Source organism: Sphingomonas sp. DBB INV C78 (assembly GCF_042693015.1).
Lineage (GTDB): Bacteria > Pseudomonadota > Alphaproteobacteria > Sphingomonadales > Sphingomonadaceae > Sphingomonas_E.
The window spans coordinates 1988217-2102618 of the sequence record NZ_CP170544.1 but is presented as its reverse complement, the minus strand read 5'-3'; the positions used below and the strand labels follow the sequence as shown (position 1 = coordinate 2102618).

Sequence of the window (114402 nt, the reverse complement as noted above, 5' to 3'; positions counted from 1 at the left end):
ACTCATGCTGCGGGCGCGGATCGAGATAGCCGACAAGAGCGCCGATCAGGCACTTGCGGACGCGCAGATTCTGGTGCGGGACAATCCCGATCTCGCTGCGGCCCGCATCGTGCTGGCCGACGTTTACGTGCTGCGCAAGCAACCCGATCTCGCCAACGTCACCTACCAGCGCGCGATCGGCGATTTTCCCGTGAGCATCGAGATACTCGGGGCCTATCTCGATTATCTTGTTGCGGCCGATCGCCGACCTGATGCGCTTCGGGCGGCAGTAACTTTCACGCGCCGTAATCCCGATATGGTGCCGGGTTGGAAGACCTTGGGCGTCCTTTGTCTGCGGCTCGGCGAAAAGGATTGTGTGAGGGCGTCAATCGCCGCATTGAAGGGCTTGCGGGGCGGCGCGGCGGTGGCCAGCCAACTGGAGGCGAAGCTTGCCGCCAATGATCGGGAAGGTAATAGCCTGACAGCAGGGACGAACCTGAACGGGCACAAGCACATCGCCGCGCGGCCGCCGCGACGTGCTGGGGCTGCGGCATGACCAGGGCGACGGGCCCAATTGCCGCGGCGGGAACGGGCGAGATCCCTTTCGCACCCAAGCTGCGCTTCACCTCCAACGTCATATCGTCGATGGCAGCGGTATCGGATCTCTTCTGTCTGCTGCTCGCCGTTCCGGTTGCCGAGACTCTTTATCGGCAATTGATCGGCCTCTACTTCGATGAATCCATTCACAGCACGGCCGCGATCATCGCTGGCGTGAACTTCTTCCTGATCCGCCTGTCACGCGACGCCTATACCAGCCCGATGGCGCGGGGGGGCGAGGCGCATCAGGGCGGCGTGCTCGACTATGTCATCGCTTCGGTGTTGGTCGTGGCGACGATCTGGCAGCTCGGCATGCTGGACAAGTTTTCGCGCGGCGTGATCTTCTACTATGTCGCGACTGTGCTGACTTTGCTCTATCTCAGCACCTACGCCTTGCGCTGGGCGATCGGGCGTCTCGTATCCGCAGGTTATATCGGCCAGCGTATCATCATCTACGGCGCCGATGAGCATGTTTCGCAGCGGGCGTTGACCCTGCTCGATGTCGCCCAGCTCCCCTATCTCTCGATCGTGGGTGTGGCCGATGGTCGTCAAACGAGGGTGGAAATCGACCGCACGGGCGGCGTACCCTTCCTTGGCGGTCTTGACGCGGTGGTCGACCTGGCTCGTCGTGGGGAAGTCGATCAGGTGCTGATCGCTCTGCCCAAGATCACGCAGGAACGGCTCGACGAAATCCTCGCCGATCTGGCGGAGGTGTCGATCGACATCTGCCTGATCCCACGCGAATCCGTCGAACTCACCACCCAATATGACATGAAGTTCATCGGCACGGTGCCGATCCTCGCCTTGTGGCAGCGCCCGATCCGCGACTGGCACGGCATTCTCAAGGCTGTCGAGGATCGCGGGCTGGCGCTTGCCGGTGTCATCTTCCTGTCGCCCCTGCTGATTCTGACGGCGCTGGCGATCAAGCTGACGAGCCCCGGCCCGATCCTGTTCGTGCAGCGCCGCTTCGGCTTCAACAATGTCGAGATCGAAGTGCTCAAGTTCCGATCCATGTATGTCGACAAGGGCGACGCCACGGGGGCTGCGCGCACCACGCGCCATGATGATCGGGTGACGCCGGTGGGACGCCTCATCCGCCGCCTCAGCATCGATGAACTGCCGCAGCTCTTCAACGTGCTGCGGGGGGATATGTCGCTGGTCGGTCCGCGACCGCACGCGACGCATATGAAGGTCGGCGACGCTTATTATTTCGATGCGGTAAAGGGCTATGCCGCGCGCCACCGGGTGAAACCCGGCATCACCGGTCTCGCGCAGGTGCGGGGTCTGAGGGGTGAGATCAACACGATCGAACGTGCGCGCAAGCGCGTCGAATATGATCGCTATTATATCGACAACTGGTCGCTCTCGCTCGATTTCCGCATCATCTTCGAAACGGTTTTCAAGGTCATCTGGGACAAGGATGCCTATTGAAGGTGGCGGGCAGCCTGAACTGCCCTATCTGGATGTCGCTTTCGACCGGCGGGACACGGAGGCGGTCGTCGGCACGATTGCCGCGCGCCCGGCGGAGGCGCCCTTCGCTTATGTCGTCACCCCCAATGTCGATCATCTGATCCGCCTGCATGGCGACAAGAGGGACGAACGGCTGGCCAAGGCCTATGCCCGCGCGGCGACGCGATTATGCGATAGCAGGGTGCTGGCGCGCCTCGCGGCGCTGCAGGGAATTCACCTGCCCGTGACGCCCGGCAGCGACCTGACAGCGCGACTGCTTCAGGACGTAGTGAAGCCTGGCGACCGGATCGCGATCGTTGGTGGCGACGTCGAAACACTGGCGCTGCTTCGGGATCGCTTGCCCGGTGTCGAGATCGTCCAGCATATCCCGCCGATGGGGATGCGCACCAATGTCACTGCGATGGCGGAGGCCGCAGCTTTCGTAGCGCAAGCGCGGGCGCGGTTCACCTTTTTGGCCGTCGGATCCCCCCAGCAGGAATATCTTGCGCTGACTATTGCGGAGCGAGGAGATGCGACGGGCATTGCCCTGTGCATCGGTGCGTCGATCGATTTTCTGACCGGTCGTGCGGTGCGGGCCCCGCGCTGGATGCAGAAGGCCGGGATCGAATGGGCGCATCGTCTGGCGAGCGAACCCAAGCGGCTGTGGCGTCGCTACCTTGTCGAAGGCCCACGCATCTTCAGGATCGCCTGGCAGGCCCGCAATAGAGGATGAAGCGGATGCCGGCGTTGAACCGGCATCCGCCTCGTTGCCTCAGTTGGTGGGCGCGGGGACCGCGGGAGCATCCGGAACCGGCGCGGCGGGCGCGCCCGGTGCTGCCGCCGCCGGCGTACCGGCCTTCGCGGGCGCTTCATAACCAGCCTGATATTCGATCTTCGCGGCGTCGCGGACCTGTTTCAGCGTGTTGGTGTTCACCTGGGCCAGGTCGCGCTGGCGGATGGCCTGCGTCGCGGCCGGACGGGCGATCTCGGGCGGCGTCGGATTAGCGCGCTGACCGGTGATGACGCTGGCATACAGCTTGCCCTGATTCGGCAGGATGAAAGGCTCACCGGCCGGAAGCGCAAGGATCTGCTTCAGCAGGGCCGGCGGAACCGACGCGGAATCGATCGCCGAGTTGCCGCGAGCATATTTGATGCCGAGCGAATCGAGTGACTGCGCGACCGCGGCGAGCGTCTTGTCCTTCTCCAGCGCCTTCAGCCGTTCCGGGTTGGGCGGCACGTCGAACTGGAGTTGTTCGAGCGTGTAGACCGTGCGCTGCGTGAACATCTGCGGATTGTCGGCAATGAATTTGTCGATCGCGGCGGCGTCCGGAATCTTGACGCCTGCGGCGGCCTTCTTGCCGAGCATGGTGACAAGCAGGCTCTCATCGAGGCGGCGCTGCTGGGTCAGGTAATCGGGATCCTTGTCGATGCCCTGCTCCCTGGCGCGCTGAACCAGCAGCTTGCGGTCGATGACGCGCTGAAGGACCTCCTTCATCAACTGCTTCTTGTCCACCGAATCCGGCACCTGCTGGCCAGCCAGTTCGGCGTTCAATTCCTGAAGCGAGACTTCCTCGCCGTTCACGACGGCGACAACTTGCCCCTCTGCTTTTTTGTCGCATGCCCCCAGCGTCAACATCATAACCGCCGCAGCGCTTGCGAGGATCATCTGTTTGGTTTTCACTTCATTCTCCTATGCGCCATCGATCCGTCACATCAGCCTGGTCATAAACCATAGTCGTCCAGCCGAATTTTGCTGGACTGTAGCGATCTATACAGGCATTCCTTCAACAAAAGGGGAAGCTTTTTGGAAACTGTCTTCGACTGGGTCACGGTTGCCATTTTTGCGGGCCTGATCGTGCTTTTCATGCAGCGGTCGACCGGCGATGAGCCGCCGCAGGATTCGATCTGGCAATATCTGGGGCCGTCGGTGGGCTGCGCCGTCGCGAACTATCTCGGCAATGAAGGCTACCAGCTGGCCGCCATTGCGGTGATCGCCGCGACCTTGGGCTATATCCTCTTTGTCCTCCGCCCTTTCAATTTCTGGCCAAAATCCTGATCGCGAGGATCCTGGTTCGTTGCTGGCCAAACGGTAGCGGATATCCGGCCTCGATCAGCGACCGATCAGGATCTGGCGCGTCTTTGCGGGGACGCTGCGGATCAATTCCCGGGTGAACTCGTCGAAGATCGGTGTCAGCGAAGTGTTGCCATTGGCGATGGCAGACATGCGCACCAGTACGCCGTCGGGGATGTACCCCTTCAGATTCTCGTCGATCACGGCGCGCCGCTGGCTGAGCCAGCCGGTCGGGAAACTCGGCCCGATGCGGGTCCAGTAGATGAGCTGCTCGGTCCGCGACAGTCCTTCCGCGACGATGAAGCGCGTCGGCAGCGCAAAATCGGGTCCGACGGGAATATCGTGGTTGGCCGCTTCGGTAAGGGTATAGCCGCTTGCCGGATAGCAGACCTCGGGCCGATGGACCTGCAACATGCCGTCCTGGCGCCCGCTATAGGCGATCAGCAGCATGACGCCGGTGCCGTCAGGCGCTGAATAGACCCGCGTTACCAACTGGTCGTAGATGCGTTCGCTGAGCTGGTCGCGTGGCGGCAGCACCAGTCCCGACGTCGTCTCATAGGTCCAGCGGCCGATCTTGTTCGGGATCAGCGTGTCGAGCTTCGTCTTGCCGAGCACGGGCGGAATGGGCTTTGGCTGCCGGGTATAGGCCAGGCCAGCCGTGGCCAGCATCACGCCGCCGATCATCATGTTGCGCCGCGAAAGCCGGGGCGACGGCTCCGGTTCGCCAACCGTCGTCAGATCGATGCCATTGGCTACGTCGTTCATTGCGCGGGTGCACTCTGTTCAAGCCGGCGGCGCAGGGGCGATGCGATCGCATCGACCGCAAAGATGCCCAGCACCGAAATCGCGAACATCGTCACGCCGGCGAAATTGTGGATGAAGCCCTGCGCCATCGCCTCGCCGAAATGGTAGGTGATCAGGACGAGGATCAGCACACGGACGAAGTTGGCAAGGATCGCGACTGGCACGATCGCCAGCATCAGCAATGCGGCATAGCGCCAGTTCGCGTTGTGGCGGATGTAGATATAGAACAGGCCGATCGCCGACAGGCTGATCAACGAGTTCAGCCCAGCGCACGCTGCCGCGACCAGCATCTGATACTGGCCGATCTGGATCGTCACGCCCGAACCCGCGATCGGATAGCCGACGATATAGAGCAGATCGATCGCTGCCCGCGAAATCCAGATTTTCAGCGGCTGTGTGACCATCGCGACCGCCGTATCCGGCGGCGGAAAGACGAACAGAAGATAGAGCAGCGGAAACCACAGCAGCCGCATCACCGCACCGCCGGCCGCCATGTAGAGCACGGAGAGCAGCGCGCCATACATCGCGAACCCTTCGATCTCGACGATGTTGGTGATCCGGGCGAAGGCGTAGACGAGCAGGGCGGGCACCAGCAGCGCCACACCGATCAGCGTGGAGCCGGGCCGGGCGATCTCAAGTGCCTTGCGCCATTGCCGCATGACCAGCCAGATTCCGGTCGCGAGCACGATCGGGCCGTGAGCGCCCTGTTCGGTGGACCAACTGTCGCGGGCGACCGACGCCATGGTCGGCAGCGCGAGCGTCGCCATGCCGATCCACAGCAGCCAATCCCGGCGAATCGCGGCCGCTAGCCACGTCCAGAAGGACGAGGGCGCGACTCGCGGCTTGGCGCTGGCTTCGGCGATGTCGATGTGCGCGTTCAGGCGGTGATCCTCCGATATGTGGTATCCATCAAAAGCCGGAAGCCGTCTAGCCGACATTGATGAACGCTTCGACAAGATGCGTCCGGTCCGTTGTACCTTCGCTCTACATGATCGGGATATGTAAAAAAATCCGACGGTGGGGTCTGTGGGCGACTTTTCACTTCATGAAATCGCCTGCAATTGCGTCACTTTGTGATACGCCTGCGGGGCCGCATGGTAATCGTGCAACATATTGTTGCCACTTCGCGCCCGCTCCAAGTGAATCGAGGTTAACGTCGGTTTCACACTTTGGCTTTTATCAGAATCCGTTGTAGGGGAACCTGACGCACGGGCGTATGCGTGCGTTTACGAGGGGTGGCAAAGTGCTTCAATCGATGGTGGCTTCGAAAGCCGCAAAGCTCATGGCAGCTTGCGTGTGCCCGGTCGTCGGCTCCGCAGCTCTCACATTGTCCGTTCCGCAGGTGCGTGAAGCGGTCCACAAGGCAACGGCTCCGCGCCAATATGCCAAACCGAAGACGCGCGTGCGCAAGCCCGCGGCTGAGGTGGCGGCTGCGGCGATCGCTCCGTGCCCCACGGCCGTGCCGGTGATCCTGTCGGCGCTCGAACTGCCGGCCGAAGCCGATTCGGTGCTGCCCCCGATCGAGGTGGCCTCACTGAATCCGGGGACCGTACTCGGCCCGCCGCGGACGACGCCCTTCAACCCGGTTCGCCCGGGTGGCGGTGGCGTTCCCAATCCCAACATCGGGACGGAGCCGACCACGCCGTTGCTGCCGGATGCGACGACCTGGGTCCAGATGATCCTGGGCTTCGGTCTGATCGGTGGTGCGGTGCGGGTCAGCCAGGCGCGTCAGCGCCGCCGCGTGCTCGCCAAGGCGGAAGTGACCGTCAGCTTCTCGGGCATCCGCCCGGAATCAGAACGGCCGTTCACCTAAGACATTACCGCCCTCGCTGTAGCGGCAAACCAGGAAGTCGTCGGCTCGGCCGCGCACAACCGCGCAGCCGACGTCGGTGGAACTGCGCCACATCACCTGCGTGTAGTGGGCGACATCCTCAAGCCGGTTGGTCTGGCTGTTGTTGGGGAAGACGCCGGCCCGGAAGTTCTTTTTTTCGGCGACCCACAGCCCGACCATATTTTCGAGGCTATAATAGCCCTTAGTGCCCGCCCAGAGATTTTCGCCCTGGGGATCGGGATCATTGGGGTTGTCGGGGTAATGCACGAGATAGCCAACGCGGGTCAGATGTTGCCCCCAGGCCGCGGCGTCGCGTGCCAGCCCTTCGTTCCAGGCGAGCGGCGGAATACCCAGCAGCGCGCGCTCCCGATTATGGGCGGCAAGCAGGCGCGCGTCGGCATTGGCCGACAGGTCGATCGAGCCCTGAAGCAGCGGGCTCGCCGCCGCTAGGGCGAGCAGCGCCAGCTTCCGCATCTTTCCCGACAGTCGCGACATCCGTTCCTTCCCGGAATTGGTTCCGGGGTGCAGCATGTCTCGGGAATGATTGGCCTCTGGTTGGCGGAACTGGTGAACGCGGCGTTCAACATCTTTGCTGTATTTTGCTGTTAACCATGTTCATGCTACGCGATCCGCGGACGTACCGGTCGTGGCGGCGTTGCGGGTGCGTTGATTGCGACTGGGGGACGGCGCCCGTTGATACAAGCTTTGGCCAGCAACCTGCTTCCCTGGACCCGCCGGGCAGCTCCTGCGATTCCAGCAGGGCAGCGTGTCTGCGCCATCGGCGACGTCCACGGCTGTCTCGACATGCTCGGCCATCTGCTCGAGCGGATCGAGGCCGATCTTTCGGCCCGCGGCGATTGCGCGACCCAGATCATCGTCCTTGGCGATTTTATCGATCGCGGCGCGGACAGCGCATCGGTGGTCGATCTGCTGCGCGCCTTCGACGAAGATACCCACATCACCGTACTGATGGGCAATCATGAGGCGATTGCGGTGGACGCGCTACGCGGCCAGCCGGGCGCGATGCGGCAATGGCTGGCGATGGGCGGGCGCGCCGCGCTCGAAAGCTGGGGCGTGTCCTCATCGCTCCTCGATCAGGGTTCGACGGAGGAGATCGAGGCCGCGGCCAGCCGATGCGTGCCGGCAGAAGTGATCAATTGGCTGGAGGCGCTGCCGCACTACACCATCGTCGGCGACTATCTGTTCGTGCATGCCGGCATTCGGCCGGGGACGGTGATCGAGGATCAGGACCCGCGCGATCTGCTGTGGATCCGCGACGATTTCCTGGACAGCCGCGCCGATCATGGGCGTGTGGTGGTCCATGGCCACAGCGCGTGCGAGGAGGTGCAGAAGCGCCGCAACCGGATCGGCATCGACACCGGCGCCTACTGGACCGGCCGGCTGACCGCGCTTTGCCTTGAAGGCACGGACCATTGGCTGATCTCGACCTGACCGGTGCTTTGTGTGGCCGCGCCGCAGCAATTGATACCTAAGCCGCAGGAAAGCGTTGGTCCTCACGCCATAATGGACTAATCTGGCGCACGGCTCCGGGGGGCTGCATTTGCGGCTGGAGCCGACGGGTTGGGGTAATGAATTTCTTTTCGTTCCGATCGCGCAAGGCGCGTGAGCAGCTGTCGCAGAAGCCGCCCGAGGGCGCGGTGGACAGCCGTTGCTATGCGATCGGGGACGTGCATGGCTGCTTCGATCAGCTCGTGTCGCTGCTCGGCCAGATCGGTCAGGACAATCTCCGGCGCGGCGCCGTCGACAAGATCTATATCGTGCTGCTCGGCGATCTCATCGACCGCGGACCCGATTCACGCAAGGTGCTGGAACTGCTTCGTTCCCAACCGCTGCCTGGCGTGACCTTCGTCTTCCTGCTGGGCAACCATGAGGAACTGTTCCTCCGCATCCTCGAGGGCGAGGACGAGTTGATTTCTGGCTGGCTGCAGTTCGGTGGCGTGGAATGCGCGCGCAGCTATGGCGTCGATGTCGATGCGCTGCTCGGGGCCGAGGACGAGCAGGAGATGGCCGCGATGCTCCGTGATCGCGTGCCGGCCGAACATATCGCCTTCCTGAAAAGCTTCGGCGACGGTTTCCGCTTTGGCGACTATCTGTTCGTCCATGCCGGCATCCGCCCGGGCGTGCCGATCGCGGAACAGGATATTGCCGACATGCGGTGGATCCGCCGCGAATTCCTCAATTCGCAGGCCGATCATGGCGTCGTCGTGGTCCATGGCCACACGATCAGTCAGGAGCCAGACGATCGCGGCAACCGCATCGGCATCGATACCGGCGCTTACGCAAGCGGCCGGTTGACGGCGATCGGTATCGAAGCGGAGGACCGCTGGTTCCTGACCGCGGAAGGGTAGGGCGGGGCCAAAACCCCGCCCATTATCGGTTCAGTTCTTCGCCGTCTCCCGCTGGCCCACCAGGCTGCGCGGCCGGCCGTAGAGGAAATAGACCACCAGCCCGAAGCCGTTCCAGACGAAGAACCAGATCTGCGTCTTGATCGGCAGGTTCAGGAACAGATAGAGGCAGCCGAGGATCGCGCCCGCGCCGACCAGCCACACCGCCGGCGTGCGGAAGGGGCGCTCGATATTCGGGGCGCGGCGGCGCATCACCAGCATGCAGACGGCGACCGCGATGAACGCAATGAGCGTGCCCGAATTGGCCAGCGCAGCGATCTCGTCCAGCGGCACGAAGCCGGCGATCACCGCCACGAAGGCGGCAGTAATCAGCGTGATCCGCACCGGCGTGCCGCGCTTCGAAAGCTGGGCCAGCCGCGGCGGCAGGAAGCCGTCGCGCGCCATCACCAGGAAGATGCGGCTCTGCCCGAACAGGAAGGCCAGCAGCACCGTGGGCAGCGCGATCACGGCGGCGGCGGCGACGATCGTGGCGACTTGGCCCTGGCCGATTTCGCGCAGGATCAGCGCCAGCGGCTCGGGGCTGTCGGCGAAGCGCGTGAAGGGCAATGCCCCCACGGCAGCCGCCGCGACCAGCATGTAGATCAGCGTGCAGATCAGCATCGATCCGACGATGCCGATCGGCAGGTCGCGCGACGGATTCTTGGTTTCCTCCGCCGCGGTGGAAATGGCGTCGAAGCCGTAGAAGGCGAAGAAGATGATCGCCGCCGCCGCCATCACGCCGCGTTCCACGCCGTCGGCGTTCATCGACTTGGCAAAGCCGAACGGGCTGAACGGCTCCAGATTGGCCGTGTCGAAATAGGGGAGGGCGACGGCCACGAACAAGGCCAGCGTCGCGATCTTCACCAGCACCAGGATGGCGTTCAGCGTCGCACTTTCGCGCGTGCCGACCATCAGCAACCCGGCGACCACGGCGATGATGAAGACCGCCGGCAGGTTGACGATGCCACCCAGCTCCGGCCCTTGCATCAGCGCCATCGGGAAACCGGTCGATGCATGGAGCAGCGGCGCCGCATAGCCGGACCAGCCGACCGCGACTGTGGAAACGACGAGCGAATATTCGAGGATCAGGCTCCAGCCGACCACCCAGGCGATCAGCTCGCCCAGCACCGTATAGCTGTAGGAATAGGCGCTTCCCGCCGCCGGCAGCATCGTCGCCATTTCGGCATAGGCAAGCGCGGCACAGGCACAGATGGCACCGGCGATCGCGAAGGAGAGCAGCACGGCGGGGCCCGCCCGGTCCGCGCCGACGCCGATCAGCGTCAATATGCCCGTGCCGACGATCGCGCCGACGCCCAAAGCCACCAGATGTGGCCAGGACAGGCTTGGCGCCAGGCGCTCGGCGATTGGACGATTGGCCGCGTCTTCCAATGGCTTACGACGGTCGAATAACCCCATATTGCTCCCCGTTTTCATCTTGTTACGCGGACCCTGTGCCGCGCCGGGGGCGAGGTCAAGCCATGACGCGCGATGTATGCTTTGAGGACAACAATGCCGTCAGCATAGCGGCGGCCATCAGGGCGAGGCCGAAGCTCAGGAACATCCCCGAAAGGCCAAGCGCAAGCCGCAGCGGATCGAGCGCGAGCGGATTGACGAACTGGCCGAGGAAGATCGCGCTATACATCAGGCCCAGCGCATGCGCGTGGCGATGCGGCGGCGTGCGTTCGATCACCATCGCCGTCACCTGCGGCGTCGCCAGGCCGCTGCCGATGCCGCCCACCAGCAGCGCCGCGACAAGCTGATAGGTGGATGTGGCCGCCGCCATCCCCGCAAGGCCGCCGCCGATCATCAACAGCATCACCACCTTGATCCAGCGCTCGCCCAGCCGCGGCCGGATGAAGCCGAAGCCGGCGGCGCTGATGGCGGAGGTGGCCGCGAATACCGAAATCAGCATGCCTTGCGTCGTCGCACTGGTTACGCCGCGCTCCGCCAGCAGGAAGGGGCCATGGATACCCGGCGTGAAGAAGCCGATCGCCATTACCAGCATCAGCAGATAGACCGGCGCGAGTTGTCGCCAGGGAAACGCTTCCTCAACGGCATCGGCCGGACGTCCCACCGATTGGCCGATCTGCGGCCGGATGGCGTACCAGGCGGCGATGAAGGCAGGAATGCCCGCGAGATAGAGAATGAAGGGCGCGCGCCATCCCTCGGCATCGACCATGGCCCCGCCCAGACTGAGCCCAAGGATCGAGCAACCTCCGCCCAGCGCGCTCGAAAAGCCGATCAGCCTGTCTCGCACACGGGCTTCGAACAGGCCGGCCAGCGCCATGGTGATCGTGCCGATGAACGCGCCGGCGACGCCGATGGCAACACGGCTGGCGAGCAGCGCGGGCATCGAATTCGCGATCAGTCCCGCCGCGCCGGCAAGCACGAAGAGGCCGAGCGCGAACAGCATGCAGGTTCGATAGCCGAAACGCTGGGCGATCAGCCCGACGAACAGCGAGGTGATGGCGATGGAAAGCGCCGGCGTGGACATGACCAATTTGGCGGCGAGTTCGCCTTCCGCCCCTCCGCCGAAATGGAGCGCCATCGCCGGCAGCGCCGGGCTCACCGCCATCGGGATCAACGAGTTCAGCCCCGCGCCGCTCGCCGACAGGATCTGGATCGTGATCAGGCGCCCGCGTGTCATCGCCGCATCGTCGATCCGCATGCTGTTTCCCCGTCGTGTCCGTTTCGGGGAAGCTGCCATCAGGGCACGCGGCCGCCTATTGGCGATGCTGGCGCGTTTCGGACATAGCGATGAATTATGGTCCTCCATTGCGGAAATGGAGGCTTCGTCGCATTTGCGACGAATGGTGGCAGGGGTGGAACTTCTGTGCCGCGGCGAACGCTATGCCGGCATAGCGGGATGCCTCCACTCATTGTCGCGTCACGCAGGATTACCAAGAGGACAGGTTGAAATGAGCGTCGCGTTTCGGCGGGATTCGGATGAAGAACATAAGGAACCCCGGCCAGAGCTGCCTATCCCGGTTGGCCCCAATCTCGTAACCGCACGCGGCCTTGCGCTGATCGAGGCGGAAGTCGCGAAGCGCGAGGCTGCGATCGCCGCTGGTGGCGATGAGGAGACTCTCGCGCCGATCAAGCGGGAGCTCCGATACTGGCATGTCCGCCGCGCGACCGCGCAGGTGACGCTGCCGCATGACGATGGCGAAGTCGCCTTCGGTTCGCGCGTCACCTTCCGTCAGGCCGGCGCCGATCGCGTGATCGATATTGTCGGCGACGACGAGGCAGAACCGACGGCGGGGCGGATCAGCTTCACTGCCCCGCTTGCCCGCGCGCTGATCGGCGCGGGCAAGGGCGACAAGGTGGACTTCGCCGGAAAAACGGAAGCGCTGAAGATACTCTCGGTCGCGCCTATCCCGGAAGCGTGACGGGCTCGTTGGTCGGCGCGCGCATCCGCTGGATATAACCGCGGATCTCGCGCCGCACCTCGGGCGCGAACAGGTAAAGCGCCACGACGTTGGGCGCCGCCATCAGGAAGAAGGCGCTGTCGACCAGGTTGATGACGCGGCTGATATCCAGCACCGCGCCGATCGGCAGCGCCACGCAATAAAGCACGCGATAGGTGATCGTGGCCGCGCGCGACGGGCCGAACAGATAGGCCCAGGCCTGCCCGCCATAATATCCCCACGCGATCAGCGTTGCATAAGCGAACAGCACCACCGCGACGGCGAGGACATAAGGAAACCAGGAGAAGACGCCAGCGAAGGCGGCCGATGCCATCGCGATGTCCTTGAACCCGTCGTCCCACACGCCCGAAACGACGATCATGAGCGCGGTCAGCGAGCACATGATGACGGTGTCGAACAGCGGTTCGAGCAGCGCGACCATGCCTTCCGATGCGGGTTCCTTGGTTCGCGCAGCCGAGTGCGCCATCACCGCCGAACCGACGCCCGCCTCGCAGGAATAGACCGCGCGGCGCATGCCGACGACGAACGCGCCCACCGCGCCGCCCGCGACCGCCTGGCCGGTGAAGGCGTCGGAGATGATCGTGGCGAAAGCGGCCGGAATGTCCGTCCAGTGGTAAAGGACCACGGCAAGGGCCGCCGCCATGTAGAGCACGCTCATGCCGGGGACGAGCAGCACCGTCACCTTGCCCAGCCAGCGCGCGCCTCCGACGACGACCAGCGACACCGCGATTGCCATGCCGATGCCATAAGCGAGCGAAAAATCCGCGCCCGCCACCGCGCTCACCTGCGCATAGCTCTGATTCACCTGGACGAGCGGGATCGCGCCGCCCAGTGCGAATACCGCGTAGAAGCCGCCGAGGACGAGGCCGATCTTCGGCCAGCCGCGCGCCTTCAGGCCGTTCTTCAGCACATACATCGGCCCGCCGCGCAGCACGCCGCGCCGGTCGACCTCGCGATATTTGAGGCCCAGCGTCACTTCCGCCGCCTTCAGCGCCATCGCGAAGATGCCGATCACGAACTGCCAGAAGGCCGCGCCCGGCCCGCCGATCGCGATCGCGATCGCGACGCCGGCGATATTGCCGAGGCCGAGCGTCCCCGAAAGCGCGGTCGAAAGCGCCGCGAACTGGCTCATTTCGCCGGGATGGTCGGGATCGGCGAAATGGCCGCGCATCGCTTTCCAGCCCAGCTTGATGCCGGTGATCTGCGGCACGCCCAGCCAGAATGTGAACAGCAGCATCGGGATCGCCAGCCACAGCACGATCGCTTCGATCTGGGTGCCGAAAAACGGGATCTTCCAGAAGACGATCGCGGCCAGCGCGTCTATCCAGTGGGAAAGGGTGTCGATCAAGGCTCGCTCCGGCCGGGTGTTGGCTTTATCCTGTCGCCTCAATAGACGAACGCAATCCACGGCACAGGCAGGATCGACGCAGGGCATGGCAAGGAAATATTTCGGTACGGACGGGATTCGCGGGCGCACCAACGAGGCGCCGATGACCGCGGAGATCGCGATGCGCGTCGGTCAGGCGGCCGGCGCCCACTTCGTCCGCGGCGATCATCGCCACCGCGTCGTGATCGGCAAGGACACCCGTCTGTCCGGTTATATGATGGAATCCGCGCTGGTTGCGGGTTTCACCAGCGTCGGCATGGATGTCGTCCTGGTCGGGCCGATGCCGACGCCGGCGGTGGCTTTGCTCACCCGTTCGATGCGCGCCGATATCGGCGTGATGATCTCCGCCAGCCACAATCCATTCGCGGACAATGGCATCAAGCTGTTCGGCCCCGACGGCTATAAGCTGTCGGACGCGGACGAGGCGGCGATCGAGGCGCTGCTGGAAGCCCAGCCGGTGCTGGTGCCGTCCGACGAGATCGGCCGTGCCCGCCGCGTGGAGGATGCGCGCGGCCGCTACATCCACGCCGCCAAGTCGACCTTCCCCGACCGACTGAAGCTGGATGGTCTGCGGATCGTCGTCGATTGCGCCAATGGCGCGGCCTATCAGGTGGCGCCGGCCGCCCTGTGGGAACTGGGCGCGGAAGTGATTTCGCTCGGCGTGTCGCCCGACGGCATCAACATCAACGCCAAATGTGGATCGACCGACCCGGCGGCTTTGGTCGCCAAGGTGGTCGAGACCCGCGCGGATATCGGCATCGCGCTGGATGGCGACGCCGACCGTCTGATCGTGGTCGACGACAGGGGCAACGTGATCGATGGCGACCAGTTGATGGCGTTGATTGGCGCCTCCTGGGCGCGCCAGGGGCTGCTGCGCGGTGGCGGCGTGGTCGCGACGGTGATGTCCAATCTCGGCCTCGAGCGCCATCTGGACGGTCACGGCCTCAAGCTGCACCGCACCGCGGTGGGCGACCGCCATGTGCTGGAAGCGATGCGCGCGCATGGCTTCAATGTCGGCGGCGAGCAATCGGGCCATATCATCCTGTCCGATCACGCGACGACCGGGGATGGCCTCGTGGCGGCCCTCCAGGTGCTGGCCGAACTCGTCCAATCGGGCCGGCCCGCGCACGAACTGCTTCGCCAGTTCGATCCGCTGCCCCAACTGCTCAAGAATGTCCGCTTCAAGGGCGGCGCGCCACTGGAGCAGGAGAGTGTCAAGAAAGCCATCGCCCATGCCGAAACGCGGCTCGCGTCCGCCGGCCGGCTCGTCATCCGCAAGTCCGGCACCGAGCCGCTGATCCGCGTGATGGCAGAGGGCGAGGACGAGGCGCTGGTGGCCGAAGTCGTCGACAGCATCTGCGAGGCGGTGAAGGCGGCGTGACCATTCCCCGCGTCCTCATCATTGCCGGTTCCGATTCGGGCGGTGGCGCCGGCATCCAGGCCGACATCCGCACGGTGACCATGCTCGGCGGCCATCCGATGACCGCGATCGCTGCGATCACCGCGCAGAACACGCTGGGCGTCACCGCCGTCCATGCCGTGCCTGCCGAGATGGTGATCGCCCAGATCGACGCGGTGGCGGAGGATATCGGCGTGGATGCCGTCAAGATCGGCATGATCGGATCGGCCGAAACCGCCAATGCCGTGGCGACGCGGCTGGAGGCGATGGGCGAGGTGCCGATCGTCTTCGATCCGGTGATGGTGGCGTCGAGCGGATCGGTGCTGGCCGATGCCGATACCGTCGCCGCCTTCGCGCGGCTGATGAAGATCGCCACGGTCGCCACCCCCAACGCGCCTGAGCTTGCCGCGCTGACCGGCCTGCCCGTCACCAATATGGACGAGGCGTTTGTGGCGGCGACCCGCCTGTTCGAGACGCATGGCTGCGCCGTGCTCGCCAAGGGCGGGCATCTGCCCCCGGTCGAGCGCAACGGCCGCGCGATGATGGGCGATCTCCTCGTCCACGAAGGCGCCGTCGTCGAATATTGGAACGATCGTATCGAGACGCGCAGCAGCCACGGCACCGGCTGCACGCTGGCGAGCGGCATCGCCACGGGCCTTGCGACCGGCCTCGCGCTCCAGCTCTCGGTCGATCGCGCGCGGGATTATCTGCGCGCGGCTCTCCTCGCCGCGCCGGGCCTGGGGGCGGGACATGGACCGATGGGCCACGCGCTTGGCGGCGTGCCCTTCGATGCGATGTCCGGGCTAGCCTGAATGGCGACGAAGATGCGGACTGGCCCTAGCTTCGATCTCGAACTCGCCCATCCCGGCCCGGTGATCGGGGTGGACGAAGCGGGGCGGGGGCCTCTGGCCGGCCCGGTGGTCGCCGCCGCGGTGATCCTCGATCGCACCCGCGTGCCCACTGGCATCGACGATTCGAAGAAGCTCAACGAAAAAGCACGCACGCGCCTCTGCGATGAGATCCGCGCGGTCGCCGTGGTCGGCGTCGGCATCGCCACCGTGGAGGAGATCGACGAGATCAACATCCTCTGGGCCTCGATGCTCGCCATGGAGCGTGCGGTTGCGGCGCTCGGCGTCCCACCGGGCATGGTGCTAGTGGACGGCAACCGCTGTCCGCGCTGGGCACATCCGTCCCAAGCCGTGATCGGCGGCGACGCGCTGTGCCTGTCGATCGCGGCGGCTTCGATCATTGCCAAGCAGGCGCGCGACGCGATGATGCTTGATTATGACCGCCATCATCCCGGCTATGGCTGGGCATCGAACAAGGGCTATGGATCGCGCCAGCATCTCGACGCGCTGGTCAAATTGGGGCCGACGCCGCTCCATCGCCGCAGCTTTGCGCCGGTTGCACAACAATTTTTGCCGCTGTGAGTCCTGAAAGGCACACCACTATCCCTTGAGTCCGTGGTTAATGGCGGACTCAACATAAGGTGGCAGACTCCTTTCGTTCCGCCGTGATAAGATGCCGTCCGAGCATCCGGCTCCAACCCGCTGATCTTGACCGCGGAGTCCGGCTGACTCATCCCTGTGGCAACGGAACAGGGGAATTATCGATGGTGGTTGTGCAACGCGTTCAGCGCAGGGGGACGGCTGCGGCCTCGGCGACGCGGCCGAAGCTGACGATGCTGCCGTTCGAAACGATCATCCAGGGCGATTGCATCCAGGCGATGAAGGGCCTGCCCGATCGCTCGATCGACATGATTTTCGCCGATCCGCCCTATAATCTGCAGCTTGGCGGCGATCTCCATCGGCCCGACGGCAGCCAGGTCGATGCGGTCGACGATGATTGGGACAAGTTCGACAGCTATGCGGCCTATGACGCCTTCACCAAGGCGTGGCTGCACGAAGCGCGCCGGGTGTTGAAGGACGACGGCACGATCTGGGTGATTGGTAGCTATCACAACATCTTCCGCGTCGGTGCTGCGCTTCAGGATGAAGGCTTCTGGATCCTCAACGATATCGTCTGGCGCAAGGCGAACCCGATGCCCAATTTCAAGGGCACGCGTTTCACCAACGCACACGAAACGATGATCTGGTGCTCGAAGAGCGAGAAGGCGCGCTACACCTTCAACTATCGGACGATGAAGGCGCTCAACGACGACCTGCAGATGCGGTCCGATTGGTCGCTGCCGATCTGTTCGGGCGGCGAGCGGCTGAAGGACGATGACGGCCACAAGGCCCACCCGACGCAGAAGCCCGAAGCTCTGCTCTATCGCGTGATGCTCGCCTGCACCGAACCCGGCGACATCGTCCTCGACCCCTTCTTTGGTACGGGCACCACCGGCGCCGTCGCCCGCCGCCTCAAGCGCCGCTGGATCGGCATCGAGCGCGAGACCAAATATGTGAAGGTCGCCCGCCAGCGCATCGATTCCACGCTGCCGCTCGATGAAAGCGCGATGGTGATGATGCCCGAAAAGAAGGGCCAGCCGCGCGTCGCCTTCGGCCTGCTCGTCGAACTCGGCCTGATCGCACCGGGCACGCACGTCACCGACACCAAGCGCCGCTGGAAGGCCGAGGTGAAGGCGGATGGCACGCTCGCATTGGTCGACGGCGCGGGCGCAGGCTCGATCCACAAGCTGGGCGCGACGGTGCAAGGCGCGCCCTCCTGCAACGGTTGGAGCTTCTGGCATTATGAAGAGGAAGGCCGCCTCGTCGAGATCGACGTGCTGAGGCAGCGGCACCTGGCCAAGACGGGGGGGGTAGGGGCGGGCCCGGCGGCGATCTCGGCCAAATTCAATTCTCGGGCGGCGAGATGAGCGCCGGAATACCTGAAAAGGTCGTGGACGCGGTTATCGCGGCTCCCGAATCCGATGGCAGCTTTTCGCCACCATCTGTCGGAAAGCTGCCTGTCGGGACACGCGGACTTAGCGGACGCCGTCGACGATACGAACTCCCCTCGTCACCCCGGACGTGTTCCGGGGTCCACCGTGCGGCACTCATTGATGTCGATGATCGAGCGACAGCCTTGCGTCTACATCCTCGCCAGCGCCTTTAACGGAACGCTGTATGTCGGCGTAACCTCCGATCTCCTTCGCCGTGTCGCCCAGCATCGTGAAGGCATGTTTGACGGCTTCACCAAGCGATATGGCATCAAATGCCTGGTCTATTGGGAGGCGGCAGGCACGATGGAGGCTGCGATTCTGCGCGAGAAGCAGATCAAGCGCTGGCGGCGGGACTGGAAACGGAGCCTGATCGAACGGGACAATCCCTCATGGAATGATCTGGCTGTAGCGTTCGGGTTGGAACCTCTGGCCGCGTCGCCCGCGTAACGGTGGACCCCGGAACAAGTCCGGGGTGACGAAGAGCGGATATCCGCTCCCCCGACATAGCGGACGATCGCTAGACGGCTGAAAGTGCCCATTGCTGACGGTCGGGAATCAGGCGCGCCCAACCGGCCATTCTAGTTCCGCTATCGTCGGGGTAAGCGGACTCGTCAGCCCGTCTAGCGGTTTTAGATGAAACGCGGCGTTGCGCGAGCAAGGGCAGCGTGCCAGCGTCGCGGGATGAAAAAGCTGGCGCTCACTGTCGTTCTGATCCTGATCGCGTCGTGCAACAAATCAGTTCCTATTCAACCCAATTGCGCGGTGCCTCCACGGGGTTTTCTCAACTGGAATGATACGCACTTCTGGGATGGACGGGGTATTCCAATCACATTGCCCGCATTTAACACGATCAAGGTCGAACGCTCAGGCAGCCTGACGTGGAACGGGGCGGATATCGAATCACTGTATGGTGGCGAACCAGCGTTGATGACCTTCCTCGATGCTGTGGCAAAGATGCACCCTCAACCATTCACCACACTCGACTTCGAGGCTGGGGCACCGTGCGCGTCCATCGAAAGGGTGCGCGCGCTAATGAACAAACATTTGAAATGCGAGGAATCGGAGACTTGCCTTCAAGGCAGAGCCCCTTATCGATCCGCGGATAAGATCGCGCCCTAAGTCTCGGCATCAAATTCAAGAACGGCCGATCAACGGATGAATATACGTCTGCTTTGTCGGCGTGTCCCGACAGTCAGATTTTCATCGAGCATGGGGCTTTATCCGCCGTATCGCCCGTGCAGACGGGAGAGCGGAGTTTTCCCATGCAAACCGGGATCGTCTTTCGGCCGTGATCATCACGCAAGTCTTGCTCCGGCGGCGTCGCCCGCCTGATCCATCTATCGGCACTTTGATCCGGGTATCTGCGGCGCCTCCAAAATCCTTTCCTACTCAGCGCCTTTCATGTTCTACACTGTCGGATGCTTCACCCGTCCGATCTGCCGGCCGACGCGCCTCCCCCGATTCCTCGCTGGAGCGTCGATGAGGCGTCGGCGTCGCTAATGCGGCGCGTGCATGGCGCGCACCTGTCGCGTCACAGTCGCCCAGATGGGGCGTCACTGTCGCCAAAGCGGCGCTTTGACGACGCGTTTGGGCCTGAACCGCGACAAACTGCACGCAACCCTCAACTTCCTCAACTTCGGGGTCGGCACGATGCCTCTCCCCGCCGCCGCAGCAGCAGGGTAAGACGATGGACATGAACCAGATTCCCCCTTCCGCCCGCCTCTATTTCCGCCCGACCGCTTTCGCCGGTGCCCCCTTCGATCGCGACGGGCAGGTGTTGCGGCTGGCAGGCGGGATGCTGTGGTTTGCCGCCTTCGATGTGATCGCGGTCGACGGCGGTCGGCGGGTGGCGGATCGGCTGGTGCCGGTCGAAGCGCTCGAAGCCTTTCTGGACAGCCTCGCCCCGGCGCAGGCCGATGCCGCGCGGATCACAATCGGCCGGATCACCGCGCTGCGCGCGCCGCTCCAACTCGGGCAACGGACGGTGCGGCTCGATCAGCCGCAGGTGATGGCGATCCTCAACATGACGCCGGACAGCTTCTCCGATGGCGGCCGGCATGTCGATGATGCGGCGGCGGCCGCAGATGTCGGCATGGCGATGGCGGCGGAGGGCGCGGCGATCATCGATGTCGGTGGCGAATCCACCCGGCCGGGTGCGGCAACGGTGTGGGAAGGCGACGAGATCGCCCGCACTGTGCCCGTCATCGAGCGGCTGGCGCGGGGTGGTGCGGCCGTGTCGATAGACACCCGCAAGGCCGGGGTGATGGAAGCCGCGCTCGCCGCCGGCGCGCATATCGTCAACGATGTGTCGGCGCTCCTGTGGGATGATCGCTCGGCCGCCGTGGTCGCTGCCGCCGGATGTCCGGTCGTGCTGATGCACCATCAGGGCGATCCCCAGACGATGCAGAATGATCCGCGCTACGGTGACCCGCTGATCGAGGTCTATGACTGGCTGGAGGATCGGATCGCGGCGGCGGAAGCGGCGGGCATCGCGCGGGATCGGATCATCGTCGATCCCGGCATCGGCTTCGGCAAGACCGTGCGGCACAATCTCGCCATCCTGAACGGCCTCGCGATGTTCCACGGCCTCGGCTGCGCACTGCTGCTGGGCGCGAGCCGCAAGCGGCTGATCGGCGCGCTCGCCGGGGAGGCGCCAGCGGATCGCCGCCTCGGTGGCTCGATCGCGCTGGCGCTCGCTGGCGCAAATGCCGGCGCGCAGATCCTGCGCGTCCACGATGCGTTCGAAACGGTGCAGGCGTTGAAGATATGGCGTGGCATGCGCGACGAGGCGTTGAGTCCCGTCTGACGTTAAAGCGTCGCCTCGATCGCGCGGGCGGCGCGGTCCGGATCATTGGCCTGTGTGATCGGGCGACCGATCACGAGAACGGAAGCGCCGGCATCGAGCGCCGCACGCGGTGTCATCACCCGCTTCTGGTCGCCGGCATCACCGTCGGCCGGGCGGACGCCGGGGACGACGAAGAAGCCTTCGGGCCAGATCTTCTTGGCCGCGGCGACTTCGTTGCCCGAACAAACGATGCCGTCGATGCCGGCATCGCGGGCGAGTTCAGCAAGCCGCACCACCTGCGCGTGGGGATCGGGATCGAGGCCGATGGACTTGAGATCAGTACCGTCGAGGCTGGTGAGCATCGTCACCGCGACGACCTTGGTGCCGAGGGGGGCCGCGGCCTTCGCGTCCTCCATCATCGCCCGGCCGCCGGCGGCGTGGATGGTCAGGATCGCCGGGTCGAGCGGCCGCAGCGCTTGCACGGCCTTGGCGACGGTGTTCGGGATGTCGTGCAGCTTGAGGTCGAGGAAGATCGGCAGGTCGAGCGCCGCCATCTCCTTCACGCCCGCGCGGCCGTTGGCGCAGAAGAACTCCAGCCCCAGCTTGATCCCGCCGACATGGTTGCGGACCCGCTGGGCAAGCGCCTTGGCCTTGTCGAGGTCAGGCGTGTCGAGAGCGACGTAGATCGGACGGGTCATGATACTGCCGGTGGTACGGGGACGGTGGAAGGGGCGGGAACGACGTTGATGACGCTGGAGGAGCCCGTCGCAGGCGTGGGCGCGGGCTCATATCCCCGCGCTTCGGCCAAAGCGCGCTCGGCGCTGTCGATGCGGCGGCGCAGCGTCCATCGTGTCGTCCGGTGGAGAATCCAGGGCGGCAGCAGGCCCACCAGGAACGCACCGAAAATCAGCACCGGCAGCTTCACGTCCGCCTGGAGCCCGCCCCACAGATTGATCGTCACCGTGTTCCAGTTCCGTGTCGCGAAGATCACCGCGATGACCGCGATCACTACCCAGAACAGGGTTCGGAGGAATTGCATCGCCCGCTTCTCCTTGTTGCCACCTTGTAGGCCGAAAAGCCGGCCTTTGGCAAAGGGGCCAGTGGCCTAACCGACCTCTCGTTCAAGTTGGTCGAACAAGGGCTGGATGGCATCGAGCCGCGGGCGTTCCTGTGCCAGGATCGCCCGGAAAGCCTGCTTTTTCAGTGTCGCAACGGTTCCGGGCGGCAGCGTCACGCCGACAGGGAGCGTAGAAACGACGATGTCGATCACCCGCTCGGCGCCGTGGAGGCGGCCCCACAGATAATCATTCTCCCGATAGGCGCGGCTGAAGAAGGCGCCGAAGCTGTTGAACTGGATGCCCTTCAACGTCGCTTCCGCCCCGCCGGCGCGAATGGCGGAACAGTCGTCCGGGGCGATGCGGTCGACCAGCACGGGATTGAACTCGTCCGTCCCCTCGGAGTGGAGCAGCGGCAGCGTGGCGATGTCGTAAAACGGGAAGCCCAGATAGGTGAGGAGCACATCGCGGCGTTCGGCCTTGGGCAGGTCGGTCAGTGCGGTGGCGAGCAGATCGTCCGCCCGATCATCGACGAGGCGGAGATCGCGCGCAGCGGCAATCGCGGCCATGGCGGCGGCGGGCTGCTGCGCCGCATTTCCGGCCGCGGTAATGGGGTCGGGACCGAAGAAATCGTCCATCTGGCGATCAAGATAGAGCGCCAACGCGGAATAAGCGGCGTCGCGTGCCGTTTGGATCGAGGGAAGGGGTTCGGAGGCGGCTTCCTCGATCTCGCTGATACGGCGGATCAGCGCGCGCAGCCGGCGGATGCGAAAACCGAGATCATGGTCACGGAAAAAGGCGACGGCCGTCTCGCTTGCACCATTGGCGGAAAGCGCCCCTGGTTCGGTGAGCCCCATCTTGCGGATCTCGGCCCAGATTGCTCCCCGGATTTCGCTATTAGCTATCCGGTCTGCGCTGGCGAGTGTGGCGATCTGGTCGATCATATCCTCGACCACGCCCGACAGTTTCAGATGGCCGTAGGCAGCATAGGCATAACCGGCCTGGCGAGCCGCGGCGTCCTGCGCCTTGGCCCGCCATGCGGTGAGCCGCGCGGGTGTCGGATTATCGAGGAAGAAGGTGCGGCCGAACAGGGTGTCGATCGCACCTTCGACTTCCGGGCGAATGGCATCGACGATCTTCCGCATCCGGCGGATGCGGCGCGACCGCGCCTCGATCGCATCGAGATTGTCGCCGATCGGCTGCTCGCGGGGAATATCCGAAAGCGCGCCGAAGATGGTGGCGAAGAAGCCGGGCAGTTCCGCCTTCGCGCCGCTCAGACGGAATGCATCGATGTTCGGTTTGGGATCGATATAGACCATGCGGCGATCGACCTCGCGACGGGCCGGGCGATCCTTGAGCGCCTGGGTTGCCGCACCGAACGGCGCGTTGGCGAGAACCGCGCCGTCGATCAGCACCGTGTCCTCCGCCGTTCCGATCGCGGCCTGTCGCGGAAGCGTGCGTGCTAGAAACGCTGAGCGCGTCGGCCATTCGCGCTTCCGGCCGGCCAGCGCGCGATCCAGTTCGCTAACCGTGAAGGGCGGGAAGGCGCCGGGGAAGCTCGCCGTGGCGCGGGCGGCAAAAGCGAGATCCGGCGTGTCGCCGAGATAGCGGGGCGACAGGCCGTGATCGCTGAAACTGATGACCAGCCTATGCTCGGTCTCGACGATTTCGGGCGGGGAATTGAGCACAAGCCGTTCCGGGTGCCCGTGAAAATCGGTGACGGTGACGAACAGGTCGAGCGGTTGGCCAGGCGGCAGTAGTGGTTCCCCCGCCGGCGATTGGGCCATGGCGTCGAGTGCGTCGAGCAGCAGGTTGGTGAAGCCTTCACCGCCAAAGGGCGGAGCGAACCAGCGGGCGCGGACGAAGCGGGAAAGCTTGGCGCGAACTTCCTCCCGCGTATCCGCATCGACGGTGCGCTCGATCGTGCCGCCGCGCCGGCCCGCCGCCCACCAGGCGAGCGGTGTCGCCCACATCTTGGTCGCGCGGGAAAGCGGGCGGGCGTCGGGATCGATCAATATGTCGACATCGGCCCCCTCCAGCCACAGTTCGGTCAAGGGCTCGAGCGACTGGCCCGATGCGATCGCCTGGCCCAGAAACACGCCATTGATGCCGCCCGCGCTGGCACCGGCGACGATATCGACGAGCACGCGGACCCGGATGCCGGTTTCCCGCTCGATCGTCTCCAGCAAGTCGCGATAGACGGATTCGCTGCCGCCGGCGCAGGGTTCGCCCGAATGAAAGGCCCGGCTGGCGCGGGCCAATCGCCACACTTCCAGCGTGATCCCGTGCATGTAAACGGCCAGGCTGATTCCGCCATAGCAGACCAGCGCCAGCCGGAGTTCCTTCTCCCGCATGAACAGTGGTTTGGCATGGAGAGGGCGCGGATGCAAAGGCCGCACATCTCGACTCCGGGCTGCGCAGACGGCATGGGGCGGCAATGAGCGATCGTCCCCGTTTCGAATTTTCTGTTTCCGCCACCAATGGCGCGGCGCGCGCAGGCACGCTTGCGATGCGCCGCGGCGATATCCGCACGCCCGCCTTCATGCCCGTCGGCACCGCTGCCACCGTGAAGGGCATGAAGCCCGATAATGTCCGCGCAATCGGTGCGGATATCATCCTGGGCAACACCTATCACCTGATGCTGCGCCCCGGTGCGGAGCGAATGGCGCGGCTGGGGGGGCTCCATCAGTTCATGCAATGGGACCGGCCGATCCTGACCGACAGCGGCGGATATCAGGTGATGAGCCTCAGCGATCTCGCCAAGATCACCGAAGAGGGCGTCGCATTCAAATCGCACCTCGATGGATCGCGCCACATGCTGACGCCCGAACGGTCGATGGAGATCCAGCGGCTGCTGGGATCCGACATCGTGATGGCGTTCGATGAATGCACGCCCTTCCCGGCGACGCGCGACCGCGCAGCCTCGTCAATGGAGCGATCGATGCGCTGGGCGCGGCGTTCGCGCGACGGGTTCGATGCGGGGGGTGAGCATGCCGCCAATTCCGCCCTGTTCGGCATCCAGCAGGGATCGATGGATGAGGATCTGCGCCTCAGATCGAGTCAGTCGCTGATCGATATCGGCTTCGACGGCTATGCGGTCGGCGGCCTCGCGGTGGGCGAGGGGCAGGACGAGATGTTCCGCGTGCTCGATTTCGCGGTGGACATGCTGCCCAAGGACCGGCCGCGTTATCTGATGGGGGTGGGCAAGCCCGACGACATCGTCGGCGCGGTCGAGCGCGGCATCGACATGTTCGATTGCGTGCTGCCGACGCGTTCGGGGCGCAACGGCCAAGCCTTTACTTGGGACGGGCCGATCAACATCCGTAACGCGAAGTTCGCTGAGGATCTGGCGCCCATCGACCCGGAATCGCCGATCGCGCCGTGGAGCCGCGCTTACCTCCACCATCTCGTCAAATCGGGCGAGATGCTGGGGGCGATGCTGATGACCGAGCATAATCTGTGGTTCTACCAGCGGCTGATGGCCGAATTGCGGGCAGCGATCGCTGAGGGGCGGTTGAAGGCGTTCGCAGATAGCTTCCGGGCACGGTACAAGGGAGGCAAGGCATGATCCGTCGGGCGGTTGCAGGGGACGCGGAGACCCTGTCCAGGCTCGCGATCGAAACCTTTTTTGAAACCTTCGTCGATGGGTTCGGCATTCCTTATCCGCCGGCCGATCGCGATGCCTATATCGCCGAGAAACTGGCGCCCGGAGTGTTCGCGGAACGGATCGCCGATCCCGCGCATGGCGTGTGGATCGCCGAGCATCACGGGCAGGCAGTGGGCTTCGCCGTCGCCGGGCCGAACGGATTGCCGCACCCGGACGCCGTGGACGGCGATCTCGAGCTCAAACAGCTCTATCTGACGCGCGGTGCTCAGGGGCTGGGGCTGGGCGGCCGGATGTTCGAAACGACGCTCGAATGGATGGAAACGCAGAAGCCCGCCGCGATCTGGATTGGGGTCTGGTCGGGCAACCTGAAGGCGCAGCGGCTTTATCAGGCGCTGGGGTTCGAGCATTTCGGGGAATATCAGTTCCGGGTGGGAAGCTGGCTCGACGACGAGTTCATCCTGCGGCGGAAGAGGCGGTAACCGCACCAACCTTCCTCCGGTTTATGTCGAGCGGTGTTCGAGCGCAGCCGAGAACATAGTCGAGACAGGAGTGCACCGTGGGGCTGTGTCTCGACTTCGCTCGACACAAACGGTTGGGAGAGAAGGCGCCCTTCACCTTGACATCCCATGATCAAAGACCACTATAGAACAAAACAGGAACAATAGACGTGCGCGAGTCGCCCAAACTCATTGCCGCATTGCGTGGGCGGATTGTGGCGATGGCCGGGCCCGATTCTGCGGCCATGAATCGCATCGCCACCGGTCATGTCGCGATCGATGCGGCGTTGGGCGGTGGGCTGGCTTCCGGTCGACTGCATGAGGTGTTCGCCACTGATCCCGCGGAGGCGGCAAGTGCGGCGGGCTTTGCGGCGATGCTGGCGCTCAGGGCGACGCACAGGTCCGCTGCGGAAGGGTTGTTATGGTTGCGTTGCGACGAAGCCGAAAGACGGACGGGCGGACTTTATGCGCCGGGCTTCGCCGAACTGGGTGGCGATCCCGATGTGTTGCTGCTGGCGCTTGCCCCCGATCCGGTGGCGCTTCTGCGGGGGGCTGCGGATGCGGCCCGTTGCGCGGGTTTGGGGGCGATCCTGGTCGAATGCTGGGGCAATCCGCGGGTGCTCGATCTCACGGCGACGCGCCGGCTGACGCTTGCTGCCGAGCAATCGGGCGTGGCGGTGCTGCTGCTGCGGATCGATGCCGAACCCGCCCCCAGCGCGGCGGATACGCGCTGGCAGGTGCGGGCGGCCCCCTCCGCAGCGTTGGAGGCGAACGCCCCCGGGCAGGCGGCGTTCGACGTGGAACTGTTGCGCCAGCGGGCTGGCCTCGGCGGCCTCGCCTGGCGCGTGGAGTGGGATCGTGAACGATGCGCCTTCCGGGAGCCGGCGCTATCTGGCGCTATGGTTTCCCTTCCTCAGCGCGGACCGGCTGCGGGCGATCTCCGGCCCGTCCGCAATATCGCCTGATACGCCGCTCGCCTTTATCGAGAAGGTGAAGGGGGCGTTGCGGCTGGCGGCGGTCGATCCCATCGCCATGCGGCTGGGATTGTCGCCCGGTCTAGCACTTGCCGATGCCCGCGCCCGCGTGCCCGACCTTGCCGTCGTCGATCATGATCCGACAGCCGACCTCACTTTCCTGGAAAGGCTGGCGGATGGCTGCGGCCGTTACACGCCGATGGTCGCGGTCGATGCGCCCGATGGTCTGCTACTGGATATTGGCGGTTGCACTCATCTGTTCGGTGGCGAGGGGGGACTGGCGGCCGATGCGACGACGCGGCTGACCACTGCTGGACTGATCCTGCGCCATGCCTTTGCCGATACGGGCGATGGCGCCCGTGCGCTGGCGCGCTTCCAGACGGTGCCGGCCGCGGACGAGGCGGCGGCGATCCGGCGGCTGCCGGTGGCGGCCTTGCAACTCGATCCCGAGGCGGAAACCGGCCTCAAGCGCGCGGGCCTCAAGACGGTAGGCGATCTCGCCTGCCGGCCGTTTTCGACCATCGCCGCCCGCTTCGGTGCGGAAGCAGTGACGGCGCTGCGCCGGCTGCTGGGCGAAACCGACAGGCCGATTACGCCCCGTCGTGCCGAACCGATGATCCGGGTTGAACGTCGCTTCGCCGAGCCGATCGCCAACACCGAATATGCGCTTGCCGTGCTGGAAGAACTGGCGGGCGAGGCGAAGGTGCGGCTCGAAGAGCGAAGGGCCGGGGGGCGGCGGTTCGAGGCAATGTTCTTCCGCAGCGACGGGCTGGCGCGGGTGCTTCAGGTCGAAACCAGCCGACCGACGCGCGATCCGGCCATGGTGATGCGGCTCTTCCGCGAGCGGATCGAGACTTTGCGCGATCCGATCGACCCCGGTTTCGGTTTCGACATGGTGCGGCTTTCGGTGCCGCGCGCCGAACCGCTGGCGGCGACGCAACTGAAGCTGGAGGGCGGGGCGGTCCATGAGGCCGAGATTGCGGCGCTGGTCGATCGGCTGAGCACGCGGCTGGGGCGGGGCAGGGTGCAGCGCCTGCGATCGCGCGACACGCATATCCCCGAACAGGCGCAACTGGCATTGCCCGCCGTGACGGCCGGCATGCCAGCGCCTTGGCCGGTTTCTCCATCGGACGAGCCCCCCTTGCGGCCGATCCATCTGTTCGATCCGCCGCAAAGGATCGAGGTGATCGCCGAGGTGCCCGATGGCCCGCCCCACCGCTTCCGCTGGAGGCGCGAGGCGCATGAGGTGCGTCGCTATGAGGGGCCGGAGCGGATCGCCACCGAATGGTGGCGTCGCAAGGACGGCGCGGTCGACCAGCCCGGCCTAACCCGCGATTATTACCGCGTCGAGGACGCGCGCGGCCGGCGCTTCTGGATCTTCCGCCACGGCCTCTATGACGAGAAACCCGATCCAGGCTGGTATCTGCACGGGCTGTTCGCGTGACGACGATGGTGCCCCTTGACCGCTCTTCGAGCGATCCGCCTTCCCCTTTGGAAGAATTGCCGCAGTTCGCCGAACTCGTTGCCGCGACCAATTATTCCTTCCTGCGCGGTGCATCGCATCCGGCGGACATGGTGGCGCGTGCGATCGAACTGGGCATGGCCGGCATCGGGATTGCCGATCGCAACACCGTGGCGGGCGTGGTGCGGGCTTGGGTAACGCTCGGCTCGACACCTGAGGAGCGGCGAGAGGCGATGGCGGCAACCGGGTTCCGCCTCGTCGTCGGCTCGCGGTTGGTGTTCGCAGATGGCACGCCCGATATCATCGCCTACCCCGCGACACGCTATGGCTGGGGACGACTGACGCGGCTGCTGACGACGGGCAACCGCCGGGCGGAGAAGGGCGATTGCATTCTCCATTTCGGTGATCTGATCGAGCACAGCGAAGATCTGCTGCTGATCGTGATGGCGGACGATGTCCATGAATTCGCCCTGCGCCGGCTGGTAGCAGAGCGGCCGGGGGCCGTCTGGCTGGGAGCGGCGATGGCGCGCGACGGCCGCGACCGGCGGCGGCTGGCGAAGCTCATGCGGTTGGGCGCGGGGACCGGCGTGCCGCTGATCGCCACCTGCGACGCGCTCTATGCCGGGCCGGAACAGCGGCCGCTCCATGATATCGTCACCTCCATCCGGGAAGGCGTGACGATCGCCGAGGCTGGGCGTTTGCTCGCCACCAATGCCGAGCGCCATCTGAAGCTGCCGGTAGAAATGGGACGCTTGTTCCGCGATTGCCCGGAAGCCGTGGCCGCGTCGCTCGACTTTCTCGCACGGATCAATTTCCATCTCGATCAGCTCCGCTACGAATATCCACATGAGCCCGTGCCCGAAGGCTGGGACCCGCAAGGCTGGCTCGAACATCTGGTGATGGAGGCGGCGCACGCACAGCATCCCGAGGGGATTCCAGCGAGGATGCAGGCGGTGCTCGATGAGGAGTTCACCCTTGTTCGCAAGCGGAACTACGCTTATTATTTCCTGACGGTGCATGACATCGTGCGCTTCGCCCGCACGCGCGACCCGCCGATCCTCTGCCAGGGGCGCGGATCGGCCGCCAATTCGCTGATCTGCTACCTACTCGGCGTCACCCCGATCGATCCAGTGAAGGAAAATCTCCTCTTCAGCCGCTTCCTTTCCGATGAGCGCGGCGAGCCCCCGGACATCGACGTCGATTTCGAACACGAGCGGCGTGAGGAGGTGATGCAATATGTCTATGAGCGCTACGGCCGCCATCGCGCCGGCATTGCCGCCACCGTCATCCATTATCGCTCGCGCAGCACCTTCCGCGAAGTCGGCAAGGCGCTGGGCCTGAGCGAGGATGTGACCGCGCGCCTCGCGAACACGAGTTGGGGCAGCTATGGCGGTTTGATCGAAGAAGGCCGCTATGCCGAGGCGGGCTTCGATCTCGCTAATCCCGAAATGGCCCGGCTGAAGGCGCTGGTCGATCAGCTTCTCGAATTTCCGCGCCATCTTTCCCAACATGTCGGCGGTTTCGTGCTGACCGAGGACCGGCTCGACGAGATGGTGCCGATCCACAATGCAGCGATGGAGGATCGCACCTTCATCGAATGGGACAAGGATGACATCGACGCACTCGGCTTGATGAAGGTCGATATTCTGGCGCTCGGGATGCTGACCTGTATCCGCAAGAGCTTCGATCTGATGTGCGAGCATGCGATGGGCGATTTTCAGCTCGAAACCGTCCCGGACAAGGACGAGGCCACCTACAACATGCTGTGCAAGGGCGACAGCATCGGCGTGTTCCAGGTGGAAAGCCGCGCGCAGATCAACATGCTGCCCCGGCTTCGCCCGCGTGAATTTTACGATCTCGTTATCCAGGTCGCGATCGTCCGGCCTGGGCCGATCGAGGGCGATATGGTCCATCCCTATCTGCGGCGGCGGAACAAAGAGGAGGCGGTGGTCTATCCCAGTCCAGCGCCACCCCATGACCCGGATGAGCTGAGAGAGGTACTCGGCAAGACCTACGGCGTACCCCTGTTCCAGGAACAGGCGATGAAGCTTGCTATCACCGCCGCGGAGTTCAGTGCGGACGAAGCCAATGGGCTACGCCGTGCAATGGCGACCTTCCGCAATGTCGGCACCATCCACAAATATAAGAAGAAAATGGTCGAGGGCATGGTTCGGCGCGGATATGAGCGGGAGTTCGCCGAGCGCTGTTTCAAGCAGATCGAAGGGTTCGGCAGCTATGGCTTCCCGGAGAGCCACGCCCAGGCCTTCGCCAAACTCGTCTATGTCTCGGCCTGGATCAAATGCCACCACCCGGCGGTGTTCACCTGCGGCCTGCTGAATTCGCAGCCGATGGGTTTCTACGCGCCCGCCCAGCTTGTCCGCGATGCGCGCGATCACGGCGTGGAGGTGCGGCCGATCGATATCAATGCCAGCCATTGGGACAACAGTCTGGAGCGACGCGAGGATGGCGCACTGGCGTTGAGACTGGGCTTCCGCCAGATCGACGGTTTCCGTGAGGAGTGGGCCGAAAAGCTGGTCAACGCGCGGATCAACGCACCCATCGAAAGCATTGAGGCGCTCGCCCGCAATGCCAAGCTGCCGGCCCGCGCGCTGCGCCTGCTGGCGGATGCGGATGCCTGCCGCTCGATCGCGCTCGATCGCCGCGAAGCATTGTGGGAAGCGCGGCGAACGCCGCAGGGCGAATTGCCGCTGTTCGCCGCGGCTGATGCCCGCGAACTGGCCGAGGAACCGGACGCCGCGCTGCCCGCCATGCCGCTCGTCGAACATGTGATGACCGATTATCAGATGACCCGGCTGTCGCTGAAGGATCATCCGATGACCTTCCTGCGCGCACAGTTCCGGGCAGAAGGTGTGCTGAGCTGCGCGGATATGGATCGCGCGAAGAATGGCGCTCAGGTCCGCGCGGCGGGCGTGGTGCTGATCCGCCAGCGACCGGGCAAGGGCAATGCCATCTTCGTCACGCTGGAGGACGAGACCGGCATCACCAATGTGCTGATCTGGGCCCGGCTGTTCGAACGCTATCGCCGTGTCGTCATGGCGTCACGGCTGATGGAGGTGCAGGGCGAGGTGCAGCGGAGCAAGGAGGGCGTCGTTCATTTTATGGCGTCTCGCATCGTCGATCGCACGGCTCTGCTCGACGGACTTTCCGGCGAAGGACCGGCACGGATCACGCTGGCGCCAGGGGACGTCTTCGCCCATCCGCAAATTCCCCGCGGCCATGATCATCCGCGCAATGTGCGCATCCTTCCCAAGTCGCGCGATTTCCACTGAGGAGCATAAGCCATATATTGGCGTTGAGGGTCTAGTTGAAACTGGACTCGCGAGGGGAGGATCGCCTGATGCTCGAACATCTGCCGCAGTGGATCGGGGCGCTGATGCGCAATGTTCGCGCCGGCCATGCCAAGCTCGCCATCGTCCAGCCGGAGCTTGCCATCACCGGCAAGCCGATGAACCTGTCGAGCCCGGCCTTTGCGGATGGCGCGCGGTTGCCGGAACGGTTCACGGCCGATGGCGCGGGCGTCTCCCCCCCTTTGGTGTGGAGCGATGTCCCCGCAGGCACGCAGAGCCTCGTGCTGATCGTCGAGGATCCTGACGCGCCTGCGCCCAACCCGCTCGTCCATGCGATCGTCTGGGGGATGGACCCCGAGGAGCGTCGACTGGCCGAGGGGACAATCGTTTCGTCTGAGAAACTAGATGGCGCCGGCGATACCGGTCGCAACAGTGCGTTCGGCGAAGGCTGGCTGCCGCCCGACCCGCCTTCGGGCCATGGCAGCCATGATTATATCTTTCAGCTCTTCGCGCTTTCGGAGGCGCCCGCGATCAGCGGGCATCCGGGCCGTTCGACGCTGTTGAAGGCGATGGCGGGCAAGGTGCTGGCGGCGGGCTTGCTCGTCGGCACCTATTCCCGCGGGGAGGCTGCCCGGCCGGGCGGCCATGCCGTGCGCGAGGCCTCACCCGCCGCCCGCTGATCTCAGGGCTTGGGTTGGAGGAGCACGTCGAGCGTCGAAGCGCCGACGCCCGTGCGTTCGAGCCGCGGATAGCGCAGGCCGCCGTTCCAGGCGATGTCCACATCCCGGAAACGATCGCCCGACTGGACGATCAAGCGGATCGGCTGCTTGCTCCCCTTGGCGGCACGGATCGCGTCCTTCAGTCGGTCGTCCGAATAAGCGCGGTCGCCCACCGCGACGATGCGGCTGCCGACGGAAAGGCCGGCGTTGAAGGCCGGGCCATCCCAGACCACCTGGACGATCTCGCCGCCCTTTGACGACAGGCCGATCGAGTAGCTGAGGTCGATCGTCTTAGATGTGCGCTCGGCATCCTTGCTGAAGCTGGTCGGCTCGTCGCCATAGACCAGGCGATACCCGCCATCGGTAAATCCCTTCAACGGCGCGCCGTCGGCCTTCTCGTCCAGCCGCGTGCGCAGGAAGCTTGCCCAGTCGTAGCGCACGATCCCGTTCAGCGTCGCGACGACATCGTCGAAGGTGTAGGTGTCGGTGCCCCAGTCGCCATCCTTCTGGCCGAAGAAGGCGCGGGCGAAATCGTCCATCGATTTCTGCCCACCCGAACGCGCGCGCAGAATGCTGTCGACCTCGAGCCAGACCAGCATGCCTTCGTTGTAATAATCCTCGGACCGCTGGTAGCTCAGCCAGCCCTTCGGCCGGCGCGCGGCGATGACGGGATCGTTGGTCGTGTCCTGCAAGGCCCGCCAGTCGCGGGCGCGGCGAACGTCGAGATTGGCCGCGATCGCCGCCAGTGCCTCTAGCGTTTCCGCCTTTGTGAACAGGCCCGAACGGGCGCCCAGCACATAGCCCCAGAATTGCGTCTGGCCTTCATAGACCCAGAGCAGATCGTCGTTCATCGGCGTACTGAAGTCGGCGGTCCAGTTGCCCGCCGGGCGCCGGAATTTGCCGTTCCAGCTATGGGTGAATTCGTGGGGCAACAGGTTGCGGCGGCCCGGACCCTTGCTCCACTCGGTGAAATATTCGCGGTTCACGCCGTTTTCGGAACTGCGATGATGCTCCAGGCCGATGCTGCCCATCTCGTCGGTCAGCGCCAGCAGGAATTCGTAATTGTCGTAATGCTGCGCGCCGAACAGCTTGATCGCCTGATCGACCAGCCGGCGATGCGCGGCGATCTGGTCGGGCGTGGCCTCCAGGAACTTCGCCTCGTCGGCGACGATGTTCAGCCGCACGCGTGGAGAAAGCTGGTCCTGGCGGAAATATTTGCCGGCGAACACGGGGGAATCGACCAGCGTCTCATAATTGGTCGTGTCGTAGCGGTAGGTCGATCCGGTCGCCTTGGACGGCAGGCCGGATGCCGCCTTCCACCCGTCGGGATATTTCACCGTCGCGCTGACCGGGATCTGCCGGGTGTAATAGCCCGCGGGGTAGAGCGAGACCATTTCCCACTGCAGGTTCATCATCGCGGGAGTGATGACGATGCGGCCCTGGTCCCGGTCGGTCGCGGAAACGAAGTCGAACGCGATGTCCAACTGCTTCGCGCCCGCCGGCACGTCAATGTGGAAGGCGTAGACATCGACAGTGTCGCGCCGCCACGTCAGCACCTTGCCGCCGGCCATGATCTTCAGGCCCACCAGCTTCTCGATTTCGCCGCGTGGTGCGTGCTTGCCGGGCAGCCATTTGGGGAAGAGCAATGTCATCGGCCCGGCCTGCGCGACCGGGATCGCCTGTTTCACGCGGAAGATGGCGCGTTCGACGTCCGTGGCGTCCACGTCCAGCGTCATCGTGCCGGGATAGGGGACGTCGCGCGGGCTGGGGATGCGCTCCACCACCGGCACGGCTTCGGGCGCGCTATTTTCGGCGAAACTGGGGGTGGCGACGGCACAGAGAAGCAGAGGCAGAAGCAAAATACGGGGGGTCATCGGGGCAGGACTCTTTGGAAACGGTTGGGCAGGCGGGGCGGATTCAGGGACGGGTGGGCACCGTCACCTTGGGGGCCGCGGCGAAGGGCTTGATCCCGAACTTGGGATAAACCTCGCTCGGGAAATAGATGGTCCCGTCCTTGACGACCATTGCAATCGACTTGATTGCCTTCAGATCCTTGGTTGGATCGCCTGGGATCAGGAAGAAATCGGCCATCTTGCCCTTCTCGATCGAACCGAACTGCTGGTCGCGCCCGAGATAGTGGGCCATGTCGAACGTCGCGCGCTTCAGGATCTGCGCGGGCGTCATGCCGGCTTTCTGATAGAGTTCCAGTTCGCGGTGATAGGTGAAGGAACCGCCGGTATCGGTGCCCGGCACGATCAGCACGCCGCGATCGTTGAGGGTCTTCACGGTCGCGACGATCTTGTCGAAGGCCGCACGATAGGCAGCGTCGTCGCCCGGCGCTGACGTATCGACCATCGCCTTCTTCGCGCCGCGCTGATAGCCGACCGGCATATGATCGAGATAATCGACCGCGCCCGGCGGCACCTGGCCATCGCGGCCCAGCGTGAACATCTCGTGGATGCCCAGCGTCACATCGATGGCGAGCTTGCGATCGACCATGGCGTTGATTGTTTGCTGCACCTTCGGGCTGTTGAGGTCCAGGGTCCGCAGCCGCCGTAGCGCCGTGAGGCGGAGCAGCGAGCGGGTATCCTCCTTCGGCTCCAGCACCCAGCCCAGCATGAACTGGTTGATGTGGGTCATCTCGTCATAGCCGGCGGCGATCATCGCGTCGGCATTGGAGAAAGCGGGGACGTGGCCGGCGACACGCAGACCGAGCTTGTGCGCCTCCGCCACCATCGCCGGCACCCAGGCTGGGTTCATGCTGTTGTAGATCTTGATCTGCCAATAGCCGCGCGCCGCATACCAGCGCACCGCGTCCACCGCGGCCGCCTCGCTGTCGACGACGATTCCGTTATTGGCGCTGAACGGGCTCTTGCCCTCGATGAACCCGCTGCGCACCACGCGCGGCCCGGCGATCACGCCGCCTTCGATCCGATCGATCAGCTTGTCGAGCACGGCATTGTCATTGCCCATGTCGCGCACGGTGGTGATGCCCGCGATCAGATTGAGCAGTGCATCGTCCTGCGAAATATGGGCATGCATCTCAACCATGCCGGCGATCAGCGTTCCGCCCGCGCCGTCGATCGCCACCTCGCCCGGTGTCGCCGGGCTGTCGATCGGCTCGACCGCCGCAATCTCACGGCCGCTGACGACGACCGAAACCGGATCGGTCAGCGTCAGCGTCTTGGGATCGAACAGCCGCACGTTGCGGATGCGGACCGGTGCGTCGTAGCGGTGGGCCACGTCCTTCTGGATGGCGACATAGCGCTCGGTCGACCATTTGGCGGCAAGGCCGCGCAGCCGCTCTTCCTCGCCTTCATAACCTTCGCGGATGATGATGAAATCAGGCGTAAGGTAGGCGAACATCTCGCCCTTTTCGTCCATCAGGATCGTATCGGGATTGAGGTCGATGCCGCCTACCTCATAAGCCGTTACCGCCGTCGTGCCTGCCTTGCCCGCAACCTGCAGCGCCTCACCCTTTTCCAGCCGCAGCGTGCCGCCGGGCAGGGCCGGCAGCGTGCCATCGGCATCCTTCATCAGCGCGCGGGCATAGAGGCCCAACGCCCAGGGGCTTGCGCCCTGCGCGACATAGAGGCTCGGCTCCTTGATCGGGGTCTTTCCGGGACCGGTGGAGTCGCTCCACGTCGCCTGGCTGCCCTTCAGCGCGAAGTTTTCGCTCACCTTGCTACCGAAGGTGGTGGCGCCCTTGATCGCCCACTGGGTCGGTAACCCCTGAGCGTTCACCTGGATCGTCTCGGCGATCGTCGGGCCACGGCCGTTATTCTTGTAATCATAATCGATTACGGTCTTGTCGCCGGTCGTATCGGCATTGAGGTGGCCGACATTCCGCCCACCGAAGATCACGGTGAACCGTTCGGGTGCGGCGGAGGCGATGGAGGGGAGGAGGGCGGCGGAAAGGCACAGGGCCAGACGGAGCGAGGTCTTCATGGTCGGCGATAGACCATGAAGCCCGGCCTGCATCAACCCATAGCAATTTGCACAGCTTCTCCAGTGCGAGCGATTCCGCTATGCTGCGCACCATAAAAATACGGGAAGAGGATCATGGAAGAGCTGGATCCGAGACGCCCTCATTGGGTGCCCGCGGTGGTGGCGCCGATGCGCGACTGGCGCGGCAAGCCGGGTTGCCATCGCGGCGCCCGCTATCTGGTCAGCGAACATGACCTCCGACCGACCGTTTCCGATTTCCCCGCGTTCGACAACCGCGCGGATTGCTTGCGCTGGATACTGGCGCACCGGATGGAGTTGGCGCGCAACCTTCCCGATGCTCCCGTAGTGCCGGTCGATCTTGCCCGCTGGATGCTGGGCCTGTCCTGACCGGAGCCGTCCCTACCAGCTTTTTGCGTTGCTGTGCCGTAGGTCGTGAATGCTGACATGCGGCAAGCCGGCCTTGCGGCGTGCCGCATCCCAGCTCGAAAAGAAGGATCGATAGGGCTTTTTGGTCCGCGGATTGGCGATCACATAGGGGCAGTCATCCCAGCGGGGCAACTGGCCGATGACGTCGATGACGGCGGCAGAAAGGTTGATCTGCGCGGCCGCGCCATCGCCGCGTTGGACGCGCCACACCCGCATGTCGAGATTGATGTCGTCCCAACACGCGCCGAGCAGCTCGCTCACCCGCAAATTGGTCAGCAGCAGCAGCGCAACGATATGTTTGAGCTGACTGTTATGGCTGGCGTGGACGGCCTTGCGCAGCCGGTTCATCTCTTCCGTGGTCAGTGCCCGATCCCGTCCGCCATCCGATGCGGAAAGCGAAAGGTGTTGGACCGGATTGAACTCGGCGCCGGGAACCCCCCACCGTCCGGCCATGGTGAACATATAGCCGAGGATGCCGTGCAGCCGCGCGGCGGTGTTGGGGCCGTCGCCGCCTCGTTCCCTGGCTGCGGCAAGCCAGGTCGAGATGTCCGATCGCGCGATTTCGTTCAGCCGGAACCGGCCGAATTTTGGCAGGATATGATCCTGCAAATAGCTTTGGTGGATTTCACGCGTGCGGCCATGGCCACGCAGATGATCCAGATAGCGTTGGGCGAATTGCTCGACGGTGGGAATGATCCGGCCATCCGCCACCGCATGACGCCCGGCGGCGAGGATACCGATATCCTGCCACGCGAAAGAGGGGCGGGGCGCCGCCGCCAGGCTTAGCCCGATTCTCCCCGCAAGCTGTTCCAGCGTCAGGCCGTGGGCACCACCCGCCAGGGGATGCGAACTGGCGTGGCCGGACGTGCTGAGGCCCAGCGTTCCCAGCAGATAAGGCGAAATCCGATGGCTGGTGCAGAGCCCGCCATTGCCGTCGCTCACCAAAGGCGATCCGAACTCGATGCCGTGCTGGCCCTTGGTCGCGCGGCGCACCGTGGCGGCGACCAGCTGGCCGTCGCCGAAATCCATGATGATCTGGGAATCGATCGGAACCTCGGGCAGCGCCTCGACCAACGCGCCGGTTTCGGAAAGATTGCGGATCAGGACCGGGTGATAATAGCCACCAACGATCGCGCCGGCCTTGCGATATACCGATTGCCGATCACTGCGCTGCTTGGCCGGGCCGGACGGCGGGATCACCCAGTCGCCAGTTTCCAGCCTCTCGCTCAACTCGTCGTTATCGACCGCCTTGCTGTAGACATAACCCTGGACGTGGCTGACGCCGAGATTGCGGATCAGATCGAGCTGATCGAGGGATTCGATGCCTTCGGCGGTGGTTTCCATCTCCAGCGCATTGGCCAGTGCGACGATCGCCGCGATGATCGCGCCGTTGCGGGAGCCTGCAACCGTGGCGCCGCGCACGAAGCTCTGGTCGATCTTGATCTTGTCGAACGGCGCGGTCTTCAAATAGCCGAGCGAGGAATAGCCGGTGCCGAAATCGTCGAGCGCGAGGCGAACGCCGATGCCCTTCAGGGTTTCGAACATGCCATCGGTTTCAGCGGATTCGCTCAGGAATATGCCTTCGGTCAGCTCCAGTTCGAGCCGGCTTGCGGGCAGGCCGGAGGCGGCGAGCGCCGACATCACGATCTTCGGCAACATTTCACTGGTGAACTGGATCGGCGAGACATTGACCGCGACACGAAGCTTGCCCGGCCAGTTCGCCGCATCCTCGCACGCTTTGCGCAACACCCATTCGCCGAGCGGGGCGATCAGGTTCGCTTCCTCCGCGATCGGGATGAACAGAGCAGGGGAAACCGGCCCGCGCACGGGATGGTGCCAGCGGATGAGCGCCTCGACGCCGGTGACGCAATTGCTGCGGGCGTTGACGATCGGCTGGTAGAACAGTCGTATCTCGCCCTTGGCCAGCGCATCGCGCAGATCTTCCTCCAGCAGCCGCCGGTCTTCCGCCACCTCCAGCAGATCGCTCGAAAAGAAGCGGAAGCGGCCGCGGCCGTCGGTCTTGGCGGCATAGAGCGCCAGGTCGACATTGCGGGTCAGTTCCTCGCGAGTCTGTCCGTCCGCGGGCGCCACTGCGACGCCGATCGAGGCGCCGATGTTGCAACGACTGCCTTCGACCGAATAGGGTTGGGAGAGCGAGGATATGATATCGGATGCGAGCGCGCCGATGATGCCGCGATCCTCGCAGTCAGGCATGATGATCTGGAATTCGTCGCCGCCAAGCCGGAAGATCTTCTCCCTGTCGCCGACGATCCGCAGCAGCCTCTCGCTCACCTGCTTCAGCAGCGCGTCGCCCGCCGGATGGCCGAGCGTGTCATTGACCTGCTTGAACCGGTCGAGATCGATCAGCAGCACGGCGCAGGGGCGCTTGTGATGCTCCAGTGCGACCAGGCTCGCTTCAAGCGCCTTGGCCATGCGCAGTCGGTTGGGCAGACCGGTCAACGGATCATACATCGCCAGTTGCGACGCATGTTCGGAAGCGCGGCGCTGCTCCGTTATGTCGACGCCGGACCCTCGATAGCCCTTGAAGGCGCCTGTCTTGTCGAATTGCGGGGCACCGGAGACCACCCACCAGCGCTCGTCGTCTGGATTGGCCGAGGTCAGCGTGATCTTCTCGAAACTCGACCGCTTGGCCATGATGAAGGGCAGGGTCCGGCTGGAAGCCGCTTCACCATCCGGTAGCACGAAATGGTCGGTGAAGAGGGAACCTAGCGGGGATCGCGCATCGTCGCTGATTATCTTGGCGATATTGTCCGTCAGGTAGGTGATCCGGCCGGCCTCGTCGGTTGACCAGAACCAGCCCTGACCGGACTCTTCAAAGCTGCGTAGTAGCAGAATGGCTTCATCGCCGCCGCGCAGCGACGGATTGGCGGTGGCTTGCTTGCCCATCAGCGAGGGCAGTTTCTGAAAGATGCCGCGCCTCTGTCCGGTGGGCTCACCCTCCTCCTTTTCTGTATCCTGCAAGAAACGGACTCGGACCATCGTGGGCTTCCTGCAGGGCTGAACTATCCTCATTCAATAAAGCATCGGCATTTCGGAAGCGTAAACAGCCGCCTAACGGATCGGCCGCGGCGGATTTACTGGCGCCGACTTTGGCGAGGTGTTCGGCCGCATCCGGCCGTGGAAGCGCGCAGCGGCTTGGAGGAGCGGCGCTGCCATGCTCTATGGGGAAGATGCTGATATTCCCACGTCGTGCGCTCTCCGTCCTTGTCGCAACCAGCCTTGTCGCCACCCCGGTCGTCGCGCAGACGGCCTATGACAGTGTCGATCCCTTCATCGGCACGGGCGGCGAAGGCCATACATTTCCTGGGGCGGTCGCTCCGTTCGGGATGGTGCAGGTCAGCCCCGATACCGATACGACCTGTCAGATCAGGGACTGTTACGGCCACGCTGCCGGATATCGCTACGACGACCCGACGATCCAGGGCTTTTCCCAGACCCATTTCTCCGGCGCCGGCCATTCCGACCTGGGCGATTTCCTGATCATGCCGGTGGCCGGCGATGCCGTGCCGCTGGAGCCGGGTGATCCCGCGACGCCGGGATCGGGCTATCGCTCCCGCTTCTCGCATGCCGAGGAAGTCGCACGGCCCGGCTATTATGCCGTGTCGCTGCTCGATGGCGGCGTCCGTGCGGAATTGACCGCGGGGCCGCGCGTCGGTGTCCATCGCTACCGCTTTCCTGCCGGCAAAGCCGCGCATCTCGTGCTCGATCTCAGAAGCTCGCTCTACAATTATCCCGGCAAGATCCTGTGGTCCTCGGTTCGCGTCCGTGCCGACGGCACGATCACGGGATCGCGTGAGACACGCGGCTGGGCGCCGGCCCGTAAGCTCTTCTTCGCGATCCGTGCCAATGCGCCGCTGGCGGGGCACGCCTTCCATAATCGGGAGGAGAAGATCTCCTATAAGGGCTTCCAGGGCCCCGGCCGTGGCCGCGATGACGTGCAGCAACTGCAGGGGCGTGCGCTCGTCGGGCGGCTTGACTTCGGGACGCTGTCGTCCCCGCTCGAAATCAAGGTCGCGATTTCCAGCGTCGACGAGGATGCGGCGATTGCCAATCTCGAAAGCGAAGCTGGCGGCTTCGACGCGATCGCCGGGCGCACCAAAGCGGCTTGGGAGGCGGCGCTCGGCACTCTCGAAATCCAGGCGCCGCAGCCGATGAAGCGGATGGTGACGACCGCGCTCTACCACGCGCTGATGGCGCCCAGCATCTTTTCGGATGCCGATGGCCGCTATCGCGGGCCGGACGATCAGGTGCATCAGGCGCGCGACTTCACTTTCCACTCCACCTTCTCGCTATGGGATACGTTCCGGGCCGAACATCCACTTTTGCTGCTGGTTCAACCCGAAGCGCGGAATGTGGATTTCGTGAAGTCGCTGCTGGCCAGCCAGCAAACGAGCCCCTTCGGCATCCTGCCTGTCTGGCAATTCCACGGGCGCGAGACCTGGACGATGATCGGCTATCATGCCGTGCCGGTGATCGCGGACGCCTGGCTGAAAGGCCTGCGTGGCTTCGACGCCGATGTCGCGCTGGATGCGATGGTGAAGAGCGCCAGCTACGGCCTCTATGGCGGGCTCGATCATTATATGAAGTTGGGCTTCGTGCCGATCGATCTGGAGCCGGAGGCCGCGTCCAAGACCGTCGAATATGCCTATGATGACTGGACGATCGCGCGGATGGCGCAGGCGATGGGGCGCAAGGACGTGGCAGCGCAGTTCGAACGGCGCGCCGGCAACTGGCGTAACAGCTTCGACGCGAAGACCGGTTTCCTGCGCGCACGCAAGGCTGACGGCGCTTTCCGCGAGCCGTTCGATCCGACCGCGATCAACTATGGCAGCGATTATACCGAGGGGAATGCCTGGCAATATTCCTGGTTCGTGCCGCAGGATCAGGCCGGAATGTTCGGCCTGCTCGGCGGTGATGCGGCCGCCGTCCGCAAGCTCGATCAGATGTTCGAATTCGACAACTCGAAGCTGGATTACAGCCATGCCGAGGATATTGCCGGGCTGATCGGCCAATATATCCACGGCAATGAGCCGAGCCATCATGTCGCCTATCTCTATGCCTATGCCGGCGAGCCCTGGCGCACGCAGGAGCGGCTGAAGCAGATCGTCGAAAGCCAGTATAAGGCGGCGCCCGACGGCCTTTCGGGCAATGACGATCTCGGCCAGATGTCGGCCTGGCTCGTCTTCACGGCATTGGGCTTCTATCCTGTGGCGCCGGGATCGAACGAATATGTGATCGGCCGGCCATTCGTCGATCGGGCAGTGCTGACGCTCCCCAGCGGCAAGCGGTTCAGCGTGATCGCGGATGGCCTCTCTGATGCCAATTCTTATGTCGGCCGGGTGACGCTCAACGGGAAACCGCTCGACCGCGTCTATCTGCGCCACGAGGAATTACTGGCGGGCGGAGAATTGCGCTTCACCATGCGGGCTACACCTGACAGGACATGGGGCACGTCGCGCGCCGCGCGCCCATTTTCGATGAGCGTGCGGAAAGCAGGCAAGTAACTGATATTAATTACGAATTTTCAGTTGGTGTCCCTTCGATTAAGCCTCAGGCCGCCTCCCTGCAGGTGGCAATTTTCTTCTCTTCGGTGTTGCCGCCCTTCTTGCCTTCGTAGAGCGTTGCCTCCGGCCCCTTGGTCCACCAGGTCAGCGTCATGTCGTCGCTGCGACCATGCTCCGTAAAGTAGCGAGCGCCCGAGGCGGAAGGTGCGAGATCGAGTTTGTAACTCTTGTCGCCCACCGAAACTTTCACTTCGGGATCGTTGGAGTTGCTGTTGTCATAGCGCGCGCTGATCGTCATCGCCGGCGTGCAGGCATAAGTGACCTCCCTAACCGCGCCGGCGGGCGGTTCGGTAGCGACGGCATTGGCCGCTTCGATGATGTTGGTTTCGGGCGGAGTATCGACCGGCGCGATGTCCACCACGTTCGATTGGCCCGAGGGGCTGGATGAATTGCATGCCGCCAGCAACGCCAGGATGCTGATAGGCGCGATGCGGAGCGTGTGGTTCATCGGACATCCTTTGCCGAAAGCCTGGATCATGCTGTCTTATCCGATCGCCGTGCGGCAGCCCTTGGCCCGGTGCAGGCCGCGCAGAAAACCGCGGCGGGCAACCCCGGCATCGACCGCCTCGTTGAGCCGCCGGGCTGCGGGTGCTGCGCCCGAAATCTCGCGGACGAGCCCGCGAAACGGGATGATGGTGTTCACCAGCGTCTTGCCGCCCGCCTCCGCCAGCTTGCCCGTGCGATTCTCCTTCTTGCCGGGACCAATCAGGTCCGGACCGAGCACATCGTTCAGTTCACGGAGCGACGCGGTGATCTGCGTACAGTTGGCCGCTCCCGTCATGCCATAGGGATCGGATTGGGCCTTCTCCAACACCGGCGGAATTTCCTGCTTCACCGCACCCACGTCGCGCACCGGCTGCGTGGCTATGGTGCCGGCTTTCTTTGCGGCATCCTCGACGTCGCTCTGTGTCTTGCTCTTGGCCGGTGCGGCATCGGTTGGTGTCGTCGTTTGCGCCGACAGGCCATATGGCGCTGCCAAGGCGATGGCCCCCGCAAGCGCCGCCAACTTCAGCATCGATCGCCCGGACATAGGACTTCCCGCTCCCCACAATAGGTTGAACATAGTCCAAATGTCGCAATGTCGGCCAGAGTTCCGGAATTGCGCATCGTCTCCCGGATGCGACCGCTTCCAGACCCACGCTAGCTGCGCTCCAGCAGGGACACGAGTTCCTCCTTCCAGAATTTCGCCCAGCTGTGCGTGCCATGACCGCGCGTGTCGGGCGATGCCGGTATCAGGACATAGCGGGCGTTGCTGATGCGCTTCGCCGCTGTCTCGGCCATGCCCATCTCGGGCGGATTGACGAAGTCGTCGGCGGAATTGACCCAGGTCATGGGCGCCTTGATCTTCTCAAGCTCCGCCAATGGATCGTAATTGCGTGACGAATCGATCTGATACAGGAAATCGTTCGCGTCGCGGTTTGCGATGTCGCGCTCGAACCGCTCCTTCCAATAGACGTCGGCGGCGTCGCGTGTCGGGTAATGGACCTGCAAATACCAGGGCGCCGATCCCACGATTACCGAGATGCTGGAGGCGGTGCGCAACCCTAGCAAGGGCTGCGTGTCGTAATTGCCGTCCTTCCAGGCCGGATCGTCGCGGATACCGTCCATCGCCGCCTTGCGCCACAGTCGATTGCGGCCGGCAATCGCCGCCGCCTGACAGGCCATCGGCATCAGTGCGCGGGCAAAACCGGGATGCTGCTCGCCCCAGACGAAGATATGCATGCAACCCATCGAGGTTCCGAAGATCAGCCTAAGCCGATCGACCTTCAGCCCTTCGGTCAGCAGCCGGCGCTGCGCCTCGACCATGTCGTCATAGTCATAATGCGGGAAGCGCATGCGCAGGCCGTCGCTGGGCTTAGAGGAAGCCCCATGGCCGATATTATCGGGCAGGATGATGAAATAACGAGTGACATCCAGCGGCTGGCCGGGGCCGAACAATTCCTCCGCAAACTGCGGCTGGAGGAATTGCGCACCCGAGCCGCCGGTGCCGTGCAGGATCATGATGGCATTGTCGATGCGCCCCTTGGCGTCGCGATGTGGCGAGCCGATGGTGCGATAATGCATCTTGAGCTCGGGGAGATTCTCCCCCGATCGAAACCGGAAATCCCGGATGATATGGTCGCCCTGCCGCACCTGCGCCTCGTCGAAGGTCTGCGCACGAGCAGGAGCGAACGATAGCAGGGCGAGGATCAGCGAAATCGCCGCCAACTTGCGCGCCCTGGATTTCATGCAGGCTCTCCCGAAAATGCCGCTGTCACTCCGACCGCTGTTCCGACACTGAACTTTTCAGTCGAGGATGATCTTGTCGTAGAGGATCGGGTCGCCGACTATGCTCCTCAGCGATCCGGGGCTGCTTCCGTCAATGTCGCGGACGCCATATTCCATCGCCTGCTCAGCGCCGATCACGGTGCGCCCGGAAAGTTGCATCATTGCGGGATCGCTATGGATCGCGGCGATGACGCGCCCCGTGAAATCGGGTGTTTCAGCCGTCGCCATCAACGCATCGAATTGCCCCGGACGCTCGGCGACGGCTGCCGCGGTGCGGGCAGTCTTCAGGAAGCCCATCCAGATCGACACCGATGCCGCGCCGAAAGGGCGCAATTCCACGGCCATGTCGGCGGACATCTTGTCGGTGCCCGCCTTCTGCGCGCCATAAGCCGGGCCATGGGCATAGGACGCCGCGCCCGGCGCCGAGGTGAAGATCATCAATCCACCGGGCTTGGCGACCAGCAATGGGGCGGCCGCATGCGCGGCGATATAGCTCGATCGCAGCCCGACCGTGATGATATCGACCATGTCCGCAGGCTTCGACCAGAAGGGGCCCGGCCGGATCAACTCGTCGTGAAGCGTGACCGCGTTGTTCACCAGGATGTCGAGCCGGCCATGATCGCGCTCGACGGCCGCGAACAAGGCGCGCACGGATGAATCGTCGGCATGATCGCATGGGAAGGCGATGCCGCGTCCTCCCGCGGCGGTAACCTCTGCGGCGGTTTCGTGGATGGTCCCGCCCAGCCGCGAAGCGTCGGGCGTCTGGCTGCGCCCGGTGACATAGACCGTGTAGCCCGCGGCCCCCAACGCCCGCGCAATACCCTGGCCAGCACCCCGGCTGGCGCCCGTGACGACTGCAACACCGTCCTTCATCATCATCTCCCCGCGGCTCTGTCGGCCCCTATCGCGAATTGCCAGCAGGTCTGGCGGCGATATTCATCGGCGTTCAGAGTGATCGGTTATGGGATAATTCTCAAGCTGTTCGCGGGCAGGCGCGGCGCGCTGGCAAAGCGCGGCCCAATTCAACTCGCGCGTGGAGGGAGACGCTGGTGGGTCCGCCGGGACTCGAACCCGGGACCTCTCGATTAAAAGTCGCTTGCTCTACCAACTGAGCTACGGACCCTCACCAGCGTCTGGCGGCCTCCTAAGCGCGGTCGTGAAAGGGGTCAACCTCGTGCGCGTATTGCGAAACGGTATCAGATGACAACTCATTGCAGCGCAGTATGATAAATGTCTCTGGGGGAACCGGAGATTATTCCATGGCGTACAAGATCACGGTCAACGGCACAGCGCGCGAGGTCGATGTCGATGAGGACACGCCGCTGCTCTGGGTCATCCGCGACGAGCTGGGGCTGACCGGCACGAAATTCGGTTGCGGCGCCGCGATGTGCGGGGCCTGCACGGTTCATATGGACAGCCAGCCGCTCCGCTCCTGCTCGATGCCGATCGCCGCCGTCAGCGGTGAGATCACGACGATCGAGGCGATCGACGGGCCGGAGGCGAAGGCGGTGCAGACCGCGTGGGTGGCGCGGGACGTTCCGCAATGCGGCTATTGCCAGTCGGGCCAGGTGATGAGCGCAGTGGCGCTGCTGAGGGAAATCCCGAAGCCGACGGAAAAGGATATAGACCTCGCGATGAACGGTAATATCTGCCGCTGCGCCACTTATGTCCGCATCCGCGCCGCGATCCACGACGCTGCCAAACTGCTGGAGGCCTGAGCCATGGGCATGGAAGATCTTCGGCTGTCCCGCCGCGCCGCCATCGGCAGTGCGGGCGCGCTCGTCATCAGCCTTACTCTGCCGGGTGCGGCCCGCGCACAGGGCGCCGCCAAGACGGCCGCGCCGATCGACCCCAACGCCTATGTGCGGATCGGCGCCGACGATGTGGTGACGGTGATCGTCAAGCATATCGAATTCGGCCAGGGCCCTTATACCGGCCTCGCCACTTTGGTCGCCGAGGAACTGGACGCCGACTGGAGCAAGGTGGTGGCCGAGTCCGCCCCGTCCAACGCCGCGCTCTATGGCAATGCCGCGCTGGGGGGCATCCAGGGCACCGGCGGATCGTCCGCCATCGCCGGCAGCTACCAGTTGATGCGCAAGGCCGGCGCGACGGCGCGGGCGATGCTGGTGTCGGCCGCCGCGGCCGAATGGAATGTGCCGCCGACGCAGATCACGGTGGAAAAGGGCGTGATCCGCCACGCCGCCTCCGGCCGTTCGGGCGGCTTCGGCAAGTTCGCTGGCGCAGCCGCCAAGCTGCCGGTGCCCCAGGATGTGCCGCTGAAAGACCCCAAGGATTTCAAGTTGATCGGCAAGACCGGGGTTCGCAAGGTCGATAGCGCCGCCAAGACCAACGGCACCGCGAAGTTCGCGATCGACATCAAGACGCCCAACATGCTGACGGTCGTGGTCGCCCGGCCGCCGCGCTTCGGCGCGAAGGTCGGCAGCTTCGACGCCGCGGAGGCGCTCAAGGTGAAGGGCGTCAAGGCGGTCAAGCAGATTCCGAGCGGCGTCGCCGTCTATGCCACCGGCATGTGGCCGGCGCTGAAGGGCCGCAAGGCGCTGAAACTGCAATGGGACGACAGCAAGGCCGAGACGCGCGGATCGGAGGAGATGATCGCGCAGTTCCGCGGCATGGCGCAGAAGCCCGGCCCGATCGCGGCCAAGGCGGGTGACGTCGATGCGGCGCTGGCGGCGGGCGGCGAACTGGTCGAGGCGGAATATATCTTCCCGCTCCTCGCCCATGCGCCGATGGAACCGCTCGACGGCTATCTCGAATGGGATGGCAAGACCGCGCTCGCCCGCTTCGGCAGCCAGATCCAGACGCTCGATCATCCGGCGCTCGCCAAGACGCTGGGCCTGCCGATGGAACAGGTGAAGATCGAAACCATGCTCGCCGGCGGCAGCTTCGGCCGGCGCGCGACCCCGACCGCGCAGTTCCCGACCGAACTGGCCGAGGTCGCCAAGGCGATCGGGCCGGGCACGCCGGTCAAGCTGGTCTGGACGCGCGAGGATGACATTCATGGCGGCTATTACCGGCCGCTCTTCGTCCACCGCCTGCGCGGCGCGGTGAAGGACGGCAAGGTCACTGCCTGGGCCAATGACATCGTCGGCCAGTCCTTCGCCAAGGGCACGCCCTTCGAAGGCATGATGGTGAAGAACGGCATCGACTTCGGCATGGTCGAGGGGGCGCACAAGATCCCTTACGACATCGCCGATTTCCGCTGCACCGTGCAGGACGATCCGACGCCGGTGACAACGCTCTGGTGGCGATCGGTGGGCCACACCCACACCGGCTATGCGGTCGAATGCTTCATCGATCAGTTGCTGGAGAAAGCCGGCAAGGACCCCGTCGCCGGGCGGCTGGCGATGATGGGCAAGGAGCCGCGCGCCGCCGGCGTGCTGAAAGCGGTGGCGGAACTGGCGAAGTGGAACGGCCCCGCCGTCCGCAACGGCCGCGCGCGGGGCGTCGCGGTGGTCGAAAGCTTCAACTCCTATGTGGCCCAGATCGCCGAGGTTTCGTTGGATGAGAATGGCGAGCCCAAGGTCCACAAGATCTGGTGCGCGGTCGATGTCGGCGTCGCGGTCAACCCCGATGTCGTGAAGGCGCAGGCGGAAGGCGGGATCGGCTATGGTTTGGGTCACGCGCTCTATGCCGAAGTGCCTCTGGTCAACGGTGCCGCAGCGGTGTCCAACTTCACCGATTATCGATCGCTGAGGATCATGGAGATGCCCGAGATCGAAGTGGTGATCGTGCCGTCTGCCGAGCCACCGACCGGCATAGGCGAGCCCGGCGTCCCGCCGGTGGCGCCCGCCGTTGCCAATGCGCTCGCCCGGCTGGGCAAGGCGCGCCCGGCGCGCCTGCCGATGGTGAAGCCGGCATGATCCGCGCAATCATCATGAGCGCCGTGGCCGTGACGGCGGTAGCGGCAGTGGGCGGGGCGATGGCGACGGCCGCGCCCGAACCGAAACCGGCGGCGGCGACCAGCCTCCAGCCGCTTTCCGCCTTCACCGGCATCGCCGACAAGCGGGCGCGGTCGCTCGCCTTGTTCGCCGAGGTCGGCAAGGTGATCCAGCACCCGCGCTGCCTCAACTGCCACCCGGCGACCGACCGGCCGACCCAGCGCGAGAAGATGACGCCGCACATGCCGATGGTCGTGCGCGGCGACGGCGGCATCGGCGCAACCGGCCTGCGCTGCACCACCTGCCATGGCCCGGCCAATTACGACGTGTCGGGCGTGCCCGGCCATCCCCAATGGCACTTGGCGCCGATCGAGATGGCATGGCAGGGCAAGACGCTCGGCCAGATCTGCCAGCAGCTCAAGGACCCCAAGCGCAACGGCAACAAGACCATGCCCGAGATGATCGAGCATATGACCAGCGACAGCCTGGTCGGCTGGGGCTGGAACCCCGGCGGCAAACGCCAGCCAGCACCGGGCACCCAGGCGGAATTCGGCGCGCTGTTCAAGGCGTGGGCGGATAGTGGGGCGGTCTGCCCGGCTTGACCTGGCATCGAGCCGCCCGCCCATTTTCGTCGTCATGCTGAACTTTTTCAGCATCCATCTCGCCGCGGGCAATGACAGCGCGGGCTGATAGGTGGACCCTGAAACAAGTTCAGGGTGACGGATGTGTTTCAGGGAGAGGTTGGCGCCTAAGCCGCGCCCGCATCTGCCGCACCGTCCGTCCGCTGACCGGGTGGCGCCAGTCGGGCGCGATGCGCACGAGGGGATCGAGCACGAAGCTGCGGCGATGAAATTCGCGGTGCGGCACGGCGAGCGCGCGGTCGTACCACACACCGCCGGACCACAGAATGATGTCGAGATCGAGCACGCGCGACCCCCAGCGCCGGCCGCGGCGGCGGCCGAAGGCGCGCTCGGTGCGCTTGAGCAGGGCGAGCAGGTGAGGGGGATCGAGATCGCATTCGACGATCGCAGCGGCATTGGCAAAACCGCGGCCGGCCGGCCCGAGCGCCGCGGTGCGGATCAATGGCGACGCGCGGATGACCCGCACGCCCTCGGCCTCCAGCGCAGCCAGGGCTGCGGCGATCACGCGCTCGGGCGGACCGTGGCGGCCGTGGCGGCGATTGGAGCCCAAAGCGATGGCATAGCTTGTGCGCGGCATGGCCCTGCGCCTATCGCAGCGCGATGACCAATCCCAGCCTTATCGAGCCGCCGCACGACTGCCCGCGCTGCCCCCGCCTCGTCGCCTTTCGCGAAGCACAGCGAACCGAGCATCCCGACTGGTTCAACGCGCCGGTGCCGAGCTTCGGCGATCCGCAAGCGCAGATCGCGATCATCGGCCTTGCGCCGGGCCTGTGGGGCGCCAATCGCACGGGGCGGCCCTTCACCGGCGATTTCGCCGGCACACTGCTTTACGAGACGCTGGGCAAGTTCGGGCTTGCAGAAGGCGAGTTTCTGGGCCGACCGGACGACGGCCTGACGCTCAAGAATGCGATCATCGTCAACGCGGTGCGCTGCGTGCCGCCGGAGAACAAGCCGACGCCCGAGGAGATCAAGACCTGTCGCGATTTCCTGGAACCGGACCTTGAGGCGTTGCCCAACCTGAAGCTGGTGGTGGCGCTCGGCCAGATCGCGCATCAGTCGGCGATCAAGGCGATCGGCGGCAAGCTGCCCAAATATCGCTTCGCCCATGGCGCGGAGCATCGGCTGCCGAGCGGGATGCTGGTGATCGATAGCTATCATTGCTCGCGCTACAACCAGAATACCGGCCGGCTGACGGCGGAGATGTTCGAGGCGGTGTTCGCGCGGGCGGTGGAACTGGTGGGGTAGGCGCCACCGCCAGTTCCGTTTGTCCCGAGCGTAGCCGAGGGCTTCTCGACTTCGCTCGAAGAGTGTCTCGACTTCGCTCGACACAAAAGGAGAGGGGGCGAGCCTCCTAGTCCACTCCTAGCGCGGCCGCTGGGTCGGTGGTTCGCGATGGTCGTGGCGCTGGCGGATGACGCGGATATAGGCTTCGACCAGTTCCTGGTTCACCGCATCCCAGCCATAGCGCTCGCTGGCCGCGCGGCCGGCGGCGCCGGCGGCAGCGCGGGCGTCCTTATCCTCGCAATAATGCTGGAGCGCGTCGGCGAAGGCGGAAATCGCGCCGGGGCGGACGAGCCGGCCGGTGACGCCGTCATTGACCAGGCTCTGGCTGCCGGTGGCGATCGCGGCGACGACGGGCAGGCCCGCGGCCATCGCCTCCAAGGTCACATTGCCGAAGGTTTCGGTGACCGACGGGTTGAACAGCATGTCGCAGGATGCGACCGCGCGGCCCAGATCGGCGCCCTTCTGGAAGCCGACGAACACTGCGTTCGGCAGGCGCGCCTTGAACCATTCGTCCGCGGGGCCTTCGCCGACAATCAGCACGCGATGCCTGACGCCGCGATGTTCGAGCTTGTCGATCGCATCGGAAAAGACGTCGAGACCCTTTTCCATGACGAGGCGGCCGACGAAGCCGATTACGGGCTCGTCATCGGCGATGCCGAGTTCACGGCGCCACGCGAGATCGCGCACCTCGGGCGAGAAGATGTCGCGCTCCACGCCGCGCGACCAGATGCCGACGTCATAGTTCATGCGCTGGTCGCGCAGTAGCTGCGCCATGGATTCGGACGGCGCGAAGATCGCGTCGCAACGGCGGTAGAAGCGGCGCAACACGGCTGCGACCACCGGCTCCAGGAAGGTTAGGCCGTAATAACGCGGATAGGTTTCGAACCGCGTGTGGACGGAAGCGACCACCGGCCGCCCCTGCTTGCGGGCGAGCGTGATTGCGCGATGGCCGAGAATCTCGGGGCTGGCGACATGGAACACGTTGGGCGCGAAATCGCGGATATCCCGCTTCACCGAAGGCGGTATGAACAAGGGCATATGATATTCGGACCGTCCCGGTAGCGGGACGGACGGCACGCCGATGACCTTGCCGACCGATGGGAAGGCAGGTGTTTCGGTGCGCGGCGAATAGATGCGCACGGCCGCGCCCTGGGCGAGCAGATAGCCGACGAGGCGGTTCAGCGCCTGGTTCGCGCCATCGCGGACATAGTTATAGTTGCCCGTGAACAGGGCGACGCGAAGTTCGCTGGTTTGCATCGTGGGGCGCCTTTAATCATTCGACACGGAAAAGGCCAATGCCGTTGATCGAGCCGTGTCGACCGCTTGCCTACGGCCGTTCGCTCATTTAGCGCCGCTGCATCCGCACCGGAGTGACCTGAATGGCCCGCGCCGATTTTCGATTCTCCTACCCCAAGCGCGTCCGCTATTCGGAAATCGACGCGCAGGCGGTGGTCTTCAACGCACGTTTCCTCGATTATCTCGATATCGCGATGACCGAATATTATCGCGCCGTCGGCATTTCCGATCCGGCAGGGGTGGAGGGGTTGGCCCAGTTCCACGTCGCGCGCACGGCACTTGATTACAAGGCGTCGATCCGGCTGGAGGAGGAAGTGGATCTGTGCGTGCGTCTCGTGCGCGTCGGCACAAGTTCACTCACCTTCGCCTTCGAATTCCACGGCAAGGGTGCGGAGGATCTGCGCGCGGCGGGGGAAACCGTGCAGGTGCATGTCGGCGTGCTGCGCGGGCGGCCGTGCCCGGTGCCGGCGGATTTCGTCGCCCGCTTCGAAGCCTATGAAGGGCGGTCGCTCAGGGCATGACGATCACACCACGCTTCCGCTGGCTGATCGCGCTTGCGCTCGGCAGCCTCTCCGCCGCGGGCTTCGCGCCGCTCGACCTGTGGCCGGTGACGCTGCTGGCGGTGGCGGGCTGGCTGTGGCTGGTGCGGGACGCGCCGGGCCTGCGTGGCGCGCTCGCCTCCGGCTGGTGGTTCGGGCTCGGCCATTTCGTCTTCGGGCTCAACTGGATCGCCACCGCTTTCCACTATCAGGATGCGATGCCGGCCTGGCTCGGCTGGGTCGCGGTGGTGCTGCTGTCGCTATACCTCGCTATCTATCCGGCGATGGCGGCGGGGCTGGCCTGGCGCTGGGGGCGGGGGGCGCTGATGCCCTTCGTGCTGATTTTCGCGGCGGCGTGGATCGTCACCGAATGGCTGCGCGCGACGATGTTCACAGGCTTTGCGTGGAATCCGCTGGGCGTGGTCTGGGTTCCGGTGCCGGGCGTGCCGATCTTGGCGACGGTGATCGGCACATATGGTCTGTCGGGCGTGGCGATCCTGGCCGCCGGCCTGCTGCTGGCGTTGCCGCGCCTGTGCGACCTGAAGTTCGGGCGACCGCGCGGAGGCACAATCGCCGCCTTGTTCGTCGCCATCCCCCTGCTGGCGCCACTGATCGGCCAGATGCTGATCCCGCGCGCGCCCGAGCCCGGCGCCGCCAAGCGGCCACCGATCCGCATCGTCCAGCCCAATATCGGCCAGCAGGACAAATGGCGCGACGGTTTCGAGGACCGGAACTTCGCCTTGCTCGCCAGCCTTTCGGGCAAGCCGGGCGCCGAGCCGCGGCTGCTGCTGTGGCCCGAAGCCGCGGTGCCCGAATATCTGGAGGAAGATCGCCGCCAGGACCGGCTGGCCCGGGCGCGGATCGCCCGACTGCTCGGCCCGCGCGACGTGGTGCTGACCGGCGGCACCGCGATCGAATGGGGCAAGGACGGCTATGCCGCAGGTGCCCGCAACAGCCTGTTCGCGATGGACGCCACCGGCCGCATCCTCGCCCGCTACGACAAGTCGCACCTCGTGCCCTATGGCGAATATCTGCCGATGCGGCCGATATTGTCGGCGATCGGCGTGTCGCGCCTCGTGCCAGGCGATCTGGATTTCTGGGCAGGGCCGGGGCCGAAAAGCTATGACCTGCCGGGCTTTGGCAGCGTCGGCGTGCAGATCTGCTACGAAATCATCTTTTCCGGCCACGTCGTCGATCCGGCGAAGCGACCGGACTTCATCTTCAACCCGTCCAACGACGCCTGGTTCGGCCCATCCGGCCCGCCCCAGCATCTAGCGCAGGCGCGGCTGCGAGCGATCGAGGAGGGGCTGCCGATCATCCGCGCCACGCCGACGGGCATTTCCGCGGTGATCGACGCGCATGGCCATGTGCTGAAAAGCCTGCCCTGGCGGACGGCCGGAGCGATCGACGCGCGGCTGCCGGTCGCCCGCGCGCCGACCTTGTTCGCGCGCTTCGGCAATATCCTGCCGATGCTTTTTGCATTGGCCCTGATCGCGGTCGCGATTGCGCGGCGCGGGATCGCACGCTAAGGGACATAAGGAATCCTTTATATCTGGCTCCAAGTGCGGGGCGGGTGAATATCCGAAAGGGCATGTGTTCGATGCGCAGCGACTATCTCTTCACGTCCGAATCGGTTTCGGAAGGGCACCCCGACAAGGTTGCCGACCAGATTTCGGACGCGGTGGTCGATCTGTTTCTGTCGCGCGATCCCGAAGCGCGCGTCGCCTGTGAGACCATGGTGACGACGCAGCGCATCGTGCTCGCCGGTGAAGTCCGCTGCCGTGAGGATGTGACGCCGAGCCAGGCAGAGATCGAGCAGGCCGTGCGCGAGACGGTGAAGCGCATCGGTTACGAGCAGCATGGCTTCCACTGGCAATATGCCGATTTCGCCTGCCACCTGCACGGCCAGTCCGCCCATATCGCGATGGGCGTCGACGAGAGCGGCAACAAGGACGAAGGCGCCGGCGACCAGGGCATCATGTTCGGCTACGCGACCGATGAGACGCCCGATTACATGCCGGCCACCCTCTATTATTCGCACCGCGTGCTCGAGCGGCTGGCGCATGACCGCCACAACAAGGTCGTCGATTTCCTTGAGCCGGACGCCAAGAGCCAGGTGACGTTGAAATATGAAGGCGGCAAGCCGGTGCGCGCCACCGCTCTGGTCGTCTCTACCCAGCACAGCGCGGCGCTCAGCAACGATGCCGGCCAGGCGAAGCTGCGCGACTATGTGAAGGGCGTGTTCAAGGATGTGCTGCCCGACGGCTGGATGCCCGAGGACGACGCGATCTACGTCAACCCGACCGGCCTGTTCGAAATCGGCGGCCCGGACGGCGATGCCGGCCTCACCGGCCGCAAGATCATCGTCGACACCTATGGCGGCGCTTCGCCGCACGGCGGCGGCGCCTTCTCGGGCAAGGATCCGACCAAGGTCGACCGTTCGGCGGCCTATGTGTCGCGCTACCTCGCCAAGAATGTCGTCGCGGCCGGCCTCGCCAAGCGCTGCACGATCCAGCTTTCCTACGCGATCGGCGTCGCCGAGCCGCTGTCGCTCTATGTCGACACGCACGGCACCGGCACGGTCGACGAGGCGCGGATCGAGGAAGTGCTGCCGACGCTCGTCCGGCTGACGCCGAAGGGCATCCGCACCCACCTGAAGCTCAACAAGCCGATCTACACCCCGACCGCGGCCTACGGCCATTTCGGTCGCAAGGCGGAAGGCGATCTGTTCACCTGGGAAAAGACCGATCTGGTCGACCAGCTCAAGGCGGCGCTGGCTTAACTTACTCGTCATACCGGCGCAGGCCGGTATCCAGCTCAACGGTTGATCTGGACCCCGGCCTTCGCCGGGGTGACGATTTTGGGTGAACGCACAGCGGGCTTCCGGCGCGGGCCGGAATAAGGCATGATGCATGGCGGCAAGGGGGCTCCGCCATGCTCAAGCTTTTCCTCGGTATTGCCGTCGGAATTGTCATCGCCTTCATGACCGTCGCGATCGCGGAATCGGTCGGCCATCAGCTTTATCCTCTGCCCGCCAGCATCGATCCCCGGGACGCCGCGCAACTTGCCGGCGTCATGGATGCCGTTCCGTTCGGGGCGAAGGCGGTGGTGCTGGCGGCCTGGTTTCTCGGCGCCTTGATCGGGGGCTATCTCGCCAATCGCATCGCCGATCGCGCGATTGCCGGCTGGGTGGTCGCCGCCGCGGTGATCCTCTCCGCCGTCGCGACGATGCTCGTTATCCCGCACCCCTTGTGGATGTGGGCCGGCGGAATGGTGCTGCCGGTGCTCGCCGCATGGCTGTCGCAACAGGGTGCGCGCGTCACGCTCTGGCGCTGATCGATCGGCTGGCGCGATCCGGTCAGGCCCGGTAGAGGGCCGTGCCATGAACGATCCCACTACCATTCGCCGACTCTATGGCCGCCGGCAGGGCCACAAGCTGCGCCAGGGACAGGCTGCGCTGGTCGAGGAGTTGTTGCCCGAAGTCGCCGTGCCGGAGACCGGGCCGGTCGACAGCCAGATCCTTTTCGGTGATGACCGCCCTATCGAACTGGAGATTGGCTTTGGCGCGGGCGAGCATCTGGCGGCGCAGGCGGCGATGCGGCCGGACCATGGCTTTATCGGCTGCGAGCCTTTCCTGAACGGCGTCGTCGCCGCGCTCGGCCATATCGAGCGCGAGGGGCTGGAGAATGTCCGCATCCATATGGGCGATGCGCTCGACGTGCTCGAACGCCTCCCCGATGCCTCGCTGACGCGCGCCTGGCTGCTCCACCCCGATCCCTGGCCCAAGGCGCGGCACGCCAAGCGGCGCTTCATGAATGCCGGGCCGATCGCCCTGATCGCGCGGAAGATGAAGCCGGGCGGCGAGTTCCGCTTCGGCACCGACCATCCCGTCTATTGCCGCTGGGGGATGATGGTGATGGGGCAGAGCCCGGATTTCACCTGGCAGGCCGAAACCCCCCGCGATTTCCTGGAACGTCCCGCCGACTGGCCCGAAACCCGCTACGAGGCCAAGGCCCGGCGGATCGGCCATGAGGTCTGGTACTTCCGTTTCAGGCGGATTTAGATCAATAGCTTGGCATCATGAATACATATTTTTCAGATAGTTAAACCGAAATGCGCCGCCGCCTGCCGCCGCCGATTTCCGTTCCGGTGATTGCTGGGTGATTACTTTTCTGGTACATGAGGTTCGTCATGGCCACGGGAAAAATCACCAAGCGAACCCTCGATGCGCTTCAGGCGGGGGCTGTTACCGGCTTCCTGTGGGATGACGAACTGAAGGGGTTTGGACTCAAGATCACCGCGGGTGGCTCTGCATCCTACGTCGTCCAGTATCGGATGGGTGGCCGCGAGTCGAAGACGCGTCGCTACACCATCGGCGGTCATGGCTCGCCGTGGACGCCCTTCACCGCTCGCGAAGAGGCGACGAGGCTCCTCCGCCTCGTTGCCCAAGGGATCGACCCGGTCGAATCGGACAAACGGCGACGGCGCGAGGCTGTCGACCTCGCCTTTTCCAGCTACGCCGACCGCTTTGCAGCGGACTGCAAAGGGAAAGGTTGGTCGACGCTCGTAACGCGTTCACTTCATCTACACGTCAAGCCCGTCTTGCGGGACAAGGCGCTTCCTACAATCACGCGCGTTGATGTGGTGGCCGTGTTCGATCGCATGCCGACGGACCAGGCCGCCAATCGTCGCAACGTGTTCGCGGTGCTGAGGCGCCTATTTCGATGGGCGGTGAGCCGTGGCGACATCGACAGAAGTCCGATGGAAGGCATGGAGACGCCGAAAGCCGTTAAACCTCGCGAGCGCTGGCTGAGTGACAGCGAGTTGGCGAGGGTCTGGATTCAGGCGGCCGAATGCCATCGGTGCTTCGGTCCCATCGTTCGGCTTCTTATTGCCACGGGCCAGCGTCGCGAAGAGATTGGTGGGCTTCACTGGCAGGAGTTGGATCGTGGGGAGCGTGAGATGCGGCTATCCGGCGATCGGACAAAGAACGGCGAGCCGACCACGATACCGCTCAATGATCTTGCGATTGCCGAACTCGACAAAGTCGCGGGGAGCGAAAAGTGGCCAGCTCGCGGCAGGGTGTTTCCTACGGCGACCGGCGCCGCATTCACAGCCTATCACAAGGGCAAGACTAAGCTCGATAAGCTGATTTCAAATGACCGCGGCGGTTCTATGCCCCCTTGGCGCCTCCATGATCTCAGGCGAACATTGGCGACGGGGTTTCAAAGGATGGGGGTTCGGTTCGAGGTGACTGAAGCGGTGCTCAACCACGTCGGTGGCTCGCGGTCGGGAGTGGCGGGCATCTACCAACGCCATGATTGGAAGCCGGAAAAGCGGGAAGCACTGACCGCTTGGAATAGCCACCTTTCCAAGGCTATCGACGAGAGTTCGAATCTCTCCCGCCCCGCCAGATAGTCAATCACGGCACTCATACCGCACATGTGTCCCCACATCGTCGCGGCACTTTGGCGAAAAATATTCGCGGTCAGCGGGCCAAGCGATCGGCCAATTTCATCGATAAGGTCAGGCAGCAAGCGGTAGCGGACGCAACTCACTGATCTGACCCATCGCCTTCGCCATGGCCGCTTCTCGCTCCTCCGGGCCGAAAGCCACGCCCTCCGCGATGACAAAAATCGGATCGGCAATGCCAATGAAGCCAAGCAGAGTTCGAATGTGGTGCTCAGCATGTTCACTGGCTGCTGCCGGGCTATCGCCGGAGTAGATATTGCCCCGCGAAAGCGCCACGATCACCTTCTTCTGCGATGCCAGACCTTCGGGGCCATTCTCGCCATAACGGAAGGTTTTGCCGGAAATGAGCACATGGTCGAACCAGGCCTTAAGCTGCGTGGGTATGCCGAAGTTGTACATCGGCGCACCGATCACGATTATATCGGCTGATAGAAACTGGTCCAGAACAACGCCGGCATCGCCCGTCGCGAGACGGGGCAGTGTCACATGAGGCAGAGGATCGCTGGCAAGGTCACGATATGTGATTTCAAGCGGACCAGAAGTTCGGCGCAACTGTTCGACGACAGCTTCTGACATGACACGGCTTACGGAGCTATCGCCCAAGATGGACGAGTCTAGGTGCAACAGTTTCATAGGGGCTATCCAAGGTTCGTTTCAGTTCCAAATTAGCTAAGATGCACTTCGCCGCGCGCCAAGAACGCATAATTTTAGGACCAAGGCAGATGGATGTGACCGTCAAAACGACCAATGTGCGCGAACACCAGCAGGACGCAGAATGTCGTTCGATCGCGCATCATCTCGCCTGGATCGGAGACCGTTGGACCCTCCCGGTTGTGGTCACGCTCATGGATGGTGCGCTGCGGTTCAATGAGCTGAAGCGCGCGGTGGCGGGAATATCCCAGCAAATGCTAACCCGGACGCTGCGTGGGCTCGAACGGGACGGGATGGTCAGTCGAACGGTTCACCCAACAGTACCTCCGCAAGTTGAGTATGCATTGACCGACATTGGCCACTCTCTCGCTGCACAAGGCGTGCAGTTAGGAAACTGGGTTTTGGAGAACCGTTCCTTTATAGAAGATAGACGCCGGAACGCCCTGTAAGTCTGCGATTGCAAAATCCGAACCGAAGCGACCCGCCATTGCCACAGTTAACTGCCATTATGTGAGAGCGTCTGGGGAGGTATAGATCAGGGCCTTCCAGGAAGGAGGATCGATCTATGAAGCCTGTCACGATCGTTGCGGCTTTGGTTCTCGGCTCCGCATCGCTCCTCTCATTGGGCGTGCATCCAATCCTACTTGGAGGGCTGGAGGAAGCGGGACGGCTGAGCAAGGCGGGAATTGGCCAAACAGCGACACTTGAGCTGTTTTGCCTCGCGCTGGGTGCTGCGATCGGTGGCTACCGGATGGGGCGTAGCGCGATGCGCGTAAAGACCGCAATCGTGACTCTGGGTTTGGTGGCGATAAATATCGCGACAGCGCAAGCGGAAACGATGGCGATGGTGTTGTTGAGCCGGGCCATCGCCGGTTTCCTTTCGGGTCTTCTATATGGCGCGGCAAACGCGATCATCGTCCGCTCGGATAATCCCGATCGCCTTACAGGCATACTGGTCGGTGGCTCGATGATACCTTCGGTCGTGCTAGCCTATGTGATCCCTGTCTTCTTGATCCCGGATTTTGGCATCGGAGCGGGGTTCTACGCGCTTGCCGCCTGCATGATCGTTGCTTCGGTCTTTGTCGTCGGCTTGGTGGACAAGGTCAGCGTGCTGGAGCGATCGGAACGGATACAGGGATGGTTCAACTTGCCATTGATCCTGTTTGCCGTCGCGATCGTCCTCCAGAGTGGGGGCCTCGGTGCCGCGTGGGCCTATATCGAGCGGCTCGCCGATCAGCACAGTTTTGGCCCGTCAGTGGTTGGGTTAGCTGTGGCTGGCAGCTTGGGCAGTCAGGTGGCTGCTGCCTGGTCTTCGGCATGGATCGTGCCGAAGGTGCCCAAGTCGCCCGCGCTTCTGCTGCTCGCCGTTACCCAGGCCGGCTTCATCGCGCTCTGCATCGTGACCGATTCCTCGGCGGCTTTTATCACGTCGGTCTGTATTTTCGGGGGCGCGGCGGCGGCGATGCAGGCTTTTCAGGTCGCCCAGATCATTGCGCTTGATCCAACGCGGCGAACCGCCGTTCTCGTCTCGCCATTGATTCTGTTTGGCAATGGTTCAGGCCCGTTGATCGCCTCGTTCGTGACCACCGAAGTTGATGTTCGTGGCGGTAGTTGGGCGGCAGCGGTCATGACCGCTGCGTCCGCCCTTTTCTTCCTTGCCTCGCTATTCCGGTTCTCTCGAACAAACACCAGAAGCCCGCTGCCGTCAGCCTATTCGTAAAGTCGGTGCCGACCGCACCCCGGACGCCCCATCTCAATTAGCTTGGTCCAGCGGCCAGCGATGCACGATTAACAACTCTGAACACGACGATGAACGGCGGCTGTGCTCAATTATGCACGACCAATGCCGGAGCATCATATGCGTCACCTGCTAAGCCGTCGCGATCTTGTCGCCACGCTCACCATCGCCGCTCTGGCTGGATCGACTTCCATAGCCAATGCCAAAGCGAGAGGAACCGTGCCGATGACCGCCTCCGAACAAGCCAATCTCACGCTCGTTGAGAATGCCTTCGCCAAATGGGCCGACGGGACTGGCGGCCCGTATGATCTGCTTGCTCCCAACGCCGTCTGGACGATCGTGGGTCATTCCGATGCCTCGCGGACGTATTCGAGCCGTGATGCATTCATGTCCGAGGTGATTCATCCCTTTAACGCTCGCATGAGCGAAGGCTTGAAGCCCTCGATCCGACAAATCACCGCTGATGGCGACAAAGTTATCATCTTCTTCGACGCCGCAGGCGTGGCGAAGGATGGCCAGCCCTACAAGAACACCTATGCCTGGTTCTGGGAAATGCGCGACGGCCATGTGACCCGTGCCCACGCCTTTTTTGACAGCATAACCTTCAATGACCTCTGGCGACGGGTGCAGCCTTGAGTGCCGAAAGGCGCTTCAATGGGCATCCAGCAATTCGCGAGCGTGAACCAGGTCTGCGTTCACAGACCAGTCCGCAAATCGGTCGGAGATTGGTTCCAGCAGTTCCCGGACAGCGACTCTCTGATCCTGCTGGATTCTCAGGCGGGCCAAGCTCAGCGTTGCTCTGATTTCCCAAGCCACGGCACCCTGCGCCGTTGAGGTCGCGAGAGCGCGCAAAAAATACCTTTCGGCTTCGGCCATTTGCCCTGCCGCAAGGCGCTGTTCGCCGGCTGCGCGGAAATGTTCCGCTGCGCACCAATGATGGGGTGTGCCCTCCATGCGCTGCAAGTCAGCGGGCCGATGGAACGCACAGTGTATGCTGGTCATGATATCGACGTGAGATAGCGCGGTAGGCGTCCAACTGGTCGGCCCCGCATCGAACGATCTGCGTGGATGGCGAAGTCTATCGAATGCTTCATGAAGAGCGGGGATGTAAGCTGCCCAACCAGGGTTGCTATGTTCACGCGCAAGGTTTTCGAAGATCAGTGCACTTGCTGCTGCCTGTTCGATTGCGCCAGCCCATAGATAGACGCACACACCTCCACCCCACGCCACCCACGCAATCGTGGGAGCATAGCCGCCCTCGATTGCCGCTCGATGCGCCTCCGCCATTTCGTCCAGGCTCGACTGAAACTCTCCCCGCGTCCACAGGGCGCGCGATCGAATGGTCCGAACGCTCGGCGTGTAATCGACGGTAGCAGAAATGTTGGGCTTGGAAGTGGATGCGCCAACCAGGGCTTGATCCAAGTCGTACAGAGCAGCGCCGAGATCGGACGAATAATACTTCGCATAGCCGTTCAGATAGTGCGCTATGCGAAGAAAGTCTGGGTCTTGCGATCTTTGCGCGAGAGCATCGACCTGAGATGCGTAAGCGGTCAGTTTTGCCGCGTCCGCCAACGTCAGAGCAGTCAGCGTCAGAGTCACGAGCGAACTCATCTGATGCTCGGGCGCTTGCAATTTCCTCGATAAAGCTAGAGATCGCAATGCGACCATTTCCGCCCATTCCAACGAGCGGCTTGATTGCTCCAGATCGATCAGTATCTGCGCTGTCTGATTGCAGACAGCCATTTCCGACCGAAGGATTTCCTCATCCGAGAGATCGGATGGCACTGAACGAAGGGTGATCTTCGCGCGGTCAACATACTCCACTGTGATGTTGAGGCGCTGACAGAAGCCGGTTCCAGCTTCCATCAACCTCAGCGCTGTATGCCAGTCACCAGCCCTCGTTGCCCAATCGTGCGCCGCACGCCAGTCATCCAGTAAATCGTTGTGGCCTCGCTTGATGTCCTCGGCTGAACCGTCCCGTCCGTTCATTCCAAGCAATTCAACCAGCGTCCGCTCAACAAAACGGGCATAGAGCGTTGAAGCCTCGTCGCTTTCCAGTAGCTTCAATCTCGCATAGACGCGCATGGTTTCCAGGAAACGGAATGATGCGACCTCACCGCTGACATCGACAGTCAGAAGAGACTTTGCAACCAAGTCAGCCAATGCGTCTTGCACCATAAGACCCGATAATGCGCCATTCGCTGCGACTGCCTGTGCATCAGTGGTCGAGAATTGTCCGGGGAATACGCCCAACCGACGCATCACTGTGGCTTCTCCCTCGCTCAGCGCGTCGTAACTCCAGTCTAGTGCGGCCTGAAGAGTCCGGTGCCTTGGCAAAGCCGTGCGCGTGCCGCGTGTCAGAACAGCGAACCTGTCATCAAGCCGCTGGACCAACTCATTGACCGTCATGATGTCCGTCGTTGCAGCGGCAAGTTCTATGGCAAGTGGGATTCCGTCCAACCTGCGGCAGACTTCGCCCAAAAGGGACGCATTTTTGTTGTCTATGGCGAACGCTCTTGATCGCATGTTTGCCGCCTGCACAAACATCTCGATCGCTGTGTAGCGCATCGCCTCTTCCGAGGTCAGGCTGGCTCCCTCCGGCGGACAATTCAACGGTTCCAGTGGCAGGACACGTTCGCCAGGTATCCGCATTGGTTCGCGGCTCGTTGCGAGGATGGAAACGCCCTCTGTCCCGCTTGTGAGTGCCCCTGCAACACCGGCGACATGCCCGATGACATGTTCGCAGTTATCGAACACGAGCAGGACATTTCGAGATAGCAACGCACGCACGAGGTGCGCTGTGATATCCCTCGGGTTCCCTTCGAGACCGAGTTCCTCGAATATGCGTCCCTCGACATGAAGCAATGACACCGACGTTGAAAAATCGACGAAAACGCATTCGACGCCCGCATCGTTGGCGCTATCCGCGATGGCGGCGAGTGCGAGCGCTGTCTTGCCCATACCGCCTGCACCGACGATTGTGACGAGCCGGTGCATCGCGAGCGCATCGCGCAGATGCACAAGCATCTCGCTCCTGCCGATGAGCGGGCCGAGCCGCCGAGGTAGCCGCGGTGGAGACTTAGAGAACGCCTCGGTCATGGCTACCAAGGAGACTGGTCCCGCAAACACATAACCTTCGCGCGGAACGGTAGTGATATCGATGGCACCGTCCGGCCCATCCGAAAGCGCTTTCCGCAGGGCGACAATATGGACTCGTAAATTCACGTCCTCGACGTGCAATCCCGGCCAGGCGGCCGCCAATAGTTCCGTCTGGCTGACGACCTGACCAGCACGTTCCAGCAATGCCAAAAGAACCCGGCAGGCTCGTCCGCCGACTTGGAGTCGGACGCCATCCCGCCGCAACTCAAGCCGCAAAGGGTCGAGTTCGAAGGCCCCAAATACGTACCGCGATGCTGCCACGACCAATCTCGCCCCCGCATGTCGGATTGATACCTATGGACCATTTGGTCCGCCTTCGGCTCGGCGTGTGCGTATCGTGAGTGCCGAACCAAACCATTTACACTGTTCGTGATCGTAAGAGAAATTCCTTGCCTCTCGTCAGGCGTCGCTCGGTTTGATGCCATCACGGCGCATCAATGCTTGGACTTAACAATACTTAACATCACTCAACTTGAGAGACACGCGCTTACGCCTGACAATCCTCCCATCGAAGCCAGCCACATACGAACGGGAGATTGGTGATGCCGATTTTTTCGCACATCGCACAGGCAATCATCGAGCAAGCGGAGGCAAAAGCACGCGAGATGGGGCTTTCGGCGATCATCGCCATTCTGGATGACGGAGGACACTTGAAGGCCTTCCATCGCATGGATGGCGCAGTGCTCGGGTCCATCGACATCGCCATCCGCAAAGCGCGCACCGCAGTGCTCTTCCAGTGCAACAGCGAGGACGTCTGGGACTACCTCAAACCGGGTGCGCCGGCTCCGCATCTCGAACTGAGCAATGACGGCTTGGCTCCCTACGCCGGTGGAATGGCGCTCAAATGCCCCACCGGGGGGTTGGCCGGCGCACTCGGCGTTTCCGGCGGAACCATCGAACAGGACGCGCAGATAGCGAAGGCAGGCTTCGCCGCCTTCGAAGCAACCCTCAGATAGCCATCAATCCGTACACACGACAGCTAGGAGAATGACATGAGCAAGACGATTCTCATCACTGGTGCCGGCTCTGGCTTCGGCAAGGCGGCTGCCATCGGCATGGCCAAAAACGGTCATCACATCATCGCCACTTGCGAGGTGTCACCGATGGTGTTCGCACTGCGCGAAGAGGTCCAGGCGCTGGGCCTTTCCGATCGCATCCGCGTGGAGCGGCTCGATTTGCACGATCCCTACGATATCAAGCAAGCGATCGGCTGGGACTTCGACATTCTATGGAACAATGCCGGTCGTGGTGAGCCCGGCCCGGTTTGGGAAATTCCAGTCGATATTGTCCGTCGCCTTTACGAAAATAACGTCTTCCTGCCTCTTGAGCTGACGCAGGGCGTGGTTCAGCGCTGGATTCGCGAAGGCAAGAACCAGGGCAAGAAGGTCGTCATCACGTCGTCGATGGGCGGCCTGTTCACTCCAGCGAACTGGGGCACCTACGTTTCCACCAAGCACGCCCTCGAAGCGTTCGCTGAGGCGATGCAGCAGGAACTCGCCGCTTACGGGATCAAGGTCCAGACCATCAATCCGGGCGCTTATTACACCGGATACAACGAGACGATGGCCGATAACCCGTTCCGCTGGCTGGATGACAGCAAGAACTTCACCAAGCGCGCTGATCTTCGCAAGGGTTTCGACGACTTTTTCGCGACGCCCGAAGGCGCGATGGACCCGCAGGAGCAGATCGACGCTATGATCGAGATCGTTCCGGCGGACACGGGCAAGTTCCGCAATGTCTCCCCGAAGGCGATCGAGGACATGCTTAAAGCCCATCAGCTCCAGGCTTGGGAAAATCAGATTTAACACCGCTTGGGGGTAATTCCCCCAGCCGCGCCTGGACTGGACCGGCCCCCCGCACCAGTCCAGGCGCCCTCCTTTTCAATCCTTTCCCGCAGTCGTTGGAGACCATTTGAGAGCCCGCTGATGTACGAGATGATCGACAATCCGTTCGTGACACTCACGTTCATCGCTGGCCCGGCCATGCTCACCAACGCTTGCGCGATCCTCCAGAACAGCGCTTCAATGCGTTATAGCCTCGCGATCTCGCAGTGGCGCGAGTTTCGGGCCTCAATGATTGCCGGCGACAATCTGCTATCCCGACACTACGCAGACATGGACGCGGCTATCCACATTGCTCAGCGGCGCATCCGCCTGCTTCTTCGCGGTCTCGACTGCCTATATGCGGCAGTAGCATTTTTCGGCATCGGTGCCTTGCTCGGCCTGATCGGTGCCATTCTCGCATCGGAAGGCCGCCATGTGCTGCCGATCTGGCTTGTAGTCGGTGCGACCACAGTGGGTTTTGGGCTCCTGCTATGGGCTATGGCAATGTTCATATCCGAGAGCCGCTGCGCCACCGGGCTGTTGCGCCTTCAACTGAACAATACGGACGCGCCGTCGCCATAGTCGGGCCTGCCGCAGCGCACGACGCACGCGGGCTTGGTGAGCCGCCAGCAGCGGCCACCGAACAACATTCTACCCGAGCGGCCAATCACAAGGCGGTCGGCTAGTATGGGGAGTTTCATTTGCCTTTTGATCTCCGCCAGCTTCGCTACGCCATCGCGGCGGCAGATCGTGGCAGCTTCTATAGAGCTGCACGTTCGCTCGACATTGAACAATCGACGCTGAGCCGTGCGATTCTGAAACTGGAGCGCTCGATCGGTATGCCGATCTTCGAACGCTCGCGCGCAGGTGTCACAATGACGTCAGCGGGCAATGCATTTATCAGTGGTGCCAAGCCTATGGTAGCATCGGCAGACAAGCTCGTTGCGATGATGCGCGCGGCTGGCCAAGGCCGTGCCGGTCATTTGACGCTTGGACACCACGGTTCTGTTTCTGCCGGTAATCTCCGTGCGACGCTTATGACCTGGCACGAAGCGCACCCCGACGTCGAGGTAGAATGCGTCGAGGCTGATCGTAGCGTTTTACTTGCCGGGATCGACAGCGGTGAAATTGACATGGCAATTCTCATGGGCGCAGCGGCGCAACATGACGGATTTCGTTGTGAGACGCTGTGGAGTGAACGGATATTGGTCGCTCTGCCGTCATCGCATTCGCTGGCAAAACTCGATGTGGCTCATTGGACAGATCTTCGCGGCGAGCGCGTTCTTTTACCGACTGCCGATCCCGGCCCCGAGATACGGGATATGTTGATCGGCCGACTAGGCGCGTCTGGCGGCAAGCCAGAGATCAGAATGTCCCAAGCTAGCCGCGAAACCGTATTGAGTATCCTTGGCGGCAGCCCTGGCGTCAGCATCGTCTGTGAAGGGTCCACAGGGGCACTCTATCCTAATGTGGTGTATCGGCCAATTCACGGTGAGCAAGGACCGGCGCTAACTGGCTTTTCCGGGTATTGGCGCGAAGATAGCGGCAATCCGGCACTACGTCGCTTCCTGGAGTTCATCAAAATGCGCCATGCACTGGCTTTTGATTTTTCGCTTAAATTACAATAAAATAGTTGGCAATTATTGGGAGTTTTTTCGCAATGAAACCAGACAAGGCAGTTGTCATTGTGCTCGTCGCCCTATCTGTTGGTTTCGCGGGCGGTTTCTTGTCACGACCGATTATCTCGCCAGCCCCAACAGCGGATAGGATCACGGTCGCCGCACCTGCAAGATTGACATCGAACGAACCGCGCGGAACGCAGTATTTTGTCGCACACGTCGACGAGGCTCAGCGGGTTGTAGCCGGGTGTCGCGACGGCTCTGTTCGTGGCGGCGAATGTACAACTGCCGAAGAAGCTATCATCAAGATCGATGCCGAAGAGCGCCGCAGAAAATTTCTCGGGAACTGAGGCGAAGTCGCCACCTCAGTCCTTTGCGCCGGCCCGACGCCGCGAGAATCCTCGGTCACTCGCCATGAACTTCGCCAGCATCGGCGCGACGAGTTTCTCGGGAGCTATGGCGTCCCCGCCGGTCTCGGCCGCAAGGGCGGCGGCGTAGGCGACAAGATCGCGGTGGACAGCGGCAGGCACCTCCGCCGCCAGCTTCACCGGCCGGTCGTCGGCGAGCGGTCCCAGCTTCAACTTCGTCATCGCGTTCCTCCGATGGGTTCGAGCACCAGGTCGCGGGTAAGAACCACGCGCAGCGGATGGCCCGGCCGGATGGTGAGCGTCGGCTGCACGTTGAGCTGCCGTCGCACGATCTGCTGGCCGGTCTGATTGATGGTATCCTGCGAGCCTCGCCGGAGGGCACGGGTCAAGTCGTCTTCGCTGTCCGCCCCCAGCTCGGCGCCGACGCCGAGCAGCGTCGAGACGGCTGCGGCCTTGAGGAGATTGCCCCAATGCTGGTTTACGCGGTCCTGTAGGCCCGCGAACCCGGCTCCGTCCGCGCCGGGCTGGCGCTCGAGAATGATCGAGCGGCCGTCCGGCATGATGAGCCGATCCCAGGCGAGCAGCACGCGGGTCTGCCCGGCGGCGATCTCGCTGTCATACTCGCCGATCAGCCGCGCGCCCTGCGGAATGAGCAGGATGCGCCCTGTAGGGCTGTCATAGACGTTGGCGGTCACCTGAGCGGTAATCTGTCCGGGGAGGTCGGAACGGACGCCGGTGATGAGCGCAGCCGGGATGATGCTGCCGGCCTGCACGATGTTGGGTGAGGCCGGCGCTGTCAGCCGCTCGGCGCTGACCGTGCGCTGGTTGGCCGCCTGCGCCATGAAGGCACGCTTCGTGGCCTGGTCGCTTTGCGCCGCTGCATCGGCCGTCGCTGGAGGCACCGGGTTCGGGACCGCGAAGCCGGAGGAAGCCGGGGCCGCTGATGACGCCGCGCCGCCGCTGCTGCCAAGGAAGACCGAGCTGGTGCGGGCCGCGTCTCGTTCCTGTTGCGCGCGCTGGCGGGCGGCTTCGGCCGCCTGAACGCGGGGATCGGGTTGGCCTGGCTGCGCGCCGACCGGCGGCACGGGCACATTCTCGCCGCGCTGCTGCGCCGCCACGATCGGGCCGCCGAGGTCGCCAGGGAGCGGTGGGCCGAGCCGCGGCGCCTGCGCATAGTCGCGCGGCCCGGACATGATGGTCTCGGCCGTGGCCCTGCTGTCAGTGTTGTAGAGTTCCTGCGCGGCCTTATCGCCGGGCGGCCGCAGCGCATAGATCAACGAACCGCCGATGCCAAGGCAGGCGGCGACGCCGACGACGGCGAGCGCCTTGCGCGACAGCCGCATGACGCGCGGCGCGTCTCCGCGAAGCTGGAAGGCCTGGGGATCGGAACGCGGCGTGGCGGGCGCGGTGGCCGGAGTGTCGAACGTGTCGCTCACGACCGCCCCCTGCGCCCATCGCCGCGCACGATGCGGACGCGCTGTTCGCTGCGCCGGTCGCCCAGGCGCAGTTCAGCGGCGGCGAACAGGCGGTCGACCACCATGTAGCGGCCCTGCACGCGGTAATTGACCAGTTCTGCGTCGCCGGCAGTCCCGGTCACGAACAGCGGCGGCATCTCGCCCTGTGAGATCCCGGCCGGAAACTCGATGAACACCTGCCGCCCGTCGTCGAAAGCGCGGGCCGGACGCCACGGCGCCCGGTCGCCCTCGATCCGGTAGCGAAAGTTGAGCGCCGATACGTCAATGCCAGTCGCCACCGGCGCGACGGCTGCGGCGGCCGCATTGCGGCCCTGCAAGGCGATCAGTGCGTCGTGCGGATAGGTCCAGCTCACCGACGCCATGTAGGTCGCGGCCGTGGCGCGCAGCTCCAAATGATAGGTGCGTCGGTCGGTATTGATGACGAGATTGGTGACGAGGTCAGGCCGGGTTGGCTTCGCCAAGATATGCACGCGCGCGGTCGGGCCGCTGCCGCTGATAGTGTCGCCGATGATCCAGCGCACGGTATCGCCCGCCGCGACCGGCCCCGGTCCGACGAGCTGTTCGCCCTCCTGCAACGCGATGTCCGTCACCTGACCCGGCGCGGTGTAGACCTGATAGAGCGCCCCATCGGTCCAGGGATATTGCTGGATCGCGTTGAGGAAACCGTCGCGCACCGGCTGCACGCGGGCGGCGGCGTTCGCCGCGCCGACGCGCTGGCGAGGATCGGATGGCTCCGGCGCGCGGGGCGTGTCCGTCACCGGCTTCAACTGTCCCGGAAGCGGCAATGGCTCGGGGATCGTCACCACCTCGACCGCGCGCGGCGGTTCCGGCGCGGGGGTCGCGGCAATTTCGGCCGGCGGATCGTCATAGGCGATGGCTGGCGGTTTGGCCGATGTGGTGGCGCAGCCGGCGAGCGCGGAAGCGGAGACGAGCAGCGCCGCCGATGCGGCGCGGCGAAACGGACTGGCGGTCATTGTGACAGCTCCTTCGACCAGTTGAGGGCATTGACGAAGACGCCGAGCGGGTTCTTGCGCAGGGCGTCGGGCGTGCGCGGCGGCTGCACGACGACGGTGAGGATCGCCGACCAACGCTCGGTGGCGGCGAGGCTGCCATCCTGATAGCGGCGCTCGGTCCAGGCCACGCGGAAGCTGTTGGGCGAGGCCCGGATCACGCTCGACACGTCCACCGCGACCTGAACCCGGCCGACATTGGTGAAGGGGTCGTTGGCGCGCGCGTAGTCGTTGAGGAACAACGCGCCCTTGTCGGTCGTGAAGTCGTAGGCCCGGAGCCAGTTCTGCCGCACGATAACCGGATCGGCCGGGATGCTGCGCACCTGTTCGATGAAGCGGGCGAGATGGAATGCGACCTGCGGATCGGTCGGGCGGTAGCCTGCTTCGGCCGGCGCGACCGCCTGCGCCTCGCCGAGCCGATCGACCTGCACCACCCAGGGGACGATGTGCCCGCGCGCCGATTGCCAGACGAGGCCGCCAGCCAAGCCGCCCGAGAGAGCGAGGGCGCCGAAAAAGGCCAGCCGCCAGTTCTTCGCCTGGACGCGGGATGATCCGATCCGGTCATCCCATACCTGCGACGCGCGCTGGTATGGGGTCGTTGGCTCGGGCGTTTGTCCGTATCGGATGTTGGGGCGTCTAAACATGGATCAATCCTTCTGGCTGACATCGACCGATGCGCCGCTGCCCCCGCCGTCGCCGGAGCGCAGCGTGTGGGCGGCGACGGTCGCGCCGTGGGTCATGGTCTGGCGGCGCTTCATCGCGGCGGCCCACGCGGGCGAGCTGCCGGAAGCCTCCGGCGACGGTGCTCCGCTGCCGCCTGAGATAGTGCCACCGGTGGCGGTGACGGCCGCCCGGCCGCCCGAGCGGTAGCTGTCCTTGAGCGAGGCCGCGGCCTTGCGCAGCGGGGACATGGCCGCGCCGACGGCGGCTTTGCCGACGCCTGCCGCGCCGCCCGCTGCGGCGGCCCCGCCGGTCTTTCCGGCGGAGCCAAGGGCATAGGCGCTGTTGGCGGCGCCGGACGTAAAGGCCGCGCCTCGGGCCGCACCGCCAACGACTCCAGCCATCGCGCCAGCGCCAAGACGGGCGGCGGCCGCACCGCCGACCAGGGCGCCACCGGCCGCGAGCACGGTTCCGGCCGCAGCGCCGGCGCCCAGCGCGGGGCCGCCCGAAACGATGCCGTTGGCGATGCTCGGCCCGAAGATGCCGAGGCCGAGCAAGCAGAGAGAGGCAAGCGCCACCGCCATCGCGTCCTCGATGCTCGGTTGCGCGCCGCCGAAGCCGGCGCGAAACTCGTCGAACAGTGTCGAGCCGATGCCGACGATAACGGCGAGCACCAGCACCTTGACGCCCGACGAGATGACCAGCCCCAGCACCCGCTCGGCCATGAAGGCCGTCTTGCCGAACAGGCCGAAGGGGATGAGCACGAAACCGGCGAGCGTCGCCAGCTTGAACTCGATCAGCGTGATGAAAAGCTGGATCGACAGGATAAAGAAGGCGAGGATAACGAGCACCCACGCGAACAACAGCACCGCGACCTGGATGAAGTTCTCGAAAAAGGCGACCCAGCCCATCAGGTCAGAGATCGACTGGAGGATGGGTTCGCCGGCCTCCAAGCCGACCTGAGCGACGCGGCCGGGCTGTAGTAGCTCGGCGGCGGTGAAGCCGGTGCCGGACGCTTTTAGCCCCAAGCCGGCGAAGCTCTCGAAGACGATCCGCGCCAAGCTGTTCCAGTTGCCGATGATGTAGGCGAAAATGCCGACGAACAGCGTCTTTTTGACGAGGCGCGCGATGATGTCGTCGCCTTCGCCCCAGGTCCAGAACAGCGCGGCCAGGGTCACGTCGATGACGATCAGCGTCGTGGCGATGAACGCCACCTCGCCGCCGAGCAGGCCGAATCCGCTGTCGATGTAGCGGGTGAAGACATCCAGAAAGCGATCGACGACGCCGGTGCCGCCCATGTCAGTTCTCCTGTGCCGAAGCGTCTTCGGCGATGCGGGCGGCGGGACGCGCGCCGGGCGCCAGGAACCGGCGGCGGTTCTCGGTCCAGGCGCGCAGGCAAGCGGAATCGCTCGCGCCAGCTTGTCCAAGCGACTGACAGCGGCGCAGCTCGATCAGCAGCGGGTCGACCGTCGCCGAAGTGTCGGCGACGGTCGCCGGCTCGTCGCGCCCGGGATCAGGCGAGCGGCTCATCTCGATCGCCGTCATCGTGATGGCGATGGCAATGAAGATGATGGCGCCGATGCGCGCGAGGAGCTTGGTGTCCATCGGCTCAGTCGCGGAACATGCTTGCGTTGCCCGGCTGGTAGCCAGTGGACCGCGTCAGGAAGCGGCGGCGCCGTTCGCGGCTTTCGGCTTCGACCGCCGCGTTGCGTGCGGAATCCAGCGCCTGTGCCCGGCCCTGCGCGGCAAGCAGCGCCGTCAGGTCCGCGAGCTGCTGCGATTGCAGCGCGAGAAGCTGGTTGCCCGCCTGCGCGGCCTGAAGCGCGCCCGTCGCCGACTGGCTGGACGAGACCAGGCCGTCCATCGTCGTGCGCGCGCCGTCGATATTGCCGACCACGCCCGCCTGAACGCGCAACGCATCCTCGAACGCGCCGACGCTATCCTCCCAGCGCGCATTGGCATTGGCGACCATATGCGCGTGGGTGCCGGTGAGAGCCGCCCCCTTGTAGCGGTTGCTGAATGCCTGTTGGACGTTCTGCACGTCATAGGCGATGCGCTGCGCTTCGCCGAGAAGCTGCAGGGTGCGCTGCACCTGTTGCTGCAACCGCTGGAGCGAGCTGAACGGCAGCGAGGTTAGATTGCGCGCCTCGTTGATGAGGCTCGTCGCCTGGTTCTGGATTTGCTGGATCTGATTATTAATCTGCTGGAGCGACCGGGCGGCCGTCAGCACGTTCTGCGCATAGTTGGTCGGATCATAGACGATGCCGCCGAACTGGGCGTGCGCCGGCGTGGCGGCGGTGATGCCGATCATGCTCGATGTGGCGATGGCGCCGGCCAGCACGGCGCGGCGTAGGATGGAGCTCTTCATGGGGCCATGTCCTTCAAGGCAAGGGGGAGCTGGCCGGTATCTTCCCGGCGGCCGGCCAGCGGATCGGGTTGGGGTTCGGGAAGAAGCTCGACCGCCCAGGCGCAGCCGCGATGGCGCAGCCATTCGGCGGCGAAGTGCTCGCGGCCGTGGGTCTCGACCAGCTCGGCGATGCGGAGCTGATCGGTCTTGGAAGAGGCGGCGGCGAACGCCAGCGCGACCTCGCCAAGCCCCAACTCGAACAGCCGGTTGCCGCGCCGCGACTGGCAGTAATAGTCGCGCTTGGGCGTCGCCCGGCTGAGAATTTCGATCTGACGCTCGTTGAGCCCGAATCGTGCGTAGATGGCCGCGATTTGCGGCTCGGCGGCGCGCTCGTTGGGCAGGAATATCCGCGTTGGGCAGCTCTCGATGATGGCCGGCGCGATGTTCGACGTTTCGATGTCGGCGAGGCTCTGGGTTGCGAAGACGACGCTGGCGTTCTTCTTCCTGAGCGTCTTGAGCCACTCGCGGAGCTGCGCGGCGAAGTCGGGGCTGTCTAGGACCAGCCAGCCCTCGTCGATGATGATGAGCGTCGGCGAGCCGTCCAGCCGGCCTTCGATCCGGTGGAACAGATAGGACAGTACCGCCGCGGCCGACCCGGCGCCGACCAAGCCTTCGGTCTCGAACGCTTGGACCGATGCCTCGCCGAGACGCTCGGCCTCGGCGTCGAGCAGCCGGCCCCACGGGCCGCCGATGCAGTAAGGAGCAATCGCCTGCTTGAGCTGCTGTGATTGCAGTAGGACGGCCAGGCCGGTGAGCGTGCGTTCGCTGATCGGTGCCGATGCCAACGAGCCGAGCGCCGACCAGATATGCTCCTTGGCCTGCGGATCGACCGCGACGCCTTCGGAAGCCAAGATCGCCGCCAGCCATTCGGCCGCCCAGGCGCGCTCGGCGGGGTCGTGGATATGGGCCAGCGGTTGGAGCTGGACGCCCGTCTCCGCCTCGTCGGCCAACATGCCGCCCAAATCCTGCCAGTCCCCGCCCATGCCGATCGCGGCGGCGCGGATGCTGCCGCCGAAGTCGAAGGCGAAGACTTGGGAGCCCTCATAGCGGCGGAACTGCATCGCCATCAGCGCGAGCAGCACCGACTTGCCGGCGCCGGTCGGGCCGACGATCAACGTATGGCCGACGTCGCCGACATGAAGGGAAAACCGGAACGGGGTCGAGCCTTCGGTCCTGCCGTAGAGCAAGGGGGGGTGCCCGAAGTGCTCGTCCCGTTCCGGCCCCGCCCATACCGCTGACAGGGGGATCAGGTGGGCGAGATTGATGGTGGAAACCGGGGGCTGGCGGACGTTGGCGTAGGTGTGGCCGGGCAAGCTCCCCAGCCAGGCCTCGATCGCGTTCATCCCCTCGGGGATCACGGTGAAGTCGCGGCCCTGGATGACCTTCTCCACGAGCCGCAGCTTCTCCGCTGCAATAGCCGGATCGCGGTCCCATACCGTCACCGTGGCGGTGACGTAGGCCATGCCGGCATAGTCGGCGCCCAGTTCCTGCAGGGCGGTATCGGCATCGGCCGCCTTGTTCGAAGCGTCGCTGTCGAGCAGCGTGCTCGCCTCGTTGGTCATCACCTCCTTCAAGATGGCGACGACCGATTTGCGCTTGGCGAACCACTGGCGACGGATGCGGGTGAGCAGCCTGGTCGCGTCGGTCTTGTCGAGCATGATCGCCCGGGTTGACCAGCGATACTCGAAAGCGAGCCGGTTCAGCTCGTCGAGCAGACCCGGAAAGGTGGCGCTCGGGAATCCGATGATGGTGAGCGTGCGGAGATGATGGTCGCCGAGACGCGGCTCTAGCCCGCCAGTTAGCGGCTCGTCGGCGAGCAGCGCGTCGAGGTGCATCGGCGTCTCGGGCACGCGCACGCGCTGGCGCCGCGTCGAAACCGTGCTGTGCAGATAGGTCAGCGTCTCGGCGTCATCGAGCCAGCGGACCTCGGGCACGAAGCCTTCGACCAGATTGAGCACACGGTCGCTGCGGTCGGTGAAGCCCTTGAGCAGTTCCCACGGATCGACGCCGGAAGTTGACCGGCCCTCGTAAAGCCAGCCTTCCGCGCGCGCCGCTTCTTCGGCGGGCGGCATCCACAGCAGCGTCAGATAATAGGCGCTCTCGAAGTGGGCTCCCTCCTCACGGAACTGTTCGCGCCGCTCCATCTCGACCAATGCCGAGACCGGATCGGGGAAGGCTGCGTCGGGATAGTCGAGCGCTGGCGTGCGCTGCGCCTCGACGAAGATGGCCCAACCGGAGCCGAGCCGGCGGAGTGAGTTGTTCAGCCGCGATGTCGTCGCCACCAGTTCGGCCAGCGTGGCGCTGTCGAGATCGGGGCCGCGAAAGCGGGCGGTGCGCTGGAACGATCCGTCCTTGTTGAGCACGATCCCTTCGCCGACCAGCGCGGCCCAGGGCAGGAAGTCGGCGAGGTGCGCCGCCTTGTTGCGGTATTCGCGCAAGCTCATCATGGCTGTATCCAGCTCGGGTAACGGAGGTGGCGGCGGGCCACGTCCACGAATTGCGGGTCACGGCGTGCCGCCCAAACGGACAGCGCATGGCCGATCCCCCAGATGACGAGGCCGGCGATCCAGAGGCGCAGGCCGAGGCCGATCGCGCCGGCCAGCGTGCCGTTGACGATGGCGAGCGACCGGGGGGCGCCGCCCAGTAATATCGGCTCGGTCAGCGCCCGGTGGACGGGAGCGTAAAAACCCGCGATCGGCGAGCCAAGGCCATCTGGGGCGTCCATCAGACCAGCGCCCCGCCGCCGAAGCTGAAGAAGCTGAGGAAGAAGGAACTGGCCGCGAAGGCTATCGACAGGCCGAAGACGATCTGGATCAGTCGGCGGAAGCCGCCCGACGTGTCGCCGAAGGCCAGCGTCAGGCCGGTTACGATAATGATTATGACCGCGACGATCTTCGCCACCGGACCTTCGATGGATTCGAGGATGCTTTGCAGCGGGGCTTCCCACGGCATCGACGAACCGCCAGCATGGGCCGGAACGGCGAATGTCAGCGCGATGATGCTGGCGGTGGCGGCGAGCATGGCGCGGCGTGCGCCATGCCGGATGGCATGGATCATGGCAGGTCTCCTAGTTGGGTGGTGGAAAGCGAAGTGAAGCGGTAGTCGCCGGTCGTGGGATCGAGCCCTTCGACACGGGCCAGCTCGGCAAGGCGACGGCCGTGCCCGTCGCGGACGAGCACGGCGATCAGGTCGATGGTCTCGGCCAGCAGCGCGCGCGGGACCGTGACGACGGCCTCCTGAATGAGCTGCTCCATGCGGCGGAGCGCCCCGAGCGCCGTGCCGGCGTGGATCGTTCCGATGCCGCCGGGGTGCCCGGTCCCCCAGGCTTTGAGGAGGTCCAGCGCCTCAGCGCCGCGCACCTCGCCTATCGGGATGCGATCAGGGCGCAGCCGCAGCGAGGATCGCACGAGGTCGGACAGCGAGACGACGCCATCCTTGGTCCGCATGGCGACAAGGTTGGGCGCGGCGCATTGCAGCTCGCGAGTATCTTCGATCAGGACGATGCGGTCGGAGGTCTTGGCGACTTCGGCCAGGAGCGCGTTGACCAGCGTGGTCTTGCCGCTGCCGGTTCCGCCAGCGACGAGAATGTTGGCGCGGGTTTCGACGCCGTGCCGCAGCGACTCGGCGTGAACCGCCGACATGATTCCGGCCGCAGCATAGTCGTCGAGCGTGAACACCGCGACGGCGGGCTTACGGATTGCGAAGGCCGGCGCGGCGACGACGGGCGGCAACAGCCCTTCAAACCGCTCGCCGCCCTCCGGCAGTTCGGCCGAAACGCGGGGGCTCCGGGCGTGAACCTCGACGCCGACATGGTGTGCGACCAAGCGGACAATGCGTTCGCCGTCAGCAGCGGTCAGCAACTCGCCGGTGTCGCTGATGCCTTCGCCCAGCCGATCGACCCAAACTTTGCCGTCCGGGTTCAACATCACCTCGATGACGGCAGGGTCTTCCAGCCAAGCCGCGATCGATGGCCCCAGCGCTGTGCGCAACATCCGCGCGCCGCGTGATCGAGCCTCGGATCGGAGTGAGTAAGCGGTCAACAACTGGCCCCTGGATTGGACCGGGCGAACCGCCGCCCGGCGTCAGGAGCACAGCAAGAGAGCCAGAAATATCCGCGTCGCAACAGCTAGTTGCCGGCGTAGTAGAGGGGGCGGTAGATACGATGCCGTCGGCGACGATGCCTTCTGACTAAAACAAGCTGGGCGCGGCTATTCAATCCGACTCGGACGATGTTGCGCGCGGCCAGACGTCTTCCGGTATCTCGTCTATCAAGGACTTGCCGCTGGCGTAGCGCCGGCCCAGCGTCTCGACAAACCCCTCGTAGCGCTTGCGCCCCTTCACCTGCGCTGCGGCCTGATCCTCGTCGGGCAACGGGGGCGTCACCGACAGCCAGAACCGGACGAACAGGCTCAGCGCCTCGGTCGTGAGGCCGGTATTGCGCTCCAGCCGCTGCACCTGGCGGGTCAGCCGATCAAGCCGGCGCGCAAACGCCGCCTCCATCCGGTCGGCGCCGTCCGGTGACAGGTAGGACGCTACCGCCGCCTCAACGATGGCCGAGCGTGATATGCGCCGTCGGATCGCCAGTTCGTCGACCTGTTTGGCGAGTGCGGGCGGAAAATAGACATTCAGCCGGGTGCGCATCTCGGCCTCCTACAGCTCGATGCCGTCGCCGGGATCGAGCGACGCTTGCCGCGCGAGCCCCTGCATCCGGCGGCGCACAGCCGCCTGTCGCGCGGCGTCATCGGCATCGTCGTCCACGATTGCGAACTCCTGGGCGGGCGGCGCTGTCGTCTCAGGTGCGATGGCGACATGCTCGGGCAGTTCGGGCTCACGGCGCAGCCCGCCATTGGCGGCGTCCTCTTGCGCGCGCACGATCCGCGCCACGTCGGCGGGATCGGCGGCGACCGCGCGTCCTGTCCAGTCGTCGGGCCGGACTGCGCCAACAGCCGGTTCGGGTGCCGCCATGATCCGCTCCGCGAAGCGTGCATCGCGGAAGTAGCGCGCCTTCTTTGCGCGGATCGGATGGACGCCCGCCACCATGACGATCTCGTCGTCGGGCGGGAGTTGCATCACCTCGCCAGGCGTGAGGAGCTGACGGGCAGTCTCCGACCGCGACACCATCAAATGCCCAAGCCACGGCGACAGGCGATGCCCGGCATAGTTCTTCATCGCCCGCATCTCGGTCGCGGTGCCGAGCGCATCCGACACGCGCTTGGCGGTGCGTTCGTCGTTGGTGGCGAAGCTCACGCGGACATGGCAGTTGTCGAGGATCGCGTTGTTAGGGCCGTAAGCCTTCTCGATCTGATTGAGCGACTGCGCGATCAGGAACGCCTTCAATCCGTAGCCGGCCATGAACGCCAGCGCGGACTCGAAGAAGTCGAGCCGGCCGAGCGCCGGAAACTCGTCAAGCATCAAGAGCACGCGATGGCGGTTGCCGTTCGGGGTCAGCTCCTCTGTCAGCCGGCGCCCGATCTGGTTGAGGATGAGGCGGATCAGCGGCTTGGTGCGCGAGATGTCGCTGGGCGGGACGACCAGGTAGAGCGTCGCCGGCCGCTCGCCCTCGACCATATCCGATATGCGCCACTGGCACGCCCGCGTGACCTGCGCCACGACAGGATCGCGGTAGAGGCCGAGGAAGGACATTGCTGTGCTGAGCACGCCCGATCGCTCGTTATCCGACTTGTTCAGCAGCTCGCGCGCGGCCGAGGCGACGACGGGGTGGACGCCGGCTTCGCCGAGGTGCGGCGTCGCCATCATCGCCGCCAGCGTCTGCTCGATCGTGCGCGATGGGTCCGACAGGAACCCCGCGACCCCAGCCAGCGTCTTGTCGGGCTCGGCGTAGAGGACGTGGAGGATCGCGCCGACCAGCAGCGAATGGGAGGTTTTCTCCCAGTGGTTCCGACGCTCCAGCGAGCCTTCGGGGTCGACCAGCACGTCCGCCACGTTCTGCACGTCGCGCACTTCCCACTGGCCTCGGCGCACCTCCAGCAGCGGATTGTAGGCGGCCGACGCGGCATTGGTCGGATCGAACAGCAGCACGCGGCCGTAGCGCGCCCGGAAGCCGGCGGTTAGCGTCCAGTTCTCGCCCTTGATGTCGTGGACGATTGCTGACGCCGGCCAGGTCAGCAGCGAAGGCACGACCAGGCCGACGCCCTTGCCGCTGCGCGTTGGGGCGAAGCACAGCACATGCTCCGGGCCGTCGTGGCGCAGATAGTCGCGGGCGAGCCTGCCGAGCACGACGCCGTTCGGCCCGAGCAGTCCGGCGCCGCGAACCTCGCGCTCCGTCGCCCAGCGCGCAGACCCGTAGGTCTCGGCGTTTTTCAATTCACGGGCGCGCCACACCGACATGCCGATGGCGACGGCGATCGACGCGAACCCGCCCGATGCTGCGATGAACGCGCCGGTCTTGAAGATGTCGGGCGCGTAGGCGTCGAAGCTGAACCACCACCAGAAGAAAGCCGGCGGCGGATAGACCCGCAACCCTAACGCCTCGAACCACGGCGGCCCCAGCTCGGGCTGGTAGGCGAGCGCTGCGGCGGTCCACTGCGTCGCGCCCCATATGCCGGCGAGCACGATCAGAAACACGACGATGAGCTGGCCCCAGAGGATTTTGGTCGCGGACATGGAGGTCTCCTGATTCAGATGCCGAGGCCGCGATTACGGCCGAGCGTCCAGTCGACGCCGCCGCCGGCGCGGACGACGCCGGACACCTGGCGGCCGAGTTGCTGTTCGAGGGTGCTGGCCCACGGCACGAGGCGAAAACCCAAGCCATCGTCGATCATGGCGAAGCGGCCGGACGCGAGCGCGAGGCGCTGGCGCACGACGCCGGCGATCTTCTCGCCGGACGCGGCGGGGCGATGGACAAGCCCGGTTTCCCCCGCGATCTTCGCCCCAACCGCGTCCAGTTCGCGCTTGCGGAGCGTGTCGAGCATCCCGCGCTCGAACATCGTCCGCTCGCCGAACCGGCGCGCCAGCCCTTCGCGGACAAGATGGTCGGTGCGCGCGTCCATCGCACGGCGCACCTCGGCGCCGAACCCGCCGTCCGCAACGCTGGCACCACGCTCGATCAGGCGATGGTCAAGCCAGGTCGCGCCGGGCGCTTTCACCTGCGCGGCAAGGTCTATGTCCGACCGCGTGGCGAGCACCAGCGTCGGCTTCTCCTCGCCGGGCCGGCCGACGCCGCGCAGCTCGACGATGCCGCCGAGCTTGGGGCTATGCTCCAGCGCCTCGATGCCCGGCAGGCGAACATGGTGGGTGCGCCCGTCTGTGCCGTCGATCACGGCATAGGCGGTGCCGGTCAGCTCGTCGTGCAACCCCTTGTCGATCAGCCGGCCGGCGATCGGCTTCTCGGGCGCGCCGCTCACCACCGCGTAACTGTCGAGCGGCCGGTCCTGCCCCCGATCCTTGAGCGCCGCGCCGATCGTGCGGATGATGTCGCCGCGCGCGCCCAGCTCGCGCAGCTTTCCCGCCGCGCCCTCCGCGACCGCCCATTGACCCGGTTCGCCCTCGGCCGCGAGACCCATCGTCTCCAGATGCTGCAACCGACCGACCATCAACCGGCGGAGCCGTGGATCGTCCGGGCCGGGGCGCTCGGGGCGCAGGTCGATCACGCCCAGCTCGTCGGCGGAACGCTGGATCTCGGTATCGAGCCGGGTCCAGCGTTCCGCCGTCACCTCACGGTCGAGCGCGCGTTGGACCTCATGTTCGGGCCTCGGCCCAAGCTCGGCGAAGGCCAGGTCTTGCGCGCGCGAGCGGAGATTGTGGCTGATGTAGTCGCGGGAGATGACGAGATCGGCGCCCTGATCGGTAACACCGCGCACGAGCAGATGGACGTGCGGATTGTCGGTGTTCCAGTGATCGACCGCGACCCAATCGAGCCGCGTCCCAAGGTCCGCCTCCATCTGACACATGAGGTCGCGCGTGTATTCGCGCAGGTCGATCAGCTCGGCCGCGTCCTCGGGCGAGACGATGATGCGGAAATGATGCCGGTCGTCCCGGCATCGCTCGGTGAAGCCGCGTTCGTCGGCACGGTCTCCGTCCGCATCAAACATCCGCGTCGGCGAACCGTCGCGTGTGACGCCCTCGCGCTTCAAATAGGCGACGTGCGCGGACAGCGGCGCCGAGCGCCGGCCACCCCGGCTGCGGGTGGTCACGGGCAGCATCTTGACCATGACGCGCCGGCCCGAGCCGAACAGGCGACTGCGGGCGAAGGCGGTGCGTCCCCGCCCGAAGGTCGATTGCGCACCCCGGCGCGCGCCGCTGGCGCCGCCGCGCCGGCCGCCGCTGTGGATTGCGGCAACGCGCAGCACCTCGGCGACCAGACTGCGGGCATTGCGGCCCTGCGCCTTGCTGCGCTTGGCCTTGCCCGGCCGGACGCGGAACTCGCTGTCCTCGCTCACAGCCGGGCCGCTTTCCGCCGAAAATGGCCTGTGGTGCCATTCGAGGCGCTGATTTTGCTGGCTTTTCCCTTCCGCGCGGCACGCGCGCCGACCGACGCCCCCGCGTGAAGCCACGGAAAAGCCTCGGCTTTTCGGCTGAACGGGGCGCTGCTTATATCTTGCCCTCGCACTTTCCGGCCTTTTCCTGCCCCTTCAGCCACTTCCCTGATTGCAACCGGCAATCTGAAACGACAGGCGGTCATCGCGGTCGGCCCGCGCGGGCGCGGGACACGAACAGCGTGTCGAGCGGTTCACGGGAGGATGGATCGGTCGCCCCCGACGAGCTGGATGCAGGGCGATCGGACTGCGGTTCTGGCGCGGTCTCGTGATCGTCGCCCTGCACATCGGTCGCATCCGGAGCGCCAGTGGCAATGCGAACGAAAAGAGCGGCACGACGCCAAGCGAACGGATCGGGCAGCGGCGCAACTGCAATCTCAACGTCGCCACTGTCGCCTGTGATCGACGCGAGACGAGCGAGATAGGCGCGCGTCTCGGGAGGCAGCGGACGGGCGCGCGACAGATAGTCGTCGTAGCGGCCTGGCCCGGCATTGTAGGCAGCCAGCATTGCACTCGCGTTGCCGTAGCGGTCGTGCATCTCGCGCAGATAGGCCGCGCCCGCCATGATGTTGTCGCGCACGTCGAACGGATCGGCGCCGAGTCGGTAGCGCGCGCGAAGACTGGCCCAGGTCGCGGGCATGATCTGCATCAGGCCCATTGCTCCGGCGCGCGAGATTGCGCGGGAATTGCCGCCGCTCTCGACCCGCATCACCGCCCAAATCCAAGCCTCTGGGATGCCGAACCGCCGCGCGGCGTCGGCGACATGACCGGCATAGGGATGGACCGATGACGATCGCGCGGCCGGCATCTCCGCCATCACCGCGACAGGCGCAGCGCCGCCGGACAGCAGGAAGACCGCAACGACAACCGCCGATCCGACTCCGCTCCGCCGCCAGCCTGCCAGCGTGCTCGCTACGGTAAAGGGCGCGCGCGAAGCGCCGGCCTTCGGCCGCCCTTGACCTGCGCTGCGCGCCCCGGCCGGCCTGCGATCGAGCGGGACGAAGGGATGAGACGGCCTTCCCGCGAACAAAGGGATGATATCGACGCGCACGGACTCAGTCCTGCTCGCGCGACTTGGGCTGGCGGTTCCAGCGCAGCGACCATGCCGACTTGTCATTGCCGTTCTGGAACAGGGCAGCGCGGATCGGCTGGGGGAAGCTGGGATCGTCGATGCGCAGCGAGACGTAGTCTCCGGCGCGCTCGCCGCTTTCATTCCAGCCAGCGCCGATCTCCGGCCCTTCGTCGTTGTCGCCGCGATGGACGCGCCAGTCCGGCGCCTTGTCGGCATCGCTCGGATCGGCCGGAACGATCGAGATACGGATGTCGAGCGTCGCCGTCTCGATGATGCCTTCGTAGCCGTTGGCGGTACGGAAGAAGCTGCCGATCTGCATGATGATCTCCTTTGGGTTGCAGTTGGGAAAGCGGGTCAGCGCCAGGTGAGCGGCGCGTCGGGCGTATCGCGGGTGAGGATCGGGATGGCGCGGCCGAGCACGGTCGAGGCCAGGAGCGGGCCGAAATAGCGGCCGTCCATGCTGTCGGCGTGATCGGGATTGAGCAGCAGCAACTCGCCGGCGCGCAGCGTGCGGCAGCCCTGCCAGACCGGCAGCGGGCGGCCCATGCCGTCGGCCAAGCGAGCAACGACGACGGGCCGCGCATCGACGCTCACGACGGCGCCGATGCGGCACACCCGCTGCCCCGGCTTGGCCGCGACATGCTTCAACAGAGGCACGCGCTCGCCGAGATAGCCGCGCGCCGCCAGCCACCGAGCCAGCGGCGCGGGCGGCGTCACGGCGACCAGCGCGCCGTGCGGCGGATCCGGCAACGGCTCGATCCGGTAGAATCCGATCGGCGCGCTCGCGCTGGCGTTCCAGACGATGCGCGGGAGCGGGTCGAACACCGCCACGGCTGCGAACGACGCGCCGAACAGCGATGCGACAGACACCGTCGCAATGGCCCATCCACGGCGCGTCATCCTTCGATCTCCCGGCGCTTGAGCCAGGCGCGATGACGCTCCAGCGTGTAGGGGCGCGGCTGATGTCCGGCGGCGATGCGGTTGTGGACATGGCGCCAATGGTCGGGTGCGGCGTCGCACGGATCGACGCCGGCGGTCTCGGTCGCGTCGATCGCGGCGAGCACTTGGCTAACCTTGGGCCAGCCTTCGATCTTGAGCAGGATGTCGCCGCCCGGCCGCACGAACGGCAGCGTCGTGAAGGGCTCGTCGGTGCCGACCGCACGCACGATGTCGATGCGCGAGGTGACCGTCCCGTAGTCGTTCGCCGCCCAGCGGACGAACGCGAAGATCGCGCCGGGACGGAAGCGAACGATGCGGCGGCGGCGGTCGACGATCTCGTCCACGGCGACGCGGCCGAACCTGATCCAGTGCTCGATCCGCTTCTCGATCCACGTCAATTCGACGCGCGTCATGCCGTCATCGGAAGGTTGGCGGTGGCGCATAGGTGACGGCGGGACGCTCATCGCCGGCTCCGGGCGATGGCCGAATCCGCGCGCGGCATGAGGTCGTCCTGCCCCGGATCGGAGGTCGAATGTTTGATGCCTATGTCGGCCCAGGCGCGCAGGTCATCGACCGAATAGACGACGCGGCCGCCGATGCGGCGATAGGCCGGGCCGGTGCCAAAATACCGGTGCTTCTCAAGGGTCCGACCAGAGAGGCCGAGAAAGCGTGCGGCTTCCGGCGTGCGCAGGAAGCGGGGCGGCAGGTTGGCGGGCGTATCGGACAAGTGGTGGCTCCTGCGGGCGGTGGCGGCAGGAGACGTAATTGTCAGAATCAGCGCGGCCGGGTGGGGTATGAAGATGTGCGGCTGCACGGATGCGACCACCCCTTGCGGAGCGTCGCCCGGGGGAACGCTCAGCGGATACGGAGCAGTTTGCGGTAGTCGCCGTTCATCATCGCGATGCCGTCTCGGACCAGCCGGACCACAAATGAACGTGCGGAAGACATCTTCCAGTCGCTCGCGGACAATCGCGCCGCCTCTTCACGCCCCAGCGCGATGGCGATCTCGCGATAGGTCGCACCGCCGTCGCGCAGGTCGAGCGCGCGGAGCATAAGATCGAGCCGGGCGAGCCGATAGGCGGTGAGCGGCCAGCCGCGCGGCAGCGGACCCGCCACGCGGCCGAGCAGACGGCGGTGGAAGCGCAGCAGGCTGGCGATACGGGTGAGGAAATCCTTGTCGAGCGGAATGACCGCAGCGAGCGGCCTCCCGGGCGTTGCCTCGCGCAGCCACAGCCGATGCTCGCCGGCCGCGTCGGCGACAACGACATGGCGTCCGTCGATTCCGGCCAGGTCGGCGAGCAGCGCGCCGAGCGCGCGCGGATCGACCGGGGCGGCGGTCGCAAATCCCTCCGGTGCGGCGTCCAGGATGACCGTGACGGCGGTCAGCTCGGGGCGCCAGACGACCGGCTCTGACAGGTCATCCGGTGCCGTGGCGAAAGGACAACCCCCAGCGCCGCGCGAACGCCGCTTCGGCGGCATTCTTCGCGACGGCGCCGCTCGCGATGCGCTCACGCATCTGCGCATGTTCGGCGCGGTAGGTGCGGTTTCGCCGAAGGAACTCGGCGGCTATGTCGGCGCGCCCGATCGCGTCGGACAGACTGCCGTCGCGTCGCTGGCGCCGGCGCTGTGACGTCGGCATTGCGTCCTCCCAACCGCGGTCCGCGCGGATTTCAGGAAGTTCAGCGTCACCTGTGGAATATCGGGCGAATAGCGCGAAGGCTGCGCTCAACCATGCCGCGAAAGCCGTGCCGGAGATGAGCGAATGCAACCGAATTGGACCGAAATCTTAACGCTTTAACGGTCGGTCGGACCCGAGAAGATGAGCATAGCCAACCTCGGTCATCCATCGCGCTCGCGCAAGATGACTGTCGTGCATTGTTTTTGCACGGCGCGGTTCGGTGGCGGCATCGACGCCGAGAATACAGGCGGCGGCTTCACGCCAGTCTGCGCCTTCGTCGGCAGCGTCGAGCAGGCGTAGATAATCGACGAGATGGCTTTCATCATAGGCGGTGAGGTGCGATATGTCCGGCGCACGATCCGCGAACTGGCTGGTGCTCATGGCGCTCTCGTCATGTCTTCGTTAACCAAGCTAGATCAAATACAGACGCGGAGTACGCGCAAGTCTCGCATCGTTCGTTGCACATTTGGCAGCGATGAAGCGGTGCGAGGCCGTCGATACACCTTATATGAGATAAACCGCATAGTGTGTATCGTCCAGCTTGCCGCGCATGGATATGCGCCGCCTCGTGGGACTGAACTTCGCCAGATTGAGGAAGGAAAAGGGCTTTACCCAGGAGCGCTTCGCCGAGACGTCAGGGTTTACCCAGCAATATGTCAGCGATCTTGAACGGGGTCGCCGTAATCCAACGGTCGTGACCTTGTTTCATCTGGCCTCCCCACTTGGCGTCACGCCGGCTGATTTACTCGCCGAAGCTGAACTGTCCGAAACCGACTAACCCACCATCCCTTTAGATCGCGAGCCGGGCGTTAGCCCGGCGAGCGCGCCATTGCGGCCGCGCGGACCTTGGGACGCGCGGCCGCCGCCGCTCCAGCGCAGCGGATCGGCGCGAAAACGGCGAAGCTGCAGGGCCGGAAACTCCGGCCCTGCAGTAGTTATCGTCACGCCGCTTTGAGGCGCTGCATCCCTTCGGCCAGCGTCCAGAGCGCGCGGTTGAGCGTCACATTCTGGTCGATGCCGTTGATCGCACGGGTCTGCGCGCGGCGGATACGGCCCTCCGCATTGCGCTTGCGGCCCTGCAATCCACCCCGAACGACATTCTCCTGAATGACGTTGAAGGTGGTCCACAGGCTGTGGTCCACATCCTCGCGGCGGCGCGGCTCGATGATCTGCTCGGGCCGAACTGGGCTTTCGTCGTCGCCATAACGGGCGACAAGGCTGACCTCGCCAAGCAAGCGCTGCTCATCCGGAGAAAGCTGGATCGCCTTCATCGACTCGCTGGCGTCGATCAAGCGCGGGAAGTCCTCCGCCACGGTGTAAACGCCTTCGATGATGTCGTCCTGAATGTTGCCTTTGTGCGGCACACGGACTTCCTCGAACCGCTCGCCCGCGATCATGCTGTTGGTGCAGACGAACCGCAGCATCCCCGCGAACATCTGATAGGCGCTGGTCCCGTCATGGCTGTTGACGACGATGACCTCGGCCGCCTCGGGCTTACCGATGCCATCATCCCGGCGCAGGCGGAGCATATGCTTGGCGTGGCCGTGGCGACTGCCGTCGCGCGGCACCGACTGGACGGCGAAGAACGGGAACCATCCTTCCCGGCGCAACCCCTCCACAATGTCGATGGTCGGGACATAGACATAGCGCTCGGAGCGGCTGTCGTGCGCCTCGCGGGCGAAGATGGACGGGACGTGCCGATAGAGCGCCTCGTTATCGAGTGGCTCCCGGCCGCTGATCTGATGGGCGTTGCGGCCGAACCGGGTGGCAAGCTGGTAGTGCATTTTGGCCTCCTTTGGGCTTGGGTTTCCGCGCAGCGGAGCGCCGCGCTGAAACCCTGCCCGTCGGCGAGACCGGGGGTGCAAACGGAAAGCGGCTTCGCGGGGAACCGGCTGCACGGAACGCGGAACGCGTGGAGGAAGCTGGGCGGAAGCCGCTTGGAGTGCGCCGGGGGCTGGCCCCAAGCACCTCCGACAACATGCCGGGCCGTCTGGCCCGTCCGCGTTCGAGAACGCGCGAAACAGACACACGAAGGCGCCCCGCTCCGATGGAGCGGGGCGCCGTGTCGGGGGTCAGCGGGACCAGATCAGCGCGTATTCGCCGGCGGTCTCAGTCTCGGACAGAGTGGCGTAGATCGGCGCCGGGAAGGTGGGATCGTCCAGCTTGACCGAGATGTAGTCGCGGTTCTCGCGGCTGGTCTTCTTCCATCCCGCGCCGCACTCGACGGAACCGACCGCGAGGCGGTAGTCGGGGGCCTTCTCGCTCTCCTTGTCGATCGGCCGGAGGGTGGCCTTGGCGTTGAGGGTGAGCGTCTTGATGGTTCCGGTGAAGGAGCCGTTGGCCGCTTGGGTGAAGGTGCCGATGGTCGCCATGTTGAAGTTCCTTTCGCTTTCGGGCCACGACCGCCGCGGCCTCGATGGCGATCGGTGAAGCGGGGATGATCGGACGCGCACCGCTTGCGGCCGCAGCGCAGCGGAGGATGGCGACGCGCGGCTTTTTTGCTTCGCGATGCAAAGCCGAAGGCGGCGGAAAAAAGCCGCGCGGCGGCGTTGCGCCAGGTCGAGCAAGGCGAAGCCGGCCCCGGTTAGATCAAGCCAATCGAGAGGCCACGCGGTCATGCCGAAGCCGAAACTAGACGCCTTGGCGCACCTCGCGACCTGACGGGCGGAATATGGCTGCTGTGCTGAACCGCGCGATCAGCAAACGCCCTAGCAACGAAGGCGATCACGGGATGACGGGCGCAACTGATGTCCCGCAACCTTGACAGACATATGTCGCATGCGACGCGGGATTTGCAGCCACCGAACGCCAATATCGTCGTCGCGACGCAACACCGCCTCCAGGGCCTGATAAGGTCAGTCGGCGAACCGATCGCCAAGACGCTGCTCGTCAATCCGCCACCCGTGTTGCGCCTCCCTTGGGAGAGACGGGGCGTTCGCAAGACGAAAGCGGCCGCGCCCAACGGCGCGGCCGCGATTTTTCGCCGGTCGAAATGGAAGGCCGGGACCGCTCGCGCGGCCCCGGCCCGATGCCGCTATTCGGCGGCGACGGCGTAGGACGCTTCGCTGTCCTCCGCTTCGGTATCGGGGGCCTCCTCATCGAACGGCTGCTCCCGCTCGGGCGTCCGCAGCACGGCGGGAAGCCAGCCGGTCCCGGCCAGAAGCTGCTCGGCGGTCTGCGCCATGTCCGGCTTCTTCATGTCGGCGATACGGCGGGCGGCGTCCTCCGACACGCCTTCGGTGACGGCCTCGACGATATGGGCCTTGGTGACGCGGCCAAGGTAGCTGTCCACGGTGGGCGTCCAGTCCTTCGCCAAGTCCAGCGTCAGCGCGGTCGCCAGCCTGTCCGCCGTTTGCAGCGAACGGGGCTTGCGGTCCCACGGCAGGCGCAGGGCGTTGACGGTGCGGGACGCGCAATGCGCCAGCAGCGCAAGCCGCTTCTCGTCGTCCAGCCCGACGATGAAGCCCCACAGGTCCGCAACATCACGGGGCATCCGCTCGGCCCATGCCTCGCGGGCCTCGTTCGCCTTTGCGGCCAGTGGGGTATCCTCGATCCCGTCCGCATGGCTGCCAAGCGGCGTCACGGTCGGACGAACCTCAAGGCAACCGGCCTCGGTGTAGCTGTAGAACAGTTGCGCCGTGAGCGTGTGGGTCAAGGTGATCAGCGCCAGATCGGGCCGCTCGCCAAGGGCCACGCGCAAGGCCAGCGTCCGATGGGCGGACAGGTCGCGGGTGAGGCTGTCGGAAATCGGCTTGCCCGGTTCCTCGTCTTCTTCCTCGATTTGCTGCTCGTCCTCGTCGCCGACCTCGGCCTGCTCTTCCGTGACGGTTTCCGGGTCGATGGCTTCGCTTTCGCCCTCATCCTCGGGCTGTGGGTCGGCCAGCGCCTCGTCCTCGGGACGGACGAAACCGCGCTCGATACGGGGAACGCCGTCATGATTCAGCACGACGAACACCCCGCCATGCGCGATCACGTTGGCATCGTATGCGTAACGCTTGGCCGAAATCGCGTCGATCTCGTCGGAGATCGCCTCCAGCTTCTCGGCCACGTCCTCGGGCATCTCGTCATAGGACGAATAGCCCTCGGCCAGTTCGTCATGCTCGGTGGACAGCGCCTCCAACCGGGCCTCGTCCTCGTCGGACAGGGCGACGGTCTGCGGATAGAAGCGCCGGAACCCGTGGGCATGGGGATAGTCGATATGCGCCTCGGCCCATTTCCAGCCCTCGGCCTGCACCGTCCCGGCAATCTCGCGCAGCTTTTCGATAGCGAGCATGTCGAGCAAGCCCGCATCCTCGAAGAAGCCGCCCCGGTCCTCGCTGAACAGGTCGCGGATGATGGTGCCACCCGCCTCGACATAGGCATCGGCCCCGACAAACACCGCGCGCCGGTCGGCGGCGGGCACGTTGGCGGCGGTCATGTCGCGCCGGATGATCCACGGCTCGCGGTTGTGGTGCAGGTTCTCGAACACCTGCTCTTGGCGGGCATGATCCTCGGTGATGGCGAAGGCCATAAGCTGGTCCAAGGTCAAGCCGTCCTCACGATAGACCTGCAATAGCTTCGGACTGACGGCGCCCAAGCGAAGCCGCTGCTTCACCACGGACGCCGACACGCCGAACCGCGCGCCGATCTCCTGCGCGCCCCAACCCTTGTCGTTGGAAAGCTCCGCGAACCGCTCGAACTGGTCGGCGGGGTGCATCGGGGTCCGGGTCACGTTCTCGTCCAGACTGATCTCGGACGGATCGTTCTGCGTATCGAGCCAGCAGCGCACGGCTTCCGACTTCCTGATCTGCTTGCGCTTGGCGCGCAGGAGCATCGCCAGCCTGCGGCCCTCGCCAGCGGTGACGAGATAGCAGCCGGTCGGCGTCCCGTCCTCCTTCGTCTCGGGTTCGATGACAAGGTTCTGGATCAGCCCCTTATGCTGGATCGATGCGGCAAGCGCCTCGATCGCGGCTTCCCCATGCGGCACCTTGCGGGCATTGTTGGGGGATTTTTTCAGCTTGTTCAGCGGCACGAAAATCTCGACGCCACTGACGGCTTCGGTCTGAACGGTATCGGTCATCTTACTGCTCCTTGGCTTGGGTTTCGCGCAGCGAAGCGCCGCGCTGAAACCCTGCCCGTCGGCGAGACCGGGGGTGCAACCGGAGGGGCGGCTTCGCGGGGAACCGGCTGCACGGAGCGAAGCGGAGGAAGCTGGGCGGAAGCCGATCCGAAGGGCGCCAGGGGCAGCGCCCCAAGCAACCGCGCCGCGTCAGCGGTGCCCCCAACAAAAGCACCCTTGCGGCGACCGGCCCGGCGCGGCGGCGTGCGCGCGGGCCTGTGGGCCAGCCGCCGCCGCGTCTTCTGGACAGAGCAAGAGTGCAACGCGGGAAAACGAGAACGCGCGCACCCTGACCGGCTTCGCCAGAAGCTGGCAGTGTGCGCTCCCTTGATCACGCGTACCGCTTGGGGTGTTGCGGGGGTCGGCCCCCGCAGAAGGGGTACGGCCAGACCTTGGCTGGCTGTCTGGGGAAGGCTTTCCCCATATTGATAGTGGCTATGAAGCTTCGATCCGGCCCCTCCCGCGACGCGATACAAAAGCTTGGTCATTGCATGTAAATACCGAGGACTTATATCAGGCCGCATGGAGCCGACGACTCATCGAGAACGGGCCCTGGAGGTCGTCCGGCACCGCGGCATTGCGCGCGGCCGCGATTTCGACGCGGCTGGCGTCACACGGGCGACCCTGCAACGGCTGCGTGACGAAGGCGTCCTTCAGCAGGTCGGCCGCGGACTCTACAAACTGGCCGATGCTGAGGTCGACAGTGCGACGAGCCTGGCCGAGGCCGTGCGTATCCAGCCGCGCGGCGTCATCTGCCTGCTCTCGGCGCTGCAGTTCCACGAACTGACCACGCAGACACCCCATGCGGTGTGGATGATGCTCGGCCAAAAGGATTGGGCACCGGTCAATCCGTCGGTGGCGCTGAAGATCGTTCGCGCGAGCGGCGAAGCTCTGACAGCGGGCGTGGAGACACACGTCATCGATGGCGTTCCCGTGCCGATCACCGTACCGGCCAAGACCGTCGCCGACTGCTTCAAGCACCGCAACAAGATCGGTATCGACGTGGCAGTCGAGGCCCTGCGCGATTTCATGAAGTCCCGGCCCCGGCCGGACCTCAATGCGCTCTACCGTTATGCCCAGCTCGATCGGGTTCAATCGGTGATCCGGCCCTATCTCGAAGCCATGACATGAGCCGGCCGCCGAAGAACATGGCAGTCTCGGTGCGCGACCGACTGACGGCGCGCGCCCGCGAGCGCCGGGAAAACGCTCAGCTGCTGATGACCCGCTACGTCATCGAACGCCTGCTCTTTCGCCTGAGCCTGTCGCCCTATTGCGAGCGGTTCGTGCTCAAGGGCGCGATGCTGTTCAGCCTGTGGGCGGACGCCCCCTATCGCGCCACCGGCGACCTCGATCTGCTGGGCATCGGCGAAAACGCGCCCGAGCAGCTGGCGGCGGTTTTTCAGGAAATCCTCGCGGTCGCGGTCGATGACGACGGCATCGTGTTCCGGCCCGAAACCCTGCGCGCGGCCGCGGCCCGCGCCGAGGATGAATATGGCGGCGTCCGTATCGACTTCGTCGCCGAACTCGCCGGCGCGCGCCTGCCGATGCACGTCGATATCGGCTATGGCGACGCGATCACGCCGGGCGCGATCGAGATCGAATATCCGTCGCTGCTCGGTCAGCCCACTGCGCATCTTCGGGCCTATCCGCCCGAAACGGTCGTCGCCGAGAAATTCCAGGCCATGGTCGCCCTCGGCATGCTGAACACGCGCCTGAAGGATTTCTACGACATATGGGCGATCGCGGGATCGTTCGCGTTCGATGGCGCGGTGCTGTCGCGCGCCATCCAGGCCACCTTCGATCGCCGCCAAACCACGTTGCCCATCGAGACGCCCCCGGCGCTAACGCCCGCCTTCGCTGACGAGAAGCAGGCGCAATGGACAGCGTTCCTGCGGCGGACCGAAATCGCGCTGGCGCCCGAACCGTTCGCGGCGACCCAGGCGCAAATCGCGACGCTGGTGATGCCGCCGGTGCTGGCGCTGGGCCAAGGCGCCGCCTTTGACGGCGAATGGCCCAGCGGTGGCCCCTGGAAGGAGAGGTAAGGATAATATCCTCGACATAACATGCTCGCTCTGTGCACATTTTGAGAGTGACGAGCGTCACATCGCATACTTGGAGGACGATGCACGGACGGGGTTTGTGTGATACCGGGACGCGAGGAAATGCGACAGGGGGCGACCATTCGGTGGCATTGAAAAAGTAGAAGCTGGTAGTTCGACTTGCGCTGGGCCAACGAAATCGAGGCTCTTTAGCTAAGAGCATTGGATTGGTCTGCGTTGATGCGATGACGAACAAGAAAGAGTTGGGGCGGGCGGCGTGAACATATTTGAGTTGGATGACGCGCTTGTCGAGCGCTACGCAGCCTTTGCGAGATCATTTTCGATCTTCCGCGCGCCCGAAATTGCGGATCAGATCGACACTATTTACAGCGGCCGCAAATTCTGGCCCGATCCTTTGATCACCATTAACCCTCGGTTTGAGCCGGGCCGGTCGATCGACGAACTCGTCGCTGATGAGGTTCTCGACCCGGCGCTGGCATCGATCTTCGCAGTCGGAAACCCAAGGGTCAGCCTGCGACTTCACCGGCATCAAGAGCGTGCGGTCGCCAAGGCCGCAAACAAGGAAAGCTTCATCGTCACCACCGGCACGGGATCGGGGAAGTCGCTATGCTTCTTCATCCCTGTGGTGGACGCGATCGTCCGCGCGCGCCGGGCTGGCGAAGCGCCACGAACCCGCACGATCATCATCTATCCAATGAATGCGCTCGCCAACAGCCAGCTGGGGGAGATCACCAAATTCATTAGGGATGCAGATCTTCCCGCCGCGCTCCAACCGACGGTTGCGCGCTACACGGGCCAGGAAAGCGAAGCTGAGCGGCAAGCGATTGCGCGCAGCAAGCCGGACATCCTGCTGACCAACTTCATGATGCTCGAGCTGCTGATGACCCGGCAGGATCCGCTCGATCAGGCCGTAATCGGCAACGCCACTGGGCTCGACTTCCTTGTCCTCGACGAACTCCATACCTACCGCGGACGGCAAGGCGCCGACGTCGCAATGCTTGTACGCCGCGTGAAAGAGCGTCTTTGCGCCGGCAAGAAGCTGATCTGCATCGGTACATCCGCCACAATGTCGAGTTCGCCGGAAGAGGAAAAGCGGGCGGTTGCCGTTGCCGAGGTCGCCACGAAACTGTTCGGAGAGCCGATTTCCCCGAACAGCATCATCGATGAGCTTCTCGAACGAGCCACATCTACTTCGGTCAACGTCGATGGCCTGGGTCAGGAGCTCAGGGCGCTGGTCGAAGCGCCGCAGAGCCGGACTTTGTCCAATGCGGAGCTTCGCGATCATCCCCTCGCCTGCTGGATTGAAACTCGAATTGGCTTGCAGGAGGGAGAGAAGCTAAGACGCCGGCGTCCCATAACGCTGCCAGATGCCGCCAAGGAACTCGCCGAGAAAACACTGCTGCCGGCAGATCAGTGTGTCGCCGCGTTGGCCAATATGCTGTCTATGATGGGACGCCGCGAGGATCAGCGTGGCGGCATTGGCGATCGAGCATTTCTTGCCTTCAAACTCCATCGCTTCATTTCCGGTGCTGGTCAGGCTTATGCGACGATCGAGCCGGCCGCGACGCGCCGGGTCTCACTTGAGGGACAGCTCTTTCACCCAGACGATGACAATGCTCGGCTTTACCCGCTCTTCTTCTGCCGTGAATGCGGCCAAGAGCATCATAGCGTATCCGTAATCAGCGATCTGGATGGTGATCGGATCATCGCGCGGCCGATCGATGAACCGGCGCGAGATGAGGTGGAAGCCGATGGTACGCGCACTGGCTTCCTTGTTCCCGCGGTCAACGCTGACTTTGAATTCAGTGGCCAGCCGGCCGACTATCCCGATGACTGGCAGGAAGTAACGCCCGCGGGCCAGGAACGGCTAAAGGGTGCCCACCGGGGCAAACACGAAGGTCATCTCTATCTCGTCCGTCCCGATGGATCGCTTGGTAGTGACGGGCTTCCCGCATGGTTCTTTCCTGGCAAATATCGCTTCTGTCCGCAGTGCCGACTTCAGCCGCCAGCACAGGCGCGCGACATCAACAAGTTGGCAGGTCTGTCGGCCGAAGGCCGGAGTTCCGCGACAACCCTTATCGTGTCCATGATCCTTGCGTGGATGGATCGGGACGGGTCGATCGACAAGCATACCCGCAAACTTCTGGGGTTTACCGACAACCGACAGGATGCAGCGCTACAGGCTGGGCACTTCAACGACTTCATCTTCGTGACACTGCTGCGCGGCGCGATCCTTCGCGCGGTGCGCGGGGCTGGTGACAAGGGCCTGTCGCACGCGAAGTTCGGCGATGCCATCCGTGAGGCGCTCGGGTTCAGTCTGGAAGAGCCGAGCCGCTGTGCCGACTGGATGCTCGATCCCAATGTCAAAGGCTACAGCAATCGCCAGCAAGCCGAAGAGGTGCTGACGCAGGTTCTGGCGCACCGGCTTTGGGCCGACCTGCGCCGCGGCTGGCGCTATACCAATCCGAACCTGGAGGAGGTCGGACTCATCGCTGCGCGGTTTCAGGGGCTGGATGAGCTCGCCTGTGATGAGGAAGAGTTTCAAGGCAATGCCCGTTTGCGGCTGGCAACGCCTGCGCAGCGCAAACTGCTGTACGAAAAACTGTTCGATCAAATGCGGCAAGGCCTCGCCATCGCCACCGATGCACTCGATCGGCAGCGTGTGCTGCAAACGGCCCAAGACTCGCGCACCCGCCTGCGCGATCCCTGGGCGATCGATCGCGAAGAGGAAGACGGCCTTCGCGAGAGCGGCTTCCTGATGATTGACCCGCCCAGAAAGGGAGAAAGCAAGGCCACCGAGGATGCATTGATCGTCCGCGCCGGCTGGCGAACCAATTTGGGCAAGGCTCTTCGTCACAAGGATATTTGGGGCGATACACTGCCGGTTAGCGAGTACGACGATATGATCCGGGCGCTGCTTAAAGCGGCCGAGGCACATCAGCTGGTGCGCCGGATTTCATCTGGATTCGACGCGGCGGCATGGCGCGTTTCGCCGTCGTCGCTGCGGCTGTTCGCCACTGAGACGCGCGCGGATGCCAAACGCCAAAACGCGTTCTTTCGGGCACTCTACGATCAGGTCGCCGGAATGCTCGGCCAGCCTGGCAGGCTGCCGAATGCCTTCGAGGCGCGCGAGCATACGGCTCAGGTCGATCAGGAGGTTCGTGGCTGGCGCGAGGATAGGTTCCGCTTCGAGCGGGACGACGTTTCGCGGATTGACGTCAACAAGGATCGAATGATCGAACAGGGTGAGTCAACCGACTTCTTGCCCGCCATGTTCTGTTCGCCGACGATGGAACTGGGTGTCGACATTAGCGCGCTCAACGCAGTTTACATGCGCAACGTGCCCCCGACGCCAGCAAATTACGCGCAGCGCTCCGGCCGTGCCGGCCGCAGCGGCCAAGCGGCGCTGGTCGTGACGTACTGCGCTGCCCAATCCCCTCACGATCAATATTATTTCGCTGATCGGCAAGCTCTAGTCGCAGGCATCGTGCGACCGCCTGCGCTCGATCTTGCCAACAAGGATCTGCTCAAGAGTCACCTGCATGCCGAGTGGCTCGCGGCGGCAGTCGTTCCACTGAAGTCCTCAATTCCCGAAAATCTCGACATGACCGCGAAGGACATGCCGATCACGCCAAACATCTCCGCGTGTTTCGAGCGCCTGGCTTCAACCGGCGCGGCGCGTCCGATTATGCGCAGGCTGGTCGATGCGATGTTGCCTGCGGTCAACCTGAAAGATGCACCTTGGCTCACCGACGTTGAGGCTTTCGTCGCCGAGACCGATGCGGAAGCAGCGGACGCGTTTGCCGCAAGCTTCAAGCGTTGGCGAGGGCTACACCGCGGAGCTCGCAATGAGCAGGAACTGGCACATGCGATCCAACAGAAGACGGGCCTTAAGGCCGGCGAACGCACCGCGGCTGCGACACGCTATCGCAACGCCTCCAAGGAACTCGACATCCTCGAACGCGGCCGTGCATCGAGCGGGTCGGACTTTTACACGTATCGCTACCTCGCGACGGAGGGGTTCCTCCCAGGGTACAATTTCCCGCGGCTTCCCCTCTATGCTTTCATCCCGGCTACGAAAGGCGCGATGCTGCAACGGCCGCGATTCCTCGCGATCGCGGAGTTCGGTCCGAACAGCCTGATTTATCATGAAGGGCGAGCCTATCGCGTGACGAAGGCGAAACTGCCCGCCGATCGCATGGACGACGGCAAACTCGCGACATCGACGCTGATCCTGTGCGGGGAATGCGGTGCAGCTCATAACGACGAACTGCAGGAGCGCTGTCATGCCTGCAGCGCTTCGCTCGGCGGGGTTGAGCGGTTGAACGCCGTCTATCGAATCGACAATGTCGAAACATCGCCGTCTGCGCGTATTACCGCCAATGACGAGGACAGGCAGCGGCGTGGGTTCGAGATTCAGACCGTCTTCCAGTGGCCGATGAAAAGCGGTGCGCCGGACATCCGCTCCGCGCTACTCAAGGGGTCAGACGGCCCCCTCCTCCACCTCGATTTCGGCGCGTCGGCCAAGCTTTCCCGCATCAACAAGGGCCTCAGGCGGCGCAAATCGAAGTCGATTCTTGGGTTCTGCATCGATCCCCAATCCGGTCGATGGCTGAAGGATTCCCTCGACGGCGGCGACGATGATACCGGCGACGAGGGTGATGTGACGACGGCGAAAGCTCAGCGCATCGTGCCGATTGTCGAAGATCACAAGAATGCGCTGCTCCTGCGGCCGATTGCCGACCTGTCGAAAGGACAGATGGCAACACTTCAGCATGCCCTGCTGCGCGGTATCCAGATTGGTTACGAGCTGGAGGAGGCAGAGTTGTTAGGTGAGCCCTTGCCCACCCGCGATCAGCGCAACACGATACTACTGTACGAAGCAACAGAAGGCGGGGCCGGTGTACTCAACCGGCTGGTGTCCCAGCCTGAAAGCCTGGCGGAGGTCGCGCAACGAGCATTGTCGCTGATGCACTATGAGGCGCCGTTCGACCATGGACACATGAACGAAAAGGAAGGCGCCTGCGTCGCGGGCTGCTACCGCTGCTTGTTGTCCTATTATAATCAGCCAGATCATGAGTTGATCGATCGTCGCGATCCCGAAGTGGTGGCATTCCTCTGCGCGCTTGCGACTGCGGATGCGTCGGCGGAGCCTGTCCAAGGCAGTGGGCATGGGTGGCCGGAGGCGCTCGCGGGCTGGGGCCTGCCGAAACCCGCATCGGTTAAAATCGCGGGTGAAAACTACCCGCTCTATTGGCCAGCGAAGGACGTGCTAGCGGTGCCAGGACCGATGCCTGACACATTGGTCGAAGCAGCGAGCGCGCTCGGCATCCTCGACATTGTCGCACTTCCAGTCGCTCCCGGCGATCGGCCACCAGCTATCCTTCTGACGGCACTGGGAGTCTCCTGATGGAGAACGTCGTTTTTTCGCCCGGCGATCTCGTCAGAGCGCGCGGTCGCGAATGGGTTGTGCTGCCGTCGCCGGCGGAAGGCCTGCTGAACATGCGACCACTGTCAGGTTCCGATGAGGATGCCCAGCTTATCGCTCCGTCGCTCGAACGGGAACCGGTGACGCCGGCCAGCTTTGCCGCACCGACCGCCGATCGTCTCGATACCCAAGATGGCGCGCGCTTGCTTGCCGACGCGCTGCGCCTGTCGTTGCGGCGCGGTGCTGGCCCGTTCCGGAGCGCGGCCCATCTTGGCGTTGAGCCGCGCGCCTATCAACTCGTACCGCTGATGATGGCCCTGAAATTGCCGGTCGTCCGCCTGCTGATCGCCGACGACGTCGGGATCGGCAAGACGATCGAGGCTGGGCTGATTCTGCGCGAAATGCTCGATCGCGGCACGGTCGATCGCTTCGCCGTGCTGTGTCCTCCGCATCTCGTCGATCAATGGGTCAGCGAACTCAGCGAAAAATTTGATGTTGATGCTGTTGCGGTCACCTCGGCGCGTGCGCGGAGCCTCGAACGGGGCCTGCCCACCTCCCAAAGCCTGTTCGAAGCCTATCCGTACACCGTCGTCAGTCTCGATTACATCAAGGCGGATAGCCGACGCGATGAATTTGCACGGGCCTGTCCGCCCCTCGTGATCGTTGATGAGGCGCATAGCTGCGTCGGCGGGGAGCGTGGCAAACATCAGCGGTTTGAGCTGCTCGAACGGCTCGCCGCCAATATCGAACGGCATATGCTGCTCCTGACGGCGACCCCGCACAGCGGCGATGTCGTCGCTTACGATCGGCTGCTCGGGCTGATCCACCCGGAACTTGCTGGCGGCGCAGAGAGCGGAGATGCCAATGCCCGCGAACGCTATGCCCGCAGGCTCGCACAGCACTTCGTCCAGCGGCGCCGTGCCGATATCCAGGACGGATGGGGTGAGCGCCGGGCCTTTGCCCAGCACAAGACCAATGAAGCTGCCTACCTCCTCACCGGGGATTTCGCGACCTTTCAAGAAGACGTGCTCGATTATTGCCTGTCAGTCACTGAGCGCGCGGGCGCGGATCAGCGTAGTCGTCGCCTCGCCTTCTGGGGTACGCTCGCGCTGATGCGCTGCGTCGGCTCGTCGTCCGCGGCGGCGGCGAGTGCACTCGGCAACCGCCTAGGCGGTATCGCTGAGGAGGATACGATCGAACCGATCGTGTTCGACGCCGAGGACGGTATGCTCGACGAGGGCGATCTCGAGCCGGCCACAGCCGCATCGCAGGGCGAAGAGCAGGATGTGCTGCGGGAACTAATCGCCCAAGCGAAGGCACTTGATGCCCGCCGCGAAGAGGACCCTAAGATTCGCCGCCTTGTGACGGAGCTCCGACCCTTGCTGAAGGATGGTGCGAAGCCAGTTATTTTCTGTCGGTTTATCGCAACCGCCGAGGCACTGGGTGGCGTGCTTCGCAAGACCTGGCCGAAGGCCGAGGTTGCGGTGATCACGGGTGCGTTGACTCCCGACGACCGCCGCGACCGAGTGGAGGCGCTGCAGCAGTTCGACAATCGCATTCTGGTTGCCACCGACTGCCTGTCAGAGGGAATCAACCTGCAAAGCCTGTTCGATACGATAATCCATTATGACCTGAGCTGGAATCCGACCCGTCACCAGCAGCGGGAGGGTCGTGTTGATCGCTTCGGTCAGCAGGCGCCGCTAGTGCGGTCGTTGATGATGTATGGCGAGAATAGCGCGATCGACGGCGCGGTGCTGAGCGTGATCATCCGCAAGGCCGAGGCTATTCAGAAGGCGACCGGTGTTGCTGTGCCAATGCCGGAGGATCAGGCCGGTATCACTGCCGCGCTCATGCAGGCCGTTTTGTTGCGTAAGGGCGGAATGCGGACACAGTTCGTGTTCGATTTCGGTACCGCGCCCGAGCGGCTTGATACGGCGTGGCGTGACACCGCCGAAAATGTGAAGGCTAGCAGGGCGCGTTATGCGCAGGGCGCGTTGAAGCCCGACGAAGTGATCCCGGAATGGCGCAAGATGCGCGCTCTGAACGGCGGGGATGCCGAAGTCGCTCGCTTCACGGATCGGGCGCTACGCCGCGTTCAGGCGCCGCTCGAAAAGGCGGGCGATCACCAATTGGTCCATCTCGCAGCGTTGCCGCAAGCGATGCGGGAGCGCCTGGAGCTCCGCGGACTGGTAGGCACACGCCGGATCGCTTTTGTCGATGATCCGTCGCCGGGAGTCACCCATGTCGGCCGTGCCCACCCGCTGGTGGCAACTCTTGCGGAAACGCTGGCTGAAGGTGCGCTCGATCCCAAGGGGGCCGAAGCCAATCCGCTGGGCCGCGCAGGAGTCTGGCGTACACGGGCGGTAACTCAGATGACGACCCTGTTACTCGTGCGACTGCGTTTCCAACTCGTCACGAGCGGCCGCACCAATCGTCTATTACTCGCGGAAGAGGCCACTGCCCTAGCCTTTGGCGGCCTCGATCAGACCGGCACGCTCAGCGGACCCGAGGCTCTGTCGCTGCTCGAAGTCGAAGCCTCAGCCAACCTCGAAACCGACACTCGCATCCGCCATCTGAACGCGGCCCGCGCCCGATTGCCGGGCTATGAAGAGATGATCGCAGCATTTGCGCGATCGCGCGGTGATTTGCTGTCGCACGATCATCAGCGGCTCACCGAGGCGGCTGGTGGCGGTTCGACGGTTAAGGTCATGCCCGTTCTGCCCGCCGACATCATCGGCCTCTATGTGCTGTTGCCGGAGGCAAGCTGATGTCGAAATCGAGCAAGCGTACCGCCGATATCGGCTTTGCGGCGATATCGGTCGAAGGCGGATTGATTGCACCCGAACAACTAGTCGTCATCGCATCGGCCACGCCGGACCAAAGGGCTGCCGCCGATTATGGCTGCCCAAAGGGTACCTCACTGCGCGACGAGATCACGCGCTACTTTCGCATCGGCCAAGCGCATTGGCGAGGCTACGCGGCAATCGACGCGCCGACAGTCACGCAGACCGCGGCCTTTGTGAAAACGCTGCTCGAAGAAGCATTCGGCTTTGCTTTGGTGGGTCCCGTTACACACGAGCGCGACGACCGCCGTTACCGGATTGCTTGGGAAGCAAAGGGAGGGCGCGTGCCGATCATCGTCGCCGCGCCGATCACTGAAAGGGGCAAGGCCGCCGAAGGCTTTACTCGCGCCCTTGCCGAGTTCGGCGACGGTGCAGGTGGCGGAGCAACAAAACGCTCGCCAGTCGTACTCCTGCAGGACTGGCTCAACGCCAATGTCGATGCCAATTGGGGTCTGGCCTTCGCTGGCGATCGCGTCCGCCTGCTGCGAGATAATGTCAGCTTTACTAGACCCGCCCATATCGAGGCCGACTTGGGCGCGATTTTCCGCGACGAGATGTTCGCTGATTTCACTGCGATCTGGTTGCTGATCCACGCGACACGTTTCGGCGCCGAAGGCGCAACGGCAGGAGACAGTGCTCTTGAGCGTTGGCGCGAGGCTGGGTTGCGCGCGGGAACCGCCGTTCGCGAGCGGTTGCGTGGCAACGTCGAGAATGCCTTGCTCGCGCTCGGACAGGGTTTCCTTGATGGAAATCCGGGTTTGCGCGATCGCATCGACAACGGTGATCTGACGATGCAGGGGTGGTTCGAACAACTCTTGCGGCTCGTCTATCGATTAATCTTCCTGGCTGTCGCTGAGGATCGCGATTTGCTCCACCCTCCGGAGACCTCGCGCAGCGTCAAGGGCCTCTACGCACAGCATTACGGCTTCGGCAGTTTACGTGATCGTTCGGCCCGCCCAAGCGCACACGATCGTCATCACGACTGTTGGGAAGGTGCGCGAATAGTGCTTCGCGCCCTAGAGCACGGCGAAAAATTGCTGGGCCTGCCGGCGCTCGGCGGCCTGTTCGCGAGGGGTCTCACACCCGATCTAGACCAGGCAGAACTATCCAATCGAGCTTTCTTGGCCGCAATATTCCGGCTCGGCTGGCTAATCGACGACGGACGTCGCGTTCGTATCAATTGGCGCGATATGGCGACGGAAGAACTGGGGTCTGTTTACGAGGGTTTGCTGGAACTCGTTCCCGCGCGCGACGAAAATGGACGACGATTCTGCTTCGTGAACGGCGATGAGTCCCGCGGTAACGCCAGAAAGACGAGCGGGAGCTATTATACACCAGACGCACTCGTTCAAACGCTACTCGACAGCACTCTCGACCCCGTTGTTGCTAAAGCCGAAGCGACTGGAGGACCCGAGGCGATCTTACAGCTCACGGTCATAGATCCAGCGTGTGGTTCAGGACATTTCCTGCTCGGTGCCGCCAGAAGAATGGCTAGTCGGGTAGCATTACTACGCAACAATGAAGCTCCTGATTATCCCGCGGCAATGCGCGATGTGGCAAGCCATTGCATCCATGGCGTTGACCGCAATCCAATGGCCGTAGAACTCGCCAAAGTCGCACTTTGGATCGAGACAGTTGAGCCCGGCAAGCCGCTCACGTTTCTCGATAGCAATATTCGCTGCGGGGATAGTCTTATCGGCGTTTTCGATATCGACATGCTGAAAAGAGGGATTCCTGACGAGGCCTATAAGCCGCTGACGGGCGACGACAAAGACCTCGCTAAAGCATACGGCCGGTACAACAGGCAGCAACGGGATGGCAAAGGTGCAACCGGACTCTTGTCGGAGTTGCGACCGCCGGAGACGCTATCGCGCGCGGACCGTGTTCTGAACGAATTACCACAGGACGACTTGAGGCAAGTTGAAGAGAAGAGCGCGAGATTTAGGGCCATACGGACCTCAGACGAGTGGACACGCCTAAAATCCGCTAGCGATCTCTACGTATCCGCATATCTATACACTGCAGCCTTCTTCGCTCCAAAGATCGCTGGCGGATCGACCTTTGACGATCTCCCACTCACGGAACATGTGTGGCGAGCTGCCGCTGGCCGGGACGTCGCGCTCCATTTAGCCGACGGTGCTGCAAAGACATCGATGGCCGTCATGGCCTTCCATTGGCAAATCGAATTTCCTCGCATTTTTGATGCGGGCGGATTTGACGTCGTCATCGGCAATCCACCTTGGGAACGAATCAAACTTCAAGAGTTGGAATTTTTTGCCGCGCGCTCGCCGATTATCGCCTCAGCGCCAACGAAGTCGGAACGCGAGAGGTTGGTCAAAGCACTGGAAAAAGCCCAACCCGACACCCCTGACGGACGCCTTTGGACGGAATACCAGTTTGCTAAGCGCACCGCCGAGGCGACCAGCGAATTCGTTCGAAGCTCCGGCCGTTATCCATTGACAGGGAAAGGTGACGTTAACACGTACGCCTTGTTTGCCGAGCATTTTTCTATGCTCACCAAGAGAGATGGCCGCGCGGGCATAATTATTCCGACGGGGATTGCGACCGACAGTTCCACCTCTGCCTTTTTTGGTAATTTGATCGATAACAGACGCCTGCATACACTATTTGGATTTTACGAGATCAGGGCTTGGTTCAAGGGAACCGATGACCGAAAGTCTTTCTGTGTACTTTGCATGGGGAGTCAATCTGGTGAAGCAGAATTTTGCTTCGATATTAAGGAAATCTCGGATTTAAATCAGGTGGAGCGACGTTTCACGTTAACACCGGATCAGATCGCAAAGATAAATCCAAATACTAAGACGGCTCCAGTTTTCCGTTCACGAGCGGACGCAGCTATAGCTGCAAAACTCTACCAAAAAGCGCCCGTTCTGATCAAGAAACGATCTGAAGATAACGGGGCCGACGAGAACCCATGGCGTCTGACATTTCAGACGATGTTCCATATGTCGAGTGACTCCGGCCATTTTCGCACGGCGGCGCAATTAGGTAGCGAAGGTTGGAGCCGCGAAGATACAGACTGGGTGCGAGAAGAGAACCAGACTCTTACGCGATACATCCCGCTCTATGAATCGAAGATGGTTCACCATTTCGATCATCGCTTTGGTACCTTCGGGAACTTATCAGAACGTCCAGCTGATGGATCTTTGCCCGAAACGTCGATGTCTGATCGACTGGACCCGGCATTTGAACCCGATCCTTGGTTTTGGGTACCTGAAGAAGAGGTGGCGCTCCGTATCGCGCGAGTTCCGTCGAGTCTGAAGCGCGCATGGCGAGAGGGGAGCGGGGAGCGGTGCCTCAGAATTTTAGCTGAGTGGTTGGCCGGGTATTTTGCGAATGTTGGTGGCCTTCCGGCAAAGGAAGGCGATCTGGCTCGAATTTTGGGGCGGCATCACCCGTGGCGCGCAATTCTTGGCGCTTCGCCGGACCGATTTCTGCTTGACCCAAAGACTTTGTCCAACGGCGCTGCAATGCAAGCAGAGACGCCTCTCACACCGAATGATATCGTCTTTTTGGAAGGCGGATCAGACGATGGACTCGTGTTGACCGCCGCTCTCATAGAGCACAGAAAACCCCGTTGGCTTATGGGATGGCGAGACATAACAAACAATTCGGCAGAAAGAACGATTATTGGAACTGTCTTCCCTCCCACAGGCGTAGGGAATAATCTGCCTCTCTGGCACCTTCCGCTCGGCACCGAAGGGGGAATGTCTGCCGCCTTTTTGGCTCATTTCTCCAGTTTGATCGTAGATTGCGTGGGCCGATACAAGGTTGGTGGAAACCACTTAAATTTCTTTATTGCTGAGCAGCTTCCTGTTCTGCCGCCGTCAGCCTTCTCTTCGACTGATCTCGCCTTCATTAAATCGCGCGTCCTGGAGCTGACCTATAATAGCCATGCCATGCGCGGATGGGCGGAAGATCTCGGGCATGTGGGGTCCCCTTTCGAGTGGAACGAACCCCGCCGCGCGCTCCTGCGTGCTGAACTCGACGCCTTCTTTGCGTTGAAATATGGGTTAAGCCGCGACGAGTTGCGCTATGTCTTAGATCCATCCGACGTAAGGGGAGCGGACTATCCGTCGGAGACTTTTCGTGTTCTCAAAACTAACGAAGAAGCGCGTTTCACCGAATTCCGCACGCAGCGTCTTGTACTCGAAGCATTCGATCAGCTCGCGGGAATGCAAGTTGCGGCGGCACCATTTGAGATCCGTCGGCCACAGGCACTCGACGTGGCTTTGGATGATGGTGCTTGGGCTCGGCCGACGCCGACGCTGGGTGGTGATGTAGGAGCTGCTCTGGCCGCCATACTTAAGGCGATGGAGGGTCCGAAACCAATTCATGATGTCCGCTTGGCGGCTGCTCTAGTCTTGGAGCCGCGGCTACTCGCTCCCCTCCTGTCCAACGCAAGCGCATCAGAATGGCGTCGGCTGGTCGGCTCAGAAGCGGAACCCCTTGTAAGCAACGTCGCGGCGTTCGCGACGCGGAATAACGCGGCGTGGGGAGCCGCAGTCCGGAATCATCGAGGCAACGACCGGCTGGTCGAAGACCTAGAGCGCAATACCTGGGCACCCGGGTCCGGGCTGGACGTGATTGATACAGCAGGCTGGCCAGACGGGCGGGCCGGCTTCGTGTTGGAGGAATTGAAAAGCATCAATCTCGCGACGGCGGTAAGTTCGTTGCCGGACGATATACAGCATTGGATCGCCGATGCCGCAGCAGCCTGACCTATTAGGGCCTCAGTCTCTTACCGTAACACCAGCCGACGGGCTGGTGGGGCCGCGAATCTGGGTTCGGCGTCTAGTGATCTGGAATGCGCCTGGCGGGGAGAAGGTACGTGATATTGCCCTTCGCCCCGGCCTTAACATCGTCTGGTCGCCGGACGGTGCTGACGATGCCGCTTCGGCCGATCAAACAGACGCGATCGGACATGGCAGTGGTAAGACGCTGTTCTGCAGGTTGATCCGCTATTGCCTAGGTGAGGATCGTTTCGCCACGGAGCCACAACGAGACCGGATAGGCACCGCATTCATCAACGGCATTGTCGGCGCGGAAGTCATGCTCGACGGAACCTGCTGGGCGATCGTCCGGCCTCTTGGCATTCGCCGTCGGCACATGGCGGTTGCCGATGGCAATCTTGATGAAATCGCCGCCGGCGAGGGCACATCAACTGGCCTTGAGCCCTTTATCGACGCCGTCGATCAAAGTGTCATTACCACCGAACTTGCTAAGCTGGTCCGCCCCCGGACAGAAGGACCGGTTTGGCCGATCGCCCTCGCTTGGCTGACGCGGGACCAGGAATGTCGATTTGACGACGTTCTGGATTGGCGGTCGCCAACTTCCGATTCGGATTCACCTATACCTGCAAGCGGACAGGAGAAGGGACCTAGGCTCGAGGCGCTGCGTGCCTTCCTGATGGCTATCACGCCAGAGGAACAAGCGACACGAGGCGAGGTGAATACCCTGAGCGAGGGTCGACGAATACTAGACCAGGAGATCGGCCACCGGCGGTGGGAAATCGAACGTACTCAAAGCCGCCTTATCGCTGCGCTCGATCTCGCGACTCAATCCTTGCCTGAGATGCCGCTGCTGATCGATGTCATGCGGAAGTCGGCAGAGGGGCGCCTATCGGCGGCGTCAAAGCTTCCTGCTGGCGGCGCAGAACTCGTTGCGGCGCGTTCGCAACATGAAGCTGCACGCGTTGACTACGCACGCCTCGAGGGTGAGCGCATTCGTATTGAAGCGTCGATTCCCATCGAACAGAGAGTGCTGAGCGAAATTCAAGGGGAGCTGCCGGGGCTTTCCTATTCGCAAGCCGAAGCGGAGAGCCCAATTTGTCCAATTTGCGAGGTACCGATCGACCGAGCTTTGGCTGACGGGTGTAAGCTTTCGCACAAAATTCCCGACGCCGAAGCATGTCGGCAGCGGTGGGCACAACGACAAGCGGAGTTTGAGGAACAGGGAAAGCGCCTCGAAGGCTTGCGCCAGGAAGGCGTCAAGCTTCTCCCTCAGATCGCCCTCGCCAAGCAGCAGTTGGATCAAGCAGCCAATCGTGTCGCTGCGATAGAGAAGGCACGCGATACACGAGAGGCCACTTGGTACGCGGCACGAAGAGTCCAGGACGATGTCGAGCGTGTGGCTGAGCTTATCGGAGCGCAGGACAATGCGATAAGACGCCAACGCGACCTAGGGACGAAACTCGAAGCTGAGCGCGAGCGCCTGGGCGCGTTCCGTGACAAGCAGGCTCGCATATTCGGCCGCATGAGCGAAAAGTTCGATCCGATTATTCGGCGCCTGATTGGCCGTCATGACGTGCGGGGCCGCGTTACCCTTTCCGGCAAAGGTCTGGAGCTCTCGGTTGACTTGGGCGGCGATCGCAGCACCGCAGCGATTGAATCTTTGAAAATCCTGGCGTTTGACCTCTCTGCCCTGTGCCTTAGCATTGAGGGAGTGACGCGCGTCCCAGCGTTCTTGTTGCACGACAGTCCAAGAGAAGCCGACCTTGGCTTGTCGATCTACGGGAGATTGTTCGACATTGTCGAAGAGCTGGAACGCGTCGGCGGAACGCCGCTGTTTCAGTACATCGTTACGACCACCACTGCCCCCCCGGCGGAATATCGAGAGTCGCCATATTTGAGATTCAAGGTGCATGGAGACCCGCCCGTTCGGCGCTTGCTCGGCATTGATCTGTGACGGGGACCAAGCTCCGACTAACAAATTACCCATTCGCGCTGCTCTCTGAATTGCGAGATGCTGCGAATGAGCACGGATATCGGATTGGGCCGGAGCAAGCGGCGGGTTGGCTTTTCTTTCGATCCGCATCGGCACCCGGCGAGATCGCAGTAGCAGCCACCGTTTCGGGTCTCGATGGCCCACTCTTTCTCTCGATCACGCATCCTGGCGCGGCCCGTGAGCTAAATGCCGAACCGGCTTCACCTTGTGCAAACGGGCATTCGGCCGCATTCGTATTCCCTGGCAGGGACGCCCTGTTCGCCGCCGTAAGCGATGTTTATCGCCTTTCGATGAGCCTTCCGACTCATCCTCTTGAGGAGTATCTCGCCGAGTGCGCGCATCTCGGTGACACCGAGTATGATCGGATTCAGAAGCTACGCATCGGCCAGGACAAATTCCGCAATGCGCTACTGACATATTGGAATAGCCAATGTCCGCTCACCGGTATCACCGAGCCAGACCTCTTGCGGGCTTCGCACATTATACCTTGGGCCCGCTGCGAGAGCGACGCGGAGCGGCTGAACTTATATAACGGCCTTCTTCTCTCAAGCCTGTGGGATGCGGCGTTCGACGCTGGCCTGCTCGGCTTCGACGATCACGGCCGGGCGATCCCTTCGCCGACGTTGAGTGCTGCAGCATTAGCCGAGCTTAAGATTGATGCGGTACCGCCATTGCCCCTTACACCGGAACACCGGAGCCGCCTGAAGTGGCATCGCGAGGTAGTTTGGCTCGGCGGTTGAAGCTGGAATCCGGGAGAGTGCTTCTAGCGATCACGACCGTGCAGCGTCGTGCTACTATAGCGCGGCGGGGGTGCTGTGCACCGGTAGTGCGTCATGGGGTAGCGGATAGGGTCTCCAGGCCGGCCCGCCCGTAAAGCTGTCAAAGGACGTACGGTAACGCTCGGCCGTTGTGACATGGGAGCGGTCAATGCGACCCGGCTGCAGGAGTTCCATGAGGTCCGTTAGATAGGTGAGGAGCATCTTCATTCTGATCAGGCGGAAATCGTTCGCGCGCTTGAGATTCTCGTAAAAATGGGCGGCTTGCACAAACCATTTCGCTTCCCCATTGCCTTCGGGATCGCGCTCTAGCGCAGCCGTGAAGCCGCCGAAATCGAGGACGCCCAGAATCTCGTTCGACGAAGCCATTGCATGTCCGATCGCGCGTTGCTCCTCGCGGTAAATCAGGCAATCGCGCCACTCGCGCCAATCGTCGTGCTGATTAATCCAGCCATCAGCCAGCACGCCCCGAATGTTGCTCAAGCAGATTTCCAGCCCGCGATTACGGTCCAGCGTATCTACGTCGAGCGTGCCGATGTCGCGGCGGTAAAGCTCGACCCAGCCCAGGAAACTGCACAGTCGATAGACATTGCTCACAAAGCGGTAGCGCAGATAATGATCGCTGACTGCCGCATGCGGCTCGCGCGCTGCCGGATTTCGGAGCAGTTCGAGCCCGACATCACGCTCTTCGCGATCATTACCTTCGCGCGACAGGCCGTAGAGTCGGCCGCCCAACTCTTCCGCAGCCAGGAAGATCGGCAACTGATAGCGGCGATAGACGCTGAGCAGCGTCTGCCGCGCCTTCCACCGTTCAAGCCAGCGAACCGCCACGAATTCCTTGATATAGAGAGCAAGCAGGCTACCCGAGGTGGTGATAATCGCCCCGAGAACCGTCAGCCCGAATATCTCTTTCACCGTCATGATACTGATGCCCCCATCCCGATGGCAATCTCCCACAGCGCGGCGTCGACCTCAACTGCGGAGCGCGGGTTCAGCGCCGTTAGGATATATGGCCAGTATTCGCGGATTGCCGGCGCGCCATACGGTCGGGGTGATACGATTCGATGTTGGTGAAACAAGGACGAGTGCCGTCGCCATGACCGATCCCTTCAATCTCGAGCGCTTCGTCGTCGCCCAGGACGGAAGCCTTGAGACGGCGCTGTCAGAGATCCGGCGCGGTGCCAAGCGCAGCCATTGGATGTGGTTCATCTTCCCGCAGATTGCCGGCCTCGGCGCCAGCGTGATGGCACGGACCTATGCGATCCACTCGCTTGAGGAGGCGCGCGCCTATCTCGATCATCCGGTGTTGGGCATGCGCCTGCGCGAATGCGTCGCCGCGGTCCAGGACCTGACCGGCACCACCGCCGAAGCGGTGTTTGGCGGGATCGACGCGATCAAGCTGCGTTCGTCACTCACCCTGTTCATCGCGGCCGGTGCCGGCCCGCTGTTTCAGGCGGCGCTTGATAGGTGGTTCGAGGGCTGTAAGGATAGGGCGACGCTGCGCCTGCTGGGGGAGGTGGCCTGACCGTCCGCCAGCCAATGAGGCACGACCGTGCTATGCTCGGCTAGCAAGTCTATGGCAGCAAATCAGATGGATACAGGGACCGAAGCGGGGCGTAGCCAGAAATTCCAAGCTGATCACTCTGTCGGGCGGGACATGTATGCGAACACACACAGCGGTTGCTTACTGCCTACCGCCATTATGCGAACGGTGATTACCCGGTGATTACAAGCGGTAACCAACCTCCCCGAAATGCTAAAAATTGTGTTTTTTATCAAATAGTTATGTGGATATTATCTCTAAGGTCTGGTACTTCAGATATATCCGCAAGTGATGGACAACCTCTGGCAATGGGTGTCCGCCCGATCGGGCTGGATCTTCGGCGCGATCGGCCTGATCGCCTGGTTCGCGATGCTATGGTTCATGTTCGGCGACGTGCTTTAGGCTGAATGCCTATTTCCGCCCCTGCGGATCGATATGCACCCAGGCAGCGGAGTCGTCGGCCGGGCGGCCATCGGGCAGGGGGACGTCGCCTTCCTCGTCCGGCCCTTCCCAATGCTGGTCGGCGCGGTGGACGCGTTCGCCGGGGAAGGGGACCGCACCCGTCCGCGCCCGCACGATGGCGAGGTGATCGCACACCGCTTCCTCGCAACGACCCAGCCGGCGCGCCATCTGGTCGACGGGCAGCCCGGCGGCGTCCATACTGTGCAGCAGATCGAGATCGGTGTCGGTCCAGTCGTTCCGGTCGCTTGCCGGCATGGCATTTTTCTCCCTGACGCGCGCCAATCCCCTTGGTCTAAACGCTAACCCTGCTTTAAGGCTGCATCCATGGGTCTAGTATGGGGAGCCGGCTTGCGCCACGGGGGGACGGGCCGGACATGATCATGATCAGCCAGGGGGCGGCTGCGATTATCGCCGGGCTGGCGGCAGCCTGGCTGGCACTGGCCGGCTGGGCGACGATTGTCGGCCTACGCCGCGCTGCCGCGGCCAGCATTGCCGAGGCGCAGTGCGATCGCTTTGCCGAACTGGTCGGTGCCGCGCCCGCGGTGGCGGTGCTGGTCGAAGCCGATGGCCGTATCGACGCCGACGAGCGACTGGCCGATTGGCTGGGATTGTCGCGCCTTCCCCGGTCGATCGAGGAATTCAGCGATCGTGATGGCGGGCTGATCGAAGAGGATGCCCAGGCGCTGGCGCGCGATGTCGTTGCCACCCAGCGCAGCGGTGCGAGCTTTGCCAGGCCGTTCCGCGTCCGCGGATCGCCCCGCGTCCTGATGGCGCGCGGCCGGCCCGCCAGCCGGCCGGGGCGGGTGGTGCTGTGGCTGTTCGACGCGACCGACAGCCAGGAGGAGATCGGCCGGCTGCGTGACGGCGCGGGCCGGCTGACCCGCGCGCTCGACTCGCTTTCCGCGCTGATCGAGGCAGCACCCTTCCCGATGTGGCATCGCGGGCCGGATCTGCGGCTGGCGCTGGTGAACACCAACTATGTCGACGCGGTCGAAGGCGATGACGCTGCCGACGTGATCGCGCGCGGGCTGGAACTGGTGGAGGCGACCGACGGCATCGGCCCGATGGCAGCCGCTGCCGCGGCCCGTGACGGCGGCGAGCCATTGGTCCGCACCGTGCCCGCCACCATCGCTGGCGAGCGGCGGATGGTCCGCATCGTCGATGTACCGCTGGGTGAGGCGGGCGTGGCCGGCTATGCCTTTGACGTGGGCGAGCTGGAGGAGGCGCGCGCCGATCTCGGCCGTTTCGTCCGCGCCCAGCGCGTCCTGCTCGATCATCTTTCTGCCGGCGTCGCGCAGTTCGGGCCAGATCGCCATCTCGCCTTCTGCAACCAGCCCTTCCAGCGCATGTTCGCGATGGAGCCCGAATGGCTGGCCGACCGGCCCGAATTCGATCGCGTGCTCGAACGCATGCGCGAGGCCAATCGCGCGCCGGAAAGCCGGGACTTCCCCGGTTGGAAGCGCGAGCGGCGCGGCTGGTTCCAGGATGCGGGCGAGGCGGTGGAGGAAAGCTGGCTGCTGCCGGGCGGCGCGCACCTGCGCGTCCTGGCCCAGCCGATGCCCGACGGCGGCTTGCTGGTGATTTTCGAGGACCGGACCGAACAGATCCAGCTTGCCAGCGCACGCGATACGCTGCTGCGGGTGCGCAGCGCGACCTTCGACAATCTGTTCGAGGCGATCGGCGTGTTCGCAGCGGACGGGCGCCTGCATCTGTGGAACAATCGCTTCAAGGAAGTATGGGGCCTCAGCGAGACCGATCTCGCCCGCAATCCGCGCGTCGATGCGCTGGTCGAGACAGTCAAGAAGCGCCTCGTCAATCCGTCCCGCGCCGGCTTGATCCGCGATCTCGTGCGGATCGCCACGGTCGACCGGCAGCAGCGCAGCGGCAATGTCGCCTTCGCGGACGGCCGCAATTTCGAATTTGCCGCGGTGCCGCTGCCTGACGGCAACGCGCTGTTCACGATGCTCGACGTCACCGACAGTCGCCGCATCGAACGGATGCTGCGCGATCGCAACGAGGCGCTGGAGGAATCCGATCGGCTGAAGACCGCGTTCGTCGCCAGCATGAGCTATGAACTGCGCACGCCGCTCACCACCATCGGCGGCTTCGCGGAGATGCTGGCGGGCGGCTATGCCGGCAAGCTGGAATCGACCGGACAGGATTATGTCGGCGCGATCCTCGAATCCGTGGCGCGTCTCGGCGCGCTGATCGACGACGTGCTGGACATGACCGATTTCGAAGCTGGCGGGCTGGCTCTGGAAGGCGAGCCGGTCGAGCTGATCGCGCTGCTGCAGGATGCCGCCCATGGCATCGCCGACGCCGCCCGCGCGCGGCCGCTGGAACTTGTCGTCCAGGTCGAGGCGGCAGTAGGCGCGGTTCCCGGCGACAAGCGCCGGTTGCGGCAGGCGGTGGATCATCTGCTGCGCAATGCCATCCTCTACACGCCCGCCGGCGGCCGTGTGCTGCTGCAAGGGGGCGGCGACGAGCAGAATGCGCGGATCGTCGTTTCCGACAATGGCGAGGGGATTGCCGCCGAGGATCGCGACCGCATCTTCCACCGCTTCCACCGCGCGCCGGGCGCCGGTGATGGTGATGGACGGCCTGCCGTCGGACTGGGCCTGCCGCTCACTCGCCAGTTCGTGCAGGCGCATGGCGGCACGCTGGAACTGATGTCGGAGCCGGGCGAGGGGACGACCTTCGTTATCACCCTGCCGAGGGCGCCGTGACGAGCTGGCTGCTGGCCGATGCCGCGGCGACCGAGGCGGCAGGCGCAGCGCTCGCGCCGCTGCTGCGCGCGGGCGATGTCGTGGCGCTCCATGGCGATCTTGGTGCCGGCAAGACCAGCTTCGCGCGCGGCGTGCTGGCCGCGTTGGGGCTCGTCGAGGAGGCGCCGTCTCCGAGCTTCGCCATCGTTCAGACCTATGGCCCGCCGGAGGTGTCGCTGCCGGTATGGCATGTCGACCTCTATCGGCTGGAGGGATCGGACGAAGCGGCCGAGCTTGGGCTGGACGAAGCGCTCGATGACGGCGCGCTGCTGATCGAATGGGCCGAACGGCTGGGCGATCGGCTGTGGCCCGATACCCTGCATCTGACCTTTGCCGCGAACCCGGATGGCGCGCGTCGCTTGACTTGGGCCGCGCCCGCGTCATGGGAGGCGCGTTGGCCCCCCAGCGAGTTTGCGAGCGCATGATTCCTCCCGTCACCGCCCCCGATTTCCTCAAGCAGCATGGCTGGGGTGACGCTGAAATCCTGCCGCTTGCCGGCGATGCCAGCTTCCGCCGCTATTTCCGCGTGGTCGCCCCCGGCCGCAGCGCGGTGCTGATGGATGCGCCGCCGGACAAGGAGGATATCGGCCCCTTCCTGGCGATCGCCGCTGAACTGATCGCGCGCGGCCTTTCCGCCCCGCAGGCGCTGGCGATCGACCGCGAGAATGGCCTGCTGCTGCTCGAGGATTTCGGTGATCGGCTGGTCGGCCCGGTGCTGCGCACCGATCCCGCGCCGGAACGCGCCATCTATGCCGATGCGATCCGCATCCTCGCCTCGCTGGCGGGGCAGTCCGCACCGCGCGATCTCGCGCCTTATGACGAAGCGGTGATGCTGCGCGAGGTGGGGCTGTTCACCGAATGGTATGCGCCGGCCGTCAGGCTCGACGTCGATGTCGCGGGCTTCGGCGCCGCCTGGTGCGAGGTGTGGGAAGATGTGCTGGGCGTCGTTGCTGACGATCCGGTGCTGGTGCTGCGTGATTATCATGCAGATAATCTGCTGCTGCTCGATCGGCCTGGATTGAAGGGGCTCGGCCTGCTCGATTTCCAGGACGCGCTCGCCGGTCATCCGGCCTATGACCTCGTCTCCCTGCTGCAGGATGCGCGGCGCGATGTTTCGCCGGCACTGGAGGAGGAGATGCTGGCCGAATATCTCGCGGCTGGAGTCTGGGCCGACCCGGATCGTTTCCGCGCGCATTACGAAATCCTCGGCGCGCAGCGGAACACCAAGATCCTCGGCATCTTCACCCGCCTGTGGAAGCGCGACGGCAAGTCCAATTATCTCGCCTTCCAGCCGCGCGTATGGGGCTATCTGGAACGCAATCTAGCGCATCCGGCGCTGGGGCCGGTTAAGCGCTGGTTCGATGCCAATGTGCCCGCCATCGCGCGCGCAGAGCATTGGGAACGGGATTGATCGCATGAGCCGCTTCAGCAAGCCCCTCTCGCTCCGCCCCAATATGGGCGAGGCGCGGATCAGGACGGCGATGGTGCTCGCCGCCGGCCTTGGCAAACGGATGCGCCCGTTGACGGCGACGCGCCCCAAGCCGCTGGTCGAGGTCGCCGGCAAGGCGCTGCTCGATCATGTGCTCGATC

The 114402-nt window shown here is 64.2% G+C and carries 102 protein-coding genes, 2 tRNA genes and 1 pseudogene (2 of these 105 running past the window's edge); 56 read left to right on the top strand and 49 right to left on the bottom strand.

Annotated features, from left to right (window positions below):
- The 3 genes in view from ACFB49_RS10060 to ACFB49_RS10050 are tightly spaced (each overlapping or abutting the next) and all read left to right on the top strand, a layout consistent with a single transcriptional unit that may run on beyond the window.
- On the top strand, window positions 1-535 hold the 3' portion of the coding sequence (locus tag ACFB49_RS10060; RefSeq protein WP_380879032.1) for a tetratricopeptide repeat protein. Its footprint begins 1106 nt before the window's first position; only the last 535 of its 1641 coding nucleotides appear in the window; the start codon falls outside the window, past its left edge; its stop codon occupies window positions 533-535.
- On the top strand, window positions 532-2007 hold the full coding sequence (locus ACFB49_RS10055) for an undecaprenyl-phosphate glucose phosphotransferase (protein WP_380879030.1): 1476 nt from the start codon (window positions 532-534) through the stop codon (window positions 2005-2007). Before ACFB49_RS10060 ends, ACFB49_RS10055 begins: the two co-directional genes overlap by 4 nt.
- Window positions 1997-2758, top strand: a complete 762-nt coding sequence (locus tag ACFB49_RS10050; RefSeq protein WP_380879028.1) for a WecB/TagA/CpsF family glycosyltransferase — start codon at window positions 1997-1999, stop codon at window positions 2756-2758. The genes ACFB49_RS10055 and ACFB49_RS10050 overlap by 11 nt, the downstream gene beginning before the upstream one ends.
- 39 nt (window positions 2759-2797) lie before the next feature.
- On the opposite strand, the gene ACFB49_RS10045 is transcribed toward ACFB49_RS10050, so the two are convergent.
- Window positions 2798-3706, bottom strand: coding sequence for a SurA N-terminal domain-containing protein (locus ACFB49_RS10045; RefSeq protein WP_380879026.1), 909 nt, complete (start codon window positions 3704-3706; stop codon window positions 2798-2800).
- A 123-nt stretch (window positions 3707-3829) separates the two neighbouring features.
- On the opposite strand from ACFB49_RS10045, the gene ACFB49_RS10040 reads away from it, so the two are divergent.
- Window positions 3830-4081: an XrtV sorting system accessory protein gene (locus tag ACFB49_RS10040; protein ID WP_380879024.1), complete on the top strand. Its 252-nt coding sequence runs from the start codon at window positions 3830-3832 to the stop codon at window positions 4079-4081.
- Window positions 4082-4135: 54 nt separating this feature from the next.
- Here ACFB49_RS10040 and epsI read toward each other — a convergent pair whose 3' ends face one another.
- Entirely contained in the window at window positions 4136-4861 is a 726-nt protein-coding gene (epsI, locus tag ACFB49_RS10035) for an exosortase-associated protein EpsI, V-type (protein ID WP_380879022.1), read from the bottom strand.
- Complete coding sequence (gene xrtV, locus ACFB49_RS10030; protein WP_380879020.1) at window positions 4858-5838, bottom strand: exosortase V; 981 nt, start codon at window positions 5836-5838, stop codon at window positions 4858-4860. The genes epsI and xrtV overlap by 4 nt, the downstream gene beginning before the upstream one ends.
- A gap of 389 nt (window positions 5839-6227) precedes the next feature.
- Here xrtV and ACFB49_RS10025 point away from each other — a divergent pair, with 389 nt between their 5' ends.
- Entirely contained in the window at window positions 6228-6713 is a 486-nt protein-coding gene (locus ACFB49_RS10025; RefSeq protein ID WP_380879018.1) for a hypothetical protein, read from the top strand.
- Here the strand turns inward: ACFB49_RS10025 and ACFB49_RS10020 are convergent.
- Window positions 6693-7226 (bottom strand): CAP domain-containing protein, encoded by a 534-nt coding sequence (locus ACFB49_RS10020; protein WP_380879016.1) that lies wholly within the window; start codon window positions 7224-7226, stop codon window positions 6693-6695. The two genes, ACFB49_RS10025 and ACFB49_RS10020, sit on opposite strands and share 21 nt — an antisense overlap.
- Before the next feature lie 210 nt (window positions 7227-7436).
- Here ACFB49_RS10020 and ACFB49_RS10015 point away from each other — a divergent pair, with 210 nt between their 5' ends.
- Together ACFB49_RS10015 and ACFB49_RS10010 are read left to right on the top strand one after the other, a co-directional pair.
- Window positions 7437-8183, top strand: a complete 747-nt coding sequence (locus tag ACFB49_RS10015; protein WP_380879014.1) for a metallophosphoesterase family protein — start codon at window positions 7437-7439, stop codon at window positions 8181-8183.
- A 137-nt stretch (window positions 8184-8320) separates the two neighbouring features.
- A complete protein-coding gene (locus tag ACFB49_RS10010; RefSeq protein ID WP_380879012.1) occupies window positions 8321-9100 on the top strand; it encodes a metallophosphoesterase family protein in 780 nt (259 codons plus the stop codon).
- A gap of 30 nt (window positions 9101-9130) precedes the next feature.
- Here ACFB49_RS10010 and ACFB49_RS10005 read toward each other — a convergent pair whose 3' ends face one another.
- Both ACFB49_RS10005 and ACFB49_RS10000 read right to left on the bottom strand, forming a co-directional pair.
- A complete protein-coding gene (locus ACFB49_RS10005) occupies window positions 9131-10552 on the bottom strand; it encodes an amino acid permease (protein WP_380879010.1) in 1422 nt (473 codons plus the stop codon).
- A 55-nt stretch (window positions 10553-10607) separates the two neighbouring features.
- On the bottom strand, window positions 10608-11804 hold the full coding sequence (locus tag ACFB49_RS10000; RefSeq protein ID WP_380879008.1) for an MFS transporter: 1197 nt from the start codon (window positions 11802-11804) through the stop codon (window positions 10608-10610).
- A 250-nt stretch (window positions 11805-12054) separates the two neighbouring features.
- Here ACFB49_RS10000 and ACFB49_RS09995 point away from each other — a divergent pair, with 250 nt between their 5' ends.
- Window positions 12055-12525, top strand: coding sequence for a GreA/GreB family elongation factor (locus ACFB49_RS09995; protein ID WP_380879006.1), 471 nt, complete (start codon window positions 12055-12057; stop codon window positions 12523-12525).
- Here the strand turns inward: ACFB49_RS09995 and ACFB49_RS09990 are convergent.
- Window positions 12509-13912: an alanine/glycine:cation symporter family protein gene (locus tag ACFB49_RS09990; protein WP_380879004.1), complete on the bottom strand. Its 1404-nt coding sequence runs from the start codon at window positions 13910-13912 to the stop codon at window positions 12509-12511. The genes ACFB49_RS09995 and ACFB49_RS09990 overlap by 17 nt on opposite strands.
- Before the next feature lie 85 nt (window positions 13913-13997).
- On the opposite strand from ACFB49_RS09990, the gene glmM reads away from it, so the two are divergent.
- From glmM to folP, 7 genes are all read left to right on the top strand, one after another.
- Entirely contained in the window at window positions 13998-15332 is a 1335-nt protein-coding gene (gene glmM, locus ACFB49_RS09985; protein ID WP_380879002.1) for a phosphoglucosamine mutase, read from the top strand.
- Window positions 15329-16162 (top strand): bifunctional hydroxymethylpyrimidine kinase/phosphomethylpyrimidine kinase, encoded by an 834-nt coding sequence (gene thiD, locus ACFB49_RS09980; protein ID WP_380879000.1) that lies wholly within the window; start codon window positions 15329-15331, stop codon window positions 16160-16162. Before glmM ends, thiD begins: the two co-directional genes overlap by 4 nt.
- A 12-nt stretch (window positions 16163-16174) precedes the next feature.
- The gene (locus ACFB49_RS09975; RefSeq protein WP_380878998.1) at window positions 16175-16780 is read left to right on the top strand and encodes a ribonuclease HII; all 606 of its coding nucleotides are present in this window, start codon (window positions 16175-16177) and stop codon (window positions 16778-16780) included.
- A 182-nt stretch (window positions 16781-16962) separates the two neighbouring features.
- Window positions 16963-18165 carry a site-specific DNA-methyltransferase gene (locus ACFB49_RS09970; RefSeq protein ID WP_380878996.1) on the top strand — a complete coding sequence of 401 codons (1203 nt, stop codon included), beginning with the start codon at window positions 16963-16965 and terminating at the stop codon, window positions 18163-18165.
- Between the two features lie 192 nt (window positions 18166-18357).
- Window positions 18358-18678 (top strand): GIY-YIG nuclease family protein, encoded by a 321-nt coding sequence (locus ACFB49_RS09965; RefSeq protein ID WP_380879917.1) that lies wholly within the window; start codon window positions 18358-18360, stop codon window positions 18676-18678.
- Between the two features lie 234 nt (window positions 18679-18912).
- The gene (locus tag ACFB49_RS09960; protein WP_380878994.1) at window positions 18913-19350 is read left to right on the top strand and encodes a hypothetical protein; all 438 of its coding nucleotides are present in this window, start codon (window positions 18913-18915) and stop codon (window positions 19348-19350) included.
- A 574-nt stretch (window positions 19351-19924) separates the two neighbouring features.
- On the top strand, window positions 19925-21037 hold the full coding sequence (folP, locus tag ACFB49_RS09955; RefSeq protein ID WP_380878992.1) for a dihydropteroate synthase: 1113 nt from the start codon (window positions 19925-19927) through the stop codon (window positions 21035-21037).
- Between the two features lie 2 nt (window positions 21038-21039).
- Here the strand turns inward: folP and pyrF are convergent, their stop codons facing one another.
- The 3 genes from pyrF to ACFB49_RS09940 form a co-directional block, all read right to left on the bottom strand.
- Complete coding sequence (gene pyrF, locus ACFB49_RS09950; RefSeq protein ID WP_380878990.1) at window positions 21040-21714, bottom strand: orotidine-5'-phosphate decarboxylase; 675 nt, start codon at window positions 21712-21714, stop codon at window positions 21040-21042.
- Window positions 21711-22055: a lipopolysaccharide assembly protein LapA domain-containing protein gene (locus ACFB49_RS09945; RefSeq protein WP_380878988.1), complete on the bottom strand. Its 345-nt coding sequence runs from the start codon at window positions 22053-22055 to the stop codon at window positions 21711-21713. The genes pyrF and ACFB49_RS09945 overlap by 4 nt, the downstream gene beginning before the upstream one ends.
- Before the next feature lie 66 nt (window positions 22056-22121).
- Complete coding sequence (locus ACFB49_RS09940) at window positions 22122-24425, bottom strand: patatin-like protein (RefSeq protein WP_380879915.1); 2304 nt, start codon at window positions 24423-24425, stop codon at window positions 22122-22124.
- Window positions 24426-24508: 83 nt separating this feature from the next.
- Between ACFB49_RS09940 and tgt the strand changes: the two genes are divergently transcribed.
- From tgt to ACFB49_RS09910, 6 genes are all read left to right on the top strand, one after another.
- On the top strand, window positions 24509-25639 hold the full coding sequence (tgt, locus tag ACFB49_RS09935; RefSeq protein WP_380878986.1) for a tRNA guanosine(34) transglycosylase Tgt: 1131 nt from the start codon (window positions 24509-24511) through the stop codon (window positions 25637-25639).
- Window positions 25636-26157 carry a GNAT family N-acetyltransferase gene (locus tag ACFB49_RS09930; RefSeq protein WP_380878984.1) on the top strand — a complete coding sequence of 174 codons (522 nt, stop codon included), beginning with the start codon at window positions 25636-25638 and terminating at the stop codon, window positions 26155-26157. Before tgt ends, ACFB49_RS09930 begins: the two co-directional genes overlap by 4 nt.
- 188 nt (window positions 26158-26345) lie before the next feature.
- A complete protein-coding gene (locus ACFB49_RS09925) occupies window positions 26346-27140 on the top strand; it encodes an ImuA family protein (RefSeq protein WP_380878982.1) in 795 nt (264 codons plus the stop codon).
- Window positions 27034-28593, top strand: coding sequence for a Y-family DNA polymerase (locus ACFB49_RS09920; RefSeq protein WP_380878980.1), 1560 nt, complete (start codon window positions 27034-27036; stop codon window positions 28591-28593). The genes ACFB49_RS09925 and ACFB49_RS09920 overlap by 107 nt, the downstream gene beginning before the upstream one ends.
- Before the next feature lie 5 nt (window positions 28594-28598).
- Window positions 28599-31901: an error-prone DNA polymerase gene (locus ACFB49_RS09915; RefSeq protein WP_380879913.1), complete on the top strand. Its 3303-nt coding sequence runs from the start codon at window positions 28599-28601 to the stop codon at window positions 31899-31901.
- A 68-nt stretch (window positions 31902-31969) separates the two neighbouring features.
- Window positions 31970-32599: a YbhB/YbcL family Raf kinase inhibitor-like protein gene (locus ACFB49_RS09910; protein ID WP_380878978.1), complete on the top strand. Its 630-nt coding sequence runs from the start codon at window positions 31970-31972 to the stop codon at window positions 32597-32599.
- Between the two features lie 2 nt (window positions 32600-32601).
- Here ACFB49_RS09910 and ACFB49_RS09905 read toward each other — a convergent pair whose 3' ends face one another.
- Window positions 32602-34512 (bottom strand): M61 family metallopeptidase, encoded by a 1911-nt coding sequence (locus ACFB49_RS09905; RefSeq protein ID WP_380878977.1) that lies wholly within the window; start codon window positions 34510-34512, stop codon window positions 32602-32604.
- Between the two features lie 43 nt (window positions 34513-34555).
- Window positions 34556-36586 carry an amidohydrolase family protein gene (locus tag ACFB49_RS09900; RefSeq protein WP_380878975.1) on the bottom strand — a complete coding sequence of 677 codons (2031 nt, stop codon included), beginning with the start codon at window positions 36584-36586 and terminating at the stop codon, window positions 34556-34558.
- 114 nt (window positions 36587-36700) lie between these two features.
- On the opposite strand from ACFB49_RS09900, the gene ACFB49_RS09895 reads away from it, so the two are divergent.
- A complete protein-coding gene (locus ACFB49_RS09895; protein WP_380878973.1) occupies window positions 36701-36973 on the top strand; it encodes a hypothetical protein in 273 nt (90 codons plus the stop codon).
- Window positions 36974-36985: 12 nt separating this feature from the next.
- Here the strand turns inward: ACFB49_RS09895 and ACFB49_RS09890 are convergent, their stop codons facing one another.
- A complete protein-coding gene (locus ACFB49_RS09890) occupies window positions 36986-39919 on the bottom strand; it encodes an EAL domain-containing protein (protein ID WP_380878971.1) in 2934 nt (977 codons plus the stop codon).
- A gap of 284 nt (window positions 39920-40203) precedes the next feature.
- Here ACFB49_RS09890 and ACFB49_RS09885 point away from each other — a divergent pair, with 284 nt between their 5' ends.
- Complete coding sequence (locus tag ACFB49_RS09885; RefSeq protein WP_380878969.1) at window positions 40204-42537, top strand: GH92 family glycosyl hydrolase; 2334 nt, start codon at window positions 40204-40206, stop codon at window positions 42535-42537.
- Between the two features lie 46 nt (window positions 42538-42583).
- On the opposite strand, the gene ACFB49_RS09880 is transcribed toward ACFB49_RS09885, so the two are convergent.
- From ACFB49_RS09880 to ACFB49_RS09860, 5 genes are all read right to left on the bottom strand, one after another.
- Window positions 42584-43045 (bottom strand): MliC family protein, encoded by a 462-nt coding sequence (locus ACFB49_RS09880; RefSeq protein ID WP_380878966.1) that lies wholly within the window; start codon window positions 43043-43045, stop codon window positions 42584-42586.
- A 36-nt stretch (window positions 43046-43081) separates the two neighbouring features.
- A complete protein-coding gene (locus tag ACFB49_RS09875; RefSeq protein WP_380878964.1) occupies window positions 43082-43627 on the bottom strand; it encodes a hypothetical protein in 546 nt (181 codons plus the stop codon).
- Between the two features lie 110 nt (window positions 43628-43737).
- The gene (locus ACFB49_RS09870) at window positions 43738-44826 is read right to left on the bottom strand and encodes an alpha/beta fold hydrolase (protein ID WP_380878962.1); all 1089 of its coding nucleotides are present in this window, start codon (window positions 44824-44826) and stop codon (window positions 43738-43740) included.
- A gap of 57 nt (window positions 44827-44883) precedes the next feature.
- The gene (locus tag ACFB49_RS09865; protein ID WP_380878960.1) at window positions 44884-45738 is read right to left on the bottom strand and encodes an SDR family NAD(P)-dependent oxidoreductase; all 855 of its coding nucleotides are present in this window, start codon (window positions 45736-45738) and stop codon (window positions 44884-44886) included.
- Window positions 45739-45912: 174 nt separating this feature from the next.
- Window positions 45913-45988, bottom strand: a tRNA-Lys gene (locus ACFB49_RS09860).
- Window positions 45989-46124: 136 nt separating this feature from the next.
- Here ACFB49_RS09860 and ACFB49_RS09855 point away from each other — a divergent pair.
- The 3 genes from ACFB49_RS09855 to ACFB49_RS09845 are packed head-to-tail and all read left to right on the top strand — an operon-like array spanning window position 46125 to window position 49366.
- Complete coding sequence (locus tag ACFB49_RS09855; RefSeq protein ID WP_380878958.1) at window positions 46125-46583, top strand: (2Fe-2S)-binding protein; 459 nt, start codon at window positions 46125-46127, stop codon at window positions 46581-46583.
- Between the two features lie 3 nt (window positions 46584-46586).
- Window positions 46587-48746: a molybdopterin cofactor-binding domain-containing protein gene (locus ACFB49_RS09850; protein WP_380878956.1), complete on the top strand. Its 2160-nt coding sequence runs from the start codon at window positions 46587-46589 to the stop codon at window positions 48744-48746.
- Window positions 48743-49366: an Isoquinoline 1-oxidoreductase subunit gene (locus tag ACFB49_RS09845; protein WP_380878954.1), complete on the top strand. Its 624-nt coding sequence runs from the start codon at window positions 48743-48745 to the stop codon at window positions 49364-49366. Before ACFB49_RS09850 ends, ACFB49_RS09845 begins: the two co-directional genes overlap by 4 nt.
- A gap of 109 nt (window positions 49367-49475) precedes the next feature.
- On the opposite strand, the gene folK is transcribed toward ACFB49_RS09845, so the two are convergent.
- A complete protein-coding gene (gene folK, locus ACFB49_RS09840) occupies window positions 49476-49982 on the bottom strand; it encodes a 2-amino-4-hydroxy-6-hydroxymethyldihydropteridine diphosphokinase (RefSeq protein ID WP_380878952.1) in 507 nt (168 codons plus the stop codon).
- A 23-nt stretch (window positions 49983-50005) separates the two neighbouring features.
- On the opposite strand from folK, the gene ACFB49_RS09835 reads away from it, so the two are divergent.
- The gene (locus tag ACFB49_RS09835) at window positions 50006-50650 is read left to right on the top strand and encodes a uracil-DNA glycosylase (RefSeq protein ID WP_380878951.1); all 645 of its coding nucleotides are present in this window, start codon (window positions 50006-50008) and stop codon (window positions 50648-50650) included.
- Window positions 50651-50767: 117 nt separating this feature from the next.
- Here the strand turns inward: ACFB49_RS09835 and ACFB49_RS09830 are convergent, their stop codons facing one another.
- Complete coding sequence (locus ACFB49_RS09830) at window positions 50768-51946, bottom strand: glycosyltransferase family 4 protein (RefSeq protein ID WP_380878949.1); 1179 nt, start codon at window positions 51944-51946, stop codon at window positions 50768-50770.
- Window positions 51947-52068: 122 nt separating this feature from the next.
- Here ACFB49_RS09830 and ACFB49_RS09825 point away from each other — a divergent pair, with 122 nt between their 5' ends.
- The 7 genes and pseudogenes from ACFB49_RS09825 (at window position 52069) to ACFB49_RS09795 (ending at window position 57937) form a co-directional block, all read left to right on the top strand.
- A complete protein-coding gene (locus ACFB49_RS09825; protein ID WP_380878947.1) occupies window positions 52069-52506 on the top strand; it encodes an acyl-CoA thioesterase in 438 nt (145 codons plus the stop codon).
- Window positions 52503-54053, top strand: a complete 1551-nt coding sequence (gene lnt / locus ACFB49_RS09820; RefSeq protein ID WP_380878945.1) for an apolipoprotein N-acyltransferase — start codon at window positions 52503-52505, stop codon at window positions 54051-54053. The genes ACFB49_RS09825 and lnt overlap by 4 nt, the downstream gene beginning before the upstream one ends.
- A gap of 71 nt (window positions 54054-54124) precedes the next feature.
- On the top strand, window positions 54125-55306 hold the full coding sequence (gene metK, locus ACFB49_RS09815; protein ID WP_380878943.1) for a methionine adenosyltransferase: 1182 nt from the start codon (window positions 54125-54127) through the stop codon (window positions 55304-55306).
- 152 nt (window positions 55307-55458) lie between these two features.
- Entirely contained in the window at window positions 55459-55860 is a 402-nt protein-coding gene (locus ACFB49_RS09810) for a hypothetical protein (protein WP_380878941.1), read from the top strand.
- A 46-nt stretch (window positions 55861-55906) separates the two neighbouring features.
- Entirely contained in the window at window positions 55907-56587 is a 681-nt protein-coding gene (locus ACFB49_RS09805) for a tRNA (guanine(46)-N(7))-methyltransferase TrmB (RefSeq protein ID WP_380878939.1), read from the top strand.
- A gap of 116 nt (window positions 56588-56703) precedes the next feature.
- Window positions 56704-57789 (top strand): annotated as a pseudogene (locus ACFB49_RS09800) (tyrosine-type recombinase/integrase); the annotation flags it as partial.
- Window positions 57790-57819: 30 nt separating this feature from the next.
- Window positions 57820-57937, top strand: a tRNA-Gly gene (locus tag ACFB49_RS09795).
- A gap of 113 nt (window positions 57938-58050) precedes the next feature.
- Here ACFB49_RS09795 and ACFB49_RS09790 read toward each other — a convergent pair.
- Window positions 58051-58629 carry an FMN-dependent NADH-azoreductase gene (locus tag ACFB49_RS09790; protein WP_380878937.1) on the bottom strand — a complete coding sequence of 193 codons (579 nt, stop codon included), beginning with the start codon at window positions 58627-58629 and terminating at the stop codon, window positions 58051-58053.
- A gap of 89 nt (window positions 58630-58718) precedes the next feature.
- Here ACFB49_RS09790 and ACFB49_RS09785 point away from each other — a divergent pair, with 89 nt between their 5' ends.
- The 3 genes from ACFB49_RS09785 (at window position 58719) to ACFB49_RS09775 (ending at window position 61021) form a co-directional block, all read left to right on the top strand.
- Complete coding sequence (locus ACFB49_RS09785; protein WP_380878935.1) at window positions 58719-59096, top strand: winged helix-turn-helix transcriptional regulator; 378 nt, start codon at window positions 58719-58721, stop codon at window positions 59094-59096.
- A gap of 116 nt (window positions 59097-59212) precedes the next feature.
- The gene (locus ACFB49_RS09780; protein WP_380878933.1) at window positions 59213-60367 is read left to right on the top strand and encodes a hypothetical protein; all 1155 of its coding nucleotides are present in this window, start codon (window positions 59213-59215) and stop codon (window positions 60365-60367) included.
- 138 nt (window positions 60368-60505) lie between these two features.
- On the top strand, window positions 60506-61021 hold the full coding sequence (locus tag ACFB49_RS09775; protein WP_380878931.1) for a nuclear transport factor 2 family protein: 516 nt from the start codon (window positions 60506-60508) through the stop codon (window positions 61019-61021).
- 15 nt (window positions 61022-61036) lie between these two features.
- On the opposite strand, the gene ACFB49_RS09770 is transcribed toward ACFB49_RS09775, so the two are convergent.
- Complete coding sequence (locus ACFB49_RS09770; protein WP_380879911.1) at window positions 61037-63805, bottom strand: ATP-binding protein; 2769 nt, start codon at window positions 63803-63805, stop codon at window positions 61037-61039.
- 281 nt (window positions 63806-64086) lie between these two features.
- On the opposite strand from ACFB49_RS09770, the gene ACFB49_RS09765 reads away from it, so the two are divergent.
- From ACFB49_RS09765 to ACFB49_RS09745, 5 genes are all read left to right on the top strand, one after another.
- Window positions 64087-64500, top strand: coding sequence for a heme-binding protein (locus ACFB49_RS09765; protein ID WP_380878929.1), 414 nt, complete (start codon window positions 64087-64089; stop codon window positions 64498-64500).
- 36 nt (window positions 64501-64536) lie between these two features.
- A complete protein-coding gene (locus ACFB49_RS09760; RefSeq protein ID WP_380878927.1) occupies window positions 64537-65349 on the top strand; it encodes an SDR family oxidoreductase in 813 nt (270 codons plus the stop codon).
- A 120-nt stretch (window positions 65350-65469) separates the two neighbouring features.
- Complete coding sequence (locus ACFB49_RS09755) at window positions 65470-65949, top strand: DUF2721 domain-containing protein (protein ID WP_380878925.1); 480 nt, start codon at window positions 65470-65472, stop codon at window positions 65947-65949.
- 119 nt (window positions 65950-66068) lie between these two features.
- Window positions 66069-66995, top strand: coding sequence for a LysR substrate-binding domain-containing protein (locus tag ACFB49_RS09750; protein ID WP_380878923.1), 927 nt, complete (start codon window positions 66069-66071; stop codon window positions 66993-66995).
- Between the two features lie 32 nt (window positions 66996-67027).
- Window positions 67028-67336, top strand: a complete 309-nt coding sequence (locus ACFB49_RS09745) for a hypothetical protein (RefSeq protein WP_380878921.1) — start codon at window positions 67028-67030, stop codon at window positions 67334-67336.
- A 15-nt stretch (window positions 67337-67351) separates the two neighbouring features.
- Here the strand turns inward: ACFB49_RS09745 and ACFB49_RS09740 are convergent, their stop codons facing one another.
- From ACFB49_RS09740 to ACFB49_RS09635, 22 genes are all read right to left on the bottom strand, one after another.
- Window positions 67352-67576 carry a DUF2274 domain-containing protein gene (locus ACFB49_RS09740; protein ID WP_380878919.1) on the bottom strand — a complete coding sequence of 75 codons (225 nt, stop codon included), beginning with the start codon at window positions 67574-67576 and terminating at the stop codon, window positions 67352-67354.
- Complete coding sequence (locus tag ACFB49_RS09735; RefSeq protein WP_380878917.1) at window positions 67573-68790, bottom strand: TrbI/VirB10 family protein; 1218 nt, start codon at window positions 68788-68790, stop codon at window positions 67573-67575. The genes ACFB49_RS09740 and ACFB49_RS09735 overlap by 4 nt, the downstream gene beginning before the upstream one ends.
- On the bottom strand, window positions 68787-69803 hold the full coding sequence (gene trbG / locus ACFB49_RS09730; RefSeq protein WP_380878915.1) for a P-type conjugative transfer protein TrbG: 1017 nt from the start codon (window positions 69801-69803) through the stop codon (window positions 68787-68789). Before trbG ends, ACFB49_RS09735 begins: the two co-directional genes overlap by 4 nt.
- Complete coding sequence (trbF, locus tag ACFB49_RS09725) at window positions 69800-70483, bottom strand: conjugal transfer protein TrbF (protein ID WP_380878913.1); 684 nt, start codon at window positions 70481-70483, stop codon at window positions 69800-69802. Before trbF ends, trbG begins: the two co-directional genes overlap by 4 nt.
- Before the next feature lie 3 nt (window positions 70484-70486).
- Entirely contained in the window at window positions 70487-71797 is a 1311-nt protein-coding gene (gene trbL / locus ACFB49_RS09720) for a P-type conjugative transfer protein TrbL (RefSeq protein ID WP_380878911.1), read from the bottom strand.
- A gap of 1 nt (window position 71798) precedes the next feature.
- The gene (trbK-alt, locus tag ACFB49_RS09715; RefSeq protein ID WP_380878909.1) at window positions 71799-72104 is read right to left on the bottom strand and encodes a putative entry exclusion protein TrbK-alt; all 306 of its coding nucleotides are present in this window, start codon (window positions 72102-72104) and stop codon (window positions 71799-71801) included.
- A 4-nt stretch (window positions 72105-72108) separates the two neighbouring features.
- Window positions 72109-72867 (bottom strand): P-type conjugative transfer protein TrbJ, encoded by a 759-nt coding sequence (gene trbJ / locus ACFB49_RS09710; protein ID WP_380878907.1) that lies wholly within the window; start codon window positions 72865-72867, stop codon window positions 72109-72111.
- On the bottom strand, window positions 72864-75353 hold the full coding sequence (gene trbE, locus ACFB49_RS09705) for a conjugal transfer protein TrbE (RefSeq protein WP_380878905.1): 2490 nt from the start codon (window positions 75351-75353) through the stop codon (window positions 72864-72866). Before trbE ends, trbJ begins: the two co-directional genes overlap by 4 nt.
- The gene (locus ACFB49_RS09700) at window positions 75350-75631 is read right to left on the bottom strand and encodes a VirB3 family type IV secretion system protein (protein WP_380878903.1); all 282 of its coding nucleotides are present in this window, start codon (window positions 75629-75631) and stop codon (window positions 75350-75352) included. Before ACFB49_RS09700 ends, trbE begins: the two co-directional genes overlap by 4 nt.
- Window positions 75631-75963 carry a TrbC/VirB2 family protein gene (locus tag ACFB49_RS09695; protein WP_380878901.1) on the bottom strand — a complete coding sequence of 111 codons (333 nt, stop codon included), beginning with the start codon at window positions 75961-75963 and terminating at the stop codon, window positions 75631-75633. Before ACFB49_RS09695 ends, ACFB49_RS09700 begins: the two co-directional genes overlap by 1 nt.
- Window positions 75960-76898: a P-type conjugative transfer ATPase TrbB gene (gene trbB / locus ACFB49_RS09690; protein ID WP_380878899.1), complete on the bottom strand. Its 939-nt coding sequence runs from the start codon at window positions 76896-76898 to the stop codon at window positions 75960-75962. Before trbB ends, ACFB49_RS09695 begins: the two co-directional genes overlap by 4 nt.
- Window positions 76899-77118: 220 nt before the next feature.
- Entirely contained in the window at window positions 77119-77547 is a 429-nt protein-coding gene (locus ACFB49_RS09685; RefSeq protein ID WP_380878897.1) for a CopG family transcriptional regulator, read from the bottom strand.
- 9 nt (window positions 77548-77556) lie between these two features.
- Entirely contained in the window at window positions 77557-79530 is a 1974-nt protein-coding gene (locus ACFB49_RS09680; RefSeq protein ID WP_380878895.1) for a conjugal transfer protein TraG, read from the bottom strand.
- Between the two features lie 14 nt (window positions 79531-79544).
- On the bottom strand, window positions 79545-81305 hold the full coding sequence (locus tag ACFB49_RS09675) for a relaxase/mobilization nuclease domain-containing protein (protein WP_380878893.1): 1761 nt from the start codon (window positions 81303-81305) through the stop codon (window positions 79545-79547).
- Window positions 81306-81543: 238 nt separating this feature from the next.
- A complete protein-coding gene (locus ACFB49_RS09670) occupies window positions 81544-82452 on the bottom strand; it encodes a lytic transglycosylase domain-containing protein (RefSeq protein WP_380878891.1) in 909 nt (302 codons plus the stop codon).
- Window positions 82453-82456: 4 nt separating this feature from the next.
- A complete protein-coding gene (locus ACFB49_RS09665) occupies window positions 82457-82792 on the bottom strand; it encodes a DUF736 domain-containing protein (RefSeq protein ID WP_380878889.1) in 336 nt (111 codons plus the stop codon).
- A gap of 35 nt (window positions 82793-82827) precedes the next feature.
- Window positions 82828-83373, bottom strand: a complete 546-nt coding sequence (locus tag ACFB49_RS09660; RefSeq protein ID WP_380878887.1) for a S26 family signal peptidase — start codon at window positions 83371-83373, stop codon at window positions 82828-82830.
- Window positions 83370-83876 (bottom strand): DUF2840 domain-containing protein, encoded by a 507-nt coding sequence (locus tag ACFB49_RS09655; protein WP_380878885.1) that lies wholly within the window; start codon window positions 83874-83876, stop codon window positions 83370-83372. Before ACFB49_RS09655 ends, ACFB49_RS09660 begins: the two co-directional genes overlap by 4 nt.
- Window positions 83873-84139 (bottom strand): AlpA family transcriptional regulator, encoded by a 267-nt coding sequence (locus tag ACFB49_RS09650; protein ID WP_167954218.1) that lies wholly within the window; start codon window positions 84137-84139, stop codon window positions 83873-83875. Before ACFB49_RS09650 ends, ACFB49_RS09655 begins: the two co-directional genes overlap by 4 nt.
- A gap of 128 nt (window positions 84140-84267) precedes the next feature.
- Window positions 84268-84891: a DUF2285 domain-containing protein gene (locus ACFB49_RS09645; protein ID WP_380878883.1), complete on the bottom strand. Its 624-nt coding sequence runs from the start codon at window positions 84889-84891 to the stop codon at window positions 84268-84270.
- Window positions 84830-84982 carry a transcriptional regulator domain-containing protein gene (locus ACFB49_RS09640; protein WP_380879909.1) on the bottom strand — a complete coding sequence of 51 codons (153 nt, stop codon included), beginning with the start codon at window positions 84980-84982 and terminating at the stop codon, window positions 84830-84832. The genes ACFB49_RS09645 and ACFB49_RS09640 overlap by 62 nt, the downstream gene beginning before the upstream one ends.
- Window positions 84983-85198: 216 nt before the next feature.
- Window positions 85199-85471, bottom strand: coding sequence for a DNA -binding domain-containing protein (locus tag ACFB49_RS09635; protein ID WP_380878881.1), 273 nt, complete (start codon window positions 85469-85471; stop codon window positions 85199-85201).
- A 169-nt stretch (window positions 85472-85640) separates the two neighbouring features.
- Between ACFB49_RS09635 and ACFB49_RS09630 the strand changes: the two genes are divergently transcribed.
- Entirely contained in the window at window positions 85641-85868 is a 228-nt protein-coding gene (locus tag ACFB49_RS09630) for a helix-turn-helix domain-containing protein (protein ID WP_380878879.1), read from the top strand.
- A gap of 163 nt (window positions 85869-86031) precedes the next feature.
- Here the strand turns inward: ACFB49_RS09630 and ACFB49_RS09625 are convergent, their stop codons facing one another.
- Together ACFB49_RS09625 and ACFB49_RS09620 are read right to left on the bottom strand one after the other, a co-directional pair.
- A complete protein-coding gene (locus tag ACFB49_RS09625) occupies window positions 86032-86874 on the bottom strand; it encodes a DUF932 domain-containing protein (protein ID WP_380878877.1) in 843 nt (280 codons plus the stop codon).
- Window positions 86875-87162: 288 nt separating this feature from the next.
- Complete coding sequence (locus tag ACFB49_RS09620; RefSeq protein WP_380878875.1) at window positions 87163-87462, bottom strand: DUF736 domain-containing protein; 300 nt, start codon at window positions 87460-87462, stop codon at window positions 87163-87165.
- 375 nt (window positions 87463-87837) lie between these two features.
- On the opposite strand from ACFB49_RS09620, the gene ACFB49_RS09615 reads away from it, so the two are divergent.
- Entirely contained in the window at window positions 87838-88146 is a 309-nt protein-coding gene (locus ACFB49_RS09615; RefSeq protein ID WP_380878873.1) for a hypothetical protein, read from the top strand.
- Here the strand turns inward: ACFB49_RS09615 and ACFB49_RS09610 are convergent.
- Entirely contained in the window at window positions 88125-90149 is a 2025-nt protein-coding gene (locus tag ACFB49_RS09610) for a ParB/RepB/Spo0J family partition protein (protein ID WP_380878871.1), read from the bottom strand. The genes ACFB49_RS09615 and ACFB49_RS09610 overlap by 22 nt on opposite strands.
- Before the next feature lie 561 nt (window positions 90150-90710).
- Between ACFB49_RS09610 and ACFB49_RS09605 the strand changes: the two genes are divergently transcribed.
- The 7 genes from ACFB49_RS09605 to ACFB49_RS09575 all read left to right on the top strand — a co-directional run bounded on the left by ACFB49_RS09605 (window position 90711) and on the right by ACFB49_RS09575 (window position 108006).
- Complete coding sequence (locus tag ACFB49_RS09605) at window positions 90711-91319, top strand: type IV toxin-antitoxin system AbiEi family antitoxin domain-containing protein (protein WP_380878869.1); 609 nt, start codon at window positions 90711-90713, stop codon at window positions 91317-91319.
- Window positions 91316-92230 (top strand): nucleotidyl transferase AbiEii/AbiGii toxin family protein, encoded by a 915-nt coding sequence (locus ACFB49_RS09600; protein ID WP_380878867.1) that lies wholly within the window; start codon window positions 91316-91318, stop codon window positions 92228-92230. The genes ACFB49_RS09605 and ACFB49_RS09600 overlap by 4 nt, the downstream gene beginning before the upstream one ends.
- 274 nt (window positions 92231-92504) lie before the next feature.
- Entirely contained in the window at window positions 92505-97658 is a 5154-nt protein-coding gene (locus ACFB49_RS09595; RefSeq protein WP_380878865.1) for a DEAD/DEAH box helicase, read from the top strand.
- A complete protein-coding gene (locus ACFB49_RS09590) occupies window positions 97658-100444 on the top strand; it encodes a DEAD/DEAH box helicase (protein WP_380878863.1) in 2787 nt (928 codons plus the stop codon). The genes ACFB49_RS09595 and ACFB49_RS09590 overlap by 1 nt, the downstream gene beginning before the upstream one ends.
- Window positions 100444-105261, top strand: a complete 4818-nt coding sequence (locus tag ACFB49_RS09585; protein WP_380878861.1) for an Eco57I restriction-modification methylase domain-containing protein — start codon at window positions 100444-100446, stop codon at window positions 105259-105261. The genes ACFB49_RS09590 and ACFB49_RS09585 overlap by 1 nt, the downstream gene beginning before the upstream one ends.
- Window positions 105262-105337: 76 nt before the next feature.
- On the top strand, window positions 105338-107227 hold the full coding sequence (locus ACFB49_RS09580) for a chromosome segregation protein SMC (RefSeq protein ID WP_380878859.1): 1890 nt from the start codon (window positions 105338-105340) through the stop codon (window positions 107225-107227).
- Window positions 107224-108006 carry an HNH endonuclease gene (locus tag ACFB49_RS09575; RefSeq protein ID WP_380878857.1) on the top strand — a complete coding sequence of 261 codons (783 nt, stop codon included), beginning with the start codon at window positions 107224-107226 and terminating at the stop codon, window positions 108004-108006. Before ACFB49_RS09580 ends, ACFB49_RS09575 begins: the two co-directional genes overlap by 4 nt.
- Before the next feature lie 54 nt (window positions 108007-108060).
- Here the strand turns inward: ACFB49_RS09575 and ACFB49_RS09570 are convergent, their stop codons facing one another.
- Complete coding sequence (locus ACFB49_RS09570; RefSeq protein ID WP_380878855.1) at window positions 108061-108963, bottom strand: hypothetical protein; 903 nt, start codon at window positions 108961-108963, stop codon at window positions 108061-108063.
- A 175-nt stretch (window positions 108964-109138) separates the two neighbouring features.
- Here ACFB49_RS09570 and ACFB49_RS09565 point away from each other — a divergent pair, with 175 nt between their 5' ends.
- Window positions 109139-109567, top strand: a complete 429-nt coding sequence (locus ACFB49_RS09565) for a DUF1810 domain-containing protein (protein ID WP_380878853.1) — start codon at window positions 109139-109141, stop codon at window positions 109565-109567.
- Window positions 109568-109996: 429 nt separating this feature from the next.
- Here ACFB49_RS09565 and ACFB49_RS09560 read toward each other — a convergent pair whose 3' ends face one another.
- Window positions 109997-110302, bottom strand: a complete 306-nt coding sequence (locus ACFB49_RS09560; protein ID WP_380878851.1) for a hypothetical protein — start codon at window positions 110300-110302, stop codon at window positions 109997-109999.
- A gap of 125 nt (window positions 110303-110427) precedes the next feature.
- Here ACFB49_RS09560 and ACFB49_RS09555 point away from each other — a divergent pair, with 125 nt between their 5' ends.
- The 4 genes in view from ACFB49_RS09555 to ACFB49_RS09540 are tightly spaced (at most 4 nt apart) and all read left to right on the top strand, a layout consistent with a single transcriptional unit that may run on beyond the window.
- Window positions 110428-112773 carry an ATP-binding protein gene (locus ACFB49_RS09555; protein ID WP_380878849.1) on the top strand — a complete coding sequence of 782 codons (2346 nt, stop codon included), beginning with the start codon at window positions 110428-110430 and terminating at the stop codon, window positions 112771-112773.
- The gene (gene tsaE, locus ACFB49_RS09550; RefSeq protein WP_380878847.1) at window positions 112770-113237 is read left to right on the top strand and encodes a tRNA (adenosine(37)-N6)-threonylcarbamoyltransferase complex ATPase subunit type 1 TsaE; all 468 of its coding nucleotides are present in this window, start codon (window positions 112770-112772) and stop codon (window positions 113235-113237) included. Before ACFB49_RS09555 ends, tsaE begins: the two co-directional genes overlap by 4 nt.
- Window positions 113234-114223 carry an aminoglycoside phosphotransferase family protein gene (locus ACFB49_RS09545; RefSeq protein WP_380878845.1) on the top strand — a complete coding sequence of 330 codons (990 nt, stop codon included), beginning with the start codon at window positions 113234-113236 and terminating at the stop codon, window positions 114221-114223. Before tsaE ends, ACFB49_RS09545 begins: the two co-directional genes overlap by 4 nt.
- 4 nt (window positions 114224-114227) lie before the next feature.
- Window positions 114228-114402 carry the beginning of a nucleotidyltransferase family protein gene (locus ACFB49_RS09540; protein ID WP_380878843.1) on the top strand. It continues 590 nt past the right edge of the window, so the window shows 175 of its 765 coding nt (coding positions 1-175); its start codon is at window positions 114228-114230; the stop codon falls past the right edge of the window.

Excerpts from the sequence above, each read along its gene's own strand:
- ACFB49_RS10055 (WP_380879030.1), top strand. The coding sequence starts at position 532 with ATGACCAGGGCGACGGGCCCAATTGCCGCGGCGGGAACGGGCGAGATC.
- ACFB49_RS10050 (WP_380879028.1), top strand. The coding sequence starts at position 1,997 with ATGCCTATTGAAGGTGGCGGGCAGCCTGAACTGCCCTATCTGGATGTC.
- epsI (WP_380879022.1), bottom strand. The coding sequence starts at position 4,861 with ATGAACGACGTAGCCAATGGCATCGATCTGACGACGGTTGGCGAACCG.
- xrtV (WP_380879020.1), bottom strand. The coding sequence starts at position 5,838 with ATGTCGGCTAGACGGCTTCCGGCTTTTGATGGATACCACATATCGGAG.
- ACFB49_RS10020 (WP_380879016.1), bottom strand. The coding sequence starts at position 7,226 with ATGTCGCGACTGTCGGGAAAGATGCGGAAGCTGGCGCTGCTCGCCCTA.
- ACFB49_RS10010 (WP_380879012.1), top strand. The coding sequence starts at position 8,321 with ATGAATTTCTTTTCGTTCCGATCGCGCAAGGCGCGTGAGCAGCTGTCG.
- ACFB49_RS10005 (WP_380879010.1), bottom strand. The coding sequence starts at position 10,552 with ATGGGGTTATTCGACCGTCGTAAGCCATTGGAAGACGCGGCCAATCGT.
- ACFB49_RS10000 (WP_380879008.1), bottom strand. The coding sequence starts at position 11,804 with ATGCGGATCGACGATGCGGCGATGACACGCGGGCGCCTGATCACGATC.
- ACFB49_RS09995 (WP_380879006.1), top strand. The coding sequence starts at position 12,055 with ATGAGCGTCGCGTTTCGGCGGGATTCGGATGAAGAACATAAGGAACCC.
- glmM (WP_380879002.1), top strand. The coding sequence starts at position 13,998 with ATGGCAAGGAAATATTTCGGTACGGACGGGATTCGCGGGCGCACCAAC.
- ACFB49_RS09975 (WP_380878998.1), top strand. The coding sequence starts at position 16,175 with ATGCGGACTGGCCCTAGCTTCGATCTCGAACTCGCCCATCCCGGCCCG.
- ACFB49_RS09970 (WP_380878996.1), top strand. The coding sequence starts at position 16,963 with ATGGTGGTTGTGCAACGCGTTCAGCGCAGGGGGACGGCTGCGGCCTCG.
- ACFB49_RS09965 (WP_380879917.1), top strand. The coding sequence starts at position 18,358 with ATGATCGAGCGACAGCCTTGCGTCTACATCCTCGCCAGCGCCTTTAAC.
- ACFB49_RS09960 (WP_380878994.1), top strand. The coding sequence starts at position 18,913 with ATGAAAAAGCTGGCGCTCACTGTCGTTCTGATCCTGATCGCGTCGTGC.
- folP (WP_380878992.1), top strand. The coding sequence starts at position 19,925 with ATGAACCAGATTCCCCCTTCCGCCCGCCTCTATTTCCGCCCGACCGCT.
- pyrF (WP_380878990.1), bottom strand. The coding sequence starts at position 21,714 with ATGACCCGTCCGATCTACGTCGCTCTCGACACGCCTGACCTCGACAAG.
- ACFB49_RS09945 (WP_380878988.1), bottom strand. The coding sequence starts at position 22,055 with ATGCAATTCCTCCGAACCCTGTTCTGGGTAGTGATCGCGGTCATCGCG.
- ACFB49_RS09940 (WP_380879915.1), bottom strand. The coding sequence starts at position 24,425 with ATGCGGGAGAAGGAACTCCGGCTGGCGCTGGTCTGCTATGGCGGAATC.
- tgt (WP_380878986.1), top strand. The coding sequence starts at position 24,509 with ATGAGCGATCGTCCCCGTTTCGAATTTTCTGTTTCCGCCACCAATGGC.
- ACFB49_RS09930 (WP_380878984.1), top strand. The coding sequence starts at position 25,636 with ATGATCCGTCGGGCGGTTGCAGGGGACGCGGAGACCCTGTCCAGGCTC.
- ACFB49_RS09915 (WP_380879913.1), top strand. The coding sequence starts at position 28,599 with ATGGTGCCCCTTGACCGCTCTTCGAGCGATCCGCCTTCCCCTTTGGAA.
- ACFB49_RS09910 (WP_380878978.1), top strand. The coding sequence starts at position 31,970 with ATGCTCGAACATCTGCCGCAGTGGATCGGGGCGCTGATGCGCAATGTT.
- ACFB49_RS09905 (WP_380878977.1), bottom strand. The coding sequence starts at position 34,512 with ATGACCCCCCGTATTTTGCTTCTGCCTCTGCTTCTCTGTGCCGTCGCC.
- ACFB49_RS09900 (WP_380878975.1), bottom strand. The coding sequence starts at position 36,586 with ATGAAGACCTCGCTCCGTCTGGCCCTGTGCCTTTCCGCCGCCCTCCTC.
- ACFB49_RS09895 (WP_380878973.1), top strand. The coding sequence starts at position 36,701 with ATGGAAGAGCTGGATCCGAGACGCCCTCATTGGGTGCCCGCGGTGGTG.
- ACFB49_RS09890 (WP_380878971.1), bottom strand. The coding sequence starts at position 39,919 with ATGGGCAAGCAAGCCACCGCCAATCCGTCGCTGCGCGGCGGCGATGAA.
- ACFB49_RS09885 (WP_380878969.1), top strand. The coding sequence starts at position 40,204 with ATGCTGATATTCCCACGTCGTGCGCTCTCCGTCCTTGTCGCAACCAGC.
- ACFB49_RS09880 (WP_380878966.1), bottom strand. The coding sequence starts at position 43,045 with ATGAACCACACGCTCCGCATCGCGCCTATCAGCATCCTGGCGTTGCTG.
- ACFB49_RS09875 (WP_380878964.1), bottom strand. The coding sequence starts at position 43,627 with ATGTCCGGGCGATCGATGCTGAAGTTGGCGGCGCTTGCGGGGGCCATC.
- ACFB49_RS09870 (WP_380878962.1), bottom strand. The coding sequence starts at position 44,826 with ATGAAATCCAGGGCGCGCAAGTTGGCGGCGATTTCGCTGATCCTCGCC.
- ACFB49_RS09865 (WP_380878960.1), bottom strand. The coding sequence starts at position 45,738 with ATGAAGGACGGTGTTGCAGTCGTCACGGGCGCCAGCCGGGGTGCTGGC.
- ACFB49_RS09855 (WP_380878958.1), top strand. The coding sequence starts at position 46,125 with ATGGCGTACAAGATCACGGTCAACGGCACAGCGCGCGAGGTCGATGTC.
- ACFB49_RS09850 (WP_380878956.1), top strand. The coding sequence starts at position 46,587 with ATGGGCATGGAAGATCTTCGGCTGTCCCGCCGCGCCGCCATCGGCAGT.
- ACFB49_RS09845 (WP_380878954.1), top strand. The coding sequence starts at position 48,743 with ATGATCCGCGCAATCATCATGAGCGCCGTGGCCGTGACGGCGGTAGCG.
- folK (WP_380878952.1), bottom strand. The coding sequence starts at position 49,982 with ATGCCGCGCACAAGCTATGCCATCGCTTTGGGCTCCAATCGCCGCCAC.
- ACFB49_RS09835 (WP_380878951.1), top strand. The coding sequence starts at position 50,006 with ATGACCAATCCCAGCCTTATCGAGCCGCCGCACGACTGCCCGCGCTGC.
- ACFB49_RS09830 (WP_380878949.1), bottom strand. The coding sequence starts at position 51,946 with ATGCAAACCAGCGAACTTCGCGTCGCCCTGTTCACGGGCAACTATAAC.
- ACFB49_RS09825 (WP_380878947.1), top strand. The coding sequence starts at position 52,069 with ATGGCCCGCGCCGATTTTCGATTCTCCTACCCCAAGCGCGTCCGCTAT.
- lnt (WP_380878945.1), top strand. The coding sequence starts at position 52,503 with ATGACGATCACACCACGCTTCCGCTGGCTGATCGCGCTTGCGCTCGGC.
- metK (WP_380878943.1), top strand. The coding sequence starts at position 54,125 with ATGCGCAGCGACTATCTCTTCACGTCCGAATCGGTTTCGGAAGGGCAC.
- ACFB49_RS09810 (WP_380878941.1), top strand. The coding sequence starts at position 55,459 with ATGCTCAAGCTTTTCCTCGGTATTGCCGTCGGAATTGTCATCGCCTTC.
- ACFB49_RS09805 (WP_380878939.1), top strand. The coding sequence starts at position 55,907 with ATGAACGATCCCACTACCATTCGCCGACTCTATGGCCGCCGGCAGGGC.
- ACFB49_RS09790 (WP_380878937.1), bottom strand. The coding sequence starts at position 58,629 with ATGAAACTGTTGCACCTAGACTCGTCCATCTTGGGCGATAGCTCCGTA.
- ACFB49_RS09785 (WP_380878935.1), top strand. The coding sequence starts at position 58,719 with ATGGATGTGACCGTCAAAACGACCAATGTGCGCGAACACCAGCAGGAC.
- ACFB49_RS09780 (WP_380878933.1), top strand. The coding sequence starts at position 59,213 with ATGAAGCCTGTCACGATCGTTGCGGCTTTGGTTCTCGGCTCCGCATCG.
- ACFB49_RS09775 (WP_380878931.1), top strand. The coding sequence starts at position 60,506 with ATGCGTCACCTGCTAAGCCGTCGCGATCTTGTCGCCACGCTCACCATC.
- ACFB49_RS09765 (WP_380878929.1), top strand. The coding sequence starts at position 64,087 with ATGCCGATTTTTTCGCACATCGCACAGGCAATCATCGAGCAAGCGGAG.
- ACFB49_RS09760 (WP_380878927.1), top strand. The coding sequence starts at position 64,537 with ATGAGCAAGACGATTCTCATCACTGGTGCCGGCTCTGGCTTCGGCAAG.
- ACFB49_RS09755 (WP_380878925.1), top strand. The coding sequence starts at position 65,470 with ATGTACGAGATGATCGACAATCCGTTCGTGACACTCACGTTCATCGCT.
- ACFB49_RS09745 (WP_380878921.1), top strand. The coding sequence starts at position 67,028 with ATGAAACCAGACAAGGCAGTTGTCATTGTGCTCGTCGCCCTATCTGTT.
- ACFB49_RS09740 (WP_380878919.1), bottom strand. The coding sequence starts at position 67,576 with ATGACGAAGTTGAAGCTGGGACCGCTCGCCGACGACCGGCCGGTGAAG.
- trbG (WP_380878915.1), bottom strand. The coding sequence starts at position 69,803 with ATGACCGCCAGTCCGTTTCGCCGCGCCGCATCGGCGGCGCTGCTCGTC.
- trbF (WP_380878913.1), bottom strand. The coding sequence starts at position 70,483 with ATGTTTAGACGCCCCAACATCCGATACGGACAAACGCCCGAGCCAACG.
- trbL (WP_380878911.1), bottom strand. The coding sequence starts at position 71,797 with ATGGGCGGCACCGGCGTCGTCGATCGCTTTCTGGATGTCTTCACCCGC.
- trbK-alt (WP_380878909.1), bottom strand. The coding sequence starts at position 72,104 with ATGGACACCAAGCTCCTCGCGCGCATCGGCGCCATCATCTTCATTGCC.
- trbJ (WP_380878907.1), bottom strand. The coding sequence starts at position 72,867 with ATGAAGAGCTCCATCCTACGCCGCGCCGTGCTGGCCGGCGCCATCGCC.
- trbE (WP_380878905.1), bottom strand. The coding sequence starts at position 75,353 with ATGATGAGCTTGCGCGAATACCGCAACAAGGCGGCGCACCTCGCCGAC.
- ACFB49_RS09700 (WP_380878903.1), bottom strand. The coding sequence starts at position 75,631 with ATGGACGCCCCAGATGGCCTTGGCTCGCCGATCGCGGGTTTTTACGCT.
- ACFB49_RS09695 (WP_380878901.1), bottom strand. The coding sequence starts at position 75,963 with ATGATCCATGCCATCCGGCATGGCGCACGCCGCGCCATGCTCGCCGCC.
- trbB (WP_380878899.1), bottom strand. The coding sequence starts at position 76,898 with ATGTTGCGCACAGCGCTGGGGCCATCGATCGCGGCTTGGCTGGAAGAC.
- ACFB49_RS09685 (WP_380878897.1), bottom strand. The coding sequence starts at position 77,547 with ATGCGCACCCGGCTGAATGTCTATTTTCCGCCCGCACTCGCCAAACAG.
- ACFB49_RS09680 (WP_380878895.1), bottom strand. The coding sequence starts at position 79,530 with ATGTCCGCGACCAAAATCCTCTGGGGCCAGCTCATCGTCGTGTTTCTG.
- ACFB49_RS09665 (WP_380878889.1), bottom strand. The coding sequence starts at position 82,792 with ATGCAGATCGGCAGCTTCTTCCGTACCGCCAACGGCTACGAAGGCATC.
- ACFB49_RS09660 (WP_380878887.1), bottom strand. The coding sequence starts at position 83,373 with ATGACGCGCCGTGGATGGGCCATTGCGACGGTGTCTGTCGCATCGCTG.
- ACFB49_RS09655 (WP_380878885.1), bottom strand. The coding sequence starts at position 83,876 with ATGAGCGTCCCGCCGTCACCTATGCGCCACCGCCAACCTTCCGATGAC.
- ACFB49_RS09645 (WP_380878883.1), bottom strand. The coding sequence starts at position 84,891 with ATGCCGCCGAAGCGGCGTTCGCGCGGCGCTGGGGGTTGTCCTTTCGCC.
- ACFB49_RS09635 (WP_380878881.1), bottom strand. The coding sequence starts at position 85,471 with ATGAGCACCAGCCAGTTCGCGGATCGTGCGCCGGACATATCGCACCTC.
- ACFB49_RS09630 (WP_380878879.1), top strand. The coding sequence starts at position 85,641 with ATGGATATGCGCCGCCTCGTGGGACTGAACTTCGCCAGATTGAGGAAG.
- ACFB49_RS09625 (WP_380878877.1), bottom strand. The coding sequence starts at position 86,874 with ATGCACTACCAGCTTGCCACCCGGTTCGGCCGCAACGCCCATCAGATC.
- ACFB49_RS09620 (WP_380878875.1), bottom strand. The coding sequence starts at position 87,462 with ATGGCGACCATCGGCACCTTCACCCAAGCGGCCAACGGCTCCTTCACC.
- ACFB49_RS09615 (WP_380878873.1), top strand. The coding sequence starts at position 87,838 with ATGTCCCGCAACCTTGACAGACATATGTCGCATGCGACGCGGGATTTG.
- ACFB49_RS09610 (WP_380878871.1), bottom strand. The coding sequence starts at position 90,149 with ATGACCGATACCGTTCAGACCGAAGCCGTCAGTGGCGTCGAGATTTTC.
- ACFB49_RS09605 (WP_380878869.1), top strand. The coding sequence starts at position 90,711 with ATGGAGCCGACGACTCATCGAGAACGGGCCCTGGAGGTCGTCCGGCAC.
- ACFB49_RS09600 (WP_380878867.1), top strand. The coding sequence starts at position 91,316 with ATGAGCCGGCCGCCGAAGAACATGGCAGTCTCGGTGCGCGACCGACTG.
- ACFB49_RS09590 (WP_380878863.1), top strand. The coding sequence starts at position 97,658 with ATGGAGAACGTCGTTTTTTCGCCCGGCGATCTCGTCAGAGCGCGCGGT.
- ACFB49_RS09585 (WP_380878861.1), top strand. The coding sequence starts at position 100,444 with ATGTCGAAATCGAGCAAGCGTACCGCCGATATCGGCTTTGCGGCGATA.
- ACFB49_RS09570 (WP_380878855.1), bottom strand. The coding sequence starts at position 108,963 with ATGACGGTGAAAGAGATATTCGGGCTGACGGTTCTCGGGGCGATTATC.
- ACFB49_RS09565 (WP_380878853.1), top strand. The coding sequence starts at position 109,139 with ATGACCGATCCCTTCAATCTCGAGCGCTTCGTCGTCGCCCAGGACGGA.
- ACFB49_RS09560 (WP_380878851.1), bottom strand. The coding sequence starts at position 110,302 with ATGCCGGCAAGCGACCGGAACGACTGGACCGACACCGATCTCGATCTG.
- ACFB49_RS09555 (WP_380878849.1), top strand. The coding sequence starts at position 110,428 with ATGATCAGCCAGGGGGCGGCTGCGATTATCGCCGGGCTGGCGGCAGCC.
- ACFB49_RS09545 (WP_380878845.1), top strand. The coding sequence starts at position 113,234 with ATGATTCCTCCCGTCACCGCCCCCGATTTCCTCAAGCAGCATGGCTGG.